The sequence below is a fragment of the Chryseobacterium luquanense genome, assembly GCF_026460945.1.
In the GTDB taxonomy this organism is placed as follows: Bacteria; Bacteroidota; Bacteroidia; order Flavobacteriales; family Weeksellaceae; genus Chryseobacterium; species Chryseobacterium luquanense.
On sequence record NZ_JAOVZV010000015.1, the window covers coordinates 115344 to 229739 of the forward strand.

The following is a 114396-nucleotide window of genomic DNA, read 5'->3' on the forward strand; positions in this document are numbered from 1 at the left end:
CTTGGATTTCCTTCTAAATAAAGAACTTTATTCAGCTTGCTTTTCATATCCGAATCATCTAACTCATTTTGAATTTTTTGGATAAATTCCTTTTGATTCAATTGTAAAATTCCTAATTTTTCCCGAATGGCAAAAGCCGCCGCCAACGCAATTGTTTTTGTTCCTTCTATCGCTTCTTTGTTGGCGTGAGTGACTTCGCAGGAAAGCTCTGCATTACGTTTAAGCTTATCCAAATCATCATAAAAATATGCGCCAATCACTGACGCTCTCATCGCTCCGCCATTTCCCATCGAACCCTGTCCTTCAAACTTTGAATAAGAAACTTCTTTCCAGTTTTCCCCGCTTTTTACAGCTCTAAAATATTGATGCATTGACGGTCCATAACCTCTGTTGACATCCAAATAATAGTTCTTCGTAAACTCTTCTGCCAAAAAATTCCGATTTATTTCTCCGAATTTTTCCAAAGACTTAAAAACAGCAATTGCCATAATTGTATCATCTGTAATATCTAACGAGCTTTCGGGCAGAATTCTTTGATAAATATGGCTCTTCATTAAGCTTTCTTCTCCAAAAAAACTTTCACCAAAAGCATTGCCAAAGGAAATTCCTTTTATAGATTTTTGGCAATAATGAGTTTATCCATTTTCATTTAATCTTAATTTTTTATTCAAATTATCATCAAATAGTAAAGATTTTTCTTCAGGAATCATCAAATTATACAAGTCATCATTTAAAACAAACTGATATTGTTCTTTCACAAAATCTGAAATATTTTCAATTAAAATAATATCTTCCTGAGCAAAAGATTTGATGAAATCATTTCTTAACCCAATTTGAATTGCTCTTCTCTCCAATTTATTTCCGAAAGGATCATGATCCGGATCCCACTGCAATCTCACAGATGATTCCTTTACCTGATCCTTTACCTGATTTTGCCATTCTTCTCTCGATAATTCTAACTTTTCATTATAAGATGAATAAACAGCATTGTCGAGATATTTTTTGAATGCTTCCATTTTTAAATGAATCGCTAAGACAAGTTCCTGTCCTTCTTTTGTTCCTCATCCATTTCGGTACATCATCCAGAGAAAATTAGGCTTAATCCAAGTCATTCTTTCAAGACTAAATGCTCCCCCAAAATATTGATTCTGAACTGCAAATTCACCAATTTCTTTTCGATAAGACTGATATACAATTATTTTTTCATCATCATATTGTGCCATGATGTGATATCCTTTTTTTGGCCAATCTTGTAGTTGTTCTTTATAACTTTTAAGTTTAAGTTTCATTTTTTAATTTTAAAATTAAACTCTTAATTTCAGTGCTTTCAGATTCTCTGAAATCATTCCCAATAAACACTTTTGTCACTTCAATATTTCCAACAATTGCTTGATTAAATTTTTCTAATTCTTGTGCTGGAACCCATAGTTCATTATGATTTCTGGCTCCAACATTTTGTGAAGGATATTGATTTACAACTTCTTCCAATATTTCAAATTGGGTTACAAAACCTAAATAATTTCCTGCCTCATCTCTTGTATTCCATTTTTCGGCAATTTCGGAGGCATAATTTTCATCCAATACAGGATAGAAAATTGGTTGCCACTCCAATCTTGGGGGAAATTTTTTGTAATTATCTTCTATAATTAAAACCATTTCCTTTTCTCCGACGGGTCTGTAAAGTGTTATTGTTTTCATGGTTATTAGATCTTAATTTTACCCAAATTCAGGCATTTTTCAATATTTTTTAATGTTCCACTTTTTCTTTTTTGATCGGTATTAAAATCCGTCGCAAGAAAATAACTGCAATTTTCAACTCCATAGGAATCCCGTTCAAAATCAGAAGTAAAACCTCCGACAAATTTCCAGTTTATCACTTTGGTTTTAAACTTATTGACAAAATATCGTGGTCTTTGTCCGATATGAAGAATCGTCACATTTTCACATTTATCCTTTAAAAATTCCATCATTAAAGTATCGGTTCCTGAATAATCTCCGATGATAAATTCACACTCAAAAAGATTTAATTTTTTTAATGGTTCAATATAAAACTGATGAAAATTTTCCCAAGATACATTTCCATTTCCTGATACATAAATCTTTTTCATAATTAATATACTGTGTTTGAGTGTTGTGTTTTTACCTTCTTAATTCATCTCTTACTTCCATTAAAGCAAATCCCAACAAATTTTCACCATTCCATAATGATGGGTTTTGTGATTTCGGGTCTGTTTCCAGCATTCCGATTCCCCAAATTCTGTCGTATGGACTGGCTTCAACTAGAATTTCATCATTGGTTGAAAGAAGAAAATCTTTTAGCTTTTCATTTTGCGAAAACTTCAAAAAATTTCCATTTTTTACAATTTCATATTTATTTTCTTCCCAAAGCTGAGCATCAAAATTTTTCACCTTTCTTCCTAAATCTTTTGCCTGTTTTGGGTTTTCAGATTTTAAAATTTCTTCTAAAGTTTTATTATCATTAAAAAGCTTTGCTTTTCCAGCCATCATAAAATGTTCTGCCGTTTTGTAAATAATTCCGTCTTCCTGAAATTCAAAAGGAAACCATTGACTGAAACAAGCTTTTGTAATTTCATCTTTCACAGTGTGTCCCCAAAAGAACAGAAATTTCAATTTCTCTTTTCTCTGAAACTTTTCAATTGTATTTTGTAATGTATATTTCATATTGTGTTAATTTTACACAAATTTAAAAGAATCTGGATTTATTAACCAAATTTATTTGCGTTAAGTTTACACTAAATAATATAATCAATTGATTATCAATAATAAAATTTATTTAATTTAAACATGAATGAACTAAATATTTTAACAAATTACATAATTTAAATGATTGATGTTAAGTTTTGGCTAAAGTCAATTGCTGAATTTAAATAAAAAAAAAACGGACTCAAGTCCGTTCTTATTCAATGTAAAATATTGTCTGTTATTTTTAAGAATTTGTAAATTTTCAATTAAATGTTCTTGAAAATTAGTGTAAAACACTTCTATAAATTCTGTTTAGAAAACTATTTAATTTCAAAATAAAAACCTTCTTCCTCAAGCTCTTTATATTTTTCTTGATTAAAAGTAAATAATTTTCCGGGTCTTCCGCTGCCTTCTTTTTTAACGTTATTTGTTTCATTCAAAAGTCCGTAACTCATAATTTTCTTTCGAAAATTTCTGCGGTCAATTTCCTGTCCGACAATTGTTTTATAAAGATTTTCAAGGTCTGAAAAAGGGAATTCTTCATTAAGAAGATTGAAACCAATTGGCTGATATTGAATTTTTGTGCGAAGTCTTTTTAACGCAATATCAATAATGATTTGATGATCAAAAGCCAATTTCGGAAGCTCATTCACACTGAACCACTGTGCATCATCTGCATCAGAATCGGCAAACAACTCATGATAAGAAGGATTGACCAAGCCCAAATAAGCCACGGAAACCACACGATTTCTCGGATCACGACCTACATTTCCAAAAGTATAAAGTTGTTCGAGAAAATCGGGTTTTATGCCTGCTTCTTCGTGAAGTTCTCTTTTTACTGCATCATCTAGATTTTCATCATCTAAAACTAAACCTCCCGGAAGAGCCCAACCGCCTTTGAAAGGATCAATATTTCTTTTTATCAAAAGAATTTGCAGATCTTTTTTATCAAAATATCCGAAAATAACGGCATCAACAGCGACTTTAATGTCTTGTAGTTTTTTTGGAGAATCCATACTTATATTTGCGTTGCAAGTACACAAAATTAACAATTACAAATCTAAATTTCAAGATTAAAATAATATTTTTTTGAATCTTATTTTTTATTAAATTTATAAACAACTTAAAACTAAACAATTACGAAATCGCAGTAACTCAAATAACACCCACAATATTTATAAAAATACTGCGATATCATATGACAAAAGAAAACATTAAATATAAACATATGAAAAATTTATTCTTTGCAGCTTGTACTGCACTATTGTTTGTTGCTTGTGACAAAGTAAAAATGGATGTCAAAACAGGTTCAGACAAAACCGAAACTACAGAAAAAGAAGAATGGAAACCCGTAGATTCTGCAACCGCCATCAAAGCCTGGATGGAATTTGCGACACCGGGAGAAATGCAGAAAATGCTCGCAAAATCTGACGGCGTCTGGTCCGGAGAAAACACCATGTGGATGGAAGACGGCGGAAAACCCACCACCAGTACCTCAACAACGACCAACAAAATGATCTTTGACGGACGTTACCAAACCAGCGAACATAAAGGTGATTTTATGGGAATGCCTTTCGAAGGAATGAGCATCACAGGCTACGACAATTCTAAAAAGAAATTCATCAGTACCTGGATCGATAATATGGGAACAGGATTTATGAACATGGAAGGCGAATGGAATGCTACCAAAAAATCCATTGAATTTAAAGGCAAAATGACCGACCCGTCAAGACCCGGCAAAGACTGCGACGTGAGGGAAGTCTACACTTTTGTGGATGACACCCATCAGACTTTAGAGATGTACGGCCCTGATTCTAAAACCGGCAAAGAATATAAGACCATGGAGATAAAATATACCAAAAAATAAACAGTAAACCGTTTCAGTTGATGCTGTTTTTTCACATAAAAAAATCCGCAGAAAAAATCTGCGGATTTACTTTATCCAGCCATTCCATTTGGCTCGTTTAACTTTTTACCTGGCTCTTTCTTCCTAATCATTCAGCTTTAAAACAGCCATAAACGCCGACTGCGGCACCTCTACTCTACCAATCTGCTTCATTTTCTTCTTCCCTTCTTTCTGCTTTTCAAGTAGCTTTCTCTTTCTTGAAATATCACCACCGTAACATTTTGCAGTAACGTCTTTTCTCAAAGCTTTAATGGTTTCTCTGGCGATAACTTTCGCTCCCAAAGCTGCCTGAACAGCGATATCAAACTGCTGTCTCGGGATCAGTTCGCGCAGTTTCTCACACATTTTTTTACCGATGTAATAAGCATTCGAATCGTGAATCAATGAAGATAAGGCATCTACCATATCTCCGTTGATCAGAATATCCATTTTTACCAACTTAGAAGAACGCATTCCAATCGGTGAATAATCGAATGATGCATATCCTTTAGAAATAGATTTCAGACGGTCATAGAAGTCGAAAACCACCTCAGCCAATGGCATATTAAAGGTCAGTTCCACTCGGTCTGCTGTCAGATAACTTTGATTAACGATCTCACCTCTTTTCTCGATACAAAGCGTCATGACAGGACCTACAAAATCAGATTTTGTAATGATTGAAGCTTTGATGTATGGCTCTTCCACTCTGTCTAAAAGATTGGGATCAATCATTTCAGACGGGTTGTTAATTAAAATGGTTGTCTCAGGATCTTTCTTGGAATATCCATGATAAGACACGTTGGGGACCGTCGTGATTACGTTCATATCAAATTCTCTCTCCAGCCTTTCCTGAACGATTTCCATGTGAAGCATTCCTAAGAATCCGCAACGGAAACCAAAACCAAGTGCTGCAGAACTTTCAGGTTCGAAAACCAGAGAAGCATCATTCAGTCTTAATTTTTCAAGTGAAAATCTCAATTCCTCAAAATCTTCAGATTCAATCGGGTAAATTCCGGCAAAAACCATTGGTTTTACTTCCTCGAAACCGTCAATCGGCGCTTCCGCAGGATTCACAAAAGAAGTAATCGTATCTCCCACTTTTACCTCACGGGCATCTTTAATTCCGGAAATAATATATCCTACATCGCCACATTCAATCGTTTTCTTCGGAACCTGTTTCAGTTTCAGAGTTCCCACCTCATCAGCACCATATTCTTTTCCGGTAGCGAAAAATTTGATCTTTTCGTTTTTAGAAATACTTCCGTTCACCACTTTAAAATATGCCTCAATACCTCTGAACGGATTGTAAACCGAGTCAAAAATCAATGCCTGAAGCGGCGCCTTCGGATCTCCCACAGGAGCGGGAATTCTTGCAACGATCTGTTCCAACAGTTCGTGAACTCCTTCACCGGTTTTTCCCGAAACACGAAGAACATCTTCATATTTACAGCCGATCAGTCCCATAATTTCGTCAGTAACTTCCTCAGGGTTCGCAGACGGAAGGTCAATTTTATTCAGAATTGGAATAATTTCCAGATCGTTTTCCAAAGCAAGATAAAGGTTACTAATTGTCTGTGCCTGAATACTTTGTGCGGCATCGACGATCAGAAGCGCACCTTCACAAGCCGCAATCGAACGGGAAACTTCATAAGAAAAATCTACGTGTCCTGGTGTATCGATAAGGTTTAAAATATATTTTTCGCCATTAAGCTCATAATCCATCTGGATGGCGTGAGATTTTATCGTAATCCCACGTTCTTTTTCCAGATCCATATCATCAAGCGTCTGAGATTGTAATTCTCTCTGAGTCACCGTGTTGGTGTACTCCAAAAGACGGTCTGCCAAAGTAGATTTACCGTGGTCAATATGGGCGATTATGCAAAAATTTCGTATGTTTTTCATTTAAGAACTATGTAATTTGCAAAGATAAAAAAATGCAGGAGAATTCCATTTTTAATTTTTTGTTACAAATGCCATTTTAATTCTGATCTTTTAATAAAAAAGAGAGACAAATCGCCTCTCTATGTATCTATTTAGATTTACCAAAATCTTCCGGCAAAATATAATTTCCAGTCAAAGGATCAAGCGAGACATAAGTTCCTGGCATTCCTCTTCGTTTTTGAGCTGCTTTCGAATCAATAGCTGCAATTGCAACATTTGCAACTAAACTTCCTACCAAACCTCCAATTCCACCGCCTACCATTATAAACGGAGAATTAGATTCTGGAAACAGTTCTTCTTTTTTAACTTCAATAAAAAGTCCTTGATCATCTCTGAAAATTTCAACATAACCAACCGGAATTACCTTAAACGGAACACCATTATGAATAAATGCATAGAAGTTACTGATATACTTTTTATCTTCACCCTTTACTGCTCTTGTCACAACACCTTTTTTATTGGTTTCAATTGTAAAACCAGGTTCGGGGTTGTGCGTGAAAAAACTGTAAGAATCTTTATAAACTCCTTCTTTCAAAGAATCTGATTTTAAAACATCAAGCTTATCAATTAAAATGGAATTATAATTTGCAAGTTCACTTTCTGAAATACCAAATTCCCAAGTTCTTTTATTGTAAGAATCTTTCAACAAATCTGCCAATGACAATGTAATTTTTTTCGATAAACTTTGAGCTAAATATGGTGTATTTCGTGAGGATACTGTTGCAACAGTATCTATTTTGTTTACAAAATAATAGCCGTCATTTTTTTTGATGAACGTACTCGCTTTTAATTCAAGCTTTCCGATAGAATATTTTTCTTTAATATCTTCAGAAATATTTAAATTTTCCAATAAAAGAACTAATTCTTCACTTCCTTTTACTGTATTGTATTTATAAAACCAGTTTGAAATATCTTTAGTTGCATCGTTTTCAAAAATAATATTCACTTGCTCTTTGTGAAATAGTATACTCCCGATATCTTTGTTTGGTCGCTGATCGATTACTGTGAAAGTTTTAATTGTGCTTTTGCTGTCTTTTATAGATTTCGATAAATCAATCACTTCGGTTTTCTGCCCGAAAAACAAACTTGAAACTAATAGAAAGAAAATTATTTTATTCATACTGATCATTTTAATAAAATTCAATTTCACTTTAAACAAAACTTTAGTTAAATTAAATTTACTTCACAAAAATAAGAATTAGCTTACTATTTTATTTGAAATAAATCATTTTTATAAATATTTAATGCTTTTTTAAATCAAACGACCCTTACAATAAATTGCAAGAGTCGTCCAACATTAAAAAAATAAACTATTATGGAGATTGCTTAGGTCTCGAATTGTTCTTTCCATCATGAGATTTCTTTTCGTTCATTTTATCACGCATCATCGCCTCAGAATTGAAAAGCTTCAAGACTTTCTGACAAGGTATTACAGTCTGCATTTTTTCTGCATATTTTTTTCTATTGTCAAATAATTTTTGTCCCATATCAAAACTCTGTTGAAGCTTTACTTTTGCTTCTTCTTCGGTCAATTTCTCAGGATCAAAATTAGAATCGAACTGACTTTTTATTTTTTTCTGGTTATCAAGATATTCGTTATACATCGCAGTAAATTCTGCTTTATCCTGCGGTGCAACATCCAACATATCAACCACCATATTATTTCTAAACTGGGTAAGAAGTGCTTTTCTTTCATCCGGAGAAAGATTGTTTATTACCTCCTTTCTTTTCTCACGACTCATATTCTTCCAGTCATAATCTTTAATCTGAGCATTAAGCCCAAACCCAGAAATTATAAAAAGTGTAAATAATATTTTTTTCATCTTTCTTTTAATTATACAAGTCTAAATAAACATCCTGACTTGAGTTATTGGCTAACTCTGCAATTTCAGAACTGGTAAGAGACTCAATGTATTCATTCATATGAATTTCGTTCGCTGGTTTTACCGTTTTTTTAGTCTGACTTGCAGAATTACTATTAACTGCCTGAGAAACCATAGGCTTTATATTAACCTGACTCTCAATTCTTTGATCATTATTTTCAACAGAAGTTAAATCTGATGCTAAAGTTTCATAAGCTACCTGACTTTCTTTTTTGGGCAAAGTTCTGTTATCAGCAATGTTATTTGTTGAATCTGAATTTATTGCAGAATCTGAATTTAAATTATAAATAAAAGCCGACCCAAAAATAAGAGCTAAAGACGCCGCTGCAGCATATCCCCAATTCAATTTGAAAATCGGTGCTTTTTTCTCAACTTTTATCTCATTCAAAACTCGTTCCTGAATTGTTTCAAACAAATTCTCAGGAATTTTATAAATGTTTTTACGTTCTAATTCTTCTAGATTGAATTCTTTCACTTCGCCCAATACTCTATCCTGAACTGTTTGAAATAAGTTTTCAGGAGTTTTGTATATATTTTTGCGTTCTAAGTTCTCCAGATCGAAATCTTTCACTCCGCTCAACACTTTTTCCTGAATATTTTCGAAAATATTCTCAGGAACTTTATAAATGTTTTTACGTTCTAAATTATCTAGATCAAAATTTTTCATACTTTGTTTTCTCAAAAATTATCTTTCGTAATTTTCTTTGATATATTCTTCTATTTTCTGTTTGGCATAATGATAATTTGTTTTTAAAGTCCCAACAGACATATCTACAATTTTAGATATTTCTTCGTAAGGCAAATCATCATAGTATCGCATCATAAATACCAGTTTCTGCTTCTCGGGAAGGCTTTGTATAGCTTTTTGCAAAAAAACTTGTATTTCTTCGGCATCGCTGTGCGTATTATCGGCAACCAGATTCTGCATATAATATTCAGGGTCTTCATCTGTCTTCTGCATTCTTTTTAGCTTATTGATCTGCTGCAACGCTTCATTGGTCGCAATTCTGTAAAGCCAGGTATACAGCTGACTATCATTTTTGAATTGATGAAAATTCTGATATGCTTTTATAAATGTTTCCTGCAAAGTATCCTGCGCAAGGTCTGCATCTACAATAATACGTCTAATGTGCCAATATAATCTACTCTGATAAGCATCCATTAACACCCGAAGGCCTTTTTCAAGGGTTCGAGGATCTTGCATCAGCGCAATAATTTCTGCGTCTTTAATCTTCATAAGATGCTTTCATTGTTTTGGATTACAAAAATATCTAAAAGTTAAATTACTTATTCAATTTTTGTGCTATAATTTAGATTCTTATCATTAAAAGTCAAAAACATCCTTTATCCACCTTCCATCACCCAACCAGAATATTTATCTTTGTTAGATGCAAACAATCATTATAGGTTCCGGAAATGTAGCTTATCATTTAGCAAAAGCCTTCGTTCAGAATGGGATTCCTTTAAATCAAATATTTGGCAGGAACGAAACTGAACTTCAGAAAATTTCTTCAGAATTAAATATTCCTTACTCAACAGAAAGATTGGAAGATGCAGATTTATACATTATTTGTGTAAGCGATAATTCTGTGGAAAATGTTTCTAAAATTATTTCTAAAAAAAATTGTTTGGTTGCTCATACTTCAGGTTCTCTTCCAAAAGAAATATTGATAGGAGAGTACAGAAAATCAAGCTTTTATCCTCTGCAAACTTTTTCAAAATCAAAAGAATTAGATTATAAAAAAATTCCTTTCTTTATTGAAACTGAAAATTCTGAAGATCAGAAAATTTTAACTGAACTGGCTTCTAAAATTTCAGAAAATGTGATGGAAAGCAGTCATGAAAAGAGAAAATATATTCATTTGACCGCAGTTTTTGCCTGCAACTTTGTGAATCACCTTTTTACAAGAGCCAAAGAAATTTCAGATGCACAGGAAATTCCGTTTGATTATTTTTTACCCCTGATTGATGAAACGGTACAGAAAATTCATGAGATTGAACCAAAATCTGCGCAAACCGGACCGGCTGTAAGAAATGATAAAAGAGTTTTAGAATTACACGAAGAATTATTACAGGATGAAAGTCTTGAAATTTATAAAACCATGAATCATTCTATCAAAAAAATGTATCAATTGCCATAAAGTTTTAACTTTGAGGAAAACCAAAAAAATGAATACAAATATTATTCGTTCCCTCATCATCGGAGCAGCCATCGTTACCACAGCTTTTGTATTAGGTTCAAGTTTTAAAAACAGAAACTTAAAACAAGATACAATATCTGTTACAGGTCTTGGATCTAAAGATTTTATTTCAGACGAAATAAGTTGGGGCGGAAGTTTCGACGCCAGTGCAATGGATGCAAAAGAAGCTTACAATTTGATTTCGCAAGATAAGGAAAAAGTAAAGGCATTTTTCTACAGCAAAGGTTTCAAAGCTGGTGAATTTGCTTTTGGTGGAGTTAATTTTTCTAGATCTTATCGTACCGTTACAACAAAAGAATCTGACGGATCAGAAAAATCTGAAGATATTTTTGATGGTTATAAAGCAACACAAAGTGTGTTTTTCAGGTCTAAAAAAAATCCAGCTTTGATGAAAAAAATTGAAAGCGTGATTGATAAAACTGCCGAGCTTATCAACAGCGGAGTTCAGTTTGAGCCATCTTCGGCACAATATACTTATTCTGACCTTTCATCATTGAAGCATAGTTTAATAGAAGCAGGTTCTAAAGATGCCAAAGAAAGAGCTGAAAAAATTGTGAAAAGTGCAGATGGAGATTTAGGGAAATTAAAAGACGCTTCGATGGGAGTTTTTCAGATTACAGCAAAAGGCTCTACCGATGAAGACAGTTATGGAGGAAATTTTGATACTTCAAGCAAAGAAAAATCTGCGAGAATTACGGTAAGACTTACGTATAATCTTGATTAAAATAATTTATTAATAAAACAAAACAAGCGATTAATGAATGCGATTGATTTGAATCTTATCATTAATCAATTATCATTAATCAATCATTAATTAAAATGAGTTATAAAGAGAAATTAAAAGATATAAAAGCATTTGTATTTGATGTAGATGGTGTTTTTACAGACGGAAGCGTTTATTTAATGCCCGGCGGAAATATGAGCCGAGTGATGAATGTTTTAGATGGATATGCCGTTGTGAAAGCTTTAAAAAATGATTATTTAATCGGAGTTATTACCGGTGGAAATGATGAAATGGTAAGACATCGTATCAGCTATCTCGGAATTCAGGATTATTATGCAAAATCTCATGATAAAATGGTGGATTATGAAGATTTCAAATCTAAATATAATCTTAAGAATGAAGAAATTCTGACAATGGGAGATGATATTCCTGATTTTCACATGATGCAGAATTCAGCGCTTGCAACTTGTCCGGAAAATGCAGTTCCGGAAATCAAAAGCATTGCAGATTATATTTCACAAATCAAAGGTGGAAGTGGAGCAGTACGCGATGTCATAGAACAGGTAATGAAAGTGCAGGGAAAATGGCATGATGATAATACGCAATCCGTTTAAAATTTATGATGAAAATACTTTTAGCATCGCAATCTCCGAGAAGAAAAGAATTGCTTTCGAGTTTAGGTTTTGAATTTGAAGTAGTGAAAATCGACTGCGAAGAAATTTTACCTGAAAATATAAAAATAGGAGAGGCCGCAGCTTATTTATCTGAATTAAAAGCAAATGCATTCCAAAATCTACAAGAAGGGCAGACTTTGTTAACAGCAGATACCGTTGTTGCCAACGAAAATCAATTTCTCGGAAAACCAAAAGATAAAATTGAAGCTAAAAAAATGCTTCAGTCATTATCCGGAAAAACGCATCAGGTTTATACAGGAATTACCATTAAAACTTTAGATAAAACCATTACAGAAACCGATGTTGCCGATGTAGAATTTGATGAAATTTCTGAAGAAGAAATCGATTTTTACATTAAAAATTACAAACCTTTCGATAAAGCGGGAAGCTACGGAATCCAGGAATGGCTCGGAATGTCGAAAATTAAAAAAATCAACGGAAGCTTTTATACTATTATGGGACTTCCAACACATTTGGTTTATAAAATTTTGAAGGAATTATAATAATTTTCAAAATAAAATTTTATTATTTTTACAAAATCATCAAACTGCTGATAATAAAAAGTAAATTAGCGAGTTATATTGAAATAATGAAAAAGAAAATAGTTTTCCTTTTAGCGGCGATTGTTGTTGTTTCCTGTAGCACGAGAGTGAAAAAACCGGAAGCAAGATCAAAGTTTTTAAAAGGGTTTTCAACATATTACAACACACTTTTTAATGCTAAAGATGCGTTGAACAGTGAGTTTACCGAAAGAGACAAAGCTCATAAAGATAATTTTTATGCGCCTTATATTCCTATTTTGACTTATGAAGAGCAACCTTTAGGAAGCGACTTAGGTCAGTCTTCAGCTTTTGCCGAAAATTCTATGAAAATGGCAGAAGTAAACAGACCACAAAATGGAAAAAACGGTCCTGGAATGCCATCAAATGGTCCCGGAATGCCTGGAATGCCCGGTAATAATATGCCTCAAGATCCCAATAATCCTGAAGGAAATAAAGGTGCAACTACTTTAGAAATTGCCGAAGCAAAAGCTTTAAAAGCAATTAACAAATATTCTGTTATCAGAAAAGGAGAGGAAAAGAATAAAACGGTTTTTGATGCATATATTATTTTAGCGCAATCAAGAATTTATCAGGGAAAATCAGTGAAAGCGTTAGATGCTTTAAACTATGTTTTCACACATATGAAAGAAGACAAAAGGCTTCCTTTAGCTCGTGTTTACGAAGGTTTAGCTTATTCTCAACTTAAAAACTACCATAAATCTGATGAAATTTTTGATAAGCTTAAAAATGAAAAAATCAGTAAAGATCACGAGAAGCTTCTGAGTATTTATTACGCCGAATCTCTTTTGGATGCTGGTAAAAAAGAATCTGCTATAAAGGAATTAGACCGCGCTTTTGAATTAAATGGTAACCGAAAATTAAAAAGTAGGATTGCCTTTTTGAGAGGTCAGGTTTTACAGGAAACCGGGAAATGTGATTTGGCTAGAGAAAGCTTTGCAGCTGCCTACAAATATGCAAACGATTTTGAATTTGAAGTTAAATCTCAAATCGAAATTGCCAAAACTTTCAACGGAAAAGGAAATTATGAAGGAGCGAAAGATTATCTTGAAAAAATAAGTAAAAAAGGAACTTATGGATCTAGAAAAAATGAGTTTTACTATGCTTTAGGTTTGATGGCAAACAAAGCAGGAAAGAAAAAAGAGGCTCAGGATTTTTTCAAAAAATCTCTTCTTGAGAAGGTTTCAGATGCACAAGTGAGAGGTTTGGCTTATTATGAGATTGGTAAAGATTATTTAGATAGAAACGATTACATCGGAGCAGGAGCATATTATGATTCAGCATTGGTTGCAATGACGTATGAACCTTCAAGAATATTATTGCAGGATCAATCTAACTACATTAAAAAGATTTCTAAAAACTATTATTTAATCAAGAAAAATGACAGTATTCTTTCTTTGGCAAGAATGTCTGATGCTCAGAAAACTGATTATTTTGCAAAGTATATTGAGAAATTAAAGATTAGAGAAGAGAAAGAAGAATTGGAAAGAAGACGTGAAGAAAGAAACAAAGGTTTCGATAATGGAGATTACAATGCCAATTCACTGTTTGCTAACAGCGGAAATTCTTTTGAAGATTTCGGAGTTGCTACGAAAGGTTTCTATTTCGGTAATACAGGAACGGTAAGTAAAGGTACATCAACTTTTAAACAGCTTTGGGGAGATCGTGCTTTGGTTGATAACTGGCGTTATTCCAAAAAAATGGCAACGATAGAAGACATGAAGAACGAAGCTTTAGGAATAACTTCAGCACCGAATCCGAGACGTTTTGAACCATCATATTACATAGAACAAATTCCGGCAGATTTAGGAAAATTATCTCAGTTGAAAAAAGACAGGGATACCGCTTCTTTAGGACTTGGAATTATGTATCAGAATTATTTTACCAATACATCTTTAGCAACAAAAACGCTTTATGATTTGGTAGATGTAAAACCTGAAGAAAAAGTAATGTTGCAGGCTTTATATGAAATTTTTGCGATGAATTATGAGAAAAATCCTCAGATTGCAGACAGAGCAAAACAGATTTTATTGACCGATTATCCTTACACATCGTATGCAGAATTTGTAAGAAATCCTAAGAACAACACTTTTGTAAAGTCTTCGGAAGAAGTTGAAAACGAATATAAAATGGCTTATGCTCTTTATGAGTCTGAAAAATTCACAGAAAGTCAGGGAAGAATTGAGCAGATTATTTTGAAATATCCTAAAGATGCATTAATTCCTAAACTCAATTTATTGAATGCTATTAATGCCGGAAAAACAAGCGGAAAAGAAGTAATGATTTTGCAGCTTGAACAAATCGTTCTGAATTATGCTAAAACTCCGGAAGGAATTAAAGCTAAAGAAATGCTGAATTATTTGAAAAGCGACTTAGCGTTCCAGCCAACAGATAATAAAGGAAATTCTGTGCCTAATAATCCTTTTAACGGACCTGGACAACCAAGTATGCCTCAAACTGATCAAAATAATATTGCTCCGGGTAATAATAAAGTGAACAATAATAGTCAGATGATGAATAATACTCCGCAAAACAATAATATCCAAAAAAAGCAGTTGAATCAAATGCAAAAGCTACAGTCTCCTGAAGAAGTGAAGGCGAGTGGTAAATAAAAAAAAGCGAAGATTATTCTTCGCTTTTTTGTTTCTTTTTTACTCCATGAAAATCTTTCAAATAAAAAGGCTCGAAGTAAGCAATATCTTCAAAGTCTTCATTCTTTATTTTTTCCAAAGTTTTCTTTAATAAATATTGTGCAGAAGGGTAGATGTCATTATTAAATTCTGCATTAGCAAGCTGTACAATTTCTTTTGTCTTGGAAGCTCCGTCACCCACAAAAAGTACTTTTTTGTCTTTAAATTCCTGAAAAGAATTTTCATCTAAAACTTTTGCTTCGGTCGGATAAAGTTCTTTCCCCGAAATTCCGTCATAAACGGCAGTATAAACCTCCATTCTTCTTGCATCGACCAATGTAATTATAAGATCATAGTTTTGATCTAAAAATGGCTCAATCATACTTTCCATAGAATTTACGCCAATTAAAGGAATTTTTAAGCCATAACAAAACCCTTTTGCTGAAGCAGCTCCAATTCTTAAACCCGTATACGAACCAGGACCTTTGCCCAAAGAAACGGCTTCAATATCCTTTATCGAAAGTTCTGCGCCTTCCAAAGCCCACTCAACAAAGGTGTGAAGACTTTCAGATTGTTTATAATTTTCTGAAACTTCTTCGCAAACACATAAGAGTTTTTCGCCATCAGAAATCGCAACTGAGCAGTTTTTCGAGGAAGTTTCGAGATATAATATTTTCATTTTTTTAATTTCTAAGTTTTTATAACTTATCTTTTTTACCTATTTTTTTTATTTCCTTATCAAAATCAGAAATTATTTTCTGAGTTTTATTAAAAGTTTCATATTCAGAAACTACTTTTTTATCAGCTACAATTTTTGCAATTTTTCCTTTTCCATCTAAGATTTTATACTCATTAAAATCTAAAAATCTGTTAACACTTTTTGCCAAAGATTCCATTGTAAAGGTATTTTCTCTCTCAATTAAACCTTCGATATAATCAAAATAACCTGTAACAGTTCGTTCTAATTGTTGGATTTCTTTCTCAGATAAATAGTTTTTGGCAACAATCACATCAGATCTTAAAATTCTTCCGTCTGGTGAATGCTTCCAATTCGTTAAAACCATATTCTCCTCTTTACTGTCAGCTTTCTGATAGATAATTTCTGCAGCAGTTTTACCCGTTATGGCGAAGTGAAATTTATTTTGAACTATTGCATAAAAATTCTTTGTGATGTCTGAATTCCTATCATAATCGATACTGCATTCAGCAAAAATATCGGTGATTTGTTGGTAAACTCTTCTTTCACTTGCCCGAATTGAGCGAATTCTCTGAAGAAGTTCTTTAAAATAATCTTTACCAAATACATTCTGACCTTGCTTTAATCTTTCATCATCGATCACAAAACCTTTAATGATAAACTCTTTTAATGTTTGTGTTGCCCAAATTCTGAATTGCGTTGCTTTTGATGAATTTACGCGGTAACCAACTGAAATTATTGCATCGAGATTGTAGTATTCAAGGTTTCTGGTAACATTTCTTTCTCCTTCAATTTGAACTGTTCGGAATTCCCGAACAGTTGCATCTCTCTTTAATTCTTCTGTGTTGAAAATATTGGTGAGGTGTTCACTTACGGTCGATTTAGCAACATCGAATAAAGTCGCCATTGCCTTTTGGGTGAGCCAAAGTGTTTCGTTTTGTAAAAAAACATCAACCCTAACTTTTTCATTAGGTGTGTTATAAATTAAAAATTTCTGAATCTCTTCGTTCATTGTGTTGATATTCTATGCAAATTTATGGCTTTATTTCTACACTTTGTCGGCTCCACAATTTCCATTCGGATTTGTTTTTAATCCAAATTTCAAGAAGTGACAAAGTCATTTCAAAATCTTGATTTTTATACAAACCTGAAACTTTTATTTTTCTTCTAATGCTGAATGATTTTTTAAACTTTTTAATTTCGGAAACTTCAGTCTGTTTGATTTCTGTGTAAACAACTTTTTTAGAAGAAAAATCATTTTTAAAATTATCTAGATTCTGAATCCAGCCATTTGAATGACCAAAAGAAACGTCCTTTGCAAACAATTCTAAAATTTTAGAATCATTATTCTGCATTAAAGAATCCAACTTTCTGGTTTGAGAAAACAACTGTTTTTCCTGTTTTGAATAATTCTGAGAATAACCAAAAACACAACAAAAAAGGAATAGAATAGGGAAGAACCTCATTTTCAAATTTAGATTAAGGCTTTCTATAAATCGTTCTCGGTTCACTTTGGGCACTTGGATAAATCGTCATATCTGAAACCGTCACATGTTGTGGAGCATTAATACAATAAGCAATCGCATCGGCAATATCTTCAGCCTTCAAAGCTTCATAACCCGCATAAACTGTTGCTGCTCTTTCATGATCTCCTTTAAATCTGATTAAAGAAAAATCTGTTTCCACCGCTCCTGGTTGAATATTGGTAACTCGAATTCCAAATTCTGTCAATTCAATTCTCATTCCTTCAGAGATTACATCAACTGCCTTTTTTGTTGCACAATACACAACTCCATTTGCGTAAGTTTGTCTTGCCGCAACCGAACTGATGTTGATAATTTGCCCGGAATTTCTTTCTTTCATCATCGGAATTAAAGTTTTAGAAACATATAAAAGACCTTTTACATTTCCATCGATCATAGAATCCCAATCATTTGTACTTCCTGCTGAAAGAGGCTCTAAACCGTGTGCATTTCCGGCATTGTTGATGAGAACATCTACGTTTTTCCATTCTTTTGGAAGTGAAGAAATAGCATTTTCAACTTCTTCTAAATTTCGTACATCAAATTTTAAACTAAATATCTCGGTTAAAGTTGATAATTTTGCTTTTACAGCTTCCAAAACTTCAGTTCTTCTTCCACAGATGATGATTCTGTTTCCCTGTTTTGCTAAAAGTTCTGCTGTTGATTTTCCTATTCCAGAAGTTGCTCCGGTGATGAGTATTGTTTTCATAATTTTATTGTTTGCCATTAGCGTTTAGCTTCAGGCTTTCTATTTAATTAAAAGCAAATCGCTATTTGCCAAAAGCAAGAAGCTAATTTGCATCGAATGCTTCAAAAGCATTTGGGATATGTTCAATTTCTAATTTTCCTTTTTTGTCGGGAAGAACGGATATAATATCAAACCTTACTTCCTGATTTTTATTAAACTCTTCCATAAAATGATTGGCGGCCAAAACAATTGCTTTTATCTTACCTCTTGTGACTGCTTCTTGAGGAAGAATAAAAAAATCAGTTGAGCGAGCTTTAACTTCCACCACAATAATCTGATTATCTTTTTCAGCAATAATATCGACTTCATTTTTCTTGAAACGAAAATTTCTCACAAGAATTTTATATTCATTTTTAAGTAAATATTCTGCCGCAAGATTTTCTGCTTTCTTGCCAAGTTCGTTGTGCTCTGCCATTTACTTTTTATTAAATCTAATCGCTTTTCCTTCAGAAGCAATTTCAAATTCCTTATCAATCCAGAGTTGTAATTCATTATGAAACTCCAAAAAGCACTCTTTTCCTTCGCTTAATAGGATTTGAGAAAAATCATATGGAATACGAACCCTTTCATCTATATCTCGAATTTTTATTTTATAATATTCACTTTTTGAATGCTCAGATGTAGCATATTCAATCTTATCAGACTTAATTATTTGTGGTTTGATAATTTCTAATTTTGAAACTAATAATTCTTTCAGTTTTTCTTTAAGATATAGAGGTAATTTATCTTTGATTTTTGTAAATCTCCTGTGTTGTTTTAATTCATAATCATTATTGGGAAAATATCCTAAATCAAATGACCAGAAATATTTAAGCGAATAATCGAAAGATTCTGAAATCTGCAAATCTTTAATTATAAAATCTCCATAAAAACCCGGACTATAATGATATGTAAGAATTACTTTATTCATTTAAAATCGACTTATTTTCTAAATTGATACGCCCACCAAATTAAAACAATTTGTAAAGGAAGTCTTAAAACTGTCACCCAAAAATATTTGTGGTGAATCTGATAAAACTTTTTTGCCATCTCAATGTTTGCCGGAAAAACAGCAATAAATAAAGCTATGCAAAGATAAGCTCCCAATTTTTGAGTTTCCAGGAATAGGAGGAGAGTGCCACACAAAATTTCTACAATTCCGCTTATGTAAACCATTTGCAAATGCAAAGGAATGTAATCGGGCATTATTTTCATGAAAAACTGAGGTTTCACAAAATGAAAAATTCCCGCTAAAATCAGTAAAAATGCAAGTAAAAATTTTGAATAAAACATATTATTTAAAATTTACTGAAACTGTCTTATCTATTTTTAATGAGATATCACCACCAATAATTAACGGTTGATTATCTTTAATGTGACCATTCGGAAAACCAAAAACTGTAGGAAATTTATATTTTGAAATTCTATCTGAAATCAGTTTATAAGCAAATTCATCGAAGCTTTCTTCGTATTGTTTATTCTCTTTTTCATCGCCCATATTGGTCATTCCACCGATAATTAATCCGGAAATCTTCTTGAAAACTCCGGCAAGTTCCAAACTCATAATCATTCGATCCAGAGCATAGAAGTTTTCACCTATATCTTCAATGAATAAAATTTTATCTTTAAAATCAAAGGAATATTTCGTTCCCAGAAGAGCATAAACCAAGGCTAAATTTCCTCCAATCAATTCTCCTTCAATATTTCCTTGCATATTAAATTGATTTGATTTTAAGCTGTATTTTCGCTTTTTACCTTTTAAAATATCAAAAAGTAAATCATAGCTTTCTTCAGTTACCCCAAAACTTGAAGTTTTGATGGTTTGTCCGTGAATGGAAGCAAAACCTTTTTTCAACAAATAACTTTGAATAACTGTATTGTCAGAATACCCAATATACCATTTCGGATTTTTTGTAAATTCTTTTAAGTTTAAACCTTCAATTAAATGTTGACAACCATAACCACCTCTTGAAGCCCAGATTGCAGAAATTTCGGGATCATTTAAAGCCCAATTCATATCTTTCAATCTTTGTACTTCGGTTCCTGCGTAATTGTAGCCGTTTGAAAATTTGGTATAAAGATTTTCACCTAAAACAGGTTCATACCCTTTAGATTTAATCATTTCAATACCTTTTTCCAACTGAGTCGGCTCTACAGAACCTGCTGGAGAAATAATGGCTATTTTGTCGCCTTTTTCAAGTGGTTTCGGAAATATTTTCATTAATCAATTGTTGTTTTTATTTGTATTTGTATTTAATTTTAACGCAAAGCTCACAAAGATGCTTTTACCATTATTCTGCATATTTTTCGTTCACAAAGGCGTTCTATTCAGCAAAGGCCAAATAATTTTATTTGTTTTTCTTATATTTTAATTCTTTTTTTTCGGCTTCTTCAAGACGTTTATCAAATTGATTAAACATTTTGAAACTTTGAAGGAATATGAAGAAACTGAAAATAATCAAAACAACTCCAACACCTTTTCTGATATTGTTTGCCAGTTTTTGTGTTAATCTGTCGTGAAACTGTTTAGCCAAGAAAATTTTAGCAAAATCTATCAAAAGATAAGTTGTAATAACGATTGCTAAATAAAGAATAAGCGTTTCTGTATCTGGATATTGATTTCTCACCCCAATTACTGTTACTAACCAAAAAAGAATTACTCCGACATTCAAAAGGTTTAATAAAAAACCATTGAGAAATGTTTTAAAGTAATTCTGACTGATAATTTTCTCTTCTCCAGGCATGTGCATTTTGGTTTTTGTAACCATCATTATAATTCCGTAGGTGAGAATAAGAATCGAAGTAATTCTGTAAAATCCTGGATGTTTATCAATTAAATCAACAATATCTGCACTTGCATAATAAGCTGCAATAATGCACAACAAATCTGCCGTAATAACACCAAAGTCTAATGCTAAAGCATGTTTTGGACCTCTTGTAAAACTTGTTTCTATTAAAAGAAAAAAAATAGGCCCAATAAAAACAAGACTCAGCATAAAGCCTAAACCTATGGCAGAAAATATGAGTTCAAACATTAAAAATTTGTTTCAAACCCAAATTTAAAGATTATATTTTTATTGGAGTTTTAAATTAAGAATTTATTAGGTTTATGCATTGAATTTATTTCTAAATTTCTCGCTGATTTTGCAGATTACACAGATTTCTATGATTAAAAATTTGTGTAATTAGCTTAATCTGCTTGAAATTAAACACTTTTAAAAAAACAGGATTTTAAAAATAAAAAAGACCGCAAAATTGCAGTCTTTCAATTATTGTATTAATTTCTAAAAATTCAAATAATTATCAGGGCAATTTTCATTATAAACAAATTTAAAATCTTTTCTAACTTTTAATCCAAAAATACCTCTTTCAAAAGTATAAATAACTTGATTGTTACCCCACATTTTTTTGTAATCAATAAAAAAACTTCTTGTCATATAAGAATATTTATAGGCATCTCCACTTAAATAAATATAAGTGGTTTTGCCTTTTTGATGACTATTTCTTCCACCAACTTCAGAAATCATGTTCTTAAAACAATATGTTTCTTGTTGGGGATTCATTCCTGTGAAATAGTTTATTACAAAAAAACAATTAACTATAAGTGGGAAAACTACTACAAAAAAATACTTTTTGTCTTGATTTTTAATCTTAATAATGCTTCTGTTGATTAATTTATTGATAATAATACTAAGCAAGCTGATAATCAAAACAAACCAATAAAAATTGATAACAGTTTTACATACTATAGTTGCTAATAAAACAATATTTAAAATACTAAAAACTACATGTTTATCAGCTTTACTCATTACTCAACAATCTTAAAATCAAGTTGTTTAGCAATTAAATTCGCTTTTATTACTTTTATTTGAAGTTCGTCACCCAATTGGTATCTGTTTCCGGTTCGGGAACCATAAACAGCATGAGTCGTTTTATCGTAAGTGTAAGAATCATCCATCAAATCTCTCAATTTAATTAAACCTTCAGCACCATTTTCAGGAATCTGAACCCAGAAACCAAATTCCGCAACTCCGGAAATTACACCTGTGAACGTTTCTCCCAAATGTTTTTCCATGAATTTTACCTGCATGAATTTGATAGAATCTCTTTCTGCATCAGCTGCCAAACGTTCTCTTGCGCTACAATGTTTAGATTTTTCTTCCAACTCATTTCTGTCGGGAGATTTTCCTCCATCTAAATAATGCTGCAATAATCTGTGAGCAAGCAAATCTGGATAACGACGAATAGGAGAGGTGAAATGCGAATAATAATCGAATCCTAAACCGTAATGACCAATCGGATCGGTAGAGTAAACCGCTTTGCTCATGCTTCGCATTGCCAACGTTTCTATCATATTTTCTTCGCCTTTTCCTTTTACGTCTTTCAACAAAGTATTTAAAGATTCTGCTACTTTTTTGGTGTTTGCCAAATCTATTTTATATCCGAAAGTGGAAACAAAATCTCTTAAAGCTTCCAATTTTGCAGGATCCGGATCGTCGTGAATTCTGTAAATAAAGGTATTTCCGTTTGGACTTCCTTTTTTAAGCGAAACAAATTCCGATACTTTTTTATTAGCCAATAGCATAAATTCTTCAATCAGATGATTCGAATCTTTGCTGATTTTAAAGTAAACCCCAATCGGCTGGTTATTTTCATCTAAATTGAATCGAACTTCGCTTCTGTCAAACGTAATTGCACCGTTTCTGATACGTTCACCACGCATAATTTTGGCTAATCCGTCCAAAACATTAATTTCTTCTTGTAAATCACCATCTTTGGTCTCAATTCTTTCCTGAGCTTCTTCATACGTGAATCTTCTGTCGGAATGAATGACCGTTCTACCAAACCATTCTTTTTGAATTTCGGCTTTCTCATTTAATTCAAAAACTGCTGAGAAAGTATATTTATCTTCATTGGGACGAAGAGAACAGACATCGTTACTTAAAACCTCTGGAAGCATCGGTACAACCCGGTCTACAAGGTAAACTGAAGTCGCTCTTTCGTACGCTTCATCATCCAAAATAGTTCCCGGAACTACATAATGAGAAACGTCTGCAATGTGAACTCCGACTTCCCAATTTCCGTTTTCAAGTTTTCTCATCGACAAAGCATCATCGAAATCTTTGGCATCTTTCGGGTCAATGGTGAACGTTAACACATCACGCATATCCCAACGTTTTGCGGCTTCTTCATCGGTAATTCTACGGTCGATTTTATCGGCATCTCTTTCCACTTCCTCAGGAAATTCATATGGTAAACCGTATTCTGCAAGAATAGAATGAATTTCGGTTTCATGATCTCCCGGATTTCCAAGAACCTGTAGAATTTCTCCTTCAGGGTTTTTGTCACCAGCTTTCCATTCTGTCATTTTTACAACAACTTTATTACCGTTTTCAGCTCCGTTTATTTTTCCTTTTGGAATAAAAATATCTGTGTTGATTGTTTTTTTATCACAAACTACAAAACCAAATTCTTTATGAGGAACTAATTGGAAAGTTCCTACAAATTCTGACCTTTTTCTTTCCAGAACTTCCAAAACTGAGCCTTCCAATTTCTTACCTTTAAAATTGTAAGTAACAATCAAAACTTTATCGCCCTGTAAAGCATCTTTTACGTTTTTTGAGTGAACGAAAACATCATCTTTTAGATTTTCTACAGTAACGTAAGCATTTCCGCTTTGGTTGAAATCAATAGTTCCCGTCAAAGTGCCTTCAATATTAAGATTAATACTGAATTTGCCTTTTTCAGTTTCTTTAATTCTCTGGTTTGCCAGCAATTTGTGCAAAGCTTGAATCACCATTTCCCTTTGTCGAGGATTTTTGTGATCAATTCCGTCTGAGATTTGTTTGTAATTGTATAATTTGGTTTGATTTTGATTCATAAATTTCATAATCAATCTTCCGATTTCCATTAATTTATGATCGTTTTTCTGACTTATATATTTTTTCTTTTTTGCCATTTTTAATTTAATTGTATAAAGGTATTTCCTTTAGCTTGTAATCGGAAATATTTCTGTTCTAAATTCGAATTTTCATTAATCTTAATAAAAATTTCATCATTTTCTTCAAAGAAGATGTAGATATTAAATTTTCTATAGGGATTAATTTCTTTATTATTTAATTCTTTAAAGTTATTTTTTGCGTTGTAAAAGGTCTGTCCGTTACTTTTTTTGAAATAAATCTTTTTAAATGATTGTACTTTTTTATTTATATCTTCATTCTCACTATATGGAAAAACGATCTTTGAAGGAAATTTATTTACAAATTTTTTGAAGTTACTTTCATTCCAAAACAATTCTGAAGCCAAGTTTACTCTTAGATTTGTTGGAGAGTAATCTGTTCTATCCTGTCCACAACCTGCCATTTGTGAAAAACTTGCGATTTCTAAGGTAATCATTCTTGATTCAAATCCTTTTAAATCAATTTTACTAAAAATAAAATCTGCAAGCTTATCGTAATTAATATTCTTTGTTTTTTCTAAAAATTTTTTCTTTACTTCATCCAATTCTTCCTGCGAATACCTGTGAGAGTGATAAACTTTTTTAGGACAACCGTCTTCTGCGGGTATTCCCGGAATTGTAGGACATGCATCATCCTTATCTAAAATTCCATCTCCATCTGTATCCGGCCAAGGACAGCCATCATTTTCTGCAGATCCTGCTTCTTTCGGACAATGATCTAAATAAAATAAAACACCATCTCCATCTTCATCAGAAAGGCAAATCTTTTTGTTAAATTCCTTCTTACATTTTTTAAAAGCTTCCTTGTCAATAATTTCCTGTGCACTAGTACAGAAAATTATAAACAGTAAAAAAAAAGTGTAATAGATTTTCATTTCGATTATTGTTTGGATGTTGTTTTATACAAAAAATTCAAATCTTTACTGTAAAATTCGTCAATATTTTGCTTTGATTCTTTGTCAAATTAATTTATCTCATACTTTCCATCACTATCTTTCATACCATATTTTTCATTTCTTTCAATAATAAATTTACTTTTTATTGATTGATGCTGTCTCTAAAAGAATTGTCAACTTGTCTAATGCTCAGCAAAAACATTAAAATAAGAATTAAGGAAAGATATTTTTTCATCATGCTAAAGTTAATTTTTCTTCTTTTAAAAATTTCCAGTTTCCATCTTTGTATTGATATAAAATATTCAATCTATTAAGCTCTTTTTCTTCATTTCCAACAATAATTTTAACTCTATAAATAATAGAATTTTCTTCTGAAACAGGAAATAAACTCATATCCAATTGAAGATAATCTTCAGACATCATTTTATATTTTAGAAGATGAATTTCTAAATTTTCAGTAGATTTTTGGTAAGCTGAATAATAAAATTCTTTTTTCTCATTATTTAAATTCCAATAAATTCCTTTTAATAAAGGTTTGATATTGTGCTTTTTAAGATAATTATTTTCATCACGCATATTTTGCTCAAAAGAAGAAAATGGCGATCCAACCAAAGGAATAATTAGTTTATTATCAAAGAATTTTTGAATCTTCAGATAATTATTTTTCTTCCAGACTTTCTCAAAAACTTCATCATGAATATGCTTTTCGTAATGTTTGCAATTATAATAAGAATTGTTTCCACAACTAGAAATAATCGTTGTATAATTAGGATTAAAAACTAATATTTTCCGCTCATCAGACTTTAATTTCTGCAATTCTTTTAACTTTAAAATTTCATCAAAAAGTGTTTCAAAATTTAATTTCCTAAGTTCTTTGGATTGCTTTTCATAAATAGTTTTTTCTTGATCATAAATTTTCTGACAAACTATTTTTTCTCGTCCTAAGACTACTACGACATCCTCAATTTTATCATTCCTCATAGAATCATTTTCCTGCGCTTGAATGCACAAAAAACTTAATAATGATAAAAAAGAAAATGCAAATTTCATTTAAAGTTTAATTCTTTAATAAAAAAACATCAATTCCATCTAAAGTTTTTTACAATGGAAGTTTCAGTTAAATTTAAAACAAAAAAGTGGAGAAGGAGATAAACTTTCTGATGGAACTTTGAAAGTTTTATGGAATCAACAGTTTGGTAATTACCGTTGGATAGTGCAAATATATAAAATAAAAAATAAATAAGGCTTGTAATTTGATTTACAAGCCTTTATCAATTTAGCAAAATGCAATTTTATCAACTCTGGTTTGGTGTCTTCCACCTTCAAAATCTGTAGAAAGAAACTTATTTGCAATTTCAATCGCTACTTCTTTCGCAATAAATCTTGCTGGAATCGAAATCATATTCGCATCATTATGCTGTCTCGCCAATTCTGCAATCTCCGGCATCCAACACAATGCACATCTTATTTTCTGATGTTTGTTTGCTGTTATTTGTACACCATTTCCGCTTCCGCAGATTAAGATTCCCAATTCATTTTCTCCATTTTCCACTGAAGTTGCTGCTGGATGTACAAAATCAGGATAATCAACAGAATCTGTAGAAAAAGTTCCGAAATCCTGAACTTCAAAATTTTCTTCAAGATGTTTTTTCAAGATTTCTTTATACTCAAAACCGGCGTGGTCTCCTGCAATAGCAATTTTTCTTTTCATTTTTACTTTAAAATTTATTTTACTTGATATCTACCGTGATTAAATCTTTTGGCAAAGTTACATTAAATCCGAATTTAATCTTCTTAGTTTCATTAGGTTTTATCTCAAAATTCCAAATCATAAAACCTGAACTTTTATCGTAATTAGCCTTATCAGGATTTATTGCTTCAATTTTAATGTTTTCAGCAGTCGAAACCGGAATCTGATCTTTCATTTCCAAAATAATAGCTGTTTCTTTATTATTCTTAATTGTAATTTCATAAAAATAACTTTCGAATTTTTCTTTTTCACCTAAATCTTTAGTTTCTTTTTTCACCAGTTCTCTTTTGGTTAAAATATTGGGATCACTTCCGAGACTGATTAACATCTCACTTGTAAGCTGATTCGTATCAATATTTACAGTGCCAATTAATAAATCATCCATAAAAATATCAGCATTTCCGGGTAGAAAATTGTATTTTGAATAATCTTTTATTGAAGCTAAAAGGAAAGTCTTGTTTTCTAATTTCGGAGTAGAGAAGTATTTATAAGTAGTGGTAACTTCAAAATCATTAAGATCTTCCGTAACTTCAACGTCAGAAGGCAATATAGCATTCTTATCTAAAGAAATTTCTGTTTTCATCGTTTTCTGAGAAATTTTTGAATCTCCCATCACAACTACTTCCTGAATATTTTTTTCTTCAGGATTATATTCACTTTTTGGTCTCTGAAATGCCTGATTAGAAACATATTGATCCCGTTCGGTTCTCAAAAACCAACGGTCTAATTCATAAGGTTTGTCTTCAGCACTGAAGCTTCCGTTAATAAGTTTAATTGGAATATTTTTAAGTTCCAAACCTGTATTTTGTTGAATTTTAGCTTTATAAGAAATTTTTAAAGGTGATTTTATCCCATTTGATTTAATAATATAATATGGTCGCCAATTGGCTTCCTGAATATATTGATTAACCTCAAAATTCACGGTTTGTTTTTTATCACTAGTAATTTGAAGAACGATAATGTTATTATTTTTAGTTTCATCATTTCTTGTTAAAAAATATCTTTTATTTTCCAATGCTGAGATTTTTGCCTGATTCGCAGCAATTTTTGCTTGTAAAGTTTGCTCTTCAATATATAAATTCTTTAAAGTTACTTTATTGAACTCAATCATTTTTATAATTTCAGTTGACGAAGGATTCCCCAATGCCTGATTTTTCTGAATAATTCCAATAGAATTTCTGGTTAATAACAACTCTTGATCGAAATCTTTGTTGATTTTTCTAAACACTTCAATACTGTCATTCAACAGTTCTGTTTTTTTATTCTTTCCTAATTTATCAGCATAAAGAGTGGGATTATTGTTATAAGACTCATATCTAATAATAGTGATTTTTTTGTCTGGTTTAAAAGAAGAAATATCAATTCCACGGCTTCTTCCAAATTCATTGACAATAATAAAATTTTTCCCTGGAACAACATCTGCAGAGAACGATTGTTTTAGCATTCCACCGTTTGAATAGATTTTTGCTTCTTTAATTTTGGAACTCGTTGTAGTATAGTTCTCCTGTCCGAAACAGTTAGAAATAAAAAATAAAAAAGCCAATACGTTGATTTTCACCATATTTAAAATTTTAAGATTTTTGTTTTCCGCAAATTTTAATAATTGTTAATTAAACTCTAACAAAATGTTAAAAGCATTGTGAATAAGTGTGGAAAACTTTGTTAAAAATAATCTTTTTTTTAATCAGAAAATTTATTAATGAAAGTAGCTTCCAAATTTTAAGACATAAATTTTCAAAAACTTTCATTACACAATTCTTGAGTTTTTCCATAAATCAGTTATTCATAATCACAATCGTGGAAAAGTTATCAATATTTGTTAGTAAGTGCCCGAAAAATCAGATTCTCAGCATTTTATTTTGTGAATTAAATATGAATTACAGATAAATTGAATGTTATGAAGTTTAAACATTAAAGTTATCCCCTAAACTCACAATACTCAACAACAGTATTCACTCTTTCCTTTTAAAAAAAAAGAAGATATTGTTGATTGATGAGTGTTGCTTTGTTTGGAAAATTTTGAAAACTTTTGAAAGATTCGATTTTTTGCGAGACTTTAAAATCTTACATTTGTGAAACAAAAATCAAAAAGAATTTAAGAAATCGACCTGCCTCTCCAGTTTCTGTGAACTGTATACGTAAGTTGATTTTCTAAGACTGTAGAAATTAATAAAAGTACATATGAAAACAATCAATGATTTCAATTTTAAGGATAAAAAAGCTCTTGTAAGAGTTGATTTTAATGTTCCGCAAGACGACCAGCTGAAAGTTACAGACAACACAAGAATTGTTGCTGTAAAACCTACAGTTGATAAAATTCTTAAAGATGGAGGTTCTGTAATTTTAATGGCTCACTTAGGAAGACCAAAAGGAGAGGTTAAAGATGAATTTTCTTTAAAACATATTGTAGAAGAGGTCTCCAGCGTACTTGGAAATGAAGTAAAATTTGTGGATGAGTGTGTTGGCGAGAAAGCAGAGCAAGCTGCTTCTGAATTAAAGGCCGGAGAAATCCTTTTATTGGAAAATTTACGTTTTCATAGCGAAGAAGAGAAAGGTGATGAGGCTTTTGCTGAAAAACTTTCTAGATTAGGTGATGCTTATGTAAATGATGCTTTCGGTACTGCTCACAGAGCACATGCTTCTACAGCTATAATTGCTAAATTTTTCGAATCAACTAAATTTTTCGGTTTACTGATGGCTAAAGAACTTCAGGCAATTGATAAAGTTTTAAAAAGTGGTGAAAAGCCTATCACAGCGATACTTGGAGGCTCTAAAGTTTCAACTAAGATTACCATTATAGAAAATATTTTGCCTGCAATCGACAATTTAATCATTGGTGGAGGAATGGCATTTACTTTCATTAAAGCTTTAGGTGGAAAAATAGGAAATTCACTGGTTGAAGAAGATAAATTACCTCTTGCTCTTGAGATTTTAGGAAAAGCAAAAGAACATAATGTAAAAGTTTATCTTCCTTCAGATACTATTATCGCTGAAAGCTTTAATAATGATGCTGAAAGAAAAGAAGTGAGTATCTATGAAATTCCTGAAGGTTGGATGGGATTGGATGCTGGTGTAAAATCCAGAGATCAATTTAATGATGTTCTTTTAAATTCAAGAACTATTCTTTGGAACGGACCAATCGGAGTTTTTGAAATGTCAAATTTCTCAGCTGGAACTATTGCTTTAGGTGACAGTATTGCTGAAGCAACAAAATTGGGAGCTTTCTCATTAGTTGGAGGAGGAGACAGTGTAGCTTTTGTTAAGCAATTCGGTTATGGTGAAAAAGTAAGTTATGTATCTACCGGAGGTGGCGCAATGCTTGAAAGTTTGGAAGGCTTAGAACTTCCCGGAGTTGCTGCAATTAATAATTAATAATTATTTATTTTTTTATAAATTTTAAGTCTGTTGGAATTCCGACAGACTTTTTTATTTTTCTTTTAAATCAATTAAATTTTTCTTTTTTAAGAAAATATTAAAAAATTGACTTTCATAAATATATTTAAAATCCATAAATAGATTTTTCTATAGTATTTATATCTAAATTTAAAATAAATATTAAAATGGATGGTTTTTGTAAGAATTTACTTTTTAAGAATCAAAATTTACAATTTTTTTCTATTTTTTCTCTTGTTCTAAAACCAAACAGTGAATTTTTTTTTTAAAACTTTAAAATTTAGTTTCTATAAAAATTTCTAGTTTATACATTTTCAATTTAAAGAATGATAAAAATTTTAGCCTTTAAATTTTTACAAAAGTCTATGAATTTTCAGATTTGCTTATTTAATGATCTCAATAAAATTTAATCTCATTGGATTCTAAAATATTTTATATGAAATAGTAATAGGGTAGGATGGAAGTAAAATTTTCAAATTCTTAACAATGAAATATATTATTGAATAGTTTTGAAAAATAAAAACTCAGGATAAATTCCTGAGTTTTTTGAATTTTATTCTGAAAATGCTAAAAATCGACTTTAATAAATAGGTTAAAAATCGACTTTCTACTTTTTTTCGATAATGTATATCAAACTTGAAAATTCATTAGAAAAAAGAGCTTTTATGTTAGAAATCGTTCCATAGATGGTTGCTTTTAGCCAAAAAAGAGAAGATTTCTTGTACTTTTCGCTCAGCATGGAGATGTAATAAGAATCTAAAACAAGAGGTTTAATTTTTCTTATTTTCCAATTTGGTTTTTTAGAAATTAAATTTTCCATCCCATTTTTAGAAAAATGATAGATGTGTCTTGGTACATCATAAGCTGCCCAATATTCTTTATAATGTTTTGCATCGTAAGAAGTAGGGTTGGGAACAGCTATAATTAGTAATCCTTTTTCTTTTAATTTCTTATTGAAAATTTCAAGCATTTCATCTTGATTTTCCACGTGCTCGAATACATGCCAAAGGGTAATCGCATCCAAACTGTGATCTTCAATTATATTGATATTATCTATAACTGTTGCTTTTGAAATCTTATTTTGCGCTGCTTTTCTTGCATCTGAATTAGGTTCAAATCCGAAAACCTCAAAGTCATTTTCTATATATTTTACAAATTCTCCTGCACCGCAACCATAGTCTAAAACTTTTGAACCCTTATTAATTCGGTCTAAAAGTATTGTTTTTTTGTACTGTAAATTAAAAGACTGAAGAAATTTATACAGTTTTTCTTTTAAACTTCCTGAATCTTGATGATGAGAAATATAGTCTTCACTTTCATAATATTTTGAAATATTAGATGGAATAGGGGAGGTTTTAAAAACGCCTTTTGTATCTGTTTCTTTTATTTCAAATATTTCCTGTGAAAGAAAATGATCTTTAATTTTCATTTGAATTATTCTTTTAAATAATAAAATTAAGATATTTAGAGGCTTTAATAAGCTCAGAAATACCTTAATTTATGCTTTTATCTTATCTATGTTTCACGTGAAACATTCTGTATTTAACGTTCTAAATAGACCAGTAAAACGTTTATATCAGCAGGAGAAACACCACTTATTCTTCCAGCTTGAGCAACTGTTTTTGGTCTTACATTGTTCATTTTTTGCTTGGCTTCTGAAGATAGGCTAGAGATTTTTAGATAATCAAAATCCTCAGGAATTTTTACATTTTCAAGACGGTTAAGCTTTGCAACATTCTCTTTTTCTTTCTCGATATAACCTTTATATTTTATATTTACTTCAGCCTGTTCACGAACTTCATCGTTGAATTGAGAAGTGAATTCTTTAATTATATCAATTTCGTCAAGCTTTTCTAATGTAATATTTGGTCTTGTAAGGAATTGTGAAGCTCTGTAAGCTTGATCTACAGGATTACTTTCCATACTTTCTAAGATAGGATTAATGATTCCAGGCTTTAAAGAAGTTTCTCGTAAAAATGTCTCAAGTTCCTGACTTTTAGCTATTTTTTCTTCAACTCTTCTCAATCTTTCTTCTTTTGCTAAGCCTAATTCAAAAGCTTTTTCAGTTAATCTGATATCAGCATTATCCTGTCTTAAAAGCAATCTGTATTCAGCTCTAGAAGTGAACATTCTATAAGGTTCTTCTGTACCTTTTGTAATTAAATCATCTACTAAGACACCGATGTATGCTTCATCTCTATTTAAGATAAATTCATCCTTTTCATGTACTTTATTGTGAGCATTAATACCTGCAATTAAGCCTTGTCCTGCCGCTTCTTCGTAACCTGTTGTCCCATTTATTTGTCCTGCAAAATATAAATTATCAACTAATTTTGTTTCTAAAGTATGCTTTAATTGGGTAGGAGGGAAGTAGTCGTATTCAATAGCATAGCCAGGTCTGAATACTTTTACGTTTTCAAATCCAGGGATATGTTTCATAGCTTTGATCTGAACATCTTCAGGTAAAGAAGAACTGAATCCGTTTACATATATTTCAACAGTTTTCCAACCTTCCGGTTCTACGAATAATTGGTGTCTGTTTCTCTCTGCAAATCGGTTGATTTTATCTTCAATAGATGGACAATATCTTGGTCCTAAACTTTGAATAGTCCCATTAAACATTGGGCTTCTATCAAATCCTTCACGTAAAATATCGTGTACAGTTTCGTTGGTATAAACGATATGACAACTTAATTGTTTAGTTAATTTAGGGCTGTCTAAATAACTGAATTTTTGAGGATTTTCATCACCTTTCTGTTCTTCCATTTTGGAATAATCAAGGCTTCTTCCATCAACTCTAGGTGGAGTACCTGTCTTCATTCTTCCGGATTCAAACCCGAAAGAAACCAATTGTTCAGTGATTCCAAAAGCTCTTGGTTCGCCCATTCTTCCGCCACCTAATTGTTTGTCTCCGACATGGATTAATCCGTTCAAGAATGTTCCATTTGTAAGAACAACAGATTTGGATCTGATTTCAATTCCTAAAGAAGTTATTACACCAACAGCTTTATTATTCTCAATAATTAAGCTCTTAACCATATCTTGGAAAAAGTCTAGATTTGGGGTGTTTTCTAATGCATAACGCCATTCTTCTGCGAAGAGCATTCTGTCATTTTGTGTTCTTGGTGACCACATTGCAGGACCTTTGGAAAGGTTTAGCATCTTGAATTGTATCGCAGATTTATCTGCAATAATCCCTGAATAACCTCCCATCGCATCAATTTCTCGTACGATTTGTCCTTTTGCGATTCCTCCCATCGCAGGGTTGCAACTCATCTGTCCGATGGTTTGCATGTTCATTGTAACAAGCAACGTCTTTGAACCTAAATTCGCTGCTGCAGCTGCTGCTTCACATCCTGCGTGACCGGCACCAACTACGATTACATCATATATTTCTGAAATCATATTTTATTGCTTATTTTAAGCCTTAAATTTTAATCTTTTATATAAATGTTTCACGTGAAACATTCTTTCAAATTACAAGCTAAATAGGCTTGTATGTAGGGTTTTTAGCCCCGATTGTAGCATTTGTTTGAGCTCATTTTCTTTGATAAAAGAAAATAGCGAGTGCGGAAAGCGGGAGTAAGCTTCATGAAAGTTAAAAGATTTAATCCTTAATTTTAGTTAAACTTTGCTAAATAAAAATCTTCCTTGCTTCGCATTAATTGTTCTTCTTCTTCCGTTTTATCTTTATATCCGGAAAGATGAAGAACGCCATGAGCCAAAACTCTTCTCAGTTCTTCTTCATAATCTTTCGATAGGGTAGAAGCGTTATCTGAAATCCGCTGCAAAGATACGAAAATCTCACCGCTTATAGTTTTGCCTTTTACATAGTCGAAAGTGATGATGTCTGTGTAGTAATCATGCTGAAGATAATCTTGATTTACTTTCAATAAATAGTCGTCATTACAGAAAATATAATTGATTTCACCTAGTTTTTTTCCTTCTGAAAGAATAATTTCTTCCAGCCATTTTGTGTAATCTGTATTTACAGATTCGGATAAGTTTTCGTAAAAGAATTGTATCATGATTTTAAAACCAGTGTCCTAAGATAACACTGAATATACCTTTTTGATTGTTTTTTAGAGAATGTCCAAAGTTGAATTTTATTTGCCCGAAAGGAGATTTGTAACCGATGCTTCCACCTATAGAACTGTAGTTAACTTTTACCGCATCTTCAAAACTAATATCATTCGATAAATTAGCGAATGAGAAATTTCCGCTCAGGAAAAAGCTTTTATTAAATTTAAATTGAATATCATTAGAAATCAATGCAACGTTATTGCTATTGAGCTGTGCAAAATAAAAGCCATTGAACGTTTTAAAATTAATAACGTTCTGTTCAAAAATTCCTCCTAATCTGTATTGATAGAAATCTGGAAGATTATCACCAATCGTTATTCCTCCATATAAATTCAAATGATAACTAAATTGTCTCGACAAAGGAATGTTGATTCTGATATCTGCTTTCACCTGAACGACTCTTTTTTCAACTTCGGATTTAAGCAGATCAATAACTTTACCTTCAGCATTTAGATAAAATCCCTTGGTAGGAAAATCACGGTCATTTTGAGTATCGCTTTTCAAAAATACGTATGGATTGAGAAAGCGATTGTATCTTTTGTTTGTACCATTCATTTCAGCTTCGAAATAATCATGACTAATTCCTGTTCCGATTGCAAATTTATCTTTCCAGACCGATTGTATATAAACTTCGTTTCGCAACCATTCCCATTTATCTATATTGATATTGTTATTGCCTTTCAGATCGAAGCTCATCCCTGAAGAATAAATTCCAAATCCGGGAATATAGCCATTATCGATAAAATAGTTTAGATAGTATCTTGGCTTATCTCCAACTATGACATCAAGCGAAAGATTTGAATTTTTAAATAAAAGTCTTTTAGCAGAATAATTTAATAAAAGACCAGTCTTGAAAATCTCATCATAATGTAATCCAACTTTCAGAAAATGTCTAGCTTCATCTTCAGTTACATATAGTTTGAGATAATTGAAATTGTTTTCTGTTACAATATCATAATTGATAAAACGGTAATTATTAGTTGCGACTAATTTATCTAAACCTTTATTAATGCTTCCATAAGTTTGCATAGATGGAAGACGAAGCCCCATTTTACCGAGAACGTAGTTTTTGCCGTAGATTTTCCCTCCATCTATCGATATACTATCAATCTTATATACATTGGAATAGATTGAATTTACGGGCTGTCTAAGACGGTCAAATTCACGTTTTGGAAGCTGATCTAAAACTGCCGAATATTTCAAGCCTTCTACATAGCCGCTATCAAGAATTTTCTTTTTGTCGTCATAGCTCGTAGCAGTCATTCCTGTTAGATTTGGTTTGATATTGATATCAGTATATTTATATTGCCTTCTTGTATCTTTTTGAATCCCGAAATCAATCACCTGGTTTAAAATAGAAATGATATTATTTAAATCTTCTCTTTTTGAAAGGTCTTGATTTAAATCTACACCAATTACAATATCAATTCCTTTTTCTTTCAATGGTTTTGAAGGATAATTAACTGTCATCGCTCCGTCAATATAAATACTGTCACCAATTTTTACAGGATCCATTAGGGAAGGAAATGCAGAACTTGCCATAATTGATTGTACCAAATCTCCTTTTTCAAAAATTTCCATGTTGCCGCTTTCAAGATTTGTAGCAACGCATAGGAAAGGAATTGGAAGTTTAGAAAAATCATTGATATTCGAAACGTTTTTAAATAATTCTTTTAAAAGATAAACATTTTTTTGTCCGGAACTGATAGAAGAGGGAAGTGTAATTTTTCCATTTTTTAAAGGAATTGAAAATAAGTATTTATCAACTGATTTATTAAAAAAAGTACTTTCTTTTCTTGATTTTGGATCTCGTATTAATGAGTAAAAATCGGTGTCCATCACAATCTTTTCAATTTCTTTACCAGAATATCCTGATGCATACAATCCACCAACGATTGCACCCATACTTGTTCCTGAAATGTAATCGACTTTTACACCTAAAGAATCTAAAACTTTTAGAACTCCTACATGAGAAAATCCTTTTGCTCCGCCGCCTGCAAGTGAAAGTCCGATTCTTGGATTTTTTGGAATGACCAAGTTTTTCTTTACTTGAGACTGAATCAAAAGTAATTGAAATGCAAATAAAAGAATCAGGAGTTTTCTCATAGTTAATCTTTTACATAAATCCGTTTTACACGAGGTGAAATGGAGGTTAATACTTCATAAGTGATAGTTTTGCAGTATTCTGCAAATTCTTTTAAAGTTGGTTTTGCATTAAAAACGGTAACGGTATCGCCTTCTTTTACATTCGGAATATGATCAATATTAATCATCATCATATCCATGCAAATGCTTCCTACAATCGGAGCTAAGCGTTTATTAACCCCAACATTTCCGATTTGATTTCCAATTAATCTCGGAATTCCGTCTGCATATCCAACGGGAATTGTGGCTATTTTTGTATTATGATCAGCTTTAAATCTTCTGCTGTAACCAACAGATTCTCCGTTTTCTACTAAAGAAATTTGTGATATTACGGTTTTAAAACTTACAACAGATTGTAATTGTTTTTGTATTTCACTATTTGGTGATTCTCCTAACATTCCGATGCCAATTCTCACCATATCATATTGATGATCGGTGTAGCTTGTAATTCCTGATGAATTTAATATATGTCGAATAGGAGTGTATCTCAATTTTTTAATCAAATAGCTTGAATTTTTTTCAAATGTTTCCAGCTGATTTAATGTAAACTCTTTCTCCTCTGGTATATCTGAAGACGAAAGATGGCTGAAAATACTTTGAACTTTTACATTCATTTTATTTAAAGTTTCGCTCAGCTGATCTAATTCATATTCCTTAAAACCAAGACGATGCATCCCAGTTTCGAGTTTAATGTGGATAGGATATTTTTTATCAAAACCCGATTTTTGAACCGCTGCGTAAAACAATTCTAAAACACGGAAACTGTAAATTTCAGGTTCTAAATTGTATTCAATCACTGTATCATAACTGTGTTGCTCAGGATTCATTACAACAATAGGAACCGTAATTCCTTTTTTTCGAAGTTCAACGCCTTCATCAACGAAAGCAACTCCTAAATAATCAATATGATGATGCTGCAAAAATTCTGAAATTTCATAACTTCCTAATCCATAAGAGTTTGCTTTTACCATTGCCATCATTTTTGTGGCTGGCTTAAGTAAGGATTTATGATAATTAATATTGTGCAGAAGTGCATTTAAATTAATTTCTAAAACTGTATCATGCTTTCTGAGCTCAAGTAAATCTTTTATTTTTTCAATCTCAAATTTTCTTGCACCTTTCAGTAAAATGATTTGATTTTCTAGCTCTGTAAGATGTTTACTGTCAATTAATTCCTGTGTATTAATGAAAGTATATGTTTTAGATTTAAATAAATCACTGAAATTTGATATTTCGTTACCAATTAAGAAAACAGAATCGAATTTTTGTTCGTTTACCAAATCTGAAACTTCTTCGTATAATTCTTTAGAATTAAAATTGACATCAAAAATATCGGTTAAAACCAAAGATTTTTTAGATTTATTGTATTCATTTAAAAACTGAAGAGCAGTTTTCAATGAGTCTAAGTCAAGATTAAAGGAATCATTAATAATGATATTGCTTTTTATTCCTTCAATCGCTTCAAGTCGCATTTCAACGGCCTTTAAAGTGTTGATTTTCTCAACAATCTTTTGATTTTCGATTCCTAGATCCTTTAGAACTGTTACAAGAGCCAAAGCATTGGTTAATGTCGCTTCGTCTCTTTGATGCACAGGGAAAGAAATTTCTTCGTCAAAATATTTTACAATAAGATTTTCTTCTTTTGAATTTAAATTTTTAAAATAAACCTGATTACTTTCCTTAAAACCGTAAGTAATTAATTTTTTACTTGAATAGAGATTATTTATTTTATTTAAAACCAATTGATTGTCTCCATTAAAAATAATTACCTCAGAATCTTTAAAAAGTTTGATTTTTTCATCAATCAATTCTTCTTCCGATTTGAAATTAGCAAGATGGGCAGTTCCAATGTGCGTTAGTAAACCAATTTGAGGGCTAAAAATGTTTTCAAGTTTCTGCATTTCATCAGGTTTAGAAATCCCGACTTCAAAAATTCCAAGTTTGTGAGAATCATTAATCTGAAGCAGAGAAAGTGGAAGACCAATCTGAGAATTGAAACTTTTCGGGCTTTTTACTGTCGGAAATTCATTCCAAAGACATTGATAAAGCCATTCTTTTAAAATAGTTTTACCATTACTTCCTGTAATGCCGATGGATTTTAGATGAGAATTTCCAAAGTGATATTTGGCTAGATCTTGAATAAATTCCACAGAATTTTCAACAATAATCCAATTGACATTCTCAAACTGAGGATAATGATGTTCGGAAATAATAATTTTTATTCCTCTATCAATCGCAGATTCAATAAATTTTTCTCCGGAATTTTTATGCGTGTTGATGGCTATGAAAGCAGTATTTTTTGTAGAATAAATAATCCTGCTGTCAAAAGCTATGTTTTTTATAACTAAATTTTTATCACCAATGACTTTTGCGTTGGCAATCTCTGCAATTTGTTTGATGGTATAATTCATTGGTGCCCTTTCTGCTTATTTTTTTAGTGTTATTGGTTAATCGCAAAGAAGCAATTTTTAATTTAAGTAAGTTATTTATTTAAAAGCACTTCGGCAGGCTAAGTGTGATAAAAAAAAATTAAAAATAAATTTGATTTCAAAGAATTAATTTGCCTTAATTTTATTTCTTATTTAAAACTTCTTCCACAAAAATCCTTCTGCTCACAGCATCATAAGCTTCTGTTTCTCCCAATTCTACAAGATCTTTTCCGGAAGATGTTCTCATGGAATAATTGGCTAAATTTCCTGTTCTTCTGCAAATGGCGTGAACTTTCGTAACATATTCTGCCGTTGCCATCAAATTGGGCATCGGTCCGAAAGGACGACCAAGAAAATCCATATCCAGACCTGCAATAACCACTCGTATTCCGCTGTTTGCTAATTGATTAGCTATTTCTACAATGCTTTCATCAAAAAACTGAGCTTCATCAATTCCTACAACGTCACAATTAGATCCCAACAAAATAATTTCATTAGGATTTTCTACAGCAGTGCTGCGAATTTTGTTTTTGTTGTGTGAAACAACATCTTCTTCAGAATATCTCGTATCTGTTTTTGGTTTAAAAATTTCCACATTCTGCCCCGCCATTTCTGCTCTTCGTAATCGTCGAATCAACTCTTCGGTTTTTCCGGAAAACATTGATCCACAAATAACTTCCATCCAACCGCTCTGTTTGGAATGATTAATTGTATTTTCTAAAAACATTTGTTAAATTAGCCGTAATATTTTAACATCAAAAGTAAGCAATTTTAATAAGAATCTACGATGCAGAACATTCAAGATTTACAGGATAAGATTTTTTTTGAATCTAAGAATATCATTGATATTTTGGCCAAAACAAACAATGTTGACGAACTGATTTCTAAGCACGATCTGCTGAATGATCTTGCCGAAAAAATTGCTTTTTTGAAATTGTTGAATAAAAATCTGGAACATTACAGCCAAGAAAATTCAAATTTTTCTAATTATCAGAAAGCTGAAGTTTTAATTTCAGATCATTTAGTCACAGAAGAAGAGGCAATTTTTAACAATGAACTCAACGAAATTGGTTCTGAATCTTTTGAAGAAACTGAAAATAATGTTTTAGTTGAGGAAGAAGAAGCCATTTTTAATAATCAACTGAATGAAATTATCGAAAGTGATTTCCATGAAAATATTGTTCAGTTAGCAGAAGAAAATCAACCTGAAGCGAACGAAAATTTTGTCTCAGATGAAATTTCAGATCATTTGGAATTGGAAGAAGAAGCTGTTTTTAATAATCAATTGAATGAAATTGATGAAGAACCGGAAAATACAGATCAGGTTTTAAGTTTTATTGATGAAGAAAGAGTTCTGGAAGATTCTGAGCCTGAAAGTGATGATGATTTTAATGAAGAAATTTTTAATCAGGAAACTACTGAGGAAGAATTTGTTTTCAATGATCAGTTAAATGAAATTACTGAAGAAAAAGCTGAAAAATCTAATTCTGAAGAAACAGAATCTCATATTATTCCTGACATTTTTGCAACAGAACAAAATGAAGATGAAATTTTGATTGAAGAAACAGAAAGCGAATATCAATCAAACGATTTTAATCATAATCAGGAAGAAATTATCACGGAAAGTTCTAACGTTGAAACGATTTTAACTGAAATCAAAAAAGATTCTGAAATTGAAGAAATTAAAGCTGAAGAAATCGAAGTAAAATCAGATGATTCAGAAAGAAGAAAAATTGTTGAAATTGATAAACCAACATCAGAATCAAACCAGGAAAATCTAAAATCTGACGAAAGTTTCGAAAATATTGAAGCTTATCGTCAAGAAAAAAAGATCAAATTGGCGAATATAAGAGGTTTAAAAAATATTCAGACCTTGTTTGATGATGATCCTTTGGAAAGAGAAACTCCGCATGAAAAAGTTGAAATTCCCGTTGTAAAAGAAGACACCGGAAGTTTAATTAAAACAAATATTCCTACAGATTTTATGGAAGCTGAAAAGCAAAGACCAGAATTCAGACTTGATCTGAACGATAGAATTGCTTTCACAAAAGTACTTTTCGGCGGAAGTCAGACAGACTTAAATGATGCAGTTTCCGAGCTAAACAGATGCAGAAATATTAACGAAGCCAAAGAATATCTGAGCGAGCTTTATTACGATAAAAAATGGGATAAAGTAGATGAATATGCACAGAGGCTTTGGTTATTGGTAGAAAATAAATATATTTAATTTTGAGTGGAATTCTATATTTCGTTCCTACACCAGTTGGGAACTTAGAAGACATGACTTTCAGAGCCATAAAAGTGCTGAAAGAGGTCGATTATATTTTGTGTGAAGACACGCGAACTTCGGGAATGCTTTTGAAACATTACGAAATTTCAAAACCTTTAAAATCTTATCATTTACACAACGAGCATACTGCAACGGAGAAAGTGATTACTGATCTTCAAAGCGGACAAAATATAGCAATTATTACGGATGCAGGAACGCCAGGAATTTCAGATCCGGGATATTTATTGGCAAAAGCGGGTTCAGACAATAATATAGAAATGATTTGTCTTCCCGGAGCAACAGCTTTAATTCCGGCTTTGGTCGTTTCAGGATTGCCAAATAATGAATTCTTGTTCGCAGGATTTTTACCTCCCAAAAAAGGGAGACAGACAAAATTGAAACAACTTGCAGAAGAGAAAAAGACCATTGTTTTTTATGAAAGCCCACATAAAATCAATACTACTTTAGAGCAAATCAAAGAATTTTTCGGGGATGAAACGAGAGCAAGTTTAAGCAGAGAAATTTCAAAGAAATTTGAAGAAACAAAAAGAGGTACAATTGATGAACTAATTGAATTTTCAAAAAGCAAAACTTTGAAAGGGGAGATTGTGCTGATCGTGAATAATTCGCTAAAATAAAAGAAAAGTAAGCTGTTGATTTATCACAAACAGCAAATTATAATATCTTTGCAAACTGATAATTTACACCACTAAATTATTTAAGTTTAAAATAAATAATCATTATATGAAACTATTAGAAGGAAAAGTAGCACTAATTACCGGAGCTACAAGAGGAATCGGGAAGGGTATTGCCGAAATTTTTGCTCAACAGGGAGCAAAAGTTGCATTTACTTATGCCGGATCTGTGGAAAAAGCGAAAGAATTAGAAACTGCTTTAAGTTTTGTAACTCAAATTAAAGGTTATCAGTCTGATGCTTCAGATTATGATGCAGCTCAGAAATTAGTGGATGATGTAATGGCTGAGTTTGGTAAAATCGATATTTTGGTAAACAATGCAGGTATTACAAAAGATAATCTTCTGATGAGAATGTCAAAAGACGATTGGGATACGATTATCAAGGTAAATTTAGATTCTGTATTCAACCTTACGAAAGCGGTAATTAAGCCGATGATGAAAGCAAAATCTGGTTCTATTATCAACATGACTTCTGTAGTTGGGGTAAAAGGAAATGCCGGACAAGCAAATTATGCTGCTTCTAAAGCCGGAGTTATCGGGTTTACAAAATCTATTGCTTTGGAATTAGGTTCTAGAAATATTCGTTGTAATGCAATTGCTCCAGGATTTATTGAAACTGAAATGACGGCTGCATTAGACGAAAAAACAGTTCAGGGATGGAGAGACGGAATTCCATTGAAAAGAGGAGGACAGCCTGAAGATGTTGCAAATGCATGCGTTTTCTTTGGTAGCGAAATGTCTTCTTATATTTCCGGGCAGGTTTTAAACGTTGACGGAGGAATGTTGACTTAAGAAAATTTGAAATTTAAATATAATCCCTTTCATAAGCTTTATGAAAGGGATTTTTTATTCTGAATCAATGTGATTTCTCAACCAGATTTGAAGATCTTTTTCGGGTGAAAGATTGATTTTTTTTCTGAAATTATATCGGTTATTTTCAATTGTTTTTGAGGCTTTAAATGTGTAGTCTGCAATTTCTTTTGTGGTAAAACCTAAATAAACATATGCTGCAAAAGTCAGTTCGCTTGGTTTTAAATTTTCATTTAATTGCAACATTTTAGACTGAAATTTAGGATATACTTCTTGAAATCGTGTGTAAAATGACGGATTATTATCTTTTGCCAATTGTATTACTTCATCAAAAGCTTCGTTGATTTGTTGTTTCAGTTTATGAGTTTCCAGTTCGCGAATTTCTTTTTCTTTAATTAGATTTTCTGTGATTTTAATTGTTTCTTGATTTTTAGATTTAGATTTTTTAAGAAGATAAATAATAATTGTTGTAATAATTACGAGCAAAGAAATAATAATTAAAGTGGTTTGTTTTGTTTTTTTAGCTTCAAGATTGTACTTTATTTTTTCCTCTCTCATTACCTCATTCAGCACAAAATCTCTTTCCTTTTTCATCTGATCACTAAGTTCCTTATTGGTTTTAAGGTATAAATCAGAATAATATTTTGCTTCAGTAGCAATTCCCTGAGAGATTTTTAGTTCAGCAATTTTTTTATACAATTCGCTCAGAATATCGGGAAAATGATGTTGATCGAAACTTTTTAAAGCAAAATCATAGAATTTTTGAGCTTCAGAATAATTTTTCTGTGAAGCATTTAGATTTCCCAGACCGATTAATGTTTCAATTTTACAAGGATGCTCTCTATCTTTAAAGTGATTTAGTGAGTTCTTGTAATAGTGTTGTGCAGAATCAATTTTATTTTGATTTAAATAGTAATTTCCAAAACCTAAACACGAACAGCCTTTTTGAATATAAGCATCTTGCAAATCGATTTTTTTTAGAATATTTTTTTCTTTTTGTAGAAAATAGTACATCGAATCGGGCTTGTTTATATTCTCATAAATGTAGCTTAAATGAGAATAAACAGTACTTTGTGTAAGTGAATCGATTGATGTCTTGTTATTTTTTGATTCGAGAATTTTAAGGGCTTTTCTGTAATTTTCAAATGATAAACTGTAAAGCTCAAGAAGTAAATAATTTCCACCTAATAATGATGAAATATTTGCTGAATGTGTTTTATCTTTTTCTAAATATGGAGAGTACTTCTGTGCTTTTTTAGCATAATCAATACTTTGTTTAAACTCTGCGTGATCGTAATAATATTGTGCTAAATAATAATTTGCATAAGAAAGCCCTTTCTCGTCTTTTAAATTATTTGATAACTTTAATAGTTTTTGAGATGCTTCCAAGATTCGATCAGATTTTCCGGATAGCTGAATAGCATTAATTTGTTTTACAAGAAAATCAACATCAGACTGATCTTGATTTTTGTTTTGACCATACAAAAAGTTGCTCAAAAGAATGAGAACAAAAAAATATCTATAAGAATGGAGGTAACCCATTTAAATAACTTGGTGTTTTGTAAGTCGCAAAGTTAAATCAAATAAATATTAAATACTTGAAAAGTAATATTTATCACTATTTATACGCTATTTTCACTTTAAATTCCGGACAACTTTTTCACCAATGTAAACCTGTTCATTTTAAGAGCTTAAAATAAATTATTATAAGATTTAGTTTAAATTATTTCCAATAACTCCATGCAGAACCGTCATAAACAGCCAAAGATTTACTGTTTGTATCATAACACATCGTTCCTGGGTAAGGATTTTTAACATTAATGTGCGGATTGGAAACTTTTGGTAAAATTACCGCTTTGTTTGTACTTTCTAAAACTAAAGCTCCTTTAGCGCTACTTGTAGAATTTCCGATAATTACACCTTGAGAATTGCTCAATTCTGATGATGTATTGGCTGTAATTTGAGTAGAACTTCCTGCATTACTAAGGTCTTTCCAGACTGAATTTTCGTAGAATTTTACTTTGCCGTCAGATTTATCAAATAAAAAAGTTCCGTTGTTATTTGATGGAGTAGAAGCTAAAGCATTGTTGGTATTATTTACACTGGGTAAAATAATTCCGTTTGTATTTGAGCTGGAATCTTCAAAATCTAAAATTGTGCTGCTTCCGTTTACAGATTGCTTTCCTATCCCTACTTGTCCAAATACAAAATTTGAAATAAGCAATACAGGAATGAAATAAAATGTTTTTTTCATCACTTCAGTTTTATTTTAAGGTAGAATCATGAAATTACTTCGTCTCATTCCCTACCTGTTTTGTTTTCTAAGAAAAAATTCACCCAATTTTATTTTATAAATAGTTGAAGAATTTTAATCTTGCAAATTCAAAATTAAGATTTTTAAATGATTAGAGAAAATCATCTTGTGATGAATTTTAAAATATTTGTAAAAAAAAATCATCAGAAATAAAAAATCTCCGGAGATTTCAAACCAATAGCTTAAAATCTCCGGAGATTAATATTCTTTTCATCATTCGTATTTTCATTCGAACAGCACAAATAGATGAAAAAAATAAAAAATGGACAAAATAAACGCCCCTCATTTTGCCCTCTATTCACCTAAATTCCTTATTTAAAAGGTTTTATCAATTATTCGAAAATTATTATTTAAAGTGAATCAGATAACATTTAATCATTAAAAACCTGATTTTCCTGTTCCTGAACTCTTATAAAAGTAGTTCTTTTTGACAATTCTTTCAACGTTGAAGCACCAACATAAGTGCAAGTTGAACGAACTCCACCTAAAATATCTTTCACTGTTTCTGAAACCGAACCTTTGTAAGATACCTTCACAGTTTTTCCTTCTGAAGCTCTATATTCTGCAACTCCTCCTGAATGTTTATCCATTGCAGTTTTAGAACTCATCCCATAGAAAAGCTTGAATTTTTTGCCGTTTTCTTCCACCATTTCACCACCGCTTTCATCATGACCGGCAAACATTCCGCCCAGCATCACAAAATCTGCTCCACCACCAAAAGCTTTGGCGACATCTCCAGGAACTTTGCAACCGCCGTCTGCAATAATATGCCCTTTTAAACCATGAGCAGCATCAGAACATTCAATAATTGCGGAAAGTTGTGGATAACCAACTCCGGTTTTTACTCTGGTTGTACAAACTGAACCAGGACCAATTCCAACTTTGATAATATCTGCACCAACCAAAAGTAGCTCTTCAACCATTTCTCCCGTAACTACATTTCCAGCAATAATAATTTTATCAGGAAAATTGGCTCTTGCGTTCTTTACAAATTGCACGAAATGCTCAGAATAACCATTGGCAACATCAATGCAGAGAAACTCGATTTTTGGGTGCTTTTCGAGGATGATTTTAATTTTTTCTTCATCCGCTTTTCCGGTTCCGGTGCTTAAAGCGATGTATTGATGAATTTCTTCGGGCTGATTATTTAAAAAATTGCTCCATTCTTCTGGAGTATAATGTTTGTGAACAGCCGTAATGATTTTGTCTTTTGCGAGTTCAACCGCCATTTCGAAAGTTCCCACTGTATCCATGTTGGCTGCAATAATCGGAGTTCCTGTCCATTTTTTTTTGGTGTGTCTGAAAGTGAATTCTCTTTCAAGATTTACTTCAGAACGGGATTTCAGCGTGGAACGTTTTGGTCTGAACATTACATCTTTGAATCCCAATTTTATATCATATTCTATTCGCATAATTTTGAAAATTATTTTAAATAAAAATAGGGAAAAGATTTAAAGGAATACTGAAAGTAAATGTTTTTATAGAATATTTATGATAAATGTATAAATTGGTTACCCGCGGATCACACAGATTTGTGCGGATGATTATGAATGAAAATCTCTAACGAAAGATGTTGCCCCGAATGCACGATTATTTAATAAAATCTTATTAAATAATCGTGCATTCGGGGCAAAATAATTTTAATCAAACTTCATCACTTCATTGAGCGTATTCATATACTCATAAGCGGTAAGATCGAATTTTACCGGAACAATCGAAATATATCCATTGGCCAAAGCAGTTTCATCAGCATCTTCAGATTCATCCATATTGTTGAAATATCCTGTTAACCAATAATATTTTTTACCATGAGGATTGATTCTTTCATCAAAACTTTCTTCCCATTTAGCATTGGCTTGCTTGCAAATTTTCACTCCTTTAATTTCCTCTTTAGGAAGTTTTGGAATGTTTACATTTAAAACAACTCCTTTAGGCATTGGGTTTTCTAAAGTTTTTCTTACGATTCCCTGAATATATTCTTTCGCCTGCGTAAAATCTGCTTCCCAACTGAAATCTAAAAGCGAAAAACCAATTGATGGCAATCCTTCAACACCGCCTTCAACAGCAGCAGACATCGTTCCCGAATAAATTACATTGATTGAAGAATTTGCACCGTGATTGATTCCGGAAACTACAATATCCGGTCTTCTAGGAAGTATCTTATCCAAAGCCATTTTCACACAGTCAACCGGAGTTCCGCTGCATGAATAATCGGTTTGTGGACCTTCAAGCTGTACTTCTTCATAACTTAATGTGGAGTTGATGGTAATTGCATGACCTTTTCCGCTCTGAGGCGAGTTGGGAGCAACCACAATTACATCTCCGATTTCATTCATAAATTCTACTAAGTTTCTGATACCCGGAGCAGTGATTCCGTCGTCATTTGTTACCAGAATAAGTGGTTTTTCCATATTGTATATTTAATTTTAACAAAGATAAGAATTAAGGTTTGCTCTATAAAACAAGTTCAATTTAATTAATAATTAATAAAATTGTATTGAAAATCAAAGCCTTAAATTTTGAGGTGTTTTAATATTAAAAAAAACTGAAAACTAATGATTATTTCTAAATAAGGTATTAAATTTGATAGTTTGTAACAGAAATTTAATTGTTACTACTAATTAAAATACTTTTTAAAGAAATTAATAAAAATACATTACAGATTTATGTGGAAAAATTTTAAGCTAAATAAATTTTTACTCTTTATTCCATTAACAAGTCTTATGTTTTGTTTCAATTCGCCTAAAAATGATGATGAAAAAATGCAGACGATAATGGTGAGCGTTAAAAACACTCTTTCATACTTACATTACAGCCCAAAACCTATCAACGATGCCTATTCAAAAGATGTTTACAAGCATTATTTTGAAATGATTGATCCGGGAAAAAGATATTTTCTTCAATCTGATATGAACGAATTCGGAAAGCACGAAACTAAGCTTGATGATTATATCAATCAGGGAGATTTACAGTTTTATAAATTAACAATCGACAGATTATACCAAAGAGTTGATGAAATCGATAAAATTACTCAGGAAATTTTCAGTAAGCCAATCAATTTAGAAGAAGACGAAACTCTTACATTGGAATCTAAACTGAAAAAAGTTCCTACAGATCAAAAGGAGCAGTATAATGAGTGGAAAAAATTCATCAAATACAATATTCTTCAGGAAATTGAATCGATGAACAGCAAAGAAGAAGCTCAGAAAGAAAAGAAAGATTCTGTACAGAAATTTAAGCTGAAAGATACCATCAAACTAGAAATTCTTTCGCCTCAACAGAAGCTTACAAAAGCAACTGACGAAGTAAAAGATTTGGTAAAAGAAACTTTTACAAGATTCAAAAAAAGAAAGAAAATGGATTGGTTTTCTGTGTATATGAATGCTTATACAGAAGTTTTTGATCCACACACCAATTATTATTCTCCAAAAGATAAAGAAGATTTTGACACTCAATTTAAAGGAAAAGTGATCGGAATCGGTGCTATTATTCAGGAGAAAAAAGGAAATCTTTATTTGGGTGCATTAACGATCGGAGCTCCGGCTTGGAAATCGAAGAAACTTTCTGAAGGCGATAAAATCTTAAAAGTAAAATCTAAACCGAAAGAAGATCATGTAAACGTTGTGGGAATGCTTTCTGATGAGGCAGTTCGTTTAATAAGAGGGGAAAAAGGAACTCCGGTTACTTTGACAGTTCAGAAAAAAGATAAAACGATTGTAGAAGTAACGATGATTCGTGAAGAAGTGGCTATTGAAGATACTTTTGCGAAAAGCATTATTGTAAATTCTCCAAACGGAAAGAAATACGGATTCATCAATTTACCAAGCTTTAACGCTGATTTTGAAGATGAAAAAGGAAGAAATGCTTCTGATGACATTAAAAACGAAATCGTAAAATTAAAAGCTCAGAATATTGAAGGAATTGTTTTAGATCTAAGAAATAACGGTGGTGGTTCATTAACGGAAGTTGGTGACATCATGGGATTATTTATGAATGCAGGTCCGTATGTTCAGGTGAAAGACGGAAATGGGAAAATCCAGACGTTAAAAAACAAACAGGAAGCTCCAATCTGGACTGGTCCTTTGGTAATTATGCAGAATGAAATTTCAGCGTCGGCTTCAGAGATTTTGGCAGGTGCAATGCAGGATTATGGCAGAGCAATTATCGTTGGTTCACCACAATCTTATGGTAAAGGAACAGTACAGACTTTTGTTGATTTAAACAGATTCTTAAATACTGAAGATGATTTTGGTTCTTTAAAACTGACAATTCAGAAGTTTTACAGGATTACAGGTGAATCAAACCAAAGAAAAGGAATTGTTTCTGATATTAAAATGAAAGATTTCTTTACTTACGCAGAAATCGGAGAAAGATATGATGATTTTGCTTTGGCTTGGGATAAAATTCCGAGTGCTTCTTTCCAAAAGTTAAGCTATTTTGATGTGAAAGCATTAGAAAAAGCAAGCAACGACAGAATGGCGAAAAATGCAAATTATCAGTTATTGCTTGAATCTGCACAATGGAGAGAGCAATTGGATAAAGAAGAGACTATTACATTGAATGTCAATAAGTTTAATGATTTAATGAAACAGAGAAAAGCTCAAATCGAAAAGTTCAAGAAACTGACGAAATTTGATAACGGATTGAAGTTTGAAATGTATCCTGCAGAAATCGAAAGAGAGAAAAAGGATGAAGTTTTCAAAAAGAAATCTGAAATGTGGGTGAAAAACCTAAGAAAAGATTCTTACTTACAGGAAGCGATGAACATCATTGCAGATATGAAAGCAAAGCAATAAAGCCCATCAATAACGAAAAAACCACTAATGAAAATTAGTGGTTTTTTTATGTTTAAAATTTTTGCAGATTATTTTTCTACCGCAAAAGTAACATAAGATATTGCCACTTTTTAAGTAAATCAAAAGCAAACAAAAAATAATAAAGAATCATGTTTTGTAAACTTTGTAATCTTCTTTTTTTCAAAAATTCCTTTTGTCTCGTTGCAGTAAAAGAAATCTATTTAATCTCAATACAACCCACTCTTCCACCTGCATTTCCTGTTGGTTGCGTCTGGAAATCATCTTTTCCGGCGTGAATGATTAATCCTTTTCCGATAATATTTTTACTCTCTTCTACACAATCAAGACACCATTTGTCGGTTTTAAAAGTAAGTTTTGCCTTTCCCTCATTATCAGCAACAAGATTTCCGATGTCGCCCTTATGAAATTGGTTTTCGCCCCATTTTCCGTGATTGTGATTTTCAGGATTCCAGTGTCCTCCTGCAGATTCTCCATCAGGAGAAGAACAATCTGCTTTTTGATGAATATGTACCGCATGAATTCCCGGAGTTAATTTTGTGACTTCCAAATCGAGAATAACATCATTTCCATCTTGAGTAAATTTCGCAGTTCCGCCTGTTTCTGTTCCGCTTTTTGGGATGACGGTATAGGTTTTTGAAGTTGAGCAGGAAATTGTAAATAATGCACAACCTGCAATCAGTAATAGTTTTGTTGATTTCATATTTTATTATTTAGGTTTAAATTTTGGTATTTTTTCAACATTTTTCTAAAAAATACAGTTCAGTAATTCAAATCAACCGTTCGGTCAAAAAAAAAAAGAAACGATAAGTTTTAGATATAGTTTTGTAAGCAAATAAACCGCCATGAAGACTATTTGTACTAAATTTCTTTACTTTTTCGCTTTTTTAATTAGTATTTTTCATTTTTCTCAAAGCATTAAAATTTCAGGAAAAGTAAGTTATAAAAACAAAGGAATATCCGAAGTCAATGTCACTTTGAAAGATACTTATGATGGTGCAACGACTGATAAAGAGGGTAATTTCTCATTTGAAACTTCTGAAAAAGGAAATCATATTCTTACCTATTCACATTCAAAGTATATTGAAGTTGAAAAAAATATCAATATTTCAAATCAGGATTTAAGTATTGATATTCAGTTAAAAGAACAAGTGAACGAAATTGATGCAGTCGTGATCACGGCGGGTTCGATTGAAGCGAGCGACAAAAACAGATCAGCAATTATTAGTCCTTTAGATGTTTATACAACAGCCGGTGCAGATGCGCAGATTTCTTCGTATGTGACGTATCTTCCGGGAGTTCAGAAAGTAGGAGAGACAGAAGGACTTTTTATCCGTGGAGGAACTGGCTCTGAAGCTAAAATTTTTATGGATGGAAGTTTAATTAACAACTATTTCTCCAATTCTGTTCCCGGAATTGCTGGTCGTGACCGTTTCAATACCTCTCTTTTTAAAGGGAATGTATTTTCCAGTGGTGGATATTCTGCGCTTTACGGACAGGCACTTTCCGGAGCTTTAATGCTTGAAAGTGTAGATTTTCCGGACCAAAGTTCTTATGATTTCGGAATTTCGCCTATATTTTTAAATGCAAGTTTACAGAAAGTCAATGATGAAAAAACATTCTCTTACGGAATAAGTGCAGGATATTCCAATTTAAAACTAATGCAGGAAGTTCTGAATTTTAATACAGATTTCAACGAAGCTCCAAGTGGTTTCAATGGAGATTTGAATTTTAGATTTAAAACAAAATCAGGCGGAATGTTTAAATATTATGGAATGTTTAATAATGATGTTATGGGCGTGAAAACAGCAAGTCTGGAACCTGATTCTCAATATTTTTTAGTTGATTTAAAAGGTAAAAACACATTTCACAATCTTTCTTTTAAGCAAAAATTTGGCAAATATCTATTGAATGTTGGTGCATCTTATTCTTTTAACCGGTCAGATTTAAATTTTTCAAGTGAAACAAATGATATTCAGTCTTCGCCAACAAGATTATTAACTGATGGAAATTATTTGAATTTTAAAACGATTTTAGAAAGAAAAATTAACAGAAGAGTTACCGCAAGAGGAGGTTTTGAGTTAAATCAGGCTCGCGAAGAACTTTCTATTGAAGAAGTCCGTAAAGATTATAAAGATTTAATCTCCTCTGCTTTTCTAGAAACAGACATTGCTTTTAGCAACAGATTTTCAGCAAAAGCCGGAGCGAGAGCAGAATATTCATCTTATCTAAAAGAAAGCAATTTTGCGCCCCGTTTTGCACTCGCTTACCGTTTAGATAAAGACTGGACAACATCATTTGCCTACGGAATTTTTTACCAAAATCCTGAAAGCAGATACATTAATTCAGGCGCAAAACTCTATTTTCAGCAGTCGCAGCATTATATTTTTCAGGTTCAGAGAACTGTAGAAGGAAGAAATTTGAGATTGGAAGCATTTTACAAAAAATATAACAATTTAATTAAAGTTCAGAATATTGCGAATATTCCCGGGCAATATCAACCGGTACAGGCTGCAGTCAATAATCAGGGAGACGGTTTTGCAAAAGGAGTTGAACTGTTTTGGAGAGACAAAACAACGATTAAAAATATTGATTATTGGATAAGTTATTCTTATCTCGATTCTGAAAGAAATTTTTTGAATTATCCAACGACTTTAAAACCTGGATTTGCTTCTGAACATACGGTTTCTGTTGTAGCGAAAAGATTTTTCCCAAAGCTGAAATTCCAGACCAATCTTTCATTTAATTATGCGAAAGGAAGACCTTATTACGATATTGTTACCGAAAACGGAACCAATATGATCCGAAATGAAGGAAGTCTGAAAGATTATAGTTCAATCAATCTTAGTTTCAATTATCTTCCGAGTATCGGTAAAAAAGATGCTAAAGCATTTACGGTTTTTGTTTTAAGTGTTTCAAATGTTTTAGGCAGAAAAAATATGTACGGATATAACTTTTCAAATGACGGAAATTTCAGATCAGCAATTGTTCCGCCTGTTAATACATTTGTTTTTGTAGGGGCTTTCATCAGTTTCGGAGTTGATAAAACACAGGATGCAATCAATAATAATCTTTAAAATCACCTTTTTTTACCGCAAAAGAATCAAAAGAAATGACTGAAATAAAATTCAAAAGTTTACAAAATATAAAATCGCTTTTGAATAACTACAAACAGGAATGAAAATCTTTTGTCTTTTTTGCGGTAAAAAGAATTAATAATAAAATATCAAACAATTAAAATTTAGAAATCATGAAAAAATTAATCTTAAGTTTTGCTTTAAGTATGTTGAGTTTAACTGCTTTTGCACAGGGTCAATATGAAAAAATAATGACAGAAAAGATCGCCAAAATAGAAACCTGTAAGACAGCAGAAGATTTCAATGCTTTGTCTAATGATTTTCAGAGAATTGCCGATAAAGAAAAAGGGAAGTGGCAACCAAATTATTATGCTGCATTTTCGCAGATTCAAAAAGGAAGGGTTATGATGCGTGAAAATAAAATGAGTGAACTTGATGCAGTTGCAGACCACGCTCAGGAATTTGTAGATTTAGCAGAAGCAGCAGACAAAAACAATTCTGAAATTTATCTTCTCCAAAAAATGATTTATTCACTAAAAATGATGGTCAATCCGATGGAAAGATACATTACTTTTGGAACGAAAGCTGATGAATTTCTTAAAAAAGCAGAACAACTGAATCCTCAAAATCCAAGAGTAACTTTGATTAAAGCGGAAGATATTTACTTTACACCTGAACAATTTGGCGGAAGTAAAAAGAATGGAATGGAATTATTTAAAGCAGCTTTGGAGAAATTCAATTCATACAAACCAAAAACGGCTTTAGACCCAAATTGGGGGAAATCTGAAGCAGAATATTTTATCAGTCTATCTGCAGAGAAATAAATATTTAATTTTGTCAGCAATAATTTTTCAATTAATGCTTTTTTAAGCTTGAAAACCAATTTATGAAACGTAAAAATTTTATAACATTAGCATGGGTATCGCTTGGTACATCAATGTTCTTCTTTTTTGTCTTTACTGACGAGAAAAATATAGAGAATTTTCTATACACGATTATTATTTCATTCATGTATTCATTTGTTTTGGGTGGTGGAAATGGCTTAATAAACGACTTTCTCAACAAAAAGTTTCCGTGGTCTGAAGCGACAACCAAAAGAGGAATTATAAGTATTGTTGTGATATTGATTGCTAATATTATCATGGTTTATTTCTGTAATTATATGAATTTTGTGGTTTTTCAAAAAGGAGCAACCACAGCAGAATATTTTAAGGGAAAATATAATTTTATCAACTGGTTTACCATCAATATTGCGCTTCTGATTTCGGCTTTTCTTCATGCGAAAGGTTTTATGGATGAACTGAAAAAAACATCCAGAAAAGAAGTTGTAGAGCAGAAATTAATTGCAAAATCTGCCAATGCACAGTTTGAAAGTTTAAAAAACCAGCTCGATCCCCATTTTTTGTTTAATTCTTTAAATGTTCTGAGTTCGTTAATTGATGAAAATCCTGTTCAGGCGCAGAAGTTTACAGCTTCAATGTCAAAGATTTACCGATATGTTTTAGAACAAAAAGATAAAGAATTGGTTACTGTTGAAGATGAAATTGAATTTGCAAAAATCTACTGCGATTTGCTGAAAACAAGATTTGAAGACAGCGTGAATTTTCAGTTTGATGTTGATAAAGAAAATCTGCGAAAATTTGTAGTTCCGCTTTCTCTGCAATTGCTTTTGGAGAATTGTATTAAACATAACTTGGCAACTTCTTCAAAACCATTATCGATAAGAATTTTTACGGAAGGAGATGTTTTATGTATTGAAAATAATCTGCAAATTCGTGAACAGATCAAGGAAAGTGCAGGAATCGGTTTGGCAAATATTGTACAACGTTATTCTTTACTGACAGACAGGAATGTTTATATAGAAAAATCTGAAGATTATTTTAAAGTAAAACTTCCGATTCTTATTGATAAACCGAATGTTATCAGTGTAAATAGTGATGATGAAGATAAAGCGTACTTAAGAGCCCGAAAGAGAGTAAAAGAGATGAAAGGATTTTACGGAAATCTTGCTTCATACTGTATTATTATTCCTTTTTTAATATTTATAAATCTTTATACTCAAAATAAGTATCATTGGTTTTGGTGGCCGCTTTTAGGTTGGGGAATTGGGGTTGCTTCTCACGCTTTCCAGGTTTTTGGAATCGGTGAATCGTGGCAAGAAAAAAAGATTCAGGAAATTATGAATAAACAAAAAAACAGACATCATGGAAAAATTTGACGAAAATGATATCAATTATCAACATGCTAAAAAGCAAGTAGAAAGATTAAGAGGTTTCTATGGGCATTTATTTTCATATGTTGCTGTGAATCTTTTGTTTGCCTATTTCAATTATATCAATCTGAAGCCAAATGAGAGCTATTTTCAATTTAAAAATTTCATTACAGCAATTTTTTGGGGAATAGGAATTTTAGCACATGCGTTGTTTGTTTTTCTGCCTAGATTTGACTTTGCAAAAAAATGGGAAGAGAAGAAGATTAAAGAAATAATGGATAAAAATAAATAGAAAGTCAGCATTGAAAAATGCTGACTTTCTATTTATTAAATTACTTTTTTACAGTCATTTTAAATACTTTGAGTTTTTCTCCTTTTTCGTTATTTACTTGTACTAAATAATTTTCTGGGGTTAAAAGACTTTGTAAATCAAATTGTTGTTCTTTTTTACGCTCTACATTCTTTTTAATAATAAGCTTTCCAGACATATCATAAATTGCGATGGAACATGATTCATTTTGTAAAATACTTCCGGAAATACTAAATTTTCCGTTGTTCGGATTGTTGTATAAAGTCAAATCTTTTTTAGCGTTCGATTCTTCAAGAGATAGCTCGGTTTTTTTATTTAATCTTGCAATATAACCTGTATTTTCTGTTGTTGTACTTGGGATTCTATATGGCATAAAAGCCCCTTCTGTTGCGTAGCCAATGTTGGAATTGGTATTTCCGAAAAGAAACAAAGAATTATTGTCATATTTAACATTGATCGATTTCAGATATGGAGTATTTGTTGAGCTTCCACCATAATAAGAACTCCATTCCAGATTTCCTGAAGAATTAAATTTAGCAAAGAAATTATTGGTCATATTGCTGGATGAACTTTGAGGTGAACTTTGATAAGATCCCGGAGTAGCAATATTATCTGTTGATCCCATTGTAATTCCTGAAATGAATATATCATTTCCGTTTACATCAATTACTTTATCGAAAGTATTCATATCATCACCATTTCCTCCAAAATAAGTACTCCAAACTTTATTTCCATTATGGGAAAATTTAGAAATAAATAAATCTGAACCACCTGTTACTTGTGTTTTGTAAGCGTTCGGTGTTGCAAAAAAATGTGAGTTATTCCAGTTATAATCGGTACCTGTAATATATAATCCAGTTTCATTTACAGACAAATCATATAAAAAGCAAAGAGATGTTCCCATTGAAGGCCCATAATAAGTTCCCCATATTCTTTGCCCGTTCTGAGCATTCATTTTTGTGATAGAATAGTCTGAAGTGTTTGTTTGAAATGCTCCTGCAGTAGCTATTGTATTGAGTGACGGATTGGTATTGGTTGTTGTTATCATATACAGTGCACCATCATAATATTTCATAGCAAATATTACGGTCGGTAAATAGGTTGACCAGATGAGCTCTCCATTTGAGTTTAATTTAGTTAAATAATTATTAGGCTGAATATTTCCCTGAGAATAAACTACATCAAAATCTTCCTGAAAAACACCCGGCGTACTTATATTTTGATGAATGGTTGATCCTGTAATGTAAATATTTCCGGCAGAGTCTGCTATCACATTAGCATATAAACTTTCATCAGGTAAATATGTAGCCCAGATTATTGATCCGGTTGGCGATTTTTTCACAAGCATATGTTTCAACGATGTTTGTGGATTTGTTTGTAACCATGTTCCTGTTGTCGGGTTCATAGTTGATGTGAAAGTTCCTAAATATCTGGAAATTTTGTTGTCTTGATCATCAATTGCCATTAATAATTCGAAGTCTTGATTATTTGTGTTAACATTAAAAGCATGATAACCAAAATAATCAACCGTTCCTGTAGGCGTAATACGAGTAGAATAACCATTATTTATGGTATAATTTCCACCTCCGACAATTACAAATTGATCATAGTAAGAAGCTGTATATAGACTATTAGGGAAAACGTGTGCTTTTAAATGCATATTTTTTTGAGAATCGAGAATAATTCCCTGAGGAACATAATGTCCTGTAACATCAGTACCTGCAGGTCCAAAATACGTTCCCCAACTTCTTTCGTATTCCTGTGCTGAAACTGAATTTAATGAGATTGTAAATAATAAAGCACTGGTTAGTTTTAGTAAAGCTTGTTTCATAAGTATTTTGGTTTGATGTTGATGTAAAGATATAAAATTCTTTTAAAGGTGATTTAATGTTTTTTAATTTATTATATATCTGTTCAGATTTCATTTTTACAGTTCAGTAATTAAATTCTACAGCTCGGTCATATTAAATTGATTTGAGGCAGTAATCTGTTCTACATTTGTCTCAACAAAAGCAAACAAATACTAATTTTAAAACAATACATCATGGAAAATTTATCAGTTAATCAGGAAAATTTAGCATATCGCAAAGCTGCAAAAAGAGTAAAAGATTTGAAAGGTTTTTATGGAAATCTTACTTCATACTGTCTGGTAATTCCTTTTTTGTTGGTCATTAATCTTTTGACGTCGCCGAATGAACTGTGGTTTTACTGGCCAATGTTAGGTTGGGGAATCGGAATTGCTGCTCATGCAGTAAATGTTTTCGGAATCGGAAAAGATTGGGAAGAAAAGAAAATTCAGCAGTTGATGGATGAAGAAAGAAGAAACAAAAAATCACTTTAACTAATAATCAATAAAAAATTAATACCATGAACTATAACAACGCCAAAAACAGAGTAAAAGATTTAAAATCATTCTACAAAAACTGTATGTGGTTCGGAATCGTTGCCGGAATCATATTGCTGAGAAATTTTATAAAATATAGAGAAACGGATCATGTTTTTCACGGGTCAATAATCTTGACAGTTTGGGGAATCATTTTAGCAGTAAAAGCGGTAAAACTTTTTATTTTTGATGCTGAATGGGAAAATAAAATTATTCAGGAAGAACTTCAAAAAACCAAAAAGCCGATTAATTTTTAAAAACGAAAAGATTTAATTAATTTTATCTGAATTAAAGCTAAAATCAAACTCAATGATCAGAACTGTCATTATCGAAGACGAAAAACCTGCAGCAAGAAAATTAGAAAGAATGTTGAGTCTTTTTCCTGATTTGCAATTGGTTGCAAACCTGGAATCGGTAGAAGATGCCGTGAACTGGTTTTCTGAAAATGAGCATCCTCAATTGATTTTTTCAGACATCGTTTTGGGAGACGGTTTATCATTTGATATTTTTGAGAAAATTTCTACAAAAGCATTTATTATTTACACGACCGCTTTTGATCAATATACTTTAAAAGCTTTCAAACTCAACAGCATCGATTACCTTCTGAAACCAATTATGGAGGAAGATCTTGCGGGAGCAATTGAGAAATTTAAATCATTTATTCCTTCAGATCAGTCTGTGAATTCGGATGATATCAAGCAACTTATTAAGAAAGAAAAATCTATTCTTTCGAGAATTCTGGTGAAAATTGGGTACAATTTAAAAATTGTTCAGACACAAGAAATCAGCTGTTTTTACAGTGAAAACAAAATTGTTTATCTTCAGACTCAGGATAGGGTTTACCCTTCAGATTTTACTTTAGATGAGCTTACTGAAGTTCTTGATGATAAGAAGTTTTTCCGTGTCAACAGACAGTTTATTATCAATTCAGATTTTATCAAAAATATCCATACTTCACCTAATTATAAAGTGGAACTAAATTTTCAGCCAAGCGAAGAAATTACAGTTAGTCGGGAACGAGTAAAAGATTTTAAAGATTGGTTAGTAAACTAAATTTGTATTAAAACAAAAAAAGAGGTCTGAATCTCTTCAAACCTCTCTTATTGTAATTTTAAATTTTATTTTTCTCTTTCTGACCATATTTTTCAGCTGTAAAATAAGTTAAAACAACCAAAATGATACTCAAGGTCAATCTCGAATTTTCAGGGTGTACAATTTCCTGATAAAGATTATAGCCTAAAACGGCACATGTAATCGCAATTAAAAACTGATAAAGAGAAGTGTACTGATGGGTAAGAATAGTTTTCATAATAGATATTTTTTATTGTTATTTACTAAGTAAGTATCACAATCTAAAATATGTTACAAAAAACTTTTACATTACGAAATCACACCGCTTCCAATCAATTCATCTTCCAAATACCATGATGCAAATTGCCCTTCAGCAATAGCAGATTGAGGATTTTCAAATTCCATATAAAAAGCATTTTCAAACTGGTGAATTGTCGCTTTCTGAAGCTCCTGTCTGTAACGGAATCTTCCCAATATTTCCATTGATTCTCCATTTTGTAATCTTAAATCTTCACGAACCCAATGCAATTCAGAATTATCGATTTTCAAAGCCTTTTTATGCAAACCCGGGAAACTATGACCTTCACCAACGAAGATAATATTGTTTTCCATGTCTCTTGATACGATAAAACAGCTTTCTTTATGTCCACCAATTCCAAGGCCTTTGCTTTGTCCGATCGTGAAAAATTGAGCGCCTTGATGCTTTCCGATAACTTTTCCGTCAGTTTTTTTATAATTGATTTTTTTACTTAAAAATTCAAGCTCTACTTCTTTAGAAGAAAAAGCCGGAATTTCTTCAGAAAATAAAGGAGAATCTTTAAAAATCTCTACAATCTCACCTTCTTTTGGAACTAATTGTTGTTGTAAAAATTGTGGCAAACTTACTTTTCCGATGAAACAAAGTCCTTGAGAATCTTTCTTATCAGCAGTAACCAATCCGATTTCTTTGGCAATTTCTCTAACCTGAGGTTTTGTCAGTTCACCGATTGGAAATAAAGCTTTAGACAATTGATCCTGATTCAGCTGACATAAAAAGTAAGACTGATCTTTATTGTTGTCTTTTCCTGCTAAAAGATGGAAGATTTCCTTTCCGTTTTCATCAAAAGTAGAATCTACTCTTGCGTAATGTCCGGTTGCCACTTTATCTGCTCCCAAAGACATTGCTGTTTTCATAAAAACATCAAACTTCACCTCTCTGTTGCACAAAACATCAGGATTCGGAGTTCTTCCTTTCTGATATTCATCAAACATATAATCAACGATTCTTTCCTTATACAAATCGCTCATGTCGATCACCTGAAACGGAATCCCCAGTTTCTGGGCAACCATCAAAGCATCATTACTGTCTTCAATCCACGGACATTCGTCTTCCAAAGTTACGGAAGCATCGTTCCAGTTTCTCATAAATAAAGCCACAACTTCGTGACCTTGTTGCTGCAGCAAATATGCTGTAACACTCGAATCTACACCTCCTGAGAGGCCTACTACTACTTTCATGTATTCAATTTTACGAAACTCTTAACGGGAGTTCTTAGTTGAGCGGCAAAATTACGATAATCCTATTCACAAAAAAAATGATAATTTTATGCATTGATAAAAACGATAGAATCACAAAATCGTTGTTTAATTTTTTACAAAATAAAAATATTCAATATGAAAAAACTATTTATTTCTTCACTGATCCTGATCTCTGGATTGTCATTTTCTCAAGTTTCCATTGGAACTCCAACAGCTGAAACCAATAAATGGACATTCGGTGGAGGTTTGGGGGTCGGTTTCGGAAGCAATTCTTATTTTAATCTTCAGGTTGCACCGAGAATAGGGTATCGGTTGACGAATGATTTGGAAGCTGGTTTAATTGGAAGTGTTTCCTGGCAGACTTCAGATTTTTATAAATCGACAATGTTTGGTTTTGGTCCTTGTGTGAATTATTATTTCGCAAGATCTTTCTTTGTGAGTGGAAATCTGCAACATTTTTTCATCAATTATGAAGATAAGTTTTATGATTTCAAAAACGATCAACAAGAGACTGCATTATATTTGGGAGGTGGATATATGCAACAAATCGGGAATAATTCTTTTATGCAGATCGGTTTGATGTATAATGTTTTATATAAAGAAAATAGCAGTGTGTTTTCTGGTGGATTAATTCCTAGTGTGGGTTTTGTGGTGGGACTTTAAAAGATTTAGATAAAAAAGGCATCAGTTTTTTTTTGATGCTTTTGCCCTATTATTTGATAATTAATTTAAAACTTTTTACGAACATTTTATCTGCTTTTTTTATTGATAGAATATAATTTCCTTTCGAAAGTTGATTTTCAAGGTTAAAATGCTCTTCTTTACTTTTTTGAATGCTTCTGGAATAAATTAATCTTCCGGACATATCATTAATACTGATAATATGTGGTTCTTTATTTAATACAGACCCTTTTAAACTGAAATTTCCATTATTTGGATTGTTGTATAGAACAAAATCTTCAGAAGAATTTACTTCAGAGGTAGAGAGAAATTTAGGATTGAATTTGACAATATATCCAGAACGACCCATTGTAACTCCCGGTGGATAAATAATTCCTTGCTGATAACCATTTGTGGATGTTAAGCCGTTGTTACGATAAGTTGCTCCATACAGATAAAATCCGTTGGTTGATTTTGAGAAACTGCACCTCGCATCAATAGTCTCTGAAGGGCTATTAGCAGTACCTCCGTAATACGAAATAAAATCTGGCTGTCCATTGTTGGTATTTAGAATACCAAAAAAAAGATCTTCACTATTCGGGTTAGGTTTTGTGCTGGCAAAAGCTCCAGCGGTTGAAATATTATAATTTCCGTGATGTAATCCTGTGAAAAGCAATTTCCCATTTTTTATATCAAGTCCTCTGTCTCCGCTGTAAGAATCATAACCATCAGTTCCTATGTAGGTACTCCAAACCCTGTTTCCTGAAAGATTGAATTTCGTAATAAACATATCAGCGCCATCATTCGTCTGAGATTTATAAGCTCCTTCTGTAGCATAATAAATACCACCCATTATGCCAAAGGTCATTCCTGTTACATATACTCCTGTTTCATCTGCTTTTATATCAGAAAGACTTGCATCAAGCGTATTGCCTGGTGTTCCATAATAGGTTCCCCATATTCTTTGTCCTGTCATTCCGTTAATTTTCGAAATAAACTGTCCTGCTTTTGCAATCTGAAAAGTATTTGGGGATGATAATGTTGCTTCTGTTGTATTTAAGTCATTATTTCCAAAAATGTAAAGATTATTCTCATAAACAGTTAGCCCGTTTATTGAACTGGAAGGGGTGTAAGTTGCCCAAAGTTTTTGACCTTGAGGATTTAATTTTACGATATAAGTATTGGATAAAAGTTCCCCTGAAGCATCATAAACATACTTGAAATTCTGTTGAAAAGTACCCGGATCTGCCAAGGTTTGCCATTTTGTATTACCTGCGATATAAATATTTCCGTCATTGTTGACCTCAAAATTGTAAAATTCTCCATTATTGGGAACGTAGGTTTTCCATAAGAGATTATTATTTATATCATATTTAGCAAGGATTACATCAGTTGGCTCATTATTGTTTGGTAGCCATACTCCGGATGGAAGTGCTGTGTAAGCTGTAATATTACTCACCATATCATATCGGTTTCCAAGATCATCTCTGAAATAAGTGTTTTGTTTTGATGTGGGCAAATAAGATATTTTATATTCTGCCTGTAGGAGATTTCCTGAAGATGAAAATTTGCCATATAAGTTATTAGGATCGTTTCCTGTATATGTTTGACTTCCAGAAGTCACAAACTGATTATAATAAGAAACAGGAGTGCTTCCTCCAGTAGGATTTAGATAAGTAGTGATAATATCTACAGAGATGTTAGAAGAGCTGTCTTCATAAATTCCTGTAAGATAGGTATTAGTCCCACCGAAATAAGTGGCCCAATCTCTGTCATAATTAAAGCTTTGGGCAAACAGACTCGAAGAAAATAAGATAAAGAATAGATTTTTTGATTTCATATTCAATTTATTATTTTATGATTAAAGGTTTACACAAAAATACAAACAATTGTGAATTATCCTAATGAATTATTATAAAAACAAAAAGCATCAGGAAAATTCCCGATGCTATCATTATTTATTTTGAAAAATTATTTATTGAGAAGATTTCTCAGCAGACTTTTTTGTTTTCTGGGTTTTACCTTCCAATCCGTCTTTAGCTTCATTTAAACCTAAAGTTACCGTTTCACCTTCAGACAATTGCTTATTGACAAGCATTTCTGCCAACAAATCTTCAATATATTTCTGAATAGCTCTTTTCAGCGGTCTTGCTCCAAAATCTTTATCCCAACCTTTTTCTGAGATGAAATCTTTGGCTTCTTCAGTTAATTCAACTTTGTAGCCTAATTTATCAAGTCTTGTATAAAGTTTGTTTAATTCAAGATCAATGATTTTTTTAATGTCATTTTGCTCAAGAGAGTTAAAGATTACAATATCATCAATTCTGTTTAAGAATTCCGGTGCAAATGCTTTTTTAAGAGCGCTTTCAATTGTACTTCTTGCTCGGGAATCTGTATTTGTTTTCTTGGCATTCGTTCCAAAACCTACACCATCTCCGAAATCTTTAATATCTCTTGTTCCGATATTTGAAGTTAAGATGATAATTGTATTTCTGAAATCAATTTTTCTTCCTAAACTGTCTGTAACGTGACCTTCATCTAAGATTTGCAACAAAATGTTGAACACATCAGGATGCGCTTTTTCGATCTCATCTAAAAGAACAACTGCATAAGGTTTTCTTCTTACCGCTTCCGTCAATTGTCCACCTTCTTCGTATCCAACGTATCCAGGAGGCGCTCCCACCAATCTGGAAACAGCGAATTTCTCCATATACTCACTCATGTCAATTCGAACTAATGCTTCGTCAGAATCAAAAAGTTCTCTTGCCATTACTTTTGCAAGCTCGGTTTTACCAACACCTGTTGTTCCAAGGAAAATAAATGTTCCGATTGGTCGGTTTGGATCTTTCAGTCCGGTTCTGTTTCTTTGGATAGATTTTACAACCTTTCTTACTGCATCTTCCTGGCCAATTACTTTCCCGTTCATATTGTCGTCCATCTGAGCCAGTTTATCCAACTCATTTTTGCCGACTTTCGTAACAGGAACGCCGCTCATCATAGAAACCACTTCAGCAACACTTTCTTCAGATACAACCTCTTTTTTCTCTTTTACATCTTTATCCCACTGATCTTGTGCAGAATTCAGTTCCATTTGCAAACGCTCTTCTTCATCTTTCAGTTTTCTTGCTTCCAGATAATCCTGAGCTTTTACAGCTTTCTGCTTCAATTCTTTAATTTCGTCAATTTTCTTTTCGAAATCAATAATAGCAGTAGGAACTTTCATGTTTTTAATGTAAACACGAGATCCCGCTTCATCCATCGCATCAATTGCTTTGTCTGGTAAAAATCGATCTGTGATGTATCTTGATGTCAAATTAACACAAGCTAAAATAGCTTCTTCAGTATACACAACATTGTGATGCTCCTCATATTTATCTTTGATCTGATTCAAAATCTGAATCGTTTCATCGATAGAAGTAGGTTCCACCATTACTTTCTGGAATCTTCTTTCTAAAGCACCGTCTTTTTCAATATATTGACGGTACTCATCAAGAGTTGTTGCACCAATACATTGAATTTCACCTCTTGCCAAAGCCGGCTTAAACATATTGGAAGCATCTAAACTTCCTGTAGAACTTCCTGCTCCAACAATTGTGTGCAACTCGTCAATGAATAAAATTACGTCACGGTTCTTTTCAAGTTCCGTCATAATCGCTTTCATTCTTTCTTCAAACTGACCACGGTATTTTGTTCCGGCAACCAAACTCGCCAAATCCAAAGTGATTACTCTTTTACCAAAAAGAACCCTAGAAACTTTCTTCTGCTGAATTCTTAAGGCCAAACCTTCAGCGATGGCAGATTTACCAACTCCGGGCTCACCAATCAACAGCGGATTGTTTTTCTTTCTTCTTGATAAGATCTGAGAAACTCTTTCAATTTCTTTTTCACGACCGATTACTGGGTCTAGTTTTCCGTCTCTTGCCAAAGAAGTTAAATCTCTACCAAAGTTATCCAATGTAGGTGTTTTACTTTTCGCAGAACCAAGATTTCCTGTAGGTTTTCTCATCTGCTCAAATTCTTCTCTGTCGTCATCATCATCGTAAGCCGAATTCTGTGGCGCTTCTCCGGAATTTTTCAGCATCGTTTGATACTCTCTCGAAACTCCTTCATAGTCGATATCGTAAGCTCCCAAAATATTTGAGGTAGGATCTTCATATTTATATAGAATGCCCAAAAGCAAGTGAACGGTATTAATCTCGTTGCTTTTATATTGTCTGCACTCTAATTCTGCACGTTTAATGGAATGATCTGCCATTTTAGTGAATGAAATATTGGTGACCTCCTCAGAAATAGGATTTAGACTTGCTGTATTTAAAGTTTCAATTTTTCTTCTGATTTGTGTTAAATCGGCATTCAGCCCTTGAAGGATTTCTTTTGCAGAGTTTTCTGTTTTTATAATACCTAAAAGTAGATGTTCTGTATTAAGAAATTCACTTTTCAGCCGCTTAGCTTCATTTTTGCTTTGTTTGAACACTTGGCTCAAACCTTGTGAAAACTTATAATCCATAATGTATCTCGTTAGAAAAAAAGCAGTATTACTTTTAATCAATATCTAAATTACAAATATTTTACCAAAAAACAAAGAATGACTTTATGGCAGATAAATGTTTTTTATCTTATTGAAAATGACTAAGTTTGTCTTCCTCAAATTTTTCTAATGAGTTCCGAGATTACAAATTATATCGGTTATGCCGCTTCAGTTTTTATTGTTTTAAGTTTCATCCTTAAAGATTTAACCAAAATCAGGATTATCAATTTGGTTGGTTGCATCTGTTTTGTCATTTATGGTATTTTCAGCGGAATGCTTTGGCCGGTAATTATTCCAAATGCAATAATTTGTTTCGTTCAGGTGTATCATTTACTGACTGCAAAGAAAAAAAAATGAGTCGAAAAAAAATACTGACTTCGGCATTCAGCAATCTTTATACAGACCAAAGAATCGAGAAAGTCTGCCAAACTTTACACAAAAACGGATACGAAGTAGAATTAATTGGAAATAATTGGGGTGGTGCAGAAAAAATGGAACGTCCTTATCCATTTTCAAGAATTCCTCTTGTTTCTAAAACTTTGAAAACTGCTTATTTTGAATTTAATTGGAAATTGTATTGGGAACTGTATGGAAAAATAAAAGAAAATCAAAATGTTATTCTTCATGCCAATGATTTGGATGCGCTTTTACCCAATTATTTGATTTCAAAAAAATATAAAATTCCTTTGGTTTTTGACAGTCACGAAATTTTTTCTGAAATGCCTGCAGTTCAGGGCAAAATGTCACAGAAATTGTGGAGATATTTACAAAATAAGATCGTTCCGAATATCGAATTCATGATTACCGCAAGTGGAAGTTATGGGAATTGGTTTCAGAATAGATATGGAATTCAGCCAATAATTGTACAAAATGCTCCGAAAAAAATAGACTTTAATATTGAAATTCCACATAATCAGCCTAAAATTTTTTTGTATCAAGGTGCTATTAATCCCTTTCGTGGAATTGATAAAGCCATTTTGGCAATGCATCATCTAGAAAATGTTATTTTTAAAATTGCAGGTGACGGACCGAAAAAGAAAGAATACGAAGATTTGGTTCTCAAAGAAAAACTTCAGGATAAAGTTCAGTTTTTAGGGAAATTATTACCTGAAGATTTAAGAAAAATAACTGTTACTGCAGATTTAGGAATGAGCATCGAAGAAAATGGTGGCGAAAGTTATCTTTATTCGCTTCCCAACAAAGTTTTAGATTGCATTCAAGCTCGAGTTCCGTTAATTATGGCAAATTTGCCGGAAATGTTAAACATTAAAAATCAGTTTGATGTCGGAGAAATTATTGAAAATCATCAACCTGAAAATATTGCTGCTGCAATAGGTAAAGTTTTAGATAAAGGAAGAAAAAATTATCAACCTGAGTTGGAAAAAGCTTCTGAGATTCTTTGTTGGGAAAATGAAGAAATTAAATTACTGGAGGTTTTTGATAAAGCTTCTCAGAAATCATGCGTTGATTTTTCCCGTAATTAAAATTTAAACCTTCAACAACCTTACTATTTGAAAATATTTCAGTAAAAAATTTAAGTTTCTAAATTTAGTATCTTTGCTGAAATTAATTGTTACAATGACCATTAAAGAAAAACAGCAGGAAATAATCGATGAATTTGCCTTTTTGGAAGACTGGGAGCAGAAATATGAATATATTATTGATCTCGGTAAAGAATTAAAAGGTTTGTCTGATGACAAAAAAACCGATGAAAATCTAATTAAAGGCTGTCAAAGTAAAGTTTGGATCGACGCTGAGTTTAAAGATGGAAAATTATTCTTTAATGCAGATTCAGATGGAATTTTGCCCAAAGGAATTGTTTCTCTTTTGGTGAGTATTTACAGCGGTCATTCTATGCAGGAAATTCTTGATTCTGATTTTGAATTCATCTCAGAAATCGGTTTGCAGGAATTTTTATCGCCTTCCAGAGCCAATGGTTTGATGGCAATGACCAAACAAATTAAATTTTACGCCGTTGCTTATCAACTGAAATCATAGTTTTGACCAGAATTTTAGCATACCGTTTTTCCGCTTTTGGTGATGTTGCAATGACAATGCCTGTTTTTCGTGAGTTTTTAGAGCAAAATCCCGATGTAGAAATTGTAATGGTTTCACGTAATAATTTCGAGAGCTTATTCGCTGATATTCCGAATGTTATATTTCATGGAATTGACCTTGATGAATATAAAGGTTTTTTGGGAATCAGAAGATTGGGAAAAGAGTTACTAAAACTATATAAACCAGATTATGTTGCTGATTTACATGACGTTATTCGATCTAAGATATTGGATAAACTTTATGTAAGAAAGGGTTTAAAGGTTTTTAAAATAAATAAAGGCAAGGAAGAAAAAGAAAATCTTACCAATGTCTGGAATTTAGATAAAATTCAGCTTAGAAAAACGGTAGAACGTTATGCAGATGTTTTCCGTGATATGGGTTTTAAACTTGAACTCTCTCATCAGTTAAGACCTCAAACTATACAAAAATCGGGAATTGGTTTCGCACCATTTGCTCAGCATAAAGGAAAAATGCTTCCTTTGGAAAAGTCTTTTGAGCTTGTGAAAATTTTAGCACAAAAAAATACGATTTACTTTTTCGGAGGCGGAAAAAAAGAAACTGAAACCCTTGAAAGTTGGGAACAGCAAATTCCAAACACCAAAAGTTTAGCCGGAAAACTTAATCTTTCTGAAGAACTTAACAGAATTGCTCAGCTTGAAGTGATGATTTCGATGGATTCAGCTAATATGCATTTAGCGAGTGTTGTAGGGACTCGATGCGTTTCCATTTGGGGGTCAACTCATCCTTATGCCGGGTTTTTAGGATTCGGACAAAGTGAAGATGATGTGGTGCAAATTAAAGATCTTACTTGCAGGCCGTGTTCTGTTTTCGGCGATAAAGAATGTTTCCGTGGAGATTGGGCATGTTTAGAGGAAATTAACGTGCAACAAATCATTAATAAAATTTAGCAGAATGAAAATTTCTGTTTGCATTCCGGTTTATAATTTTGATGTTAGAGAATTAGTTTATGATCTTAAAAAAGAAATACAAAATAATTTAATTGACGCAGAAATTATTCTTATTGATGATGCCTCTGATGAAAAATTTAAGCATATAAATAATGAACTTTTAAATCAAGTAAAAGAATTTATTTTGCTTGAGAAAAATGTAGGAAGATCTAAAATTCGAAATTTATTTTTGAAGCACACAGATGGTGATTATCTGTTGTTTTTGGATTGTGATGTCAAAATAGATAATGGAAATTTTCTAAAGAATTATTTAAAGGAAATTCAGCGAAATAGGGGAGTAGAGGCTGTATATGGTAATTTCAGAATTGATTCAGCATATTCAAAAACTTTACGAAATAGATATTCTGTTGAAAAAGAAATTTTTTCTGTTGAGAAATCATCCAATTTTTCGCTTTTAAAAACGGTTAATTTTATTATTAAAAAAGATGTATTTGAAAAATTTTCATTCAATGAAGATTTGGTAAATTACGGGTACGAAGATTTTGTATTTGCTAAAACTTTGGAATTTGGAAATGTGAAGTTTTCTGCAATTCAAAATCCTGTTATTCATATTGATGATACATCTAATGAGGTTTTTCTTAAAAAAACTGAGATAGCCATTCATTCACTTTATCAACTTTATCAAAATTCTGAAAATGAATTATTCATAAAAGACATTAAGGTTTTCAAAGTAGCAAAAAAAATTATAAAAGCTGGATTGAAAAATGTATTTCTAAATTTTTACACTTTAATTGAAACCAGAATTAAAAAGAATTTACTTTCCGAAAATCCAAATCTTAACTATCTGGATTTGTTTAAATTGGGATTATTGCTGAAGAAAATAAAATAAATTTTAGAATATTTGAAACAAAAAAACCTCTCAATAAATTGAGAGGTTTTGTGGGCCCTGAGGGATTCGAACCCCCGACCCTCTGGGTGTAAACCAGATGCTCTGACCCAACTGAGCTAAGAGCCCTGAAATTATTAGAAAGGCTTCAGTATCCTTTAAGTGGGCCCTGAGGGATTCGAACCCCCGACCTTCTGGGTGTAAACCAGATGCTCTGAACCAACTGAGCTAAGAGCCCTGAAATTTTTAGAAAGGCTTCAGTATCCTTTTAGTGGGCCCTGAGGGATTCGAACCCCCGACCCTCTGGGTGTAAACCAGATGCTCTGAACCAACTGAGCTAAGAGCCCTGAAATATTTAGAAAGGCTTCAGTATCCTTTTAGTGGGCCCTGAGGGAGTCGAACCCCCGACCCTCTGGGTGTAAACCAGATGCTCTGAACCAACTGAGCTAAGAGCCCCACTATACTTGTTTCCTCGTTTAGAGTGGTGCAAATATACGACTTATTCGGAAATCTCCAAATTTTTTTCTAAAAATTCTCCTACGACAAAGTTGCTTCCACCTATGAAAATCATTTCTTGGTTTGTACATTCTTGTTTTGCAGAAAGATACGCATCTTGTACGGTATCGAAAATTTTGTAAATTATTTTTGCGTCAATTAATAAATCTTCATAATCTTGAGGATGTCTTCCTCTGTTTATTGATGGTTTTGCAAAATAAAACTCAGAATTTTTAGGAAGTAAAGTCATTACTTCATCTATTTTTTTATCATTAACGAAACCTAAAATAATATGTTTGTGCTTTTCAATAGAATTTAACTGCGAAAAAACATATTCCAAACCGGCTTGATTATGCCCGGTATCACAAATCGTCAAAGGATTTTGGGAAAACTCAAACCACCGACCGATAAATCCAGTGTTTTGATGTACCGTTAAAAGTCCGGATTTTATATTTTTATTAGAAATTGTAAAATTTAATTTCCTTAATTCTTCAATTAAGCCTAAAACAACTTTAATATTTTTGTCTTGGTAATTTCCTTTTAAATCTGATTTTAGTTCGGTTTTAAGTAGAGTAGCATCAACAAAAGGTGCATTTTCATCATCGGCTTTATTTTTAATGATATTTTTCACCGTTTTATTGACGTCTCCAAAAATAATCGGAATATTAGCTTTAATGATTCCTGCCTTTTCGCCTGCAATCTCTTCAATCGTATTTCCTAAGATGTTTTGGTGATCTAATTGCACATTTGTAATTGCAGTAATTAAAGGTTTAATGATATTTGTTGAATCTAATCTTCCGCCCAAACCAACTTCAATAATGGCTACATCTACATTTTGTTGAGCAAAATATTCAAATGCCATAATGGTCGTAAACTCGAAAAAAGAGGGTAGAATATCTCCCGGAAGTTTTTTTAGTTTTTGAATAAATTCATAGACAAATTCTTTATCACAATTTTTGCCATTAATTTTAATCCTTTCAGTAAAATCAATAAGATGTGGTGAATTGTACAAACCAACTTTGTACTCAGATTCTTGGAGAACGGAAGAAAGCATATTGCTTGTAGAGCCTTTTCCGTTCGTTCCTCCGATGTGAATACACTTTATTTTATCTTGCGGATTATCAAAAAAAGCACAAAGTTTTGTGATATTTTCCAATCCTGGTTTGTATGCTTTTTCACCATCAATCTGATAATTTGGAGCCTGAACGAAAAGCCATTCTACAGCTTCAAGATATTGTTCGTTTGTCATGCCACAAAATTCTCAAAACTTTCATTAAAATGAAACAATAATTTTCTAAATCTGTAACTTTTTCTAAATCTTAGCGTCTAATGTGGAAAAAGAGAATTCAAAATCGTTGCGTTAAATTTATTTTATGCTTTAAAGTGGCGATGATGTTGATTAAAACATAAATATTTCCTTATGAAAAGAGTTTTGATTGTAGTTTTGGGATTAGCCTTCGCAGGAATTAATGCTCAGCAAAAATGGTCTTTGCGTGAATGTGTAGACTATGCAGTGAAGCATAATCTTCAGGTGATTCAAAATGAATATTCGAAACAGATTCAGGATTCTAATCTTAAGATTGCTCAGAGAAATTATCTTCCTTCTGTGAATGCAAACGTGGGAAATAATGTAAGTTTCGGGCAGGCTTCTTTGGGAACGGGAAGCATCAGGAATGACGTATTTAGAAATAATGCTAACCTTTCCGCAGATATTTTGGTTTATAACAACGGTAAACTTGAAAAAACAATTAGAAAAACTCAATTCGATGTAGAAGCAAGTCAGTATGATATTGAGACCATTCAAAACGATATTTCTCTTCAGATTGCTCAACAATATTTAACCACTTTGCTAAATAAAGAAATTGTGAAAATTTCTCAAAGTGCAACTGAAAATGCGAAAAAACAATTAGAAAGAGCAAAAATTACGACAGAAGTTGGTACAACTGCTCAAACTGTTAAGGCAGAAGCAGAGGCAGCTTGGGCCAGAGAAAAACAAAACCTTAAAACTGCCGAAGTAAACGTTGGAAGAAGTTTATTTGCTTTGGCGCAATTGCTTCAGTTAAAAGATTATAAAGATTTTGATATAGTAGATGTTGAGGTTTCTGAAAGCTTAACGCCACAATTGATTGCTGTAGAAGATGTTTTAGAAAAAGCTTACGAAAACCAACCACAAATAAAAGCAGCATTAAGCAGAATAAAATCGGCAGAAGCACAGACAGAGGTTACCAAGACATCTTTTTGGCCAACTCTTACTGCGAGTTTGGGTGTTGGAACTTTTTATAATAATTTGCTGAATACAAATAACGTAGGAAATGAATTTTTCTATGTAAAAGAAGGTGGTTTTTTCAATCAGTATAAAGATAATTTTGGGCAACAAGGGGGAGTGAGTTTAAATATTCCAATTTTCAATAAAGGAATTACGAAACTTCAGGTGGAGCAGTCAAAAATCAATGAAAATATTGCAAAAACAACTTTGGAACAGCAAAAATTGACGGTAAGACAGAATGTACAACAGGCTCAGTTTGACGCTGATGCAAATTACGAAATTTATCTTGCTGCAACAGAAGCTGAAAAAAGCACAAAACTAGCGATGGATTTTGCCGATAAAAGCTATGCTGCAGGTCGTACAACAATTTTTGATTTGAATATTGCCCGAAATAACTACGCAAATGCTCAAGGTTCTGTACAGCAAGCAAAATTTAACTATCTTTTCAGTCTTAAATTATTGAATTTCTATTCAGGAATTCCGTTAAGTTTGTAAAATGTCTATTCAGTCTTTAGAAAAATATTTACCTAAAAATACACTTTCATACTTAAGGAAATGGTTTTCAGATCATTCTATTCATATTAAGGTAACAAAAAATCGAAATTCCAAGCTTGGAGATTACAGGAAGCTTCGTGATCAATCGCATGAAATTACCATCAATTCTACTCTGGCTCCGCAGCTTTTCTTTTTCGTTTTAACTCACGAATTAGCACATCTCATTGCTTTCGAAAAATACGGAAGAAGAATTTCCCCCCACGGAAATGAGTGGAAATTTACCTTCCGGGAAATGCTTTTGGAAAGCCTTGATGTTTATGAGGAAGATTTAAAACCGATTATTTCTAAATTTTCCTATTCACCGAAAGCTAATTTTATGGCAAGTCCGGATTTGGTGAAATATTTCCACATTGAAAATAATGAAGATGAACTTCAATATATAGAAGAACTAAAAAAAGGTGAGCATTTCCTTTACAGAAACGAGAAGTATTTGTTGGAAGGTCTTATCAAAAAAAACTATCTTTGTGTTAATCTGGCCACGGGAAGAAAGTATTCTTTCAAACCATTGGCAAGAGTGAAAAAATGCAGCTAAATATGTCAAATTCAGATAAATACTGTGTGATTATGGCGGGAGGAATCGGTAGCAGATTCTGGCCTTTAAGCACACAGAAATTTCCAAAACAATTTCAGGATATCTTAGGAACTGGTCGTACGATGATTCAGCAAACCTATGATAGAATCAGTAAAATTATTCCCAGCGAAAATATATTTGTCATTACCAATAAAGAGTATGTAGCTCTTTCTCATCAGCAATTGCCGGAAATTCCGGAGGATAATGTTGTTGGAGAACCTTTGATGAAAAATACGGCGGCATGTAATCTTTATATGGCGAATAAGATTGAAGAAATCAATCCGAATGCGACGATGATTGTGCTTCCTGCAGATCATTTGATTTTAAAAGAAGATGTTTTTTTACAAAAAGCTGAATTGGCATTTGATATTGCTGCAAATAATGATTATTTGGTGACTTTGGGAATTACACCTACAAGACCCGATACAGGTTACGGATACATTCAGTTTGTTGAGAAAAAAGATTCAGATTACTATAAAGTTAAAACTTTTACCGAAAAACCGATTCTTGAAATTGCCAAAAGCTTCCTCGAAAGCGGAGACTTCTTATGGAATGCCGGAATTTTTATTTGGAATGTAAAATCGATTCATAAAGCTTTTGAAACTTTCCTTCCTGATATGACGCAGCAGTTTACAGCGTGTGAATACAATGCCGAAGCAGAAGTAAGCTGTATTGAATTGATTTATCCTAAAATTCAAAAAATATCAATAGATAACGGTATTTTAGAAAAAGCCAAAAATGTTTACGTAATTCCTGCAGATTTAGGCTGGAGCGATTTAGGAACCTGGACTTCCGTTTTCGAAAACAGTGACAGAGATGAAAATGATAATGCAATCAATATAAAAACGGCACTTACATACGATTCTGGCGGAAATATCGTTCATATTAAAAACAATAAGGCGGTCGTTATTGACGGGCTAAAAGATTTTATTGTTGTAGATACAGACAAAGTTCTTTTAATCTGCCCGAGAGAACACGATCAGCAGATTAAAGATTATGTTTTAGATTTAAAAAGTCTTAAAAAAGGAGAGAAATTCATGTAAATATTGTCATAATTTCTGTCAGAATTTCTAGTTATGAAAAAAAGTACAAATCACATTTTTCTTTTTGTTTTCCTGTTTTTGGGAATATCGGTTTTCTCTCAGGACAAGAAAAAATTCACAAATATTGACGGAGTTTTAGCTAAAATAAATCCTAACAGTAAGATTGATTTTTGGGTTTTAGTATACAATAACTACGGCAAAAATAAAGAGATAAAAGTTTCCGGAACAAAACAGGATTATCTTCCGCAATTTGCAGGATTTAATCTAAGACCCGGAGAAGAAAGTTTTTATTATATCGTTTCTTCTGTTGGCGGGAAAATCATTTATATAACAGACATAAGAGAATTAAAAGAGTTTATCGGCAAGATTGATAACGTGGAAGAAGCTGCTATATCTGCAGTTTTAGACGGTTATTTGATAGATGAACATTTTGTAGATGTTGCGGCTAATTATTACGAAGATAAAAACAATTATTATCTTGATTTGGGGAAAGTGACTTCCAAAGAATGTCCTTACCAAAAATCGCATTTTACATTGACGGTGAATAAGGCTACAGGTGTTGTGTCAAATGTAAAAGAGAACGGAACTTATATTGAAGTTTACACTAAAAACTGTAAAAATAATCCACGACTTTTAAAAATCGAAAAGAAAGAAGAGCCAAAAGATGACCCCAAAAAGCAACCTGTCAAAAAACGAAAATAATTTCTACGAAACCGAAAGACTTTTTATTCGTCCAATTTCGTTGGAAGATGCAGATGTGATTCTTGAGCTTTACAATATGCCAAATTTCATCAAATTTATTGGTGACAAAAATCTCAAAACACATTCTGATGCTGAAAACTACATCAAAAATAGATTTTTACCTCAAATTGAAAGGTTGGGTTTTGGAAATTATTTGATCATTCTCAAAGAAGGAAGTCAAAAAATTGGGGCTGTAGGAATTTTCGAAAGAGAGGGTTTAGACGTAGTTGATATTGGTTTTTCTGTGCTCGAAAAATTTGAAGGAAAAGGCTTGATGTTTGAAGCTGCCCAAAAGATAAAATCTGTCGGAATGAATGAATTTGGTTTAAAGAAAATTTCAGCAATTACGACAAATGACAATTTCTCTTCTCAAAAATTAATTGAAAGATTAGGTTTAAAATTCCAGAAATATGTGACGCTTCCGAATGAAAATGAAGAGCTGAGGTATTACGAAACGGAATAATTTTAACTCCTTTTTTACAATAGCTCATCTAAAAAATCATAATCTTCAAAATTCATCAATAACTCATAACTGCTTTTTGGAGTTATTACTTGATTTGCATAACAAGAAGTGCAAATTTTAATTATTTTTATAATCTTATTGTTTTGATTTTTATAAATTAAAATATCTCTGTAAACTTTTAAACAAGCGGTATCATAACTGTTTTTGCCATTTTTCAAAGAATTAAGCTTCTCAAAAATCTGATTGCTTTTCAGGTCTTCAACTTTTTTGTAACCAAATTTTATTAAATCTTTTTCAAAATCACTGTGAAGATTTTCAGATTTTGAATTTCCATAAATCGTTTGATTTTTTAAACTATTTTTCTTTGATTTATTTAAAGTTTTCTCAGATTTTAATTTATAAATAATAAAAATCTCATCATTAAGCTTTTGCGAACTTATAAAACTGCAAAATAAAAGTAATGGCAAAATGATGAGGTTCTTGATTGACATAAATAATATTTGCATTTAAAATTATGCTTACAAAATCTGTGCTGCAGCAGTTTTAGAAGTTACTTTTTCAATCACTCTTGTGCAAATTCCTTTTTCGTCGAAGATAAAAGTAGTTCTTACAATTCCCATATAGGTTTTGCCGAAGGTTTTTTTCTCCTGCCAAACTCCGAATTTCTCAATAACATCACGATTTTCATCAGCAATTAAATCATAAGGAAATGCAAATTTACTGTGAAAGTTTTTTTGTTTTTTTACAGAATCTCCACTAATTCCCAACAGTTGAAATCCAGCTTTCTCCAACTGCGAATAATTGTCACTTAAATTACAAGCTTCAACCGTACAAGTTGGAGTATTTGCTTGTGGATAAAAGAAAATAACTAATTTCTTTCCTATTAATTTTTCAGAATTAATAGTTTCTCCATCCTGATTTGTTCCTTCAAATTGTGGTAATTTATCTCCAACTTTCAGCATAATGATTTATTTTTGCTCAAATTTAATAATTAAATGACAAAAAAGCAGAGAGCGGCACTCGTTCAGTCAGAATTAGAGAAATTATATCCGGAAGTTCCTATTCCTTTAGACCACACCGATCCTTACACTTTGATGGTTGCAGTTGCTCTTTCCGCTCAAACAACCGATAAGAAGGTCAATCAGGTTACGCCAGAGCTTTTTGCTGTTGCGGGAACACCGCAAAGAATGGCGAAGTTGGAAGAGTATCAAATCAAAGAATTAATCAAAGAAATCGGACTTTCAAATACAAAAGCCAAGAATCTGAAAAGAATGGCAGAGCTTTTATTAGAAAGGCATAATGGAGTAGTGCCACAAACTTATGAAGAGCTCGAGGCGCTTCCCGGAGTTGGTCATAAAACAGCTTCTGTAGTAATGAGTCAGGCTTTCGGATTTCCTGCTTTTCCGGTCGATACGCACATTCAGAGATTAATGACACAGTGGAAGTTGACTTCCGGAAAAAATGTTGTAGAAACCGAGAAAGATGCCAAAAGCATTTGGAAAGAAGAGGTTTGGAATAAACTTCACTTACAGATTATTTTTTACGGAAGAGAATATTCTCCCGCAAGAGGAAAAGGAGAGAAAGACTTTATCACAAAAATGCTATTTGAAGAAAAAGATAAATAATACAGCAGCTGCAAAAATTCCCCTCCAATGGAGGGGTGGATAAATTTTCAAAGAAAATTTAGACGGGGTGGTTTAAGAATGCAAGGCTTTAAAAATTACTCCACATCCAACAACCTCCTATGGTAATTAATCTGTCCCAAATGATAGCTTAAATGTCCAAGCAAATGAATCAAAAAATATTCTGTTGTCATTGGATAACCCAATGCTTGAATGGGAAATTCTTTATTCAAATCTTCTTCTGAAACTTTTTCAAGAGAAGAATGTACAACCTCAATTGTTTTCAATTTTCTCAATCAATTCGGCTCTCGGAATGTTTTTTAATGAAAATTCAAGTTCTCTGTTTCTTACATAACCTGAATTTCCTAAAATCGCTCCGATAAAATGATTAATATTTCCAACCAAATGTAAAGTTAAATTTCCTGCAGAGTTTAAAATGCTTTTATCAACTTTCCAGATTGAGTCTTCGTTTTGGGAGGATTCTATTTCTTTTTTTAATTGATTTAAATCTCTTGTGAATAGAGATTTTATACTTGTTGTAATCATTTTACCTATTTATTTTAGTTCTAAAACAGCCCCTGAATACTATTTTCTATTGAAACTATATTTCATCTTTTCGCCAAACACCTTCTCCTGGAAAACTGTATTTTTTTGTGTCAATTTTCCAACTATCGTTATCTTTTTTTATTATAAATTGTTCTTTTTTCGCTACTCCATTATCAAACTGTAATTCTACAATACCACGATTAATTGATTTTAATATCAGTATGATTTTAGTATTTGCATTATTCAGATAGTCATAATGCGTTGGCTTACCAAACGTGCGATTATCCTTATATGGTTTAATACTGATAGGAGCAATTATCTTTTCACAACGTTGGAAATATTCTTCCCATAGTCCATCTTCATCTTCATGCGCTTGATTGGGATTTGTATCTAATTGTAAAACTTGGTATCGTTCATATATTTCCTTTTCTAAGTTATCGAGAGTTTGTAATTTGTCTATCAAAAAGTCTAATATCTCCTTCGTTAGATGTTGAAATTTCTCAGGTGTTTGACTTTTGTCAACTCTTAAATTTTCAATCATAATTTATTATTTTTTATAGGAACAGATATTGTTTTTAGAATTACTCAAAAGAGCCTTAGCTTTTATTGTGTATGTTTTAATTACTTCTGGGTTTTTTTCCAAAGCTCCATTTTTCTATTTAAAACATCCAAAGGAAGACAACCTTGGTTTAAAACTTCATCATGAAATTTTGCCAAGCTGAATTTATTCCCCAATTCTTTTTGATATTTTTCTCTCAATTCTCGGATTCTTAAAGAACCGATTTTATATCCTAAAGCTTGTCCAGGCATTGCCATATAACGCTCTATTTCTGCAGTTGCTCCAGCTTCATCGTAAGCAATGTTGTTCAGAAAATAAGTGATGGCTTCTTCTCTCGTCATTTTTCCGGTGTGAATTCCTGTGTCAACAACCAAACGAACCGCACGAAGCATTTGATCGCTCAAATACCCCATTTTTTGATAAGGATCTGTGTACAAACCGAATTCCGGACCTAAAGTCTCGCAATAATGTGCCCAACCTTCACCATAAGCTCCAAACCAACCGAATCTCATGAATTTAGGAAGTTTTGTATTTTCCTGCTGCAGAGAAACCTGATAATGATGTCCAGGAATTGCTTCGTGTAAAAACAGAGACTCCATTCCGGAAGTAACGTTGAATTTGGATGGATCCGGAAGTGGCATGTAGAAAATTCCGGGTCTTTTTCCATCCGGAGTTCCCTGAATATATTCTGCACTTGCACTTGCTTCTCTGAATTTTTCAGTTTGTCTGATTTCAAACTTCGTTTTTGGCGTTACGCTGAACATGGTTTTCAACTTCGGAGTAATTTTAGCTAAAATTCCATTAAACCCATCCAACACCTCTTTTGACGTTTTATAAGGCATTGCTTTGGGATCTGTTTTCACAGAATTGATAAACTCTTCAAGCGTTCCGTTGAAACCAACTTGCTGTTTTACTTTTTCCATTTCGCCACGAAGCATCGCAACTTGTTGTAGCCCGATTTTATTTATTTCTTCGGGAGTTTTATTGGTAGTTGTCCAGCTTTTAGCATAATATTTATAAATGTTGTCTCCTTTCGGTAAGCTGTTGTAACCATCTGTTTCTCTTGACTTAGGCAAATATTCTTTCTCTAAAAAGTCGCCCATTTTTGTGTAAGCCGGAATGATGTTTTTTGTAATCGCTTCTTTATACAGATTTGTTAATTTTTCTTTCTGTTCTTTGCTGAAATCTTTTGGGAAATTTTTTATCGGTCCGTAGAAAATATTCTTTTCAAAATCGGAAGTAGTGATTTCTTCAGCTTTCATTTGAGGAATCATTTTTACGACCAATTTTCTTGGTAAAACAATTTTATTATTAATTCCTTCACGGAAATTTTCTGTTGCAGCATTCATCCATTCCGGAAATTTTTCCATTCTTTTTAACCAATCTTCGTAATCTTTTTCAGTATTAAAAGGCTGGCTTCCTTGTCCGCTTCCATACAATGGGAAATTCAACGGAAGTCCTCCAAACTGGGTAAACGGAATATATTCCGGATGAAAAGAATAGGCTTCAATTTTGTCTTTTAAAGTATAATCCAAAACATCATAAACCACCTTGTCTTCATCGGAAAGGCCTTTGTAATCAACGTTTTCTAGCTGTTTTTGAACTGAATTATAAAATGCAACTTCACCTGAAATGAAATCTTTATCAATATTAATGGAAAGTTGGTCGTTATATCTTAAATCTCCTTGTGATGTGGCTTCCAAAGGATAAAGTTTTAAATATTGTTCATAATAATTTGAGGCGATAGAATCAATATTTGTTGGTGTCACTTTCGTTAAAGGTGAATCTGATTTTTTGCACGAAGCAACAGTTACCGCTAAACCAAGCCCGATTAAGGTTTTAAATACAATATTTTTCATTGATAATCTTTATTTTTCTATTTGTAAGAAGAAATGCAATTGTTGTTACAAAATTTGTGAACTGCATTTAATTTTAAAGAGTTAATTCACAAAAATAACCAATATTGTAAATCAAATCTGTTTTAAACTGAGATTTTAGTGAAAATAATTTTCAAAACAGTTTTCAAATTCACACATTTTTTTATCTTTGCCTAAAGCATTTAACAATCATAGTATTACAGTTCTTTTTTAAGAAATAATGAAAGGGATTTTAAAAATTTACCATCCGGACGAAACGCTTAAATACAATATTAAAAATACTTATTGCAAAGCGTTTTATAGTAATCAAAAACATTTTCTGGAAGTTGAGGTCATCACAGATGACAGTTTAGACCATGTTGACGACGATTCTTTACAATATAATTTTCCTCAGCTATCGCTAGAAGTAATTGAATTTCCGATAGATTCTTCAGAAATTGAAGGAAAGAAATTTGAAATCAACGATTCCGACGATGAGGTTTACACAGAAGTAAACTTGTTTGATGACGAAGATGCGTTCATTTACGACAACGAACTTTGCTTTGAGAAAAATGAAGAAGACGAACTTCAGGTAATTTGGAAAGGAACGATTGATGATTTTTATACCGGTTCAGATACACCGCTTCCTTTCAGACTAAAGTGTGAATTTACACCAGACGAAATTATTGTAGACGAAGACTAATTGTCTTTTAAATATTAATTGTAAATTTCTTTTCAAATCTTTTTTTGGAAAGAAATTTGCTTTTTTGTGACATTATTATATTTGGGATGTGTTTTTTAAGCTTATTTTAAGATAAGTATTGATAATATTCCGTTATTTTTGTCGTTTAAAACCTTTATAAAATAATCAATTAATGCTGTTAACGGAACTTACTCAGATTTTGTTTGCACAGGTTACTGTACCTGCTGTACCTCTCGAGAAAATTGAATTTTCTTTTTGGGATATCCTTTTTCATGGTGGAATCTTCGCTAAGATAGTGATGGTAACCGTTTTGTCATTGGGAGTTTTCTCAGTGTATCTGTTTTTTGAAAGATTTTTCTTTATCCAGAGAATGGCTTCCAAAACAGATTCTAATTTTATGAATAACATTGAAGATTTCATAAGAAACGGAAAGATAGAAGCTGCAGCAGATTATTGTAAAACGCAAAACTCACCGGAATCCAGAATTTTAGAAAAAGGAATTTCAAGATTGGGAAGACCTGTTTCTGATATTGTAAGTGCAATGGAATCTCAAGCTCAGATTGAAGTTGCCAATATGGAAAAACATTTAAATCTTTTGGCAGCTGTTCCAAGTATTGCTCCGATGTTGGGGCTTTTAGGAACCGTTATCGGGATGATTATTGCCTTCTTTGATTTGTCTCATGCAGAAGGTGCTTTTTCACCAAAAACGCTTTCGGAAGGTATTTATACGGCTCTTGGGCAAACGGCGGTCGGTTTAGCGGTGGCAATTCCGGCTAACTTTTTCTATAATTTACTTTTAACAAGAATTGATAAGTTTGTATTGAGAACTCAGAATATCTCTGGAGAATTTTTAGATATCATTAATAAACCTTTATAAATCTATGAAAATTCAGAGAAGAAATAAAGCGCACCCAGAATTTAGTTTAGCAGCGATGACAGACGTTATCTTGCTGATGTTGATATTCTTTATGATTACCTCTTCTGCGGCTAATCAAAGTGCAATTGATGTAAAACTTCCGCAAACAGGAAGTGTGGAAGATAACATTCCTAATCCGATGACGGTAAGCGTAAAACCGGATGGTTCTTATTACGTTGATGACAAACCTGTAAGCCGCGAATTGGTAGAACAAACAATTGTAGCCGATCTTCAGAGCAAATCAGCAAAATCATTTACCATCAGAGCAGACGAAAGTACGATGCATAAAGATGTGGTTTTCTTAATGGAAATTGCAGAAAAGCATAAATTTAATATTGCTATTGCAACGGTTAAAGAATAATCAAAAATGAGAGGTTACACGATAAATAGGGATGAAGAAAATAAAGATAAGTTAAAAAGCGCTGTGCTTTCTATCATTATTTGGTCTGCTATTTTGATATTCGTTTTCATTTATAAAATGAAACCTACGGTGCGTGAAAAAGAGCCTGAAGTTATCACAACTATGCTCGTCAATTTCGGAGATAACAGAAATGGAGCTGGAATTGATGAACCGGCCAATCAAGAAGGAAGCTTGGCTGCAAAAGCTGTAGAAACTGCTCCTGAATCGGTTGAAAATGTTGTTTCTGAACCCAAAACCGTAATTACTCCAGAACCAAAACCTGAAGCTAAGAAAAGCGAGGTAAAAGATAAAATTATTACCGGAAACAATACCAAAGTTACCGCTCCTAAAAAAGAAGATTCTAAAACGAATAAAAAATCAACGGCAAGTTCAACAACGAAAAGCACAAAAAGCTCTGCAACGACAGTCAATTCTAAAACAGGAAGCGGCGATGGAAAGGGTAATGCAGCAATCGGAAATTTAATTAAGGGTCGTGGAACAAAACCTGGAAGTCAAGGTACAGGTGATGGAATTGGTAACAATGGAGATCCTTTAGGTGGCGATGGAAATGGCGACAGCAAAGTAGGAATTGACCGTCGATTAGTTGGTTATATTCCAGGAACGATGGGAAGAGGAGGAGCTCAACCGAGTCACAATTGCTCTGCAAGTGGATCGATTACCATTGCTTACACCGTAGATAAAGCCGGAAATGTTTCTTCCGCTAGAAGATCGGGCGGAGTCTCAGATCCTTGTGTGGTTTCCACTTCTGTTGCGTGGGTTAAGAAATATGTAAAAGCCGAAAAAGCCAGTGTTTCATCCACAGGAAGTTATAACATTACATTCTAAAAATATAAAAGCACTTTATTCAAGTGCTTTTTTTATTTCGGTGATTCTGTTAATAATTGGAAGCGCAAAAATTCCACTGGTTTGTAAATACAGCTCATAGAATGTCTTTGCCTTGTCTAAAAAATCACTATTTGCAAGTACTTTTCCGTTATAGTAAAATAGATTTCCGAGCATTTCATAATAGTCTTTGTGATCTCTTTCCTGTCTTTCTTTGACGATTTCAATAACTTCTTCTTTTGATTTTGCTGAAAGTTCTTTAAAATCAAATTTAAAAATGTCTTTCATTAAAGAATCAAAATCCAGATCTTTCTGCATTAAACTTTCTTCGGGTTTGTCTAAGATTAGTTTTTCTAAAGCTTGAGATAACTGACGGATGAGTCTTAGGGTGAATTCTTTATCTGTGATCATAATATAGGTAAAGTGTTTAGATATTTTAAATTTATTAAAATTAATATTTTAAAGCATTAGTATTTGTTACATAATATAGAAATTGTTATAGTAAAAATGCTACCTACGATAAAAACAAGCATACTAAAAACAAAATCATTTTGACTTGATTTTCTGTTCTCAATTTTACTGTATCGATGAATGGCTTCTTTGTAGACGAGCAAAGGAATTGGCTCTATTTTAAAAATCCATTTAAAAATTAATCGAGCAATTTGAGTATATATATAAATAAAAATAGGTAAAATAGATGTTACAAAATCCTCTATAATTATCATCCAAAATATACATATTATCACCCAAAATAATGAGAAATACACATTCCGAAACTTCTCTGATAATGGTGCTGAAATAGGAACCCAACAAATAATTAATAATATAATTGAAACAATAATTCTTACAGCTTCTAAACAAATATTATTGATGTTGAAATAGTTAATTAAAGCTTCAAAAAAGAGTATTAAAGTAAGAAAAACCACTTCATAAAAAGATAAGGATTGTAGAAAAAATCCACATTTTATATTTTTCAACTCACAAAATTTAGTTTAATTTGATTTAAAAAAAGCTAAGCAAAAAACAAATACGCCAATCCAATTGCAGTAATCACGCCCACCAAATCCGCCAAAAGCATGGCAACAACGGTATATCTCGTGTTTTTCACAGCTACTGCTCCAAAATAAACTGCAATCACATAAAACGTCGTATCTGAGCTTCCCTGAAGAATCGCTGCCAATTTTCCCTGGAAGCTGTCTGCACCAAAAGTTCTCATTGTATCTACCATCATACCTCTGGCTCCAGAACCGGATAACGGTTTAATTAAAGCAGTTGGAAGTCCGTCAACAAATCTTGCATCAAGATTGGATGCGCTTGCAACCCACTTCATTCCGTCAATAATTACCTCAAAAACACCGGAAGTTCTTAAAAGCGAAATCGCAATCAACATTCCAACTAAATAAGGAATAATCTTTACACAGGTTGTAAAACCTTCTTTTGCACCTTCAATAAACGCATCAAAGACATTTATTTTTTTGTACACCGCACCAAGAACAATCGCCACGAAAATAAAAAGAATCAAACCATTGCTTAAAACCTGACTGAATGTATCTAAATTTTCTTTGGTAAGACCTGTTAAATACCAAACAAGAAGTGCAACCAGTAGTGAAACTCCACCAATGTAAGCCAAAAGTACGGGTTTCAAAAGGTTGATTTTCTGATAAATAGAAACAATAATCATTGCTGCTAACGTTGCTGCAAAAGTGGCAATCATGCAGTAAAGGAAAATATCGGTTGGGTTTTTAGATCCATTTGAAGCTCGTAATGCAATAATAGAAACCGGAATCAGCGTCATTCCTCCTGCATGAAGGCAGAGAAACATAATTTGCGAATTGCTTGCAGTGTCTTTATTGGGATTCAAAGTCTGTAAACTTTCCATCGCTTTTAATCCAAAAGGTGTTGCAGCATTATCTAAACCTAAAAGATTGGCGCTGAAATTCATTAGCATATGTCCGAAAGCGGGATGGTTTTTAGGGATTTCAGGAAATAATTTGGAAAAGAAAGGTTGAATTAATCTGCTTAATAAATTGATTCCGCCTGCTTTTTCGGCAATGCTCATGAATCCCATAAATAAAGCCATAATTCCTATTAATCCTAAACAGATTTTCACTGCGGTTTCGGAAGTACCGATAACGCCGTCTGTCTGTTGAATTCTATAAACTTTTACATTTTGTTTTAAAGAATCAGTTTTATAATGAATTCTACTTTCAGCAAAATCATTTTTCTTCATCAAACTATCTCTCACAATTGGGGAAAGGGTGTTGATTTTTTGGGTTGCAATCTGTACTGTATCACCACCTTTTCCAACAACCATATCGTTGAATATAGTTTTGTAATGGTTTGACGAAATATATTTTACACTTGCAATCGCAATGGCGATGATAATAAAAGCCGACCAAATTCTGCTGAGAACCATTTGATTAAATTAATTTTTAGAAAAGATAATAATTTTAATGTGAAAAATTGAACGTTTATCTAAACCATTAAGATTCAATAAAAAATTAAGAGTATTAAGAAAAGAAATAAATGATATTTTAAATTATTTTTCATCCAAATAAACCAAAAAACCTTCAAAATCATCATCCAAATTTTTCAAAACCTTTGCATTGGCGGTTTTTTTCTTTAATTCATCAATGAAAAAGCTTTTTTCAAAAAACTGACGGTGGATTCCGGGTAAAATTTCCATGAAATAATCCATCCCGATTTTGTTGTTGTGGAGATCCATTTTGGTTTCCAAAGGCTGATTTGGAAATAATTCTTCGTGCAAATCTGTAATTTTTTTGCAGAAATCCAATGCTTTTTCGGGCGAAGAAATTTTGCTGCAATACATCATGATCAGGCAACACCAAAGCGAATGTCTGAAAGCGTTTCCCTCTCCGTTTTTAGATGCCGTTTTTGGATATAATTTTTGCGCAATGGAAAAAGCTTTTACCGTTGCATAAAAACTTAAAATTGAAAATAGAGGATGAGGTAAAACAGCAGATAAGAGCTTAAGAATTTTCTTAAAACTCATGCTTTTTATGGTGTTAAAAATTACTTTAAAAGTCCTCATAAAATAAAAATCTCTCCCGAAATAGAGAGAGATTGTATGATTTTTAGTTTAAATATTAAGCTTTTACAGCTAAAAGATTTACTGTTTTTGAAACTACTTCTTTGATTTCTGTTCTTTTTACAATGAAATCTACGAAACCTTTTTCCTGCAAAAATTCTGAAGTCTGGAAACCTTCAGGCAAATCTCTACCAATAGTTTCACGGATAACTCTTGGTCCTGCAAATCCGATCAATGCTTTTGGTTCAGCCATAATGATGTCTGCAGTCATTGCAAAAGATGCGGTAATTCCACCGAAAGTCGGGTCACAAAGGTAAGCGATGTACAAAAGACCTGCTTCTGAAAGCTGAGCTAATTTAGACTGAACTTTTGCCAACTGCATCAAAGAATACGTTGCTTCCTGCATTCTCGCACCTCCAGACTGACAAATAATCATATACGGAAGTCTTTTTTCGATACAGTAATCAATTGCTCTTCTGATTTTTTCACCCATTACAGAGCCTAAAGACCCGCCAATGAATGCAAAATCCATACAAGAAACTACCATTTCAGTTCCGTTTACAGTTCCAACAGCATTTCTGATAGAATCAGTTAATTTTGTCTTCGCTTTTACTTCTTTTAAACGGTCTGTATAAGATTTTGTATCTTTAAAGTTAAGGATATCAATACTTTCAACATTCGCATCAAGCTCAGTAAATTTTCCTTCGTCGAAAAGAATGTCAAAAAATTCTGCACTTCCAATTCTTACGTGAAATCCATCTTCAGGAGAAACATAATTGTTTTTCTTTAGTTCATCATGTTCCACAACTTTTCCAGACGGAGTTTGATGCCAAAGTCCTTTCGGAACATCCTTTTTGTCGTCTGTAGAAGTGGTAATATTTTGTGCTTTTCTTTTAAACCAGTCGAATGCCATTTATGAAATTTTAGATTTTAGATCTTGAATTATAGATTAAAAACAATTTAAAATCTATAATTCAAAATTTATAATTTATTTAAGCGTATTTACGTTATTTAAATCTTCAAATGCCTGAACTAATCTCTTAGAGAAGGTTTCTTCACCTTTTCTGATCCAAACTCTTGGGTCGTAGAATTTTTTGTTTGGTTTTTCTTCTCCATCAGGATTTCCGATTTGGGTTCTCAGATATTCTACATTATCTACCATGTAATCTCTGATTCCTTCTGTGTAAGCAAACTGAAGGTCAGTATCAATATTCATCTTAATTACCCCATAATCAATTGCTTCTCTGATCTCTTCTAAAGTAGAACCTGAACCACCGTGGAATACAAAATTAATTGGCTTTTCAGCAGTTCCGAATTTCTCCTGAACGAATTTCTGAGAGTTATCTAAGATTTTTGGAGTCAAAACAACATTTCCTGGCTTGTAAACACCGTGTACGTTTCCGAAAGCAGCAGCAATTGTAAAGTTATCAGAAATAGCTTTCAATTTTTCGTAAGTATAAGCTACATCTTCAGGTTGGGTGTATAATTTAGAATTATCAACATCAGAATTGTCTACACCATCTTCTTCACCTCCCGTAACACCGATTTCAACTTCTAAAGTCATCTGCATTTTTGCCATTCTTTCAAAATATTCAGCAGAAATCTCAAGATTTTCTTCTAAAGATTCTTCAGAAAGATCAAGCATGTGAGAAGAGTAAAGAGATTTACCTGTTTGCTTGAAGAATTCTTCGTTAGCGTCCATCAAACCGTCGATCCAAGGCAATAATTTTTTTGCAGCGTGATCTGTGTGAAGAATTACCGTTGCTCCGTAAGCTTCAGCCAAAGTGTGAATGTGTCTTGCTCCTGCAATACCTCCAACAATAGCTGCTTTTTGAGCGTCATTACTCAATCCTTTTCCTGCGTTGAAAGATGCTCCACCGTTAGAAAACTGAATGATTACCGGTGAGTTTAATTTTGCTGCAGTTTCCATTACTGCATTTACGTTGCTGGAACCGATTACGTTCACTGCAGGTAATGCAAATTTATTTTCTTTTGCATACTGGAAAATATCTGTAACTAACTGACCTGTGGCAACTCCTGCCGGGAAAATTCTGCTCATATTTTAGCTTTTATATAAAATTAGGGTATGTTTTAAAAATTCTTGTAAAGATAATCAATTTTGAGAAATGATTAATTTCTTTTATCTCTTCCCCAAAGTAACTTTTGGCGAATGGTTTCATAGAAACTTAAATTGTTAGGTTGTACCAATAATAATTGAAAACTTGCCTTTTTAATCACAATTTCTTTATCGGTTTCAATATGAATTAATCTTGAATCTAATGAAAGCGAATATTGCGGAACTCTGCTTTCTACTTTAAATTTAATTTCAACCGTATCATTCACCACCAAAGGTCTTACATTCAAATTATGTGGTGCGATAGGAGTGATGACAAAGTTTTGATTGATAGGTGAAATTATTGGCCCGCCACAACTTAAAGAATAAGCGGTTGATCCAGTTGGAGTGGAAACGATAACACCATCTCCCCAAAAAACATTTAAAAATTCATTATTAATATATGAATCTACTGTTACCATTGAAGTTGTTTCTTTTCTTGAAACGGTAACATCATTTAAGGCATAGGGAAAAAAATCATCCAATTCTGGCGAAACGACCTGAATCACTGAACGACGGCTGGTTTTCACATCTCCTTTTAAAATAGAATCTAATTCTTTAAAGGCTTCTTCTTTGGTAAAACTTGCCAAAAATCCTAATCTTCCGGTATTTACACCGACAACGGGTATTTCTAAGTCTTCGATAAATGTTAATGAATTTACAATCGTTCCGTCGCCACCAAAAGTGAAGAATAAATCTACTTTTTTCTCAATAAGATCCTGTTTGTTTCCAAAAGTTTCGAATATTTTCGAGAATTGAAGGGCTTCTGCCATTTCATCAAACAAAACAGATTTTACGCCTCTGCTTTCCAGTTCAGAAATAAATTTGCTTAAATATAAAAAAGTATCAAGATCTTTTTTCTGAGAATATATGGCTGCCTTCATGTTAGATTTCTATAAATTTTTGTAAAAAACCAAATCGGTCTTTAAACATATCTGTCTTTTCGTCAGAATAGTATTTTTCAACAATTCTATAATCATATCTGTCGAATGTAGCATCAATGGACGCAAGATTTTCATTGCTGATTTTTATCGTAACCTGAATTGCTTCCTCGGACATCAAACTGATAAATCCCCCATAAAATTTTGAGTTGTTGCTCTCAATAATATTGGCAATTTCAGTCATCGAATATCTTCTTGCCGGAACTTCAACCGTTAAAGTAGCTCCCGATTCGGAAAATAAAGGATACAGCGAAAGATTTTGGAAAACATCGTCACAACCGATATATCCCAAATATTTTTCATTTTTATTAATCACAGGAATCACATTGGTGTTGAAGGTGTAAAACAGACGAATACTGTCCATAATATTATTATCCTCCAAAATCGCAAAACGCTCAATCTGATGTTCTAGGTTTTTTAACAAGCCTTCTTCTTCATAAAGAAAATCTTTGGCGATGGCTCCGTAAAAGTGGTGTGATTTTTTGATGAAAATATGCGTATATCCAAAAGCGTCGAGCATTTCTCTAGCTGATTCTATAGAGTCAGTAAGGTGAAAGCAAGGAAAATCTTTTGAGACGTAGTCTTTGATAAACATTGTGCTAATTTATAAAAAATTAAACGAATCCTTTTCTTAAAATTGTTGTTTTTTTTGACGAAAATAAAAATTCAGTCAAAATAATTTGTTTGTGTGAAAAATAAATGTACCTTTGTCGCCTTTCATTTTTACTTTTTATTAGATTTATTTCAAACTGCACTGTCTTTTGACAGACGCAGTTTTTTTATTTTAAGGGCTTTTGCAGAATTTTTATAACTAAATTTATTCTTCGAAGTTCTTTAATTTAAACGCAAAGTTGCAAAGTTTTTTTGAACTGCTAATTGCTTTTAAGCTATACAACGGCGTTCTACTTAGCAAAGTCTGCAAAGAATTAATTTAAAAGTAACTATTATTTAATTCCTAAAACTTTCGCAAATTCCCACATTACTATTCCCCCGCAAACGCTTACATTTAAAGAATGTTTTGTTCCTAATTGCGGAATTTCCAAAAATGTATCGATATTCGGCAATGCTTCATCACTAATTCCTTCTACTTCATTACCTAAAATTACAGCATATTTCTTTGTATTGTCAATCGTAAAGTCTGAAATCATCTGACTGTTTGAAGTCTGCTCAATTCCTAAAATTTCAAAACCCTGGCTTTTCAAACCAGCAATCGTTACATTAATATCTGCTTTATACGACCAATCTACACTTTCTGTTGCCCCAAGAGCTGCTTTGTGAATTTCACGATGCGGAGGTTGAGGTGTAATTCCGCAAAGAATAATTTTTTGAACCAAAAATGCGTCTGCCGTTCTGAATGTTGCTCCCACATTATGCATGCTTCTGATGTTATCTAGAACAACAATCAGCGGTATTTTCTCAACTTTTTTAAATGTTTCTACATCGATTCGGTTAAGTTCTTCCAGTTTTAATTTGTGTACCACTCTATATTTGTTGAGATTAATTTATATTTATTATTTACGAAATCTAATGTCTTTTCAGATTTACAAATTTTACTTTTTTGTTCCCATAATCTGGTGAACATTTTTCTCGATATTCTGCGCAATGGTCTCCATTGGAATATCGTTTTCATCATTATTAAAAGGATCTTCAATTTCTTCAGCAATCAATTCCAAACTCATCAAAACATAATATACAAAAACAGTCAGCGGAATCATAAACAATCCAAGATTGATAACATACGCAATAGGCAAAGCTAAAACATATAAAATGATAAACTTTTTAATAAATGAAGAGTAAGAATACGGAATCGGTGTGTTTTTAATTCTTTCACAACCGCCACAAACATCCAAAAAACCTGAAATCTGGGTGTCTAAATACAACATTTCAATATCTGAAATCTTTCCTTCTTTTTTAAGCTGGTGCAATTTATGAGTGAGATGGATAATCATATCGGTCGGTCCGTGACTTCTCAAAGATTTTTCAATTTCAGAATAATCCTCATCTAAAGCGAGCCTTGTCGATTCTTGCGAAAGATGTTTTGCCAAAAAATGTGGAAAATATTTTAAATATCTTGCAATTTGATCAGCAGATTGTCGGTCTTCGGCAAGAATAATATTAATTTTTATGGCGAAATTTCTCGTGTCATTCACTAGTTTTCCCCAAAGTTTTCTTCCTTCCCACCATCTGTCATATGCAGTATTTGTTCTGAAAACCAATAACAAAGACAAAACAAAACCAAGCAGAGAGTGAATCATTCCAACATTGCTGACTTTAGATTTCGAGGTTAAATGAAGATATTCGATTTCCAAATATTGTATTCCGAAAGAATAAATTCCCATCAAAACCATCGTCGGAAAAAGGATTTTCATCGTGTCGCTTTTGTGTAAGCTGACCAATATTTTCAGGAAATGTTTTGTATTGTAAACTCTCATGGTTTGCGTGTCTTTTGCAAAGATAAAATATTCGGATTATTGTTTTCCGCAGAAATTTTAATTTTGGGATTAAATTTCTCTCGCAGATAAAGCTGGTGTCGCAGATTTTTTAGAATTTATTCGGTCACGAATGCACGAAATTTTTTGAGTCATTTATTGAAGGCTTCATTTAAAATAAATAATAATTACAATTGTCCGTAATTTGTCATCATTAAGAATATTGTATTTCTTTGCTAAGTTTACGTCTTTCGTACATTCGTGGCATTTTTCATAATTATCAGTGTAAATCTGTCCAATCAGTGGTAACTAATCCCTTCAAAATTTTTCCAAATTTCAAAAAAACACTATTTTTATTTCGCATTAAAAAACAAAACAGATGATTCTCGAAAACGTGGATGTGGTCAGCGACATCAGTAAAGAAGATTTTCAGGAAAATTATTTCAAGAAGAAAAAACCTCTTCTAATCAAGAACTACGCGAGTCGCTGGGAAGCTTTCGACAAATGGAATTTTGATTTTATTAAAGAAAAAGCGGGTGAACAGGAAGTTCCACTCTACGACAATAAACCTGCGGATGCAAAGAAAAGTTCTGATGCACCAGTAACAAAGATGAAAATGAAGGATTATATCGACACGATAAAATCCAAACCTTCTGATCTGCGTATTTTCTTTTACATCATCACCGACCGGCTTCCAGAATTGTTGAAAAACTTTACATATCCTGATTTGGGAATTAAATTTTTCAAGCGGCTTCCGACTTTATTTTTTGGTGGAAGTGATGCGCATGTTCTAATGCATTACGATGTTGATCTGGGAGATTTTATGCACTTTCATTTTGAAGGAAAGAAAAGAATTTTGCTCTTTGACCAGAAACAGTCGAAGTTTTTATATAAAGTTCCGCTGTCAGTTCACACAGTTTATGATATCGATTACGAAAATCCTGATTACGAGAAATTTCCGGCGTTGAAATACGCCAAAGGAATTGAAATTTTCATGGAACACGGCGATGCCCTTTTTATTCCCGGCGCATTCTGGCATTTCAACAGATACTTGGAACCTGGTTTTTCAATGTCTCTCAGAGCTTTACCAAATAAACCTAAAGTTTTCGCGAATATGCTGTATCATGTTTTTATTATGCGTTATACGGATAAGATTCTGCGGAAATTATTTAAATCTGAATGGGTAGATTATAAGCAAAAATGGGCGTATGAAAAGGCAACGGAGGCTTTGGAAAAGCATTTAAGTAAAAATAAAAGTTAATCCTCCAATATTTTTATGCCACGAATGCACTAATTTATATAAAATGATAAAATGATTTTATCGCAAACCGAAATATCATTCGTGCATTCGCGGCAATTCCAACAGTACACAATTTATTTTTAATCATCCATAAAAAATCTGTGCAATCCGTGGGAAACCAAATCACCATTTTCCTCCTTCTTTTTTTATTCTTATTTTTACCAACCCAAATTTAAGTATATCTCAATGGCAAAGGCGACGAAGAAAGAGACCCCGTTAATGACGCAGTATAACACCATCAAGGCGAAATATCCTGATGCGCTTTTGCTTTTCAGAGTGGGTGATTTCTACGAAACCTTCGGTCAGGATGCCGTGAGAACTTCTCAGATTTTGGGGATTGTTCTGACAAAAAGAGCGAATGGCGACGGTCATATCGAACTGGCCGGTTTCCCGCATCATTCGGTGGATTCTTATTTGCCTAAATTGGTCAGAGCCGGAATTCGTGTGGCGATTTGTGACCAACTGGAAGATCCAAAAACCGTCAAAGGAATTGTAAAACGTGGCGTAACAGAATTGGTGACGCCTGGAGTGACATTCAACGATCAGGTTCTGACTTCGAAAAAGAATAATTTCCTGCTTTCTCTTCATAAAGAAAAAGAAAAATACGGAATCGCTTTGGTCGACGTTTCAACGGGAGAATTTTTGGTGAGCGAAGGAAATTTAGATAAAATTTTACACATCATCAACACATTTGACCCGAGTGAAATTATTTATCAACGAAGCGTACAAATTCCCGATCAGCTGAAAAACAGAAACGTTTTCAAACTGGAAGACTGGGCATATCAATATAACTTTGCCTACGAAAAACTGACAAATCAGTTTAAAACCAATTCATTAAAAGGCTTTGGCGTTGAAGGTTTACCTTTGGCAATTACCGCAGCAGGAGCGATTTTCGCTTATCTGGTGGAAGATACCCATCATAAATTATTGGCGCACATCACCAAAATTCAGATTATTCCGCAGGAAGATTATCTGATGATGGATCATTTTACGCTGAGAAATCTCGAAATCGTTTATCCAAGCCATCCGAAAGGAAAATCTTTGTTGGATATTATTGATAAAACTTCTACGCCGATGGGTGGAAGATTATTGAGAAGACGAATTATTCTGCCTTTAAAATCTGTTGAGGAAATTGGTAGACGGCTTTCGTTAATTGACTTTTTAAATGAAAATGATCATTTAAAATATGAAATTTCACAATTATTAAGGGCGATCTCAGATCTGGATCGATTGATGGGTAAACTTGCGGCAGAGAAAATTTCACCTAAAGAATTAGGTTATCTCCGTCAGAGTCTGATCAATATTCAGAAAATTAAAGGATTGCTTCATCCTCACGCCGATGTCTTGGCTTGGTTGGAGCCTTTAAATTCATTAGATGACCTGATTCAGTTGCTGGAAAATCATTTGAATGAAGAACTTCCGGTCAATTTATCAAAAGGAAATGTCATCAAACAGAATATCTCTGAAGAGCTCGATCATTTGAGAGGTTTGCAAAATAAAGGGCGTGGTTTTCTGGACGAAATGTGTCAGCGTGAAGTGGAACGCACCGGAATTACCAGTCTGAAAATTGATTTTAATAATGTTTTCGGATATTTTATTGAAGTAAGAAATACCCACAAAGATAAAGTTCCAAGCGATTGGATCAGAAAGCAGACGTTGGTGAATGCAGAAAGATACATCACCGAGGAATTAAAAGAATACGAAAGTCAGATTTTAGGCGCTGAAGAAAAAATCAGTGTTTTGGAAAATCAGTTATACCGAAAAGTCTGTTCGGATACGATGATTTACATGGACAGAATTCAGGAAAATTCAAATATTATTGCGCAGCTTGATGTTGCAGTTGGTCTGTCTGAACTGGCGGTTTCTGAAAGTTATACCAAACCTGTTTTGAATGACGGATTTAAAATTGACTTAAAGGAAGCGAGACATCCAATCATTGAAAATGCCCTTCCTTTGGGCGAAAAATATATTCCGAATGACATCTTTTTAGATAAAGATTCGCAGCAGATCATTATGGTAACCGGTCCCAACATGGCAGGTAAATCTGCAATTCTGCGTCAGACGGCTATTGTATGTCTGATGGCTCAAATTGGGAGTTTTGTTCCTGCAAAACACGCTGAAATTGGAGTTTTAGATAAGATTTTTACAAGAGTTGGAGCTTCAGATAATATTTCTGCCGGAGAGTCAACTTTTATGGTTGAAATGAATGAGGCGGCATATATTTTAAATAATATTTCAGACCGAAGTTTGATTTTATTAGACGAAATTGGTCGTGGAACTTCCACTTACGATGGAGTTTCAATTGCCTGGGCGATTGCGGAATATCTGCATCAACATCCGACTCAGGCAAAGACTTTATTTGCAACGCATTATCATGAGTTGAATGAAATGACTGTGAATTTTGAGCGTGTGAAAAATTTTCACGTTTCTATTCAGGAGAATAAAGGAAATATTATCTTTTTGAGAAAATTAATTCCTGGTGGAAGCGAACATAGTTTCGGTATTCATGTTGCGAAATTGGCCGGAATGCCGTCAAAAGTTGTCAACAGAGCCAATGATATCTTAAAAACTTTAGAAGCCAGCCGTTCTCAAGGTGGTTCGTCTGAAGGCGTAAAAAGGGTGACTGAGGAAAATATGCAACTTTCTTTCTTTCAGTTGGATGATCCGGTTTTAGAAAATATCAGAGAAGAATTAACGAAAATCGACATTAATACTTTGACGCCGATTGAAGCTTTGATGAAATTGAATTCCATTAAAAAGATGATTGGGAAGTAGATTGAGTTTAAAGGTCGGAGTATTGTTGAGAATGATTATTCAATATTCATTGTTAGAGGAATTTTGACAATGCTTCTTACGAAGTTTCTATCATGTTTTGCTGGAATCCACTTACTTTTAATCCGTTTCATGGCTTTTTCGACAGCAAGGTTAAAACTTATATTTGAGCCAATAACTTGAACTTTCTTCACGCTTCCATCACGTTCTACAGTGAAATTAAGCATTGCTTTATGGGTGTTTTCTCCTTTTTTTAATTTAACAGATTCCAATGTAATAAGATTCTCAATCTTTTTGGTGAAAGCTTCCATGCCATCGGGAAAGTAAGCTTCATGATCGGGAAAATCGTGACATATTGTAGCAGTTAAAGAGTTTTCAATTTCTTTTGGTATTGATAGAGGTGTGGGAAGAGACGAAATTTCTTGTCCGAAAATCAATCCGTTAAAAATGATAGTTGATAATAAAATTAAATATTTTTTCAAAATAATTTAGGACTTAGACATTGTTAAAGGAATTCTAAATCTGCTTCTCACAATTTCACCTTTGTATAGAGCTGGTTTCCATTTATCTTTAATGCTTCTGACTGCTTTTTTTACTGCGGCATTAAAGCTTTCATTTGATCCGGTAACTTTCAAGTCGGTCATGCTTCCGTCTTTTTCAATTGCAAAACTAATCATTCCTTTAAGATCATTTTCTCCATTTTCAGGTTGAACAGAATCCAAAATAATTGCTTTTTCAAATTTGGTTCTGAAAGCTAAAATTCCTTCCGGAAAAACGGGCATCTGATCAGGATTTTCGTAAATTTTATTAACATCTACAGGAGCATTCTTATCTTCTTTTTCAATTTGAGGAACAGCAGGAGATGAAGTAACTTGTCCGAAAATAATCCCGTTAAAAATAAGTGAAATAATAAAAATAAATTTTTTCATGATTAAGTTTTCTCAAAAATAGAAAATATTTGCAAAGATTTATGATTTGGATAATTGTGAGTTGAATAAATTTTTTTATTTAAAACTTATTGTCAAAGGTACTTTGAATTTATAACGAATTTTTTCTCCATTGAGTTCAGCCGGAATCCATTTCTGTTTAATTTTTGAAATGGCTCTTATAGCTTCGGTGTTAAAACTTTCGTTAGTCCCAAAGGCTTTAATTTCTACCAGAGAACCCTCTTTGTCTACAATAAAAATTATTTCGCAGGTTTCTTTTTCTAAGTTAGTGATAACTTTTCGAACTTTAAAATTCTTACTGATGAGATTCTGAAATTCGGTATTTCCAAGAGAAAAAACAGCTGGTTTCTCGGCTTCTATTTTGATCTTACCATTCTTTTGAATTAATGCTAATTCATTAAGTTCTATTGTTCCATTGATGGCTTCTTGCCCGAAAATGAAACAAAAAAAGAGTAAAGAAAATAGCGTTATAAGTTTTGTCACAGGTAAAGTTTTCGCTAAGATAAACTTTAGAACTAATATTTTTTACTCGTTAAAGGAAAATAGAATAAATAGCGAACAGGTTTTCCGCTTAATTTTGCGGGTTTCCATCGTGCAAATATTCCTCTTACGCCTAATTCTGCAGCTTCAACATGCTTTTTATTGCTTCCGACTGCAACAACATTTCTTACATATCCTGTTTTTTCAACAACAAAATAAAGACGGGTATCTACTTTTTCGTTATTTTTTAAATCTAATGTTTCTATGCTTTCAAAATATTTTCTCTTAAAAGCCTCCATCCCACCGGGAAATTCAGGTTTTTCATCAGCACTTATTACAGCATCTTTGATATCTATTTTTGATCTTACATACTCTAAATCAGGGATTCCTGAAGGAACTGAACCTTTGTTTGCAACCGCATTATTGGTTTTTTCTGAAATATTTTTGGTTTCCATACCAGAATTAGATTCTTCTAAAGGAAAATAAATAAGGTAACGAACCGCTTGATTATTAACTAAAGCAGGTTTCCATCTTTCAAAAACACCTTTTATGGCAGTTTCTGCTTCTTTAAGGTCACTTTTGTTTGATCCAATAGCGGTGAAACTCTTTATATATCCTGTTTTTTCAATAATAAAATATAAGCGGGTGTCGTTTGCTTTTTTCTTTTTGGAATCTGACGATTTTAAACTTTCAAAAAAACGGTTTTTAAATTTTTCTATTCCACCAGGAAACTCCGGGAGTTGATCTGCTTTCGTAACAACATCTTTTAAATCTATTTTGCTTTTTACGATTTCGTAATCGGGAATTTGGTTTATTTCACTAACCGTGCCCTGATTTATGCTGTCTCCATCACGGTTTTGAGCAGACGCAATTATTCCGAAAAACAGACCGAAGAAAAGAATCGCCTTTTTCATTAAATTTAATTTTAGTAATACTGATTCTGAGATAATTGTCAGATGTATAGTTAATGAAGAGTTATCAAACTTAATACCAATAATTCACTAAATCCACATTGGTTTTCGTGTACTACCTTAATCAGAAATTAGTTTAAAAAAATGAAATTCTGATTTTAAATTGTAAGCAGATATATTTTAATTAACAAAATTTAACAAGTTGTTTTTCATTGGTTTAAAAATGCTTTCTGTAATTTTGAGTATGAAGAAAATTTTTAGTTTAATTGTATTGATTTTCAGTGCTTCACTCTGTTATTCACAAGAGCAAGTTATCGTAAATGATATACCGATGATTAAATATGAACAGCTGGAAAATAAAATCAAGGAAGAAAAAGATGTTTTATTGGTTCTTAATTTCTGGTCGACGACTTGTGCACCTTGTGTGAGGGAGCTTCCGGATTTTATGGAGGTTAACAATAAATTTAAAAGTAATCTGAAATATAAAATGCTTTTGGTTTCTTTAGACCGAGCAAAAGATAAAGAGCGCGTAATTGAATTCATCAAAAAGAAAAACCTGACTGCTGAAGTGGTTTTATTGGATGATATCAAAAGAATGAATACGTGGATTCCAAAATTTGAAAAAAACTGGGACGGAAATATTCCGGTAACGATTGTCTATAAAAATGGAGAAAAAGTTCACTTTAATGATGGTGAAATGTCGAAAACTGAACTCGAAAATGTTATCACAAAAAATTTATAAATCATGAAAAATATCAAAATTTTAATGACCGCGACAATAGTTGGTCTAAGTTTGTTGAGTTTTACAAAAACAAATCATAAACACGAAGAGCCAAAAACCAAAACGGCTTCTGCAAAAGGTTACGAAGTAGGAGATTTTGCAGCTGATTTTAAGCTAAAAAATGTAGACGGAAAAATGGTTTCTTTAAGCGATTTTAAAAAAGCAAAAGGCTTTATCGTAGTTTTTACCTGTAATCATTGTCCGTATGCGAAAAAATATGAAGGCAGAATCATAGAGCTCGATAAAAAATATAAAGAAGCTGGTTATCCTGTAATCGCCATTAACCCGAATGATCCGAATGTACAACCTGAAGATGGTTTCAAAGAAATGATTTCAAGAGCAAAAGATAAAGGTTTTACATTCCCTTATTTGGTGGATGAAGGACAGAAAGTGTATCCTCAATATGGTGCTACAAAAACGCCTCACGTTTTTATTCTTCAAAAAGAAGGTGCGAAAAATGTTGTAAAATATATTGGTGCAATCGACAATAATTACGAAGATCCTAACGATGTTTCAGAGCGTTATGTGGAAGATGCAATGGATGCTTTACTAAAAAATGAACCGGTAAAAATGACAAAAACCGTTGCAATCGGCTGTACAATTAAGGTAAAAAAATAATTAAAAATTATATTCAATGCTAAACGAAATCTAAAAAAAGGTTTCGTTTTTTATTTAAATGCTTGAGAAAGGAAAGTGAAAAGCCATTTTAAAATGAAAAGAATCAACGTAAACGAAGCCATCGTTAAAAAACCATAGAATATTCTTAAAAAATGTGTTTTTACATCATCATCAGATTGTTTTATTTTTAATTTTGCCATGGTGATGAAACCCACATAATACAGTACAAGCAAAGCAACGGGAATGAATAGATATAAAATAAAGGTTTCTAATTGTGCCATAGATTATCAGTAATTTTTGTAAAATTAAATCTAAAAAATAAATTCAAATGATGCGTATAAAATTTAGTTTAAAATATTTTTTAATCACAATCCTCATTTTCTTTGCTGAGGTCTTAATTGCCACAGTTTTAAAAGATAATTTCTTTATCAGAGCTTATTTGGGAGACGTCATTGTAGTGATGTTGCTTTACACTTTTGTAAAAAGCTTTTTAATAGTAAACGACACAAAATTAATCCTCGGAATTTTTGTGTTTTCCTGTTTGGTGGAGTTTGCCCAGTTTTTCAATATTGCAGAAAAATTAGGCTTCCAACCGGGAAGCCTAATGTATATAGTTATCGGAAATTCTTTCTCGTGGATTGATATTTTATGTTACGGTATAGGTTGTTTGATTCTTTATCTTTTGATTATTAAATCTAATCAGAAAAAAAACTTTTAGTTTTCAGAAAATAAGTTATTTCAAATATCTAATTATCTATCAACTAACAACTAAAACCCAACAACAACCTACTATCTTCCAAAAGAATCATATTTATCTTCCGCATATTTTATAAAACGGTTTAGTAAAGCCACATTGTCTTTTTCCATCGGAGAAAGTTCGCTATCAACATTGTTTGAAACCGGAATATACCAATCAGTTTGCTCAAAAAAGTTTCTGTACGTCTGTTTTTTGAAAGAATAACCATGTCTTGCGAAAACAGAATTTTTAATGATTTCCATGTCGAGTTTTCGAAGGTTTTTGATGTCTTTTTCGCTCAGTTTTTGTTTGGAAGCATTGATTTTAAAAACGGCATCAGAAGCAATTCTGTTTTTAGATTGAGTGTACGTTTCGGTTTTACCTGTTTCTTCGTCGGTGTATTTTTCTTTAAAATCTCTTGGGTTTTCCCAATCAATTAATTCAGAATTTTGATCCAACATAAAATTCGGATTGTAAACAAACTCTTTTTTGATCAACTTTAAATTTTTTAAAGACGCTTTTACGGCAGATTTATTAAAGGCAGTCCATTTTCCTGTAATGCTGTCGTTTTTAAGCTTAACTTCAAATCTGCCATCGGTTTTATCATTTCCCGGTTCATCCAAAATAAAAGATTGAGAACTTTCGTTGAAAATCCCTCTGAAAGGTCTTTGAGTTCCGTTCACAATACTTTGTCCGTACACAGAATCCTGGGTAATTCTGTTGATTTTTAAAGACAGTCTTTTGATATTTATTCCTTCATAATCTTCGTCAACTTCATTATCATGCATCATCTCTTTTCCGGCAAATTCTCCGGTGTAGATTCCATAATACTCTTTATGAACTTCTGGAATGACGACTGAATCTTTTTTAGCAGTTAAACTGTCTTTAGATTTTTCTTCGGTTGTAACGTCTTTTTTACAGCTTGTCAAACCGATTGCGAAAAGGGCAATTAAAGTAAATTTTAAAATTTTCATATTGATTAAATGTGCTTTTTTGTGATTAAATATTCTATTAAAATAATGTTTGGAATCCAACCCAGCCAAGCAATAATTTGGTAAACATCCATTGGATTTGGGTGGAATAAATATACAATAATTACTTTCCACATTCTCAAAGTGATGGCAGAAATTGTGAGTGCGAAACTTCGCCACATCCATTGTTTGTGTTCTTTAAATTTCTTTTGTTTGGCTAATTGATATGCTTTGAAAGTTGAAAACCACCATAAACAGCCCAAAATCACAAATGAAATTTTAGAAAGAAAACCTCCGTTAGCAAAGATTCCCATGTAAATTCCTGAAGGTGCTGCGAGAATTAGAATCAGGAAAATGTAAATTTTCCCTGCGTTTTTGTGGAATTTTTTTAAGCCAAAATCTTTTCTTAGAATGGCTAAAAATCCTGCCAATAAAACAAAAATGCTTGTGTAAACGTGAGTATAGAAAAAGTAAAGATATTCCGGCCTTTCAACGACTTCAGTTTGTTTAATCATTAAAAAACTGACATTAGTATCTAAAGGAATATACTCTAAAGTGATCTTCAGCATGAGCCAAAAGAAATACCCGAATCCTGTGATGAGAAGAATTTTTAAAACGGACGAAATATTTTTTTTGACTGAAAGCATTTATTTAATCTTTAACAAAAGTAATTTCAACAGGTAACCTATATGTAGAATCTATTGGTTTACCATTTAGCTTCTTCGGAATCAATTCGAATTTGTTCATTTCGTTGATTGCTCTTTCCGTCTCATTATTCATGGAAACATTTGTTCCTGTTGTTTTTATGTTAGTGATTTTTCCTTCTGATGTGACAATGAATGTGACTTCGGACTTTACTGTTCCTTTTCCGTTGACTTTATCCATGTCAAAAACTTCAGAAAACTTTTGTCTGAAACTATACATTTCTTTAAGATGAGGAGTGTCATAAATTTTATGAACTTTCTCGCTTTTTGAAAGGCTTTCTTCTTGAGAGAAAATTTTTCCGCAACTCATTAGTATAATGAAAATAAAGAGTTTTTTCATCCGAAATCTTTTATAGATTATTCAAATCCTGCGCAATCAACCATGCTTCACTCCAGCAAGCCTGAAAGTTAAAACCACCGGTTAAGGCGTCTATATTTAAAACTTCTCCGGCCACGTAAAAGTTAGGCAAAATTTTCGAAGACATATTTTTAAAATTAATTTCCTTTAAATCTACACCTCCTGCAGTTACAAACTCATCTTTAAAAGTCGATTTTCCTGTAACCTGAAATTTCTTTTTGCATAAATTTTCCAAAATCGTGTGCATTTCTTTTCCTGAAATATTCGCAATTTGTTTATTTAAATCAACCTTTGAAACTTCCAAAATTCTCTGCCAAAAGCGATTCGTTACCTCAAAAATTTTCGATTGTCCGATAGATTTCTTCGGATTTGACTGTTTAAAATTCTGGAATAACTCTTCCGCCTCATCAATATCTTTCGAAATAAAATTAACCTGAATTTCAAAATTGTATTTTACTTTTGCCAAATTAATCGCTTCCCAAGCCGAAATTTTCAAAATAGCAGGTCCGGAAAGTCCCCAATGCGTAATCAATAATGGTCCGCTTTCTTCCGTTTTTAATTTTGGAATGGAAGTTTCTGCCATTTCAAAACTTGTCCCTAAAAGATCTTTCAGCAAATCATCTTTAATGTTAAAAGTAAATAGAGAAGGAACTAAATCAATGATTTTATGACCTAAATTTTCAATCATTTTTAAAGACTTCGGTGAACTTCCTGTCGTGTAAATGACAAAATCAGCTTCAAAATCTCCTAAACTTGTTTTCACAACATATTTTTCATCAAGCTTTTCAATTTCTTTTACCGAACATTTGGTTTTAACTTCAACATTTTTCTGCTGAATTTCATTCTGAAAAGTATTGATAATCGTCTGCGAAGAATTGCTTTCAGGGAAAACTCTGTTGTCCTTTTCTATCTTCAACGAAATTTTTCGTTTTTCAAACCAATCCATTGTATCTCCCGGCTGGAATTTGGTGAAAACACTTAATAATTCCTTATTTCCGCGCGGATAAAACTGAACTAATTCTTTTGGGTCAAAACATCCATGAGTAACATTGCATCTTCCGCCTCCCGAAATTTTCACTTTCTGAAGTACATCAGAATTCTGTTCGAGAATGGTGATTTTATATTTCTTTTCGTCAAGATTTGCTGCACAGAAAAATCCTGCTGCACCGCCTCCAATAATGATAATTTGCTTCATAATTATTTAATCTTATGCTGAAGATTATTTTTGCAAAACTACAATTTTTATAAACCATCTTATTTGAGTAATTTTGAGGATTATAATTTTTGAATTTTTAAACGAAATTATTAACTACAAAAGTGTTTTTCTCATTATCTACTCAGTTTGTCATTCCGTAGGAATCTCAGCAGAGTTTTGAATAATGTTGTTTAGATTCCTACGGAATGACAAACATTGTAAATGCTTAAATTAAATGGATAATATTCTTAAGGTCATATTTTAAAACAAAATTTTAATGATTTTCTACCATACATTTGAAGTTCGCTGGAGCGACCTTGACGCCAATAAACACCTTGCCAATTCATCTTATGTGCAATATTGCGCACAAACGAGAATGGCTTTTATGAAAAAAGAAAGAATGGGAGTTACCCAAATGAGCCGCTGGGGAATTGGTCCGGTAATTATGCACGAAAGATTCTCCTTTTTTAAAGAAATTTTTGCTGACCAAAAAGTAATCGTTAGTTTAGAAATCGACGGATGTGCAGAAGACGCTGCAATTTACCGTTTTGTACATAAATTTTATCTTACTGATGGTTCACACTGTGCAACTTCAGAAGCAACCGGCGTTTGGATTGATACGATGTTGAGAAAAATGACTTCGCCACCGGATGATGTCGTTGAAGCAATGAATAAATATAAAACAGCTGAAACCATTCTAATGACAAGAGAAGATTTTAAAAAACTTCCTTTCCGTCCGGAAAATATAGATCCGGCAATTTTTAATAAATAAATGATCATTGATAAATAATGATTGATTTTTTGTCATCATTTATCAATTATCAACCATCAATTATATAAGAATTTATGTTTGAAGATAAAGAACCAGAATTAACGCCCATTTCAAAACTAGGAGAATTTGGCTTAATTAAACACCTTACTCAATTTTTCCCATTGTCCAATGAATCTTCGGAAGTTGGAGTAGGAGATGATGCCGCAGTCATCAATCCGGGAAACAAAAAAGTTGTTTTAACGACCGATGTTTTGGCTGAGGGAGTTCATTTCAATTTGGGATATGTTCCTTTGAAGCATTTAGGGTATAAAGCTGTTGTGGTAAATCTTAGCGATATTGCAGCAATGAATGCAACACCGACTCAGATTTTAGTTTCTCTTGCAGTTTCGAACCGTTTTCCGGTGGAAGCTTTAGAAGAATTGTATTCCGGAATTCAGGCGGCTTGTGGAAGATATAAAGTCGATTTGATCGGTGGCGATACGACGAGTTCCAACGCAGGATTGGTGATGAGCATTACCGCTGTCGGAATTGACGATGAAGAAAATATCGTGAAAAGAAGTGGCGCAAAACCAAACGACTTGCTTGTTGTGAGTGGAGATTTGGGCGGAGCTTACATGGGGCTTCAGATTTTGGAAAGAGAACATGCCGTTTTCTTGGCAGACCCAAATATGCAGCCTGAAATGGAAGGTTTCGACTATATTTTGGAAAGACAATTGAAGCCTGAAGCGAGAACCGACGTAAAAGGAATTTTAGAACAATTGGATATCAAACCAACGTCTATGATTGATATTTCAGACGGTTTGGCTTCGGAAATCCTACATCTTTCTGACCAGTCGAAAGTAGGTTTCAGACTGTATGAAGAAAAAATCCCGATGGATAATCTGACGATTACAACGGCCGATGATTTGAATTTAAATCCTGTAATGACGGCTTTGAGCGGTGGTGAAGATTATGAATTGCTGTTCACGATTGCTTCAGAAGATTTTGATAAAATAAAAAACCATCCGGATTTTACTATTATCGGTCATGCTGTTGAAAAAGAAGAAGGGAATTTTATGGTAGCAAGAGGCTCTAATCAATTGGTAGCGTTGACCGCACAAGGGTGGGACGCTTTTTTAAGCAATCAGCAAAACGATTAAAATTTAATTTTAAATATTGTGAAGCAACTGCATTTTTTTGTAGTGGTTTTTTATTAAATTAAAAATATAGCAAATTTATAAGTTTAGACATAAATTGTATTAAGCTAATTACTAATTATGAAGGATCTTTTTGAGTTCAGGGCATCTATTAATAATGATAATTTTCATTTTACAGATGAGATGACTGATCATTTTATTAAACTTATAGAATCAAAATCGCTTTTTTGGGGAGGTGGATATGGTGATAATTATATGCAAGGAAGTTTGTATTGTGATGAAAATTTACATACCGAAATTGTTGCGTATTTTCAAAGATTAAATGATAACATCAAAGTTGATATAAGCATATTCGGAATTTCTAAAATTTGATTTGATTATTTGCAATGCCTCTGTTGCGGATATTTTACGCTTTCCAATCGAAGACATTTTGAAATCTGTGATGTTTGTTTTTGGGAAGATGATGGTGTCTCTGAACCTTCAGAAGAAAGCGGACCTAATCATATGACTTTAGAAAAGGGTCGGTTAAATTTTTCTAAATTCGGGGCTTGTGAAGAAGAGTTTGTAAAAAATGTGGTTAAAAATCCTGAAAATATATACAGAAAGGGAGATTTGTAATATAAAAATCCAGCTCATTTTTTGAGCTGGATTTCAATTTTTATATAAAATTTTTACGCCTTCACAATATTCACAATCACTTCCAAAGCTTTTTCCATACTTTCCAAAGCAACGTACTCATAAGGTCCGTGGAAATTAAGTCCACCAGCAAAAATATTCGGACAAGGTAATCCCATATAAGACAATTGTGCTCCATCGGTTCCGCCTCTGATTGCCTTGATTTTAGGCTCAATTCCAGCTTCTTTCATCGCTTTTGCTGCCAAATCAACAATGTGCATTTTACCCTCAAACTGCTGTTTCATATTACGATATTGCTCTTTAATCTCAACTTCAGCGGTTTTCTCGCCATGTTTTTGATTAAATTCAGCAACTTTTTCTTCCATAAATTTTTTTCTAGCCTCAAATTTCTCTTTGTCATGATCACGAATAATGTATTGAAGTTTACACTCTGAAACATCAGAAGTTACATCCATCAAATGATAAAATCCGTCAAAACCTTTTGTAGTTGAAGGAGTTTCGTTTGCTGGTAAAGATTGGATAAATTCTGCAGCCAAAAGACTTGCATTCACCATTTTTCCGAAGGCATAACCTGGATGTACGCTCAATCCGTGGATTTTCACAACAGCTCCGGCTGCGTTGAAGTTTTCGTATTCCAATTCTCCAACTACACCACCATCCATTGTGTACGCAAACTCAGCTCCGAATTTTGCCACATCAAATTTATGCGCTCCTCTTCCAATTTCTTCATCGGGTGTAAATCCTATTGCCATTCTTCCATGCTTAATTTCAGGATGAGCAATAAGGTATTCTGCAGCCGTTACAATCTCTGCACAACCTGCTTTATCATCGGCTCCGAGAAGTGTATTTCCGTCTGTTGTAATTAAAGTCTGACCGATATATTTCTTTAAACTTTCAAATTTTGAAGGCGATAATGTAAAGTTGGTTTCTTTGTTTAAAACCAAATCTTCACCCTGATAATTTTCCCAAACCTGAGGTTTTACATTTTCACCACTGAAATCCGGTGAAGTATCATAATGAGAAATGAACCCGATGGTTGGCTGATTATCATTCTCCAAATTAGAAGGAACATACGCCATAATATACCCATGGTCATCAATAGAAATATCTTCCAGGCCGATTGTTTTCAGTTCTTCAACGATGTAATTTGCGATGTCCCACTGTCTTTCTGTAGAAGGTGTCATTTCGCTTTCAGCGTCACTGGTTGAATATATTTTTACATAGCTGAGAAAACGGTTCAGTAATTTTTCTCTCCACATCGAGTTGAATTCTATTGTACTCATTTTAATTTCTAAATTTTTACAAATATACGATGCCTATATTAAATCATTACCAACAAAAAACCTTCGTTCGGAAGGTTTTAAATTTTAATCGAGATAATTATTGATACTTCTAATATTACTAATCATACTTTCTTGATTTTCTTTTGGAGGAGTTTTTCCAAAAATCCCAACAAAAGCTCCAATAGGATCATTGAAAACCTGTGCTCTTTTCTTTGAAAACCTTTCGTAATCTGTTTTTACGGCTCTATCTAAAGGAACAATAGGCTTCACAACTCTTTTTAAACTTTCTAAAGTAAAATGGAAATAATCTTTAGAATCATATGCTTCTAAAACAAGACCAGGTAAATTCTTGAAAGTATAAGGTCCTTCTGAAATCGGAATTTCTTCTGTATACCATACAGTTATGGATTTGTTATGATATTTCCCAACCGCTTTTTTACAAGTATATTCACGAATTTTTTTAGTTTCATTTAAAAAAGACCATTGGACTTTTTCTACTGCAGGATAGTTGTAGGTGACATTAAGAATTTTATCAAATATAATAATTTCGCCATTTCTCTTTATCACTTCTGGAATATATTTTGCCGAAGCCCAATTTTCTGTTCTCATTATTGCGATGCCATTAACAGGATTTTTATTACTTTTATCTATCTCTGCAAATGTTATAGAATCTGCTTTTTCTTTGAAATCACTTCTAAATATGGAAGAATTTTTACCTATTCTCAAATATGCAAGTTCTTTTTTCAAAGTATGAGTATTTGCTGAATCAATAAGAAAAGTAGTTAAATATTTACATTCAATAAAAGAGCTATCTGGTTTTTGTGCAAAAAAGAAATTTGATATAAAGAGTAAAAATATTAATTTAAGTTTCATATTGTTTTTTAATATTAAAATTAATATATACTAATATATGCACCAGCATAATCACGCGTTTTACACATGAAAATATTATATAAATCGGTATTCTCTCTTTGGCACGCTCGAGACTGCTCATAACTGCCTGAAACTTCAGTATCGTAACAGACAGTGTCAATAACCATTTCATTAGGCTTGCACCATGCGACTATTCCATATGTATAACATTTTTGGGATTTCAACTTTTTTATATCTTCTTTAGCTTCAATCTTTACCTCTGAATTTTTTTCCATCTTTAAATCATTTGCCCTTGCAATACTTGCTGTAGCAAATAAAGCTACTAAAAAAATCTTTTTCATTGTATTATTTTTTAATTACAAATACAAAAATGTTAATGATTTTGTGTTTGATTGTATTATTTTGCCGATATTTTTAATAGTAAATCCGATAATTTTATATATTTGCCAAAACCACAAATATGAAAATAGGCAAAAAACTGAGAGAATTTCGCTATAAAAATAATAACTCCCAACAAGAAGTTGCTGAACTCTTAAATATCTCGCAAAGCACATACTGTGACTGGGAAAGTGATAGAACGTTTCCTAAATTCGAAAATTTATCAAAAATTGCTAAACTTTATAACATTGATATTAATGATTTGATTTCATCAGAGAAAGGAAATAATATTAATTTAGTTACAGGAAGTGAAACAACCGAGGTATTGCTTAAAGTGTCGGAAAAATTAGATAAACTGGTTGAGGTTGTTGAAAAATTAATTGAAAAAAAGTAAAAATTCTAATTCTACATCTGATTATCTTCAATATTTAAAATCAAAAACTAATAAATTAAAAGTTTATAATAGGTTATTTGTTGCTGAATGTATCTTATCGAAATTATAAATCGGAAATAAATTATTGATAATCAATTTAATATTAGCTTTGTTTTAAATCAGAACTAAATAGTTTAGTTTTATTATATTTGAGAAAATCAAAAGTAAAATGTTTCTTACCGAATGTCCCAGAGACGCAATGCAGGGTTGGGATGAATTTATTCCGACCGACAAAAAAATAGATTACATCAATTCACTGATGGAAGTTGGTTTTGATGTGCTCGATTGCCTGAGTTTTGTCTCTCCGAAAGCGATTCCGCAAATGGCAGATTCTGCTGAGGTTGCCGAAAATATCGACAAATCTTTATCAAATACCAAAGTTTCAGCAATAATCGGAAATTACAGAGGAGCCGAGAAAGCTCTAATGCATCCATCCGTAGATATTTTAGGCTTTCCGTTTTCTATTTCTGAGACTTTTCAACATCGAAATACTAATAAAAATCAAGAGGAAGCTTTTGATGATATTGTGAAAATGATGGAACTGACAAAAAGTGAAGGCAAAGAACTGAATCTTTATTTTTCAATGGCATTTGGAAATCCTTACGGCGAAATGTGGAAATGGGAAGATGTTGATTTCTGGGCAAACCGTTTTTCTGAAATTGGAATTAAAAACATCTTACTTTCTGATACAACAGGAGTTGCAACGCCGGAAACCATTGCTCTACTATTTGAAAAAATTCCTTCAAAGTATCCTGAAATTGATTTCGGAGCTCATTTTCACAACCGTTACGAAGATTCTTATTCTAAATTGAAAGCCGCTTATGATCAAGGTTGCAGAAGATATGATTCTGCCATCAAAGGAATTGGCGGTTGTCCGATGGCGAAAGATGATTTGGTAGGAAATATGCCGACCGAACAGGTAATCAACTTTATGAGCGTTGAAAAAGCGGAACACAAATTGAATTTATTGAATTTCGAAAGTTCTTATAACAGAGCGAAAGATATTTTTCATTTTTGAGACATCGTCTCTTTTATTTTAAAAAATTATGACATCAAAAATAACATACATCGGCGGACTCAGATGTTCAGCTGAACATTTACAGTCAGGAACCATTATCGAAAGTGATGCGCCAACCGACAACCATGGAAAAGGGGAAAAGTTTTCACCGACTGATCTTTGTGCGACTTCTTTAGCAGAATGTGCTTTGACGACCATTGCCATTTTAGGAAAAGACAAAAAGATCAATATCGACGGAGCGTACTGTACACTTCAGAAAATTATGAAAACGGAGCCGAGAAGAATCGGGGAAATTGTCTGTAATTTTGTTTTTCAAGATTCCTATTCAGATAAGGAAAAAGCGTTCATCGAAGAAACTGCTCACAATTGTCCGGTGGCCAGAAGCCTTCATCCGGAATTGGTACAGACCATGATTTTCATTTATCAATAAAATAAGCCGCAGAGATATTTCTGCGGTTTTTTATTTAAGGTTTAAACATTTTTAGATATGGTTCCAATCATTTCATCAAAACAACTGAAAAACCTTTCCATTGAAAGATTCATAAGAATAGGAAATTATTAAATTGCGAAAGATGTTTAGAAGAGTAACGTCTTGTTTGTCATTCTTACGAAGGAAGAATCTCAATAGTAATTTATAGATTATTCATTCCGCTTTCACTTTTTTTCAGAATGACAAACCTGTAGACAAAATAAAAAGCTGCCAAAAATTGACAGCCTCATTTATTTTTTTTAGAAAATTTAAAGCATTCCCAGCTCAAATTTAGCCTCTTCACTCATCATATCTTTGTTCCAGCTTGGCTCAAAAGTAAGTTCGAGATCGACCTCTTTTACGTTTTCTACTGCTTTCACTTTGTCTTTAACTTCCTGAGGCAAAGTTTCTGCTACCGGACAGTTGGGAGTTGTTAAAGTCATAATGATTTTCACATCGGCTTCTTCCGAAATCTGAACGTCATAAATCAATCCCAATTCGTAAATATCCACCGGAATTTCCGGGTCGTAAACGGTTTTCAGTACTCTTATAATTTCTTCACCGATGTCGGCAATCTGATCGTCTGTAAAGTTCATTTGTTAATCTAAATTGATATTTCTCTGCAATAAATCTTCCTGACGCATTCGTCGGAAAATATTTGCCAAAGTTAAGACATCTTTTTCACAATAGTCAACTATTCGCTGCAAGTCTTTTTCTATGTAGTAGATTGATGAAACCATTGATCCGTCGATGTCGTCTTTCGGGGTTGGGATTCCGAAAACGTGAGCTAATAATTCCAGAGAGATAAAGCTTTTGTAGTCGCCAAATTTCCATAATTCCATGGTGTCAATATGGGGGATTTCCCAAGGTTTTTTTCCAAACATTTGAAATGGAGTAGGAGGCATTATTCCGTTTATTAAAAATCTTCTTGCAATCCACGGAAAATCAAATTCTTTACCGTTGTGAGCACAAAGAATGACATCACGAAGTCTAGGACTGTTAAAAATTTCACCAAATTCCATCAGCAATTTTTTCTCATCGTGACCAAAGAAACTTTTTATTTTTAAAGTATCATTTTTTTCAAGCATTCCGATGGTGATGCAGATGATTTTACCAAATTCAGCCATTATTCCGGCTCTTTCGTAGAAATCTTCTGGAGAAATTTCATCTTTTCGTTGATGTCTTGTCTTTTTCTCCCAAAGTTTTTGCTCAGTTTCCGGAATTTCGCTCCATTCTCCGTAAAGCGGAACTGTTTCAATATCAATAAATAAAACTTTTTCTAAAGGAATGTTTTGTATCATTTGTGATGAAATTTTTTGAGTTAAATTTAATTATCCAACCTGAAGTCCGTTTTTCACAGGTAACGATGGACTCAAAAGCGTAACGTCTTTATGGTCATCTCCGTAAACTCCCAAAACCAGACATTCACTGAAGAAATTGGCAATTTGTTTTTTCGGAAAATTAACAACGGCTAAAATTTGTTTTCCAACCAAATCTTCTTTGTTGTAAAGCGTTGTGATTTGTGCTGCAGATTTTCTTATTCCTACATCCCCAAAATCGATTTCAAGTTGATAAGAAGGGTTTCTTGCTTTTTCAAAATCATTTACAGAAATAATTGTTCCGCTTCGGATGTCTAGTTTTTCAAAATCTGCCCAGGAAATTTCAGGTTTAATGCTCATTTAGATTTAATTTAAAATAAAAATACGGTTAAATTTTTATAATTATTCTATTTCGATGTTATTGTAGACAATCCATCTTTTTAAATTTCCAACCATTCTTTTTAAATGGTCTTGGTTCAGGAAGATATTTGTCCAAAATTCAAACCTATCACATTGCACACTTATATAATAGGTCATAATTGATAAACAGGCAAAAGGTAAAAGTTCTTTTTCTTCAGGGTTAATTTCTGTTATCGTTTCGTAGCCTTTTAAAAAACTTTCCGCCTTTACTTGATATTCTTCCTCGTTCAAATTTGTTGTAAATAATTGAAATAGAAAGTAAGAAATGTCAAAGCATAAATAGCCGTTTCCACAAAAATCAAAATCAAAAAATGTTATTTCCTTTTCATTATTAATATGCAGATTGTCAAACCATACATCAAGATGAATGCTTCCTGCTCTTATCTTTTGTGAATCAATATTGTCAAGTTTTAAAATTAAGAAAACAGATAGTTTTTCTAGAAATTCAATTTCACTGTTAGTTGTTTTGAAGAAATTTTTTATACTTAAAATAGAATTAGTAAGTAAGTTCTCACAATTGTAAGATATTCTTTTCAGAGTGAAATTTTCAGTCGATTGATGAACTTTTGCAAGCTCTTGCCCAATAAGAAAACTTGTTTCTGGTGAGAATCTTGCTGTTTTTTCACCTTTTGCATAAGAAAATAAAACGCCATATCTTTTTCCTTCCGGAGCTTCAATTTCCTGAATATACTCATTCGAATTTCCTGCTATTGGATAAGAAACTTGTGTATTCGAATCTTTTAAATGAAGCAAAAGCCTCAATTCTTCTTCGATTTCCAATTTTGTACGCCAATTGTGAGTGTAAATTCTAAAAACGTACTTGTTTTCACCATCCTGAACGATATATAAATGGTTCATTGCAAGCCGAAAGACGCTACATTCAGTTTTGTTGGTTAGCTGATATTTCTTTTGAATAATTTTATCAAGTTCGGTAGGTGAAAATGTACTATTGATTGCGGGAAATTTCTCTTTCATCAATTTTTTGTTTTATAAATACCTTATTAGAAAAGGAGCAAACAAAAATATTAAAATTTAAAGATAAAAATCGGGCAAAATTAATTGAGAACACATGAAAAATTTTTAACTTTACTCAAAACACAAACAATGCTGATAAAAATTTACGGAAGTTCTATCTTCGGCGTTTCTGCCCAAACCATCACGATAGAAGTGAATATTGATACGGGTGGAGTTGGTTATCATCTCGTTGGTTTACCAGATAATGCAATAAAAGAAAGTAGTTACAGAATTTCTGCCGCTCTCAAAAACGTAGGTTATAAAATCCCTGGAAAAAAAATTACGATTAACATGGCTCCTGCAGATTTGCGAAAGGAGGGGGCTGCGTATGATTTGAGCATTGCGATTGGAATTTTAGTTGCATCTGATCAGATTGTTGGCGAAAATGTTCAAGATTATATCATTATGGGAGAATTGTCTCTTGACGGAAGTTTACAACCGATAAAGGGCGTTCTTCCGATTGCAATTCAAGCTCGTGAAGAAGGTTTTAAAGGAATTATTTTACCGAAACAAAATACGAGAGAAGCCGCAATTGTAAATAATCTCGATGTTTATGGTGTTGAAAATATTAAAGAAGTTATCGACTTTTTTAATGAAGGAAAACCTTTGGAAAAAGTTGTTTTAGATACTCGAAAAGAATTTCAGGATAAAATAAATAGTTTTCCGTTTGACTTTTCTGAAGTGAAAGGTCAGGAAACAGCCAAAAGAGCGATGGAAGTTGCAGCAGCAGGAGGTCACAATATTATTCTCATTGGTCCACCTGGAAGCGGAAAAACTATGTTGGCAAAAAGAGTTCCGAGTATTTTGCCACCCCTTACTTTAAAAGAAGCTTTAGAAACAACAAAAATACATTCTGTTGCCGGAAAAATGGGAACGGAAACATCTTTAATGACTGTTCGTCCTTTTAGAAGTCCACATCACACCATTTCGGACGTAGCGCTTGTCGGCGGCGGAAGTTATCCTCAACCGGGAGAAATTTCTCTGGCACATAACGGTGTTTTATTTTTAGACGAAATGCCTGAATTTAAAAGAACGGTTTTGGAAGTGATGCGTCAACCTTTGGAAGATAGGGAAGTAACGATTTCAAGAGCGAAATTTACGATCAATTATCCCTCAAGTTTTATGTTAGTAGCTTCGATGAATCCAAGTCCGAGTGGTTATTTTCCTGATGATCCGAATAATACATCGTCTGTTTTTGAAATGCAACGGTATATGAATAAGCTTTCGGGACCGCTTTTAGACCGAATTGATATTCATGTTGAGGTTCAGAAAGTAGAATTTGAACAGTTGGCTGAAAAAAGAAAGGGCGAAAAAAGCGAGGATATCAGAAAACGTGTTTTGGTTGCTCGTGAGATTCAAAATGAACGATATAAAGATTTGTCAATCAGTTATAATGCTCAAATTGGTTCTCGTGAATTGGAGAAGTTTTGCGAATTAGATGATG

At 32.6% G+C, this 114396-nt stretch carries 120 protein-coding genes, 4 tRNA genes and 1 pseudogene (2 of these 125 running past the window's edge); 47 read left to right on the forward strand and 78 right to left on the reverse strand.

Features of this window, described 5'->3' with window-relative positions:
- The 6 genes and pseudogenes from OEA66_RS13120 to OEA66_RS13145 all read right to left on the reverse strand — a co-directional run.
- Positions 1 to 554, reverse strand: the 5' portion of a protein-coding gene (locus tag OEA66_RS13120) for an ADP-ribosylglycohydrolase family protein (RefSeq protein ID WP_267281800.1). Its footprint begins 187 nt before the window's first position; only the first 554 of its 741 coding nucleotides appear in the window; the start codon lies at positions 552 to 554; its stop codon lies off the left edge, out of view.
- An 81-nt stretch (positions 555 to 635) separates the two neighbouring features.
- Positions 636 to 1289 (reverse strand): annotated as a pseudogene (locus OEA66_RS13125) (DUF4291 domain-containing protein).
- The gene (locus OEA66_RS13130) at positions 1279 to 1698 is read right to left on the reverse strand and encodes an ADP-ribosylation/crystallin J1 (RefSeq protein ID WP_267281801.1); all 420 of its coding nucleotides are present in this window, start codon (positions 1696 to 1698) and stop codon (positions 1279 to 1281) included. The pseudogene OEA66_RS13125 and the gene OEA66_RS13130 overlap by 11 nt, the downstream one beginning before the upstream one ends.
- Positions 1699 to 1703: 5 nt before the next feature.
- Entirely contained in the window at positions 1704 to 2108 is a 405-nt protein-coding gene (locus OEA66_RS13135) for a hypothetical protein (RefSeq protein WP_267281802.1), read from the reverse strand.
- A gap of 31 nt (positions 2109 to 2139) precedes the next feature.
- Entirely contained in the window at positions 2140 to 2682 is a 543-nt protein-coding gene (gene ybiA, locus OEA66_RS13140; RefSeq protein ID WP_267281803.1) for a riboflavin biosynthesis intermediates N-glycosidase, read from the reverse strand.
- A gap of 341 nt (positions 2683 to 3023) precedes the next feature.
- A complete protein-coding gene (locus tag OEA66_RS13145) occupies positions 3024 to 3719 on the reverse strand; it encodes an NUDIX hydrolase (protein ID WP_267281804.1) in 696 nt (231 codons plus the stop codon).
- A gap of 212 nt (positions 3720 to 3931) precedes the next feature.
- Between OEA66_RS13145 and OEA66_RS13150 the strand changes: the two genes are divergently transcribed.
- Positions 3932 to 4570: a DUF1579 domain-containing protein gene (locus OEA66_RS13150; RefSeq protein WP_267281805.1), complete on the forward strand. Its 639-nt coding sequence runs from the start codon at positions 3932 to 3934 to the stop codon at positions 4568 to 4570.
- A gap of 123 nt (positions 4571 to 4693) precedes the next feature.
- Here the strand turns inward: OEA66_RS13150 and lepA are convergent, their stop codons facing one another.
- The 5 genes from lepA to OEA66_RS13175 form a co-directional block, all read right to left on the reverse strand.
- Positions 4694 to 6490: a translation elongation factor 4 gene (gene lepA, locus OEA66_RS13155; RefSeq protein WP_056083030.1), complete on the reverse strand. Its 1797-nt coding sequence runs from the start codon at positions 6488 to 6490 to the stop codon at positions 4694 to 4696.
- Positions 6491 to 6617: 127 nt separating this feature from the next.
- Complete coding sequence (locus OEA66_RS13160) at positions 6618 to 7649, reverse strand: hypothetical protein (RefSeq protein WP_267281806.1); 1032 nt, start codon at positions 7647 to 7649, stop codon at positions 6618 to 6620.
- 193 nt (positions 7650 to 7842) lie between these two features.
- Positions 7843 to 8352: a hypothetical protein gene (locus OEA66_RS13165; protein WP_267263985.1), complete on the reverse strand. Its 510-nt coding sequence runs from the start codon at positions 8350 to 8352 to the stop codon at positions 7843 to 7845.
- 7 nt (positions 8353 to 8359) lie between these two features.
- A complete protein-coding gene (locus tag OEA66_RS13170; RefSeq protein WP_267281807.1) occupies positions 8360 to 9079 on the reverse strand; it encodes a hypothetical protein in 720 nt (239 codons plus the stop codon).
- A gap of 18 nt (positions 9080 to 9097) precedes the next feature.
- On the reverse strand, positions 9098 to 9649 hold the full coding sequence (locus OEA66_RS13175) for an RNA polymerase sigma factor (RefSeq protein WP_267281808.1): 552 nt from the start codon (positions 9647 to 9649) through the stop codon (positions 9098 to 9100).
- A gap of 151 nt (positions 9650 to 9800) precedes the next feature.
- On the opposite strand from OEA66_RS13175, the gene OEA66_RS13180 reads away from it, so the two are divergent.
- The 5 genes from OEA66_RS13180 to porW all read left to right on the forward strand — a co-directional run bounded on the left by OEA66_RS13180 (position 9801) and on the right by porW (position 15183).
- Positions 9801 to 10553 (forward strand): Rossmann-like and DUF2520 domain-containing protein, encoded by a 753-nt coding sequence (locus OEA66_RS13180; RefSeq protein WP_267281809.1) that lies wholly within the window; start codon positions 9801 to 9803, stop codon positions 10551 to 10553.
- Between the two features lie 28 nt (positions 10554 to 10581).
- Positions 10582 to 11337 (forward strand): SIMPL domain-containing protein, encoded by a 756-nt coding sequence (locus OEA66_RS13185; RefSeq protein WP_267281810.1) that lies wholly within the window; start codon positions 10582 to 10584, stop codon positions 11335 to 11337.
- A gap of 95 nt (positions 11338 to 11432) precedes the next feature.
- On the forward strand, positions 11433 to 11951 hold the full coding sequence (locus OEA66_RS13190; protein WP_267281811.1) for a KdsC family phosphatase: 519 nt from the start codon (positions 11433 to 11435) through the stop codon (positions 11949 to 11951).
- A gap of 8 nt (positions 11952 to 11959) precedes the next feature.
- Positions 11960 to 12514 carry a Maf family nucleotide pyrophosphatase gene (locus OEA66_RS13195; protein ID WP_267282009.1) on the forward strand — a complete coding sequence of 185 codons (555 nt, stop codon included), beginning with the start codon at positions 11960 to 11962 and terminating at the stop codon, positions 12512 to 12514.
- An 86-nt stretch (positions 12515 to 12600) separates the two neighbouring features.
- Entirely contained in the window at positions 12601 to 15183 is a 2583-nt protein-coding gene (porW, locus tag OEA66_RS13200; RefSeq protein ID WP_267281812.1) for a type IX secretion system periplasmic lipoprotein PorW/SprE, read from the forward strand.
- Between the two features lie 13 nt (positions 15184 to 15196).
- On the opposite strand, the gene tsaB is transcribed toward porW, so the two are convergent.
- The 15 genes from tsaB to OEA66_RS13275 form a co-directional block, all read right to left on the reverse strand.
- The gene (gene tsaB, locus OEA66_RS13205) at positions 15197 to 15880 is read right to left on the reverse strand and encodes a tRNA (adenosine(37)-N6)-threonylcarbamoyltransferase complex dimerization subunit type 1 TsaB (RefSeq protein ID WP_267281813.1); all 684 of its coding nucleotides are present in this window, start codon (positions 15878 to 15880) and stop codon (positions 15197 to 15199) included.
- A gap of 19 nt (positions 15881 to 15899) precedes the next feature.
- Positions 15900 to 16910, reverse strand: a complete 1011-nt coding sequence (locus OEA66_RS13210; protein ID WP_267281814.1) for a virulence RhuM family protein — start codon at positions 16908 to 16910, stop codon at positions 15900 to 15902.
- A gap of 22 nt (positions 16911 to 16932) precedes the next feature.
- A complete protein-coding gene (locus OEA66_RS13215; protein WP_267281815.1) occupies positions 16933 to 17364 on the reverse strand; it encodes a hypothetical protein in 432 nt (143 codons plus the stop codon).
- Positions 17365 to 17377: 13 nt separating this feature from the next.
- The gene (locus OEA66_RS13220) at positions 17378 to 18130 is read right to left on the reverse strand and encodes an SDR family NAD(P)-dependent oxidoreductase (RefSeq protein ID WP_267281816.1); all 753 of its coding nucleotides are present in this window, start codon (positions 18128 to 18130) and stop codon (positions 17378 to 17380) included.
- Between the two features lie 82 nt (positions 18131 to 18212).
- Complete coding sequence (locus OEA66_RS13225; protein WP_267281817.1) at positions 18213 to 18584, reverse strand: YraN family protein; 372 nt, start codon at positions 18582 to 18584, stop codon at positions 18213 to 18215.
- Complete coding sequence (locus tag OEA66_RS13230) at positions 18585 to 19079, reverse strand: hypothetical protein (RefSeq protein WP_267281818.1); 495 nt, start codon at positions 19077 to 19079, stop codon at positions 18585 to 18587.
- 11 nt (positions 19080 to 19090) lie between these two features.
- The gene (locus tag OEA66_RS13235) at positions 19091 to 19441 is read right to left on the reverse strand and encodes a DoxX family protein (RefSeq protein WP_267281819.1); all 351 of its coding nucleotides are present in this window, start codon (positions 19439 to 19441) and stop codon (positions 19091 to 19093) included.
- Position 19442: 1 nt separating this feature from the next.
- Positions 19443 to 20369 (reverse strand): S66 peptidase family protein, encoded by a 927-nt coding sequence (locus tag OEA66_RS13240; RefSeq protein ID WP_267281820.1) that lies wholly within the window; start codon positions 20367 to 20369, stop codon positions 19443 to 19445.
- 127 nt (positions 20370 to 20496) lie between these two features.
- Entirely contained in the window at positions 20497 to 21183 is a 687-nt protein-coding gene (locus OEA66_RS13245; protein WP_267281821.1) for a LysE family translocator, read from the reverse strand.
- Positions 21184 to 21432: 249 nt separating this feature from the next.
- Positions 21433 to 21957 carry a hypothetical protein gene (locus tag OEA66_RS13250; RefSeq protein WP_267281822.1) on the reverse strand — a complete coding sequence of 175 codons (525 nt, stop codon included), beginning with the start codon at positions 21955 to 21957 and terminating at the stop codon, positions 21433 to 21435.
- Positions 21957 to 24107 (reverse strand): ribonuclease R, encoded by a 2151-nt coding sequence (gene rnr / locus OEA66_RS13255; RefSeq protein WP_267281823.1) that lies wholly within the window; start codon positions 24105 to 24107, stop codon positions 21957 to 21959. The genes OEA66_RS13250 and rnr overlap by 1 nt, the downstream gene beginning before the upstream one ends.
- Positions 24108 to 24109: 2 nt before the next feature.
- Positions 24110 to 24982 (reverse strand): thrombospondin type 3 repeat-containing protein, encoded by an 873-nt coding sequence (locus tag OEA66_RS20535; RefSeq protein WP_375379301.1) that lies wholly within the window; start codon positions 24980 to 24982, stop codon positions 24110 to 24112.
- A 255-nt stretch (positions 24983 to 25237) separates the two neighbouring features.
- On the reverse strand, positions 25238 to 26053 hold the full coding sequence (locus tag OEA66_RS13265) for a hypothetical protein (protein ID WP_267281824.1): 816 nt from the start codon (positions 26051 to 26053) through the stop codon (positions 25238 to 25240).
- A gap of 226 nt (positions 26054 to 26279) precedes the next feature.
- Positions 26280 to 26714: a ribose 5-phosphate isomerase B gene (rpiB, locus tag OEA66_RS13270; protein WP_076448878.1), complete on the reverse strand. Its 435-nt coding sequence runs from the start codon at positions 26712 to 26714 to the stop codon at positions 26280 to 26282.
- 19 nt (positions 26715 to 26733) lie between these two features.
- Positions 26734 to 28314, reverse strand: coding sequence for a DUF4139 domain-containing protein (locus OEA66_RS13275; RefSeq protein ID WP_267281825.1), 1581 nt, complete (start codon positions 28312 to 28314; stop codon positions 26734 to 26736).
- A 620-nt stretch (positions 28315 to 28934) separates the two neighbouring features.
- Between OEA66_RS13275 and OEA66_RS13280 the strand changes: the two genes are divergently transcribed.
- Positions 28935 to 30125 carry a phosphoglycerate kinase gene (locus tag OEA66_RS13280; protein ID WP_267281826.1) on the forward strand — a complete coding sequence of 397 codons (1191 nt, stop codon included), beginning with the start codon at positions 28935 to 28937 and terminating at the stop codon, positions 30123 to 30125.
- A gap of 628 nt (positions 30126 to 30753) precedes the next feature.
- On the opposite strand, the gene OEA66_RS13285 is transcribed toward OEA66_RS13280, so the two are convergent.
- From OEA66_RS13285 to OEA66_RS13310, 6 genes are all read right to left on the reverse strand, one after another.
- Positions 30754 to 31575, reverse strand: a complete 822-nt coding sequence (locus tag OEA66_RS13285; protein ID WP_267281827.1) for a class I SAM-dependent methyltransferase — start codon at positions 31573 to 31575, stop codon at positions 30754 to 30756.
- 113 nt (positions 31576 to 31688) lie between these two features.
- Positions 31689 to 33551 (reverse strand): tRNA uridine-5-carboxymethylaminomethyl(34) synthesis enzyme MnmG, encoded by a 1863-nt coding sequence (gene mnmG, locus OEA66_RS13290; protein WP_267281828.1) that lies wholly within the window; start codon positions 33549 to 33551, stop codon positions 31689 to 31691.
- Positions 33552 to 33766: 215 nt separating this feature from the next.
- Positions 33767 to 34174 (reverse strand): rRNA maturation RNase YbeY, encoded by a 408-nt coding sequence (gene ybeY, locus OEA66_RS13295; protein WP_267281829.1) that lies wholly within the window; start codon positions 34172 to 34174, stop codon positions 33767 to 33769.
- Positions 34175 to 34178: 4 nt separating this feature from the next.
- Positions 34179 to 36335 (reverse strand): patatin-like phospholipase family protein, encoded by a 2157-nt coding sequence (locus tag OEA66_RS13300; RefSeq protein ID WP_267281830.1) that lies wholly within the window; start codon positions 36333 to 36335, stop codon positions 34179 to 34181.
- Between the two features lie 2 nt (positions 36336 to 36337).
- On the reverse strand, positions 36338 to 38785 hold the full coding sequence (locus OEA66_RS13305; protein ID WP_267281831.1) for a bifunctional UDP-N-acetylmuramoyl-tripeptide:D-alanyl-D-alanine ligase/alanine racemase: 2448 nt from the start codon (positions 38783 to 38785) through the stop codon (positions 36338 to 36340).
- Positions 38786 to 38945: 160 nt separating this feature from the next.
- Positions 38946 to 39530 (reverse strand): thymidine kinase, encoded by a 585-nt coding sequence (locus OEA66_RS13310; protein WP_267263959.1) that lies wholly within the window; start codon positions 39528 to 39530, stop codon positions 38946 to 38948.
- Between the two features lie 60 nt (positions 39531 to 39590).
- Here OEA66_RS13310 and OEA66_RS13315 point away from each other — a divergent pair, with 60 nt between their 5' ends.
- The 3 genes from OEA66_RS13315 (at position 39591) to fabG (ending at position 42560) form a co-directional block, all read left to right on the forward strand.
- Entirely contained in the window at positions 39591 to 41030 is a 1440-nt protein-coding gene (locus OEA66_RS13315; protein ID WP_267281832.1) for a DUF8457 domain-containing protein, read from the forward strand.
- A gap of 2 nt (positions 41031 to 41032) precedes the next feature.
- A complete protein-coding gene (gene rsmI, locus OEA66_RS13320) occupies positions 41033 to 41710 on the forward strand; it encodes a 16S rRNA (cytidine(1402)-2'-O)-methyltransferase (RefSeq protein WP_267281833.1) in 678 nt (225 codons plus the stop codon).
- Positions 41711 to 41816: 106 nt separating this feature from the next.
- The gene (gene fabG / locus OEA66_RS13325) at positions 41817 to 42560 is read left to right on the forward strand and encodes a 3-oxoacyl-[acyl-carrier-protein] reductase (RefSeq protein ID WP_267281834.1); all 744 of its coding nucleotides are present in this window, start codon (positions 41817 to 41819) and stop codon (positions 42558 to 42560) included.
- 54 nt (positions 42561 to 42614) lie between these two features.
- Here the strand turns inward: fabG and OEA66_RS13330 are convergent, their stop codons facing one another.
- The 4 genes from OEA66_RS13330 to surE all read right to left on the reverse strand — a co-directional run bounded on the left by OEA66_RS13330 (position 42615) and on the right by surE (position 47303).
- Entirely contained in the window at positions 42615 to 44120 is a 1506-nt protein-coding gene (locus OEA66_RS13330; RefSeq protein WP_267281835.1) for a helix-turn-helix domain-containing protein, read from the reverse strand.
- A 181-nt stretch (positions 44121 to 44301) separates the two neighbouring features.
- Entirely contained in the window at positions 44302 to 44832 is a 531-nt protein-coding gene (locus OEA66_RS13335; protein WP_267281836.1) for a phage tail-like protein, read from the reverse strand.
- Between the two features lie 431 nt (positions 44833 to 45263).
- Entirely contained in the window at positions 45264 to 46304 is a 1041-nt protein-coding gene (locus OEA66_RS13340; protein ID WP_267281837.1) for a GMP reductase, read from the reverse strand.
- 228 nt (positions 46305 to 46532) lie between these two features.
- Positions 46533 to 47303: a 5'/3'-nucleotidase SurE gene (gene surE / locus OEA66_RS13345; RefSeq protein WP_267281838.1), complete on the reverse strand. Its 771-nt coding sequence runs from the start codon at positions 47301 to 47303 to the stop codon at positions 46533 to 46535.
- Positions 47304 to 47558: 255 nt separating this feature from the next.
- Between surE and OEA66_RS13350 the strand changes: the two genes are divergently transcribed.
- Positions 47559 to 49688, forward strand: a complete 2130-nt coding sequence (locus tag OEA66_RS13350; protein WP_267281839.1) for a carboxy terminal-processing peptidase — start codon at positions 47559 to 47561, stop codon at positions 49686 to 49688.
- 217 nt (positions 49689 to 49905) lie between these two features.
- On the opposite strand, the gene OEA66_RS13355 is transcribed toward OEA66_RS13350, so the two are convergent.
- A complete protein-coding gene (locus OEA66_RS13355; RefSeq protein ID WP_267281840.1) occupies positions 49906 to 50409 on the reverse strand; it encodes a superoxide dismutase family protein in 504 nt (167 codons plus the stop codon).
- A gap of 142 nt (positions 50410 to 50551) precedes the next feature.
- Between OEA66_RS13355 and OEA66_RS13360 the strand changes: the two genes are divergently transcribed.
- The 4 genes from OEA66_RS13360 (at position 50552) to OEA66_RS13375 (ending at position 55287) form a co-directional block, all read left to right on the forward strand.
- Complete coding sequence (locus tag OEA66_RS13360; protein WP_267281841.1) at positions 50552 to 52783, forward strand: TonB-dependent receptor; 2232 nt, start codon at positions 50552 to 50554, stop codon at positions 52781 to 52783.
- A gap of 173 nt (positions 52784 to 52956) precedes the next feature.
- The gene (locus OEA66_RS13365; RefSeq protein WP_267281842.1) at positions 52957 to 53607 is read left to right on the forward strand and encodes a hypothetical protein; all 651 of its coding nucleotides are present in this window, start codon (positions 52957 to 52959) and stop codon (positions 53605 to 53607) included.
- Between the two features lie 62 nt (positions 53608 to 53669).
- On the forward strand, positions 53670 to 55001 hold the full coding sequence (locus OEA66_RS13370; protein ID WP_267281843.1) for a 2TM domain-containing protein: 1332 nt from the start codon (positions 53670 to 53672) through the stop codon (positions 54999 to 55001).
- Positions 54988 to 55287, forward strand: a complete 300-nt coding sequence (locus OEA66_RS13375; RefSeq protein ID WP_267281844.1) for a 2TM domain-containing protein — start codon at positions 54988 to 54990, stop codon at positions 55285 to 55287. The genes OEA66_RS13370 and OEA66_RS13375 overlap by 14 nt, the downstream gene beginning before the upstream one ends.
- Positions 55288 to 55327: 40 nt before the next feature.
- Here OEA66_RS13375 and OEA66_RS13380 read toward each other — a convergent pair whose 3' ends face one another.
- The gene (locus OEA66_RS13380; RefSeq protein ID WP_267281845.1) at positions 55328 to 57136 is read right to left on the reverse strand and encodes a T9SS type A sorting domain-containing protein; all 1809 of its coding nucleotides are present in this window, start codon (positions 57134 to 57136) and stop codon (positions 55328 to 55330) included.
- Positions 57137 to 57349: 213 nt separating this feature from the next.
- Here OEA66_RS13380 and OEA66_RS13385 point away from each other — a divergent pair, with 213 nt between their 5' ends.
- The 3 genes from OEA66_RS13385 to OEA66_RS13395 are packed head-to-tail and all read left to right on the forward strand — an operon-like array spanning position 57350 to position 58741.
- On the forward strand, positions 57350 to 57646 hold the full coding sequence (locus OEA66_RS13385; protein ID WP_267281846.1) for a 2TM domain-containing protein: 297 nt from the start codon (positions 57350 to 57352) through the stop codon (positions 57644 to 57646).
- 26 nt (positions 57647 to 57672) lie between these two features.
- On the forward strand, positions 57673 to 57945 hold the full coding sequence (locus OEA66_RS13390) for a 2TM domain-containing protein (RefSeq protein WP_267281847.1): 273 nt from the start codon (positions 57673 to 57675) through the stop codon (positions 57943 to 57945).
- Between the two features lie 52 nt (positions 57946 to 57997).
- The gene (locus OEA66_RS13395; protein ID WP_267281848.1) at positions 57998 to 58741 is read left to right on the forward strand and encodes a LytR/AlgR family response regulator transcription factor; all 744 of its coding nucleotides are present in this window, start codon (positions 57998 to 58000) and stop codon (positions 58739 to 58741) included.
- Positions 58742 to 58799: 58 nt separating this feature from the next.
- Here OEA66_RS13395 and OEA66_RS13400 read toward each other — a convergent pair whose 3' ends face one another.
- Both OEA66_RS13400 and mnmA read right to left on the reverse strand, forming a co-directional pair.
- The gene (locus tag OEA66_RS13400; RefSeq protein ID WP_267281849.1) at positions 58800 to 58997 is read right to left on the reverse strand and encodes a hypothetical protein; all 198 of its coding nucleotides are present in this window, start codon (positions 58995 to 58997) and stop codon (positions 58800 to 58802) included.
- 71 nt (positions 58998 to 59068) lie between these two features.
- Positions 59069 to 60256 carry a tRNA 2-thiouridine(34) synthase MnmA gene (gene mnmA, locus OEA66_RS13405; protein ID WP_267281850.1) on the reverse strand — a complete coding sequence of 396 codons (1188 nt, stop codon included), beginning with the start codon at positions 60254 to 60256 and terminating at the stop codon, positions 59069 to 59071.
- A 156-nt stretch (positions 60257 to 60412) separates the two neighbouring features.
- On the opposite strand from mnmA, the gene OEA66_RS13410 reads away from it, so the two are divergent.
- Positions 60413 to 60940: a hypothetical protein gene (locus OEA66_RS13410; protein WP_267281851.1), complete on the forward strand. Its 528-nt coding sequence runs from the start codon at positions 60413 to 60415 to the stop codon at positions 60938 to 60940.
- Positions 60941 to 60989: 49 nt separating this feature from the next.
- Here OEA66_RS13410 and OEA66_RS13415 read toward each other — a convergent pair whose 3' ends face one another.
- Both OEA66_RS13415 and OEA66_RS13420 read right to left on the reverse strand, forming a co-directional pair.
- Positions 60990 to 62777 (reverse strand): T9SS type A sorting domain-containing protein, encoded by a 1788-nt coding sequence (locus tag OEA66_RS13415; protein WP_267281852.1) that lies wholly within the window; start codon positions 62775 to 62777, stop codon positions 60990 to 60992.
- A gap of 135 nt (positions 62778 to 62912) precedes the next feature.
- The gene (locus OEA66_RS13420; RefSeq protein WP_267281853.1) at positions 62913 to 65444 is read right to left on the reverse strand and encodes an ATP-dependent Clp protease ATP-binding subunit; all 2532 of its coding nucleotides are present in this window, start codon (positions 65442 to 65444) and stop codon (positions 62913 to 62915) included.
- Positions 65445 to 65594: 150 nt separating this feature from the next.
- Here OEA66_RS13420 and OEA66_RS13425 point away from each other — a divergent pair, with 150 nt between their 5' ends.
- From OEA66_RS13425 to OEA66_RS13445, 5 genes are all read left to right on the forward strand, one after another.
- Complete coding sequence (locus OEA66_RS13425) at positions 65595 to 65822, forward strand: uroporphyrinogen decarboxylase (RefSeq protein ID WP_267281854.1); 228 nt, start codon at positions 65595 to 65597, stop codon at positions 65820 to 65822.
- Positions 65819 to 66949 (forward strand): glycosyltransferase, encoded by a 1131-nt coding sequence (locus tag OEA66_RS13430; protein WP_267281855.1) that lies wholly within the window; start codon positions 65819 to 65821, stop codon positions 66947 to 66949. Before OEA66_RS13425 ends, OEA66_RS13430 begins: the two co-directional genes overlap by 4 nt.
- Positions 66950 to 67043: 94 nt before the next feature.
- Positions 67044 to 67463 (forward strand): SufE family protein, encoded by a 420-nt coding sequence (locus OEA66_RS13435; protein ID WP_267282010.1) that lies wholly within the window; start codon positions 67044 to 67046, stop codon positions 67461 to 67463.
- Positions 67464 to 67465: 2 nt separating this feature from the next.
- Positions 67466 to 68431: a glycosyltransferase family 9 protein gene (locus tag OEA66_RS13440; protein WP_267281856.1), complete on the forward strand. Its 966-nt coding sequence runs from the start codon at positions 67466 to 67468 to the stop codon at positions 68429 to 68431.
- A gap of 4 nt (positions 68432 to 68435) precedes the next feature.
- A complete protein-coding gene (locus tag OEA66_RS13445) occupies positions 68436 to 69320 on the forward strand; it encodes a glycosyltransferase family 2 protein (protein ID WP_267281857.1) in 885 nt (294 codons plus the stop codon).
- Positions 69321 to 69371: 51 nt separating this feature from the next.
- On the opposite strand, the gene OEA66_RS13450 is transcribed toward OEA66_RS13445, so the two are convergent.
- The 5 genes from OEA66_RS13450 to OEA66_RS13470 all read right to left on the reverse strand — a co-directional run bounded on the left by OEA66_RS13450 (position 69372) and on the right by OEA66_RS13470 (position 71061).
- Positions 69372 to 69446 (reverse strand) — tRNA-Val (locus OEA66_RS13450).
- 34 nt (positions 69447 to 69480) lie between these two features.
- Positions 69481 to 69555 (reverse strand) — tRNA-Val (locus OEA66_RS13455).
- Between the two features lie 34 nt (positions 69556 to 69589).
- A tRNA-Val gene (locus tag OEA66_RS13460) sits at positions 69590 to 69664 on the reverse strand.
- Between the two features lie 34 nt (positions 69665 to 69698).
- Positions 69699 to 69773, reverse strand: a tRNA-Val gene (locus OEA66_RS13465).
- 43 nt (positions 69774 to 69816) lie between these two features.
- Positions 69817 to 71061, reverse strand: a complete 1245-nt coding sequence (locus OEA66_RS13470; protein ID WP_267281858.1) for a bifunctional folylpolyglutamate synthase/dihydrofolate synthase — start codon at positions 71059 to 71061, stop codon at positions 69817 to 69819.
- A gap of 171 nt (positions 71062 to 71232) precedes the next feature.
- Here OEA66_RS13470 and OEA66_RS13475 point away from each other — a divergent pair, with 171 nt between their 5' ends.
- Genes OEA66_RS13475 through OEA66_RS13495 form a run of 5 tightly spaced genes read left to right on the forward strand, consistent with a single transcriptional unit; the run spans position 71233 to position 75451 of the window.
- The gene (locus OEA66_RS13475; protein WP_267281859.1) at positions 71233 to 72573 is read left to right on the forward strand and encodes a TolC family protein; all 1341 of its coding nucleotides are present in this window, start codon (positions 71233 to 71235) and stop codon (positions 72571 to 72573) included.
- Between the two features lies 1 nt (position 72574).
- Positions 72575 to 73165 carry a SprT-like domain-containing protein gene (locus tag OEA66_RS13480; protein WP_267281860.1) on the forward strand — a complete coding sequence of 197 codons (591 nt, stop codon included), beginning with the start codon at positions 72575 to 72577 and terminating at the stop codon, positions 73163 to 73165.
- Between the two features lie 2 nt (positions 73166 to 73167).
- The gene (locus tag OEA66_RS13485; RefSeq protein WP_267281861.1) at positions 73168 to 74247 is read left to right on the forward strand and encodes a mannose-1-phosphate guanylyltransferase; all 1080 of its coding nucleotides are present in this window, start codon (positions 73168 to 73170) and stop codon (positions 74245 to 74247) included.
- 33 nt (positions 74248 to 74280) lie between these two features.
- The gene (locus OEA66_RS13490; protein ID WP_267281862.1) at positions 74281 to 74949 is read left to right on the forward strand and encodes a hypothetical protein; all 669 of its coding nucleotides are present in this window, start codon (positions 74281 to 74283) and stop codon (positions 74947 to 74949) included.
- Entirely contained in the window at positions 74912 to 75451 is a 540-nt protein-coding gene (locus OEA66_RS13495; RefSeq protein ID WP_267281863.1) for a GNAT family N-acetyltransferase, read from the forward strand. Before OEA66_RS13490 ends, OEA66_RS13495 begins: the two co-directional genes overlap by 38 nt.
- A 14-nt stretch (positions 75452 to 75465) precedes the next feature.
- Here OEA66_RS13495 and OEA66_RS13500 read toward each other — a convergent pair whose 3' ends face one another.
- Together OEA66_RS13500 and bcp are read right to left on the reverse strand one after the other, a co-directional pair.
- Positions 75466 to 75942, reverse strand: a complete 477-nt coding sequence (locus tag OEA66_RS13500) for a hypothetical protein (protein WP_267281864.1) — start codon at positions 75940 to 75942, stop codon at positions 75466 to 75468.
- A 27-nt stretch (positions 75943 to 75969) separates the two neighbouring features.
- A complete protein-coding gene (gene bcp / locus OEA66_RS13505; RefSeq protein ID WP_267281865.1) occupies positions 75970 to 76413 on the reverse strand; it encodes a thioredoxin-dependent thiol peroxidase in 444 nt (147 codons plus the stop codon).
- 33 nt (positions 76414 to 76446) lie between these two features.
- Here bcp and OEA66_RS13510 point away from each other — a divergent pair, with 33 nt between their 5' ends.
- Positions 76447 to 77076, forward strand: coding sequence for an endonuclease III domain-containing protein (locus tag OEA66_RS13510; protein ID WP_267281866.1), 630 nt, complete (start codon positions 76447 to 76449; stop codon positions 77074 to 77076).
- Positions 77077 to 77171: 95 nt separating this feature from the next.
- Here OEA66_RS13510 and OEA66_RS20450 read toward each other — a convergent pair whose 3' ends face one another.
- The 4 genes from OEA66_RS20450 to OEA66_RS13525 all read right to left on the reverse strand — a co-directional run bounded on the left by OEA66_RS20450 (position 77172) and on the right by OEA66_RS13525 (position 80037).
- On the reverse strand, positions 77172 to 77360 hold the full coding sequence (locus OEA66_RS20450) for a DinB family protein (protein ID WP_311136920.1): 189 nt from the start codon (positions 77358 to 77360) through the stop codon (positions 77172 to 77174).
- On the reverse strand, positions 77347 to 77619 hold the full coding sequence (locus OEA66_RS20455) for a hypothetical protein (RefSeq protein ID WP_311136921.1): 273 nt from the start codon (positions 77617 to 77619) through the stop codon (positions 77347 to 77349). Before OEA66_RS20455 ends, OEA66_RS20450 begins: the two co-directional genes overlap by 14 nt.
- Positions 77620 to 77674: 55 nt before the next feature.
- Positions 77675 to 78160 (reverse strand): hypothetical protein, encoded by a 486-nt coding sequence (locus OEA66_RS13520; RefSeq protein WP_267281867.1) that lies wholly within the window; start codon positions 78158 to 78160, stop codon positions 77675 to 77677.
- 80 nt (positions 78161 to 78240) lie between these two features.
- On the reverse strand, positions 78241 to 80037 hold the full coding sequence (locus OEA66_RS13525; RefSeq protein ID WP_267281868.1) for a DUF885 domain-containing protein: 1797 nt from the start codon (positions 80035 to 80037) through the stop codon (positions 78241 to 78243).
- 238 nt (positions 80038 to 80275) lie between these two features.
- Between OEA66_RS13525 and OEA66_RS13530 the strand changes: the two genes are divergently transcribed.
- The 4 genes from OEA66_RS13530 to OEA66_RS13545 all read left to right on the forward strand — a co-directional run bounded on the left by OEA66_RS13530 (position 80276) and on the right by OEA66_RS13545 (position 82899).
- Positions 80276 to 80737, forward strand: coding sequence for a hypothetical protein (locus tag OEA66_RS13530; protein WP_267281869.1), 462 nt, complete (start codon positions 80276 to 80278; stop codon positions 80735 to 80737).
- Between the two features lie 172 nt (positions 80738 to 80909).
- Positions 80910 to 81614, forward strand: a complete 705-nt coding sequence (locus OEA66_RS13535) for a MotA/TolQ/ExbB proton channel family protein (protein ID WP_267281870.1) — start codon at positions 80910 to 80912, stop codon at positions 81612 to 81614.
- A gap of 4 nt (positions 81615 to 81618) precedes the next feature.
- Positions 81619 to 82014 carry an ExbD/TolR family protein gene (locus OEA66_RS13540; protein ID WP_267281871.1) on the forward strand — a complete coding sequence of 132 codons (396 nt, stop codon included), beginning with the start codon at positions 81619 to 81621 and terminating at the stop codon, positions 82012 to 82014.
- A gap of 6 nt (positions 82015 to 82020) precedes the next feature.
- Positions 82021 to 82899, forward strand: a complete 879-nt coding sequence (locus OEA66_RS13545; RefSeq protein ID WP_267281872.1) for a ferric siderophore ABC transporter substrate-binding protein — start codon at positions 82021 to 82023, stop codon at positions 82897 to 82899.
- 15 nt (positions 82900 to 82914) lie between these two features.
- Here the strand turns inward: OEA66_RS13545 and OEA66_RS13550 are convergent, their stop codons facing one another.
- The 9 genes from OEA66_RS13550 to OEA66_RS13590 all read right to left on the reverse strand — a co-directional run bounded on the left by OEA66_RS13550 (position 82915) and on the right by OEA66_RS13590 (position 91431).
- Entirely contained in the window at positions 82915 to 83307 is a 393-nt protein-coding gene (locus tag OEA66_RS13550) for a hypothetical protein (protein WP_267281873.1), read from the reverse strand.
- Between the two features lie 601 nt (positions 83308 to 83908).
- Entirely contained in the window at positions 83909 to 85312 is a 1404-nt protein-coding gene (locus OEA66_RS13555; RefSeq protein WP_267281874.1) for a spore maturation protein, read from the reverse strand.
- A 123-nt stretch (positions 85313 to 85435) separates the two neighbouring features.
- On the reverse strand, positions 85436 to 85948 hold the full coding sequence (locus OEA66_RS13560; RefSeq protein ID WP_267281875.1) for a DUF6973 domain-containing protein: 513 nt from the start codon (positions 85946 to 85948) through the stop codon (positions 85436 to 85438).
- 55 nt (positions 85949 to 86003) lie between these two features.
- Positions 86004 to 86858 carry an acetyl-CoA carboxylase, carboxyltransferase subunit beta gene (gene accD, locus OEA66_RS13565; RefSeq protein WP_267281876.1) on the reverse strand — a complete coding sequence of 285 codons (855 nt, stop codon included), beginning with the start codon at positions 86856 to 86858 and terminating at the stop codon, positions 86004 to 86006.
- 75 nt (positions 86859 to 86933) lie between these two features.
- Positions 86934 to 88004 carry a class II fructose-bisphosphate aldolase gene (gene fbaA / locus OEA66_RS13570; protein ID WP_267281877.1) on the reverse strand — a complete coding sequence of 357 codons (1071 nt, stop codon included), beginning with the start codon at positions 88002 to 88004 and terminating at the stop codon, positions 86934 to 86936.
- Between the two features lie 71 nt (positions 88005 to 88075).
- The gene (locus OEA66_RS13575; protein ID WP_267263905.1) at positions 88076 to 88942 is read right to left on the reverse strand and encodes an NAD kinase; all 867 of its coding nucleotides are present in this window, start codon (positions 88940 to 88942) and stop codon (positions 88076 to 88078) included.
- A gap of 1 nt (position 88943) precedes the next feature.
- Positions 88944 to 89594, reverse strand: a complete 651-nt coding sequence (locus tag OEA66_RS13580) for a CBS domain-containing protein (protein ID WP_267281878.1) — start codon at positions 89592 to 89594, stop codon at positions 88944 to 88946.
- 349 nt (positions 89595 to 89943) lie between these two features.
- A complete protein-coding gene (locus tag OEA66_RS13585; RefSeq protein WP_267281879.1) occupies positions 89944 to 90480 on the reverse strand; it encodes an RNA methyltransferase in 537 nt (178 codons plus the stop codon).
- A gap of 69 nt (positions 90481 to 90549) precedes the next feature.
- Positions 90550 to 91431 (reverse strand): bestrophin family protein, encoded by an 882-nt coding sequence (locus OEA66_RS13590; protein WP_267281880.1) that lies wholly within the window; start codon positions 91429 to 91431, stop codon positions 90550 to 90552.
- 376 nt (positions 91432 to 91807) lie between these two features.
- Between OEA66_RS13590 and OEA66_RS13595 the strand changes: the two genes are divergently transcribed.
- Together OEA66_RS13595 and mutS are read left to right on the forward strand one after the other, a co-directional pair.
- Positions 91808 to 92689 carry a cupin-like domain-containing protein gene (locus OEA66_RS13595; RefSeq protein ID WP_267281881.1) on the forward strand — a complete coding sequence of 294 codons (882 nt, stop codon included), beginning with the start codon at positions 91808 to 91810 and terminating at the stop codon, positions 92687 to 92689.
- A gap of 225 nt (positions 92690 to 92914) precedes the next feature.
- Positions 92915 to 95503, forward strand: a complete 2589-nt coding sequence (mutS, locus tag OEA66_RS13600; protein WP_267281882.1) for a DNA mismatch repair protein MutS — start codon at positions 92915 to 92917, stop codon at positions 95501 to 95503.
- A gap of 35 nt (positions 95504 to 95538) precedes the next feature.
- On the opposite strand, the gene OEA66_RS13605 is transcribed toward mutS, so the two are convergent.
- The 4 genes from OEA66_RS13605 to OEA66_RS13620 all read right to left on the reverse strand — a co-directional run bounded on the left by OEA66_RS13605 (position 95539) and on the right by OEA66_RS13620 (position 97841).
- The gene (locus OEA66_RS13605; RefSeq protein WP_267281883.1) at positions 95539 to 95982 is read right to left on the reverse strand and encodes an energy transducer TonB; all 444 of its coding nucleotides are present in this window, start codon (positions 95980 to 95982) and stop codon (positions 95539 to 95541) included.
- A gap of 6 nt (positions 95983 to 95988) precedes the next feature.
- Positions 95989 to 96429: an energy transducer TonB gene (locus OEA66_RS13610; RefSeq protein WP_267281884.1), complete on the reverse strand. Its 441-nt coding sequence runs from the start codon at positions 96427 to 96429 to the stop codon at positions 95989 to 95991.
- A gap of 75 nt (positions 96430 to 96504) precedes the next feature.
- On the reverse strand, positions 96505 to 96930 hold the full coding sequence (locus OEA66_RS13615) for an energy transducer TonB (protein ID WP_267281885.1): 426 nt from the start codon (positions 96928 to 96930) through the stop codon (positions 96505 to 96507).
- A 32-nt stretch (positions 96931 to 96962) separates the two neighbouring features.
- Complete coding sequence (locus OEA66_RS13620) at positions 96963 to 97841, reverse strand: energy transducer TonB (RefSeq protein WP_267281886.1); 879 nt, start codon at positions 97839 to 97841, stop codon at positions 96963 to 96965.
- Between the two features lie 241 nt (positions 97842 to 98082).
- On the opposite strand from OEA66_RS13620, the gene OEA66_RS13625 reads away from it, so the two are divergent.
- Both OEA66_RS13625 and OEA66_RS13630 read left to right on the forward strand, forming a co-directional pair.
- A complete protein-coding gene (locus OEA66_RS13625; RefSeq protein ID WP_267281887.1) occupies positions 98083 to 98580 on the forward strand; it encodes a TlpA family protein disulfide reductase in 498 nt (165 codons plus the stop codon).
- 3 nt (positions 98581 to 98583) lie between these two features.
- Entirely contained in the window at positions 98584 to 99237 is a 654-nt protein-coding gene (locus OEA66_RS13630; RefSeq protein ID WP_267281888.1) for a thioredoxin family protein, read from the forward strand.
- Positions 99238 to 99287: 50 nt separating this feature from the next.
- Here the strand turns inward: OEA66_RS13630 and OEA66_RS13635 are convergent, their stop codons facing one another.
- Complete coding sequence (locus OEA66_RS13635; RefSeq protein ID WP_267281889.1) at positions 99288 to 99518, reverse strand: hypothetical protein; 231 nt, start codon at positions 99516 to 99518, stop codon at positions 99288 to 99290.
- A gap of 50 nt (positions 99519 to 99568) precedes the next feature.
- Between OEA66_RS13635 and OEA66_RS13640 the strand changes: the two genes are divergently transcribed.
- Positions 99569 to 99955, forward strand: a complete 387-nt coding sequence (locus OEA66_RS13640) for a ribosomal maturation YjgA family protein (protein ID WP_267282011.1) — start codon at positions 99569 to 99571, stop codon at positions 99953 to 99955.
- A gap of 71 nt (positions 99956 to 100026) precedes the next feature.
- On the opposite strand, the gene OEA66_RS13645 is transcribed toward OEA66_RS13640, so the two are convergent.
- The 4 genes from OEA66_RS13645 to OEA66_RS13660 are packed head-to-tail and all read right to left on the reverse strand — an operon-like array spanning position 100027 to position 103201.
- Positions 100027 to 100947, reverse strand: a complete 921-nt coding sequence (locus tag OEA66_RS13645; protein WP_267281890.1) for a YARHG domain-containing protein — start codon at positions 100945 to 100947, stop codon at positions 100027 to 100029.
- Between the two features lie 5 nt (positions 100948 to 100952).
- A complete protein-coding gene (locus OEA66_RS13650) occupies positions 100953 to 101591 on the reverse strand; it encodes a DUF2306 domain-containing protein (protein WP_267281891.1) in 639 nt (212 codons plus the stop codon).
- A gap of 4 nt (positions 101592 to 101595) precedes the next feature.
- Complete coding sequence (locus OEA66_RS13655) at positions 101596 to 101988, reverse strand: energy transducer TonB (RefSeq protein WP_267281892.1); 393 nt, start codon at positions 101986 to 101988, stop codon at positions 101596 to 101598.
- 10 nt (positions 101989 to 101998) lie between these two features.
- Complete coding sequence (locus OEA66_RS13660; RefSeq protein ID WP_267281893.1) at positions 101999 to 103201, reverse strand: BaiN/RdsA family NAD(P)/FAD-dependent oxidoreductase; 1203 nt, start codon at positions 103199 to 103201, stop codon at positions 101999 to 102001.
- A gap of 277 nt (positions 103202 to 103478) precedes the next feature.
- Between OEA66_RS13660 and OEA66_RS13665 the strand changes: the two genes are divergently transcribed.
- The 4 genes from OEA66_RS13665 (at position 103479) to OEA66_RS13680 (ending at position 105727) form a co-directional block, all read left to right on the forward strand.
- Complete coding sequence (locus tag OEA66_RS13665) at positions 103479 to 103973, forward strand: acyl-CoA thioesterase (protein ID WP_267281894.1); 495 nt, start codon at positions 103479 to 103481, stop codon at positions 103971 to 103973.
- A gap of 74 nt (positions 103974 to 104047) precedes the next feature.
- A complete protein-coding gene (thiL, locus tag OEA66_RS13670) occupies positions 104048 to 105112 on the forward strand; it encodes a thiamine-phosphate kinase (RefSeq protein ID WP_267281895.1) in 1065 nt (354 codons plus the stop codon).
- Between the two features lie 117 nt (positions 105113 to 105229).
- Positions 105230 to 105481 carry a hypothetical protein gene (locus OEA66_RS13675; protein ID WP_267281896.1) on the forward strand — a complete coding sequence of 84 codons (252 nt, stop codon included), beginning with the start codon at positions 105230 to 105232 and terminating at the stop codon, positions 105479 to 105481.
- Positions 105482 to 105490: 9 nt separating this feature from the next.
- On the forward strand, positions 105491 to 105727 hold the full coding sequence (locus tag OEA66_RS13680; protein WP_267281897.1) for a CPCC family cysteine-rich protein: 237 nt from the start codon (positions 105491 to 105493) through the stop codon (positions 105725 to 105727).
- A 53-nt stretch (positions 105728 to 105780) separates the two neighbouring features.
- Here the strand turns inward: OEA66_RS13680 and pepT are convergent, their stop codons facing one another.
- From pepT to OEA66_RS13695, 3 genes are all read right to left on the reverse strand, one after another.
- Positions 105781 to 107028 (reverse strand): peptidase T, encoded by a 1248-nt coding sequence (gene pepT, locus OEA66_RS13685; protein ID WP_267281898.1) that lies wholly within the window; start codon positions 107026 to 107028, stop codon positions 105781 to 105783.
- 84 nt (positions 107029 to 107112) lie between these two features.
- On the reverse strand, positions 107113 to 107901 hold the full coding sequence (locus OEA66_RS13690) for a GLPGLI family protein (protein WP_267281899.1): 789 nt from the start codon (positions 107899 to 107901) through the stop codon (positions 107113 to 107115).
- Positions 107902 to 107921: 20 nt separating this feature from the next.
- On the reverse strand, positions 107922 to 108242 hold the full coding sequence (locus tag OEA66_RS13695; protein WP_267281900.1) for a hypothetical protein: 321 nt from the start codon (positions 108240 to 108242) through the stop codon (positions 107922 to 107924).
- Positions 108243 to 108361: 119 nt separating this feature from the next.
- Between OEA66_RS13695 and OEA66_RS13700 the strand changes: the two genes are divergently transcribed.
- The 3 genes from OEA66_RS13700 to OEA66_RS13710 all read left to right on the forward strand — a co-directional run bounded on the left by OEA66_RS13700 (position 108362) and on the right by OEA66_RS13710 (position 110160).
- The gene (locus OEA66_RS13700; protein WP_267281901.1) at positions 108362 to 108673 is read left to right on the forward strand and encodes a helix-turn-helix transcriptional regulator; all 312 of its coding nucleotides are present in this window, start codon (positions 108362 to 108364) and stop codon (positions 108671 to 108673) included.
- Positions 108674 to 108881: 208 nt separating this feature from the next.
- Positions 108882 to 109730 carry a hydroxymethylglutaryl-CoA lyase gene (locus OEA66_RS13705; RefSeq protein ID WP_267281902.1) on the forward strand — a complete coding sequence of 283 codons (849 nt, stop codon included), beginning with the start codon at positions 108882 to 108884 and terminating at the stop codon, positions 109728 to 109730.
- A gap of 28 nt (positions 109731 to 109758) precedes the next feature.
- Positions 109759 to 110160: an OsmC family protein gene (locus tag OEA66_RS13710; protein ID WP_267281903.1), complete on the forward strand. Its 402-nt coding sequence runs from the start codon at positions 109759 to 109761 to the stop codon at positions 110158 to 110160.
- 308 nt (positions 110161 to 110468) lie between these two features.
- Here OEA66_RS13710 and OEA66_RS13715 read toward each other — a convergent pair whose 3' ends face one another.
- The 4 genes from OEA66_RS13715 to OEA66_RS13730 are packed head-to-tail and all read right to left on the reverse strand — an operon-like array spanning position 110469 to position 112913.
- Positions 110469 to 110795 carry an SUF system Fe-S cluster assembly protein gene (locus tag OEA66_RS13715; protein WP_267281904.1) on the reverse strand — a complete coding sequence of 109 codons (327 nt, stop codon included), beginning with the start codon at positions 110793 to 110795 and terminating at the stop codon, positions 110469 to 110471.
- A gap of 3 nt (positions 110796 to 110798) precedes the next feature.
- Positions 110799 to 111500 carry a 3'-5' exonuclease gene (locus OEA66_RS13720; protein WP_267281905.1) on the reverse strand — a complete coding sequence of 234 codons (702 nt, stop codon included), beginning with the start codon at positions 111498 to 111500 and terminating at the stop codon, positions 110799 to 110801.
- A 30-nt stretch (positions 111501 to 111530) separates the two neighbouring features.
- On the reverse strand, positions 111531 to 111878 hold the full coding sequence (locus OEA66_RS13725) for a tRNA-binding protein (RefSeq protein ID WP_267281906.1): 348 nt from the start codon (positions 111876 to 111878) through the stop codon (positions 111531 to 111533).
- 42 nt (positions 111879 to 111920) lie between these two features.
- On the reverse strand, positions 111921 to 112913 hold the full coding sequence (locus OEA66_RS13730; RefSeq protein ID WP_267281907.1) for a phosphotransferase: 993 nt from the start codon (positions 112911 to 112913) through the stop codon (positions 111921 to 111923).
- 129 nt (positions 112914 to 113042) lie between these two features.
- Between OEA66_RS13730 and OEA66_RS13735 the strand changes: the two genes are divergently transcribed.
- On the forward strand, positions 113043 to 114396 hold the 5' portion of the coding sequence (locus OEA66_RS13735; RefSeq protein WP_267281908.1) for a YifB family Mg chelatase-like AAA ATPase. The gene runs 182 nt beyond the window's last position; 1354 of the gene's 1536 nt are visible here — the first part of the coding sequence; it begins with the start codon at positions 113043 to 113045; its stop codon lies beyond the right edge, outside the window.

What these genes read in the sequence shown, in the direction of transcription:
- OEA66_RS13310 (WP_267263959.1), bottom strand. Translation starts at nt 39,530, where the DNA reads ATGTTTTTAGAAAATACAATTAATCATTCCAAACAGAGCGGTTGGATG.
- OEA66_RS13470 (WP_267281858.1), bottom strand. Translation starts at nt 71,061, where the DNA reads ATGACAAACGAACAATATCTTGAAGCTGTAGAATGGCTTTTCGTTCAG.
- rnr (WP_267281823.1), bottom strand. Translation starts at nt 24,107, where the DNA reads ATGGCAAAAAAGAAAAAATATATAAGTCAGAAAAACGATCATAAATTA.
- OEA66_RS13705 (WP_267281902.1), top strand. Translation starts at nt 108,882, where the DNA reads ATGTTTCTTACCGAATGTCCCAGAGACGCAATGCAGGGTTGGGATGAA.
- OEA66_RS13215 (WP_267281815.1), bottom strand. Translation starts at nt 17,364, where the DNA reads ATGAGGTTCTTCCCTATTCTATTCCTTTTTTGTTGTGTTTTTGGTTAT.
- OEA66_RS13540 (WP_267281871.1), top strand. Translation starts at nt 81,619, where the DNA reads ATGAAAATTCAGAGAAGAAATAAAGCGCACCCAGAATTTAGTTTAGCA.
- OEA66_RS13265 (WP_267281824.1), bottom strand. Translation starts at nt 26,053, where the DNA reads ATGAAATTTGCATTTTCTTTTTTATCATTATTAAGTTTTTTGTGCATT.
- OEA66_RS13610 (WP_267281884.1), bottom strand. Translation starts at nt 96,429, where the DNA reads ATGAAAAAATTTATTTTTATTATTTCACTTATTTTTAACGGGATTATT.
- OEA66_RS13625 (WP_267281887.1), top strand. Translation starts at nt 98,083, where the DNA reads ATGAAGAAAATTTTTAGTTTAATTGTATTGATTTTCAGTGCTTCACTC.
- OEA66_RS13300 (WP_267281830.1), bottom strand. Translation starts at nt 36,335, where the DNA reads ATGAGAAAACTCCTGATTCTTTTATTTGCATTTCAATTACTTTTGATT.
- OEA66_RS13435 (WP_267282010.1), top strand. Translation starts at nt 67,044, where the DNA reads ATGACCATTAAAGAAAAACAGCAGGAAATAATCGATGAATTTGCCTTT.
- OEA66_RS13560 (WP_267281875.1), bottom strand. Translation starts at nt 85,948, where the DNA reads ATGAGGACTTTTAAAGTAATTTTTAACACCATAAAAAGCATGAGTTTT.
- OEA66_RS13725 (WP_267281906.1), bottom strand. Translation starts at nt 111,878, where the DNA reads ATGAGCATTAAACCTGAAATTTCCTGGGCAGATTTTGAAAAACTAGAC.
- thiL (WP_267281895.1), top strand. Translation starts at nt 104,048, where the DNA reads ATGTTTGAAGATAAAGAACCAGAATTAACGCCCATTTCAAAACTAGGA.
- mnmG (WP_267281828.1), bottom strand. Translation starts at nt 33,551, where the DNA reads ATGATTTCAGAAATATATGATGTAATCGTAGTTGGTGCCGGTCACGCA.
- OEA66_RS13135 (WP_267281802.1), bottom strand. Translation starts at nt 2,108, where the DNA reads ATGAAAAAGATTTATGTATCAGGAAATGGAAATGTATCTTGGGAAAAT.
- OEA66_RS13700 (WP_267281901.1), top strand. Translation starts at nt 108,362, where the DNA reads ATGAAAATAGGCAAAAAACTGAGAGAATTTCGCTATAAAAATAATAAC.
- OEA66_RS13525 (WP_267281868.1), bottom strand. Translation starts at nt 80,037, where the DNA reads ATGAAAAATATTGTATTTAAAACCTTAATCGGGCTTGGTTTAGCGGTA.
- OEA66_RS20535 (WP_375379301.1), bottom strand. Translation starts at nt 24,982, where the DNA reads ATGAAAATCTATTACACTTTTTTTTTACTGTTTATAATTTTCTGTACT.
- bcp (WP_267281865.1), bottom strand. Translation starts at nt 76,413, where the DNA reads ATGCTGAAAGTTGGAGATAAATTACCACAATTTGAAGGAACAAATCAG.
- OEA66_RS20455 (WP_311136921.1), bottom strand. Translation starts at nt 77,619, where the DNA reads ATGATTACAACAAGTATAAAATCTCTATTCACAAGAGATTTAAATCAA.
- OEA66_RS13350 (WP_267281839.1), top strand. Translation starts at nt 47,559, where the DNA reads ATGTGGAAAAATTTTAAGCTAAATAAATTTTTACTCTTTATTCCATTA.
- OEA66_RS13675 (WP_267281896.1), top strand. Translation starts at nt 105,230, where the DNA reads ATGAAGGATCTTTTTGAGTTCAGGGCATCTATTAATAATGATAATTTT.
- OEA66_RS13280 (WP_267281826.1), top strand. Translation starts at nt 28,935, where the DNA reads ATGAAAACAATCAATGATTTCAATTTTAAGGATAAAAAAGCTCTTGTA.
- OEA66_RS13170 (WP_267281807.1), bottom strand. Translation starts at nt 9,079, where the DNA reads ATGAAAAATTTTGATCTAGATAATTTAGAACGTAAAAACATTTATAAA.
- tsaB (WP_267281813.1), bottom strand. Translation starts at nt 15,880, where the DNA reads ATGAAAATATTATATCTCGAAACTTCCTCGAAAAACTGCTCAGTTGCG.
- accD (WP_267281876.1), bottom strand. Translation starts at nt 86,858, where the DNA reads ATGGCATTCGACTGGTTTAAAAGAAAAGCACAAAATATTACCACTTCT.
- OEA66_RS13365 (WP_267281842.1), top strand. Translation starts at nt 52,957, where the DNA reads ATGAAAAAATTAATCTTAAGTTTTGCTTTAAGTATGTTGAGTTTAACT.
- OEA66_RS13225 (WP_267281817.1), bottom strand. Translation starts at nt 18,584, where the DNA reads ATGGCAGAGCACAACGAACTTGGCAAGAAAGCAGAAAATCTTGCGGCA.
- OEA66_RS13580 (WP_267281878.1), bottom strand. Translation starts at nt 89,594, where the DNA reads ATGTTTATCAAAGACTACGTCTCAAAAGATTTTCCTTGCTTTCACCTT.
- OEA66_RS13510 (WP_267281866.1), top strand. Translation starts at nt 76,447, where the DNA reads ATGACAAAAAAGCAGAGAGCGGCACTCGTTCAGTCAGAATTAGAGAAA.
- OEA66_RS13575 (WP_267263905.1), bottom strand. Translation starts at nt 88,942, where the DNA reads ATGAAGGCAGCCATATATTCTCAGAAAAAAGATCTTGATACTTTTTTA.
- OEA66_RS13385 (WP_267281846.1), top strand. Translation starts at nt 57,350, where the DNA reads ATGGAAAATTTATCAGTTAATCAGGAAAATTTAGCATATCGCAAAGCT.
- surE (WP_267281838.1), bottom strand. Translation starts at nt 47,303, where the DNA reads ATGGAAAAACCACTTATTCTGGTAACAAATGACGACGGAATCACTGCT.
- OEA66_RS13180 (WP_267281809.1), top strand. Translation starts at nt 9,801, where the DNA reads ATGCAAACAATCATTATAGGTTCCGGAAATGTAGCTTATCATTTAGCA.
- OEA66_RS13390 (WP_267281847.1), top strand. Translation starts at nt 57,673, where the DNA reads ATGAACTATAACAACGCCAAAAACAGAGTAAAAGATTTAAAATCATTC.
- OEA66_RS13420 (WP_267281853.1), bottom strand. Translation starts at nt 65,444, where the DNA reads ATGGATTATAAGTTTTCACAAGGTTTGAGCCAAGTGTTCAAACAAAGC.
- OEA66_RS13695 (WP_267281900.1), bottom strand. Translation starts at nt 108,242, where the DNA reads ATGAAAAAGATTTTTTTAGTAGCTTTATTTGCTACAGCAAGTATTGCA.
- OEA66_RS13380 (WP_267281845.1), bottom strand. Translation starts at nt 57,136, where the DNA reads ATGAAACAAGCTTTACTAAAACTAACCAGTGCTTTATTATTTACAATC.
- porW (WP_267281812.1), top strand. Translation starts at nt 12,601, where the DNA reads ATGAAAAAGAAAATAGTTTTCCTTTTAGCGGCGATTGTTGTTGTTTCC.
- OEA66_RS13630 (WP_267281888.1), top strand. Translation starts at nt 98,584, where the DNA reads ATGAAAAATATCAAAATTTTAATGACCGCGACAATAGTTGGTCTAAGT.
- rpiB (WP_076448878.1), bottom strand. Translation starts at nt 26,714, where the DNA reads ATGAAAAGAAAAATTGCTATTGCAGGAGACCACGCCGGTTTTGAGTAT.
- OEA66_RS13395 (WP_267281848.1), top strand. Translation starts at nt 57,998, where the DNA reads ATGATCAGAACTGTCATTATCGAAGACGAAAAACCTGCAGCAAGAAAA.
- OEA66_RS13710 (WP_267281903.1), top strand. Translation starts at nt 109,759, where the DNA reads ATGACATCAAAAATAACATACATCGGCGGACTCAGATGTTCAGCTGAA.
- lepA (WP_056083030.1), bottom strand. Translation starts at nt 6,490, where the DNA reads ATGAAAAACATACGAAATTTTTGCATAATCGCCCATATTGACCACGGT.
- OEA66_RS13645 (WP_267281890.1), bottom strand. Translation starts at nt 100,947, where the DNA reads ATGAAAATTTTAAAATTTACTTTAATTGCCCTTTTCGCAATCGGTTTG.
- OEA66_RS13195 (WP_267282009.1), top strand. Translation starts at nt 11,960, where the DNA reads ATGAAAATACTTTTAGCATCGCAATCTCCGAGAAGAAAAGAATTGCTT.
- OEA66_RS13595 (WP_267281881.1), top strand. Translation starts at nt 91,808, where the DNA reads ATGATTCTCGAAAACGTGGATGTGGTCAGCGACATCAGTAAAGAAGAT.
- OEA66_RS13500 (WP_267281864.1), bottom strand. Translation starts at nt 75,942, where the DNA reads ATGTCAATCAAGAACCTCATCATTTTGCCATTACTTTTATTTTGCAGT.
- fabG (WP_267281834.1), top strand. Translation starts at nt 41,817, where the DNA reads ATGAAACTATTAGAAGGAAAAGTAGCACTAATTACCGGAGCTACAAGA.
- OEA66_RS13655 (WP_267281892.1), bottom strand. Translation starts at nt 101,988, where the DNA reads ATGAAAAAACTCTTTATTTTCATTATACTAATGAGTTGCGGAAAAATT.
- OEA66_RS13245 (WP_267281821.1), bottom strand. Translation starts at nt 21,183, where the DNA reads ATGTTTGAACTCATATTTTCTGCCATAGGTTTAGGCTTTATGCTGAGT.
- OEA66_RS13360 (WP_267281841.1), top strand. Translation starts at nt 50,552, where the DNA reads ATGAAGACTATTTGTACTAAATTTCTTTACTTTTTCGCTTTTTTAATT.
- pepT (WP_267281898.1), bottom strand. Translation starts at nt 107,028, where the DNA reads ATGAGTACAATAGAATTCAACTCGATGTGGAGAGAAAAATTACTGAAC.
- OEA66_RS13635 (WP_267281889.1), bottom strand. Translation starts at nt 99,518, where the DNA reads ATGGCACAATTAGAAACCTTTATTTTATATCTATTCATTCCCGTTGCT.
- OEA66_RS13220 (WP_267281816.1), bottom strand. Translation starts at nt 18,130, where the DNA reads ATGAAAACAATACTCATCACCGGAGCAACTTCTGGAATAGGAAAATCA.
- OEA66_RS13240 (WP_267281820.1), bottom strand. Translation starts at nt 20,369, where the DNA reads ATGAAAATATTTCCGAAACCACTTGAAAAAGGCGACAAAATAGCCATT.
- OEA66_RS13355 (WP_267281840.1), bottom strand. Translation starts at nt 50,409, where the DNA reads ATGAAATCAACAAAACTATTACTGATTGCAGGTTGTGCATTATTTACA.
- OEA66_RS13480 (WP_267281860.1), top strand. Translation starts at nt 72,575, where the DNA reads ATGTCTATTCAGTCTTTAGAAAAATATTTACCTAAAAATACACTTTCA.
- OEA66_RS13210 (WP_267281814.1), bottom strand. Translation starts at nt 16,910, where the DNA reads ATGAACGAAGAGATTCAGAAATTTTTAATTTATAACACACCTAATGAA.
- mnmA (WP_267281850.1), bottom strand. Translation starts at nt 60,256, where the DNA reads ATGAAAGTAGTAGTAGGCCTCTCAGGAGGTGTAGATTCGAGTGTTACA.
- OEA66_RS13730 (WP_267281907.1), bottom strand. Translation starts at nt 112,913, where the DNA reads ATGAAAGAGAAATTTCCCGCAATCAATAGTACATTTTCACCTACCGAA.
- OEA66_RS13485 (WP_267281861.1), top strand. Translation starts at nt 73,168, where the DNA reads ATGTCAAATTCAGATAAATACTGTGTGATTATGGCGGGAGGAATCGGT.
- OEA66_RS13410 (WP_267281851.1), top strand. Translation starts at nt 60,413, where the DNA reads ATGAAAAAACTATTTATTTCTTCACTGATCCTGATCTCTGGATTGTCA.
- OEA66_RS13660 (WP_267281893.1), bottom strand. Translation starts at nt 103,201, where the DNA reads ATGAAGCAAATTATCATTATTGGAGGCGGTGCAGCAGGATTTTTCTGT.
- OEA66_RS13650 (WP_267281891.1), bottom strand. Translation starts at nt 101,591, where the DNA reads ATGCTTTCAGTCAAAAAAAATATTTCGTCCGTTTTAAAAATTCTTCTC.
- mutS (WP_267281882.1), top strand. Translation starts at nt 92,915, where the DNA reads ATGGCAAAGGCGACGAAGAAAGAGACCCCGTTAATGACGCAGTATAAC.
- OEA66_RS13475 (WP_267281859.1), top strand. Translation starts at nt 71,233, where the DNA reads ATGAAAAGAGTTTTGATTGTAGTTTTGGGATTAGCCTTCGCAGGAATT.
- OEA66_RS13315 (WP_267281832.1), top strand. Translation starts at nt 39,591, where the DNA reads ATGCAGAACATTCAAGATTTACAGGATAAGATTTTTTTTGAATCTAAG.
- OEA66_RS13370 (WP_267281843.1), top strand. Translation starts at nt 53,670, where the DNA reads ATGAAACGTAAAAATTTTATAACATTAGCATGGGTATCGCTTGGTACA.
- OEA66_RS13425 (WP_267281854.1), top strand. Translation starts at nt 65,595, where the DNA reads ATGAGTTCCGAGATTACAAATTATATCGGTTATGCCGCTTCAGTTTTT.
- OEA66_RS13185 (WP_267281810.1), top strand. Translation starts at nt 10,582, where the DNA reads ATGAATACAAATATTATTCGTTCCCTCATCATCGGAGCAGCCATCGTT.
- fbaA (WP_267281877.1), bottom strand. Translation starts at nt 88,004, where the DNA reads ATGAGCAGAATTTTCCCGGCAGGAGTTGCCACAGGTCAGTTAGTTACA.
- OEA66_RS13640 (WP_267282011.1), top strand. Translation starts at nt 99,569, where the DNA reads ATGCGTATAAAATTTAGTTTAAAATATTTTTTAATCACAATCCTCATT.
- OEA66_RS13250 (WP_267281822.1), bottom strand. Translation starts at nt 21,957, where the DNA reads ATGAGTAAAGCTGATAAACATGTAGTTTTTAGTATTTTAAATATTGTT.
- OEA66_RS13490 (WP_267281862.1), top strand. Translation starts at nt 74,281, where the DNA reads ATGAAAAAAAGTACAAATCACATTTTTCTTTTTGTTTTCCTGTTTTTG.
- OEA66_RS13520 (WP_267281867.1), bottom strand. Translation starts at nt 78,160, where the DNA reads ATGATTGAAAATTTAAGAGTTGACAAAAGTCAAACACCTGAGAAATTT.
- OEA66_RS13445 (WP_267281857.1), top strand. Translation starts at nt 68,436, where the DNA reads ATGAAAATTTCTGTTTGCATTCCGGTTTATAATTTTGATGTTAGAGAA.
- OEA66_RS13720 (WP_267281905.1), bottom strand. Translation starts at nt 111,500, where the DNA reads ATGATACAAAACATTCCTTTAGAAAAAGTTTTATTTATTGATATTGAA.
- OEA66_RS13545 (WP_267281872.1), top strand. Translation starts at nt 82,021, where the DNA reads ATGAGAGGTTACACGATAAATAGGGATGAAGAAAATAAAGATAAGTTA.
- OEA66_RS13375 (WP_267281844.1), top strand. Translation starts at nt 54,988, where the DNA reads ATGGAAAAATTTGACGAAAATGATATCAATTATCAACATGCTAAAAAG.
- OEA66_RS13530 (WP_267281869.1), top strand. Translation starts at nt 80,276, where the DNA reads ATGAAAGGGATTTTAAAAATTTACCATCCGGACGAAACGCTTAAATAC.
- OEA66_RS13590 (WP_267281880.1), bottom strand. Translation starts at nt 91,431, where the DNA reads ATGAGAGTTTACAATACAAAACATTTCCTGAAAATATTGGTCAGCTTA.
- OEA66_RS13400 (WP_267281849.1), bottom strand. Translation starts at nt 58,997, where the DNA reads ATGAAAACTATTCTTACCCATCAGTACACTTCTCTTTATCAGTTTTTA.
- OEA66_RS13230 (WP_267281818.1), bottom strand. Translation starts at nt 19,079, where the DNA reads ATGAATAAAGTAATTCTTACATATCATTATAGTCCGGGTTTTTATGGA.
- OEA66_RS13330 (WP_267281835.1), bottom strand. Translation starts at nt 44,120, where the DNA reads ATGGGTTACCTCCATTCTTATAGATATTTTTTTGTTCTCATTCTTTTG.
- OEA66_RS13495 (WP_267281863.1), top strand. Translation starts at nt 74,912, where the DNA reads ATGACCCCAAAAAGCAACCTGTCAAAAAACGAAAATAATTTCTACGAA.
- OEA66_RS13550 (WP_267281873.1), bottom strand. Translation starts at nt 83,307, where the DNA reads ATGATCACAGATAAAGAATTCACCCTAAGACTCATCCGTCAGTTATCT.
- OEA66_RS13430 (WP_267281855.1), top strand. Translation starts at nt 65,819, where the DNA reads ATGAGTCGAAAAAAAATACTGACTTCGGCATTCAGCAATCTTTATACA.
- OEA66_RS13165 (WP_267263985.1), bottom strand. Translation starts at nt 8,352, where the DNA reads ATGAAAAAAATATTATTTACACTTTTTATAATTTCTGGGTTTGGGCTT.
- OEA66_RS13130 (WP_267281801.1), bottom strand. Translation starts at nt 1,698, where the DNA reads ATGAAAACAATAACACTTTACAGACCCGTCGGAGAAAAGGAAATGGTT.
- OEA66_RS13235 (WP_267281819.1), bottom strand. Translation starts at nt 19,441, where the DNA reads ATGTTTTATTCAAAATTTTTACTTGCATTTTTACTGATTTTAGCGGGA.
- OEA66_RS13285 (WP_267281827.1), bottom strand. Translation starts at nt 31,575, where the DNA reads ATGAAAATTAAAGATCATTTTCTTTCACAGGAAATATTTGAAATAAAA.
- OEA66_RS13150 (WP_267281805.1), top strand. Translation starts at nt 3,932, where the DNA reads ATGAAAAATTTATTCTTTGCAGCTTGTACTGCACTATTGTTTGTTGCT.
- ybeY (WP_267281829.1), bottom strand. Translation starts at nt 34,174, where the DNA reads ATGATACAATTCTTTTACGAAAACTTATCCGAATCTGTAAATACAGAT.
- OEA66_RS13190 (WP_267281811.1), top strand. Translation starts at nt 11,433, where the DNA reads ATGAGTTATAAAGAGAAATTAAAAGATATAAAAGCATTTGTATTTGAT.
- OEA66_RS13275 (WP_267281825.1), bottom strand. Translation starts at nt 28,314, where the DNA reads ATGGTGAAAATCAACGTATTGGCTTTTTTATTTTTTATTTCTAACTGT.
- OEA66_RS13690 (WP_267281899.1), bottom strand. Translation starts at nt 107,901, where the DNA reads ATGAAACTTAAATTAATATTTTTACTCTTTATATCAAATTTCTTTTTT.
- OEA66_RS13175 (WP_267281808.1), bottom strand. Translation starts at nt 9,649, where the DNA reads ATGAAGATTAAAGACGCAGAAATTATTGCGCTGATGCAAGATCCTCGA.
- OEA66_RS13335 (WP_267281836.1), bottom strand. Translation starts at nt 44,832, where the DNA reads ATGAAAAAAACATTTTATTTCATTCCTGTATTGCTTATTTCAAATTTT.
- OEA66_RS13535 (WP_267281870.1), top strand. Translation starts at nt 80,910, where the DNA reads ATGCTGTTAACGGAACTTACTCAGATTTTGTTTGCACAGGTTACTGTA.
- OEA66_RS13340 (WP_267281837.1), bottom strand. Translation starts at nt 46,304, where the DNA reads ATGCGAATAGAATATGATATAAAATTGGGATTCAAAGATGTAATGTTC.
- OEA66_RS13665 (WP_267281894.1), top strand. Translation starts at nt 103,479, where the DNA reads ATGATTTTCTACCATACATTTGAAGTTCGCTGGAGCGACCTTGACGCC.
- OEA66_RS13160 (WP_267281806.1), bottom strand. Translation starts at nt 7,649, where the DNA reads ATGAATAAAATAATTTTCTTTCTATTAGTTTCAAGTTTGTTTTTCGGG.
- OEA66_RS13715 (WP_267281904.1), bottom strand. Translation starts at nt 110,795, where the DNA reads ATGAACTTTACAGACGATCAGATTGCCGACATCGGTGAAGAAATTATA.
- OEA66_RS13620 (WP_267281886.1), bottom strand. Translation starts at nt 97,841, where the DNA reads ATGAAAAAGGCGATTCTTTTCTTCGGTCTGTTTTTCGGAATAATTGCG.
- OEA66_RS13555 (WP_267281874.1), bottom strand. Translation starts at nt 85,312, where the DNA reads ATGGTTCTCAGCAGAATTTGGTCGGCTTTTATTATCATCGCCATTGCG.
- OEA66_RS13305 (WP_267281831.1), bottom strand. Translation starts at nt 38,785, where the DNA reads ATGAATTATACCATCAAACAAATTGCAGAGATTGCCAACGCAAAAGTC.
- OEA66_RS13145 (WP_267281804.1), bottom strand. Translation starts at nt 3,719, where the DNA reads ATGGATTCTCCAAAAAAACTACAAGACATTAAAGTCGCTGTTGATGCC.
- ybiA (WP_267281803.1), bottom strand. Translation starts at nt 2,682, where the DNA reads ATGAAATATACATTACAAAATACAATTGAAAAGTTTCAGAGAAAAGAG.
- OEA66_RS13415 (WP_267281852.1), bottom strand. Translation starts at nt 62,777, where the DNA reads ATGAAATCAAAAAATCTATTCTTTATCTTATTTTCTTCGAGTCTGTTT.